Below are 115,343 nucleotides of genomic sequence, written 5' to 3' on the forward strand. Positions count from 1 at the left end.
CAAGCTGGCAGCAAATAGTCGGCGATGTGAATGAGCGCGTTCTTTGAACACCCCAATGGACAACAGCGTGGCAATCACAATACCCGCATTGCTGAACGAAACGGCCACTGCGGCCGGCAGTACTCGCATGGCGTGAATGACCAACACATACGCGAGGCCGATGCACAATCCCCCCACCAGGACCATCCAGAGCGGAGGTCGTGCAGCAGGGGACCAACGCCCCGTGCGGTACTTCAAGTCGATACTCAAGATCAGCCATCCACTGGCATAACCAAATGACACATACCCAAGCAGCGCCAAAAATGAGGGGATGTGTTGCGTGGCCTGCTGGTCGCTCAGGGAATAAATGCTGGTGCACACCATGGACAACAGCGCCCAAGGTAGTGCGCCCTGCTGATTGGTTGAGCGAATACCCACGGTGAGCAGCAACAGGCCAGCGCCCCCCAACAACAAGGCTCCCCACGCCAATCCGGGGAGTTGTTGACCCAATAAAATGCTGCCCCAGACTGCGATCAGGAGTGGGGAGCTGCGCACCAGGGGGTACACCAGTGACACGGGCGCATGGCTGTAGGCTCGGGTCAAACCCAAAAAGTAAATCGCATTCGACAATGCCGACAATACCAGGCAACCCACCAGATGAATCGACCATTGGACCGTGGTGAACAAGGTCACCAAACCCCAAGGGGCCAACAGGAGACCGTGCCCCAGCAAGATCCACCACAGAAGCCCACTTTCCCGAGGCTGCTGGCGTGCCATGAGGTTCCAGCTGACATGCATCAACACGGACAGCAATACCCACAGCAAGGCTTGATCAATGTCGGACAGCAAAACAATGGTCCACGGCGAAAACTGTTAGCTATAACGGAGATGAAGCACTTGGACAACTGGGGTTTGTGTGGGGGCGCACTTTGACAGAGATCCTTTGGCTATCATGCAGTTTGGTGTTTTGAAACGGTCGCAGTGGCGTGTCATGGTTAAATCCTCCAACAATGGTGACGGCAAAGCTGTCCCCTCGGGCCGGCTGGCTCGCCTGTCAAAATTCGGTGCATTGGCCACCACCGTGGCCGGCTCGGTGGTGAAAAACGGCACCAAACAACTGGTACAAGGCAAGCGCCCCAAACTCAGCGACTTGCTGTTGACCCCGAAAAATGCACTGCGCGTGGCCAATCAACTGGCCCAACTGCGAGGTGCCGCCATGAAATTGGGCCAACTGATTTCCATGGATGCCGGGGACATGCTGTCGCCACAATTGGCCGACATTTTGGCGCGACTGCGTTCAGATGCGCACCACATGCCCAAAGCCCAGTTGCACGAGATGTTGGTGCAGGAATGGGGCAGCGAGTGGAGAAGCCGCCTGGCCAGCTTTGATGAAAACCCGGTGGCCGCAGCCTCCATTGGACAAGTGCACCGTGCGGTGTCGCTGGATGGAAAAGCGCTGGCCATCAAGATTCAATACCCCGGTGTGCGGGAAAGTATCGACAGCGACATCGACAATGTGGCGTCCATTTTGCGCTTCACCGGCCTGGTGCCGGATACCTTGGACATTCGTGCGCTGCTTCACGAAGCAAAAAAGCAGTTGCATGAGGAGGCGGATTACCAACGGGAAGCGGATTGCCTTGAACAATTTCGAGAGGCAATGGGCCATTGGCCCCAGTGCATCATTCCCGGGGTGCACCGGGCTTTGAGCACCCCGCGAATTTTGGCGATGGACTTTGTAGAAGGCGAGCCAATTGAAAACCTGGCCACTGCGCCACAAGCGGTTCGGGATGGTGTGCTGACCACCCTGTTCACCTTGATGTTTCGCGAATTGTTGCACATGCGTTTGATGCAGACCGACCCCAACTTTGCCAATTATTTGGTGAGGCCCGCGCAACAGGCCGTGGTGTTGCTCGACTTTGGCGCAACGCGCCGCTTTACGCCAGAACTGGTGGCCGGTTACCAGGCCGTGATGAACGCTGCATTGGTTGGCAGTCGGCAAGCCCTTGAACAGGCTGCACTCCAGATTGGCTATTTTGACCACGAGACCCAAGCCCACCACCGTGAACTGGTGCTCGACCTGATGGCGTTGGCCTGTGAGCCCCTGTGTACTGTCGGGGCCTACGATTTTGGTGAGGCGAACCTGGCCGAGCGCCTGCGGGACACAGGCCTTGCTTTGGCGGAAGACCGCCAGTTTTGGCACACGCCCCCCGTGGACTGCCTGTTTTTACACCGAAAAATGGGGGGCTTGTTTTTGCTGGCCACCCGACTGAAAGCCAGGGTCAACATTCAGGATTGTGTGGCCCTGGCTAAGCCTGCAGCTGAATGAACTCAACACTGAAACACACGCCCCGGCCATGCAGGCCTTCACTCACGCGGATGTGGGTGTGGTACCTGCGAGCGATTTCAGCGCAAATGGACAAACCCAGCCCTGAACCTGTGCTGGCATGGGGCGCGGCACGGTAAAAACGTTCGAACACGCGGTCTCGGTGCTCGGGCAAAATGCCGGGACCATCGTCGGCAACGGACAGCCTCACTCTCCGACCAGGCAGTGCATTGAAAGCGACCCGCACCTCGCCGCCTGGCTGGGTGTACAACACAGCGTTATGGACCAGGTTGCGCAGCAAAATCCACAGGGCATCGGCTTGAACCTGGAGCGCAAAATCGCTGGGCAATTCACCATCGACCTCAACGTGGAAGTTGATGGATTTGCTGTTGAGCAACTCGGAGAAGTCGGCGCGCAACAGCGGCAGAAAGGTTCCCGGTTTGGCGGCAGCGGGTCCGTTGGTCTCGGCCTGTGCGTCAAGACGGGACAACTCCAGCAATTGCGTGATGAGGTGACTGCAACGGTCCACACCGGACAGTAAATCATCAATGATGTCAGCCCGCTCCAAGGGTTGATCTTGAAACCGCTGGAGCAATTGCACATTGGTTCGCAAACCTGACAGAGGGGTGCGCAACTCATGCGCGGCATCGGCGGTGAATCGACGTTCCCGGTCCATGCCTTCGGCAATGCGACCCAAGGCCGCGTTCAGGGCTTGCAGCAATGGTTGAATTTCGGATGGCACGCCACCGGCGTCCACCTGTTGGAGGCAACCACTGTCGATCCGATCCACCTGCAAAACAGCATGTCGAACCGGCGCAAACGCCCGGAACACCACGTAGCGTACAGCGAAAAATGCGGTGGGCAACATGAACAGCGAGAACCAAAACAAGTGGGTCAAGAAATTGGAGATCACCTCCAGGCGGTGTTGCTTGGGCTCGGCCATCAGGATTCGAAATTCACCGGACTCATGCAAAAGGTTGTAGATGCGTAAATCGCCTTCTGGCGTTGATCGCCAGGAGAAGCCCTGCTGATCCAATGGTGCCAAAGGCTCTGAGGGTGCAGACCCACTGCGATATTTCAAGGTGCCAGTTTTGTCCCACAACTGAAAAGACAGATAATGCCCATCACCACGAACCAACGGGTGATCGGCATACGCTGCAGAGCCCATTTCTGCAAACTCGTGCTCAGAAAAATGCAGCAACAGGTCGGCCGTTTCGGCAATCGACATGTCGAACAACTCTTGGCTTTCCCTGCGGGCTTCCACATACAGGTAGGCGGCGCTGGCCACCCACAAGGCCGTGATCAGTGCAAAGACCAGCAGGGTGAGTCGCTGGCGAAGTGACCAGGTGCTCATGGCTGACGCCCCATGCGATAACCCTGACCATGGACTGTTTCAATGCGCTGCTTGCCCACTTTTTTCCGCAGGTTGTGAATGTGCACCTCCAGTGAATTGCTGCCCACTTCCTCGCCCCATCCATAAGTGACCTGCTCCAGACGGTCTTTGGACACGGTCATGTTGCCTGCTTGCATCAACGCTTGAAGAATCTTGAACTCCCGATTGGTCAGCGACACAGCCTGCCCCTGCAAGGTGACCGCCTGGCGTTCCGGGTACAGAATCAACTCACCAACCTGAAGTGTATTGCCGGTGCGGCCCTGCGCACGCCGAATGCCGACCCGTATTCGGGCGGCCAGCTCATCCAGATCAAAGGGTTTGATGATGAAGTCATCCGCTCCACCATCCAGGTTGGCAATCCGTTCAGACAGGTCACTTCGAGCTGTCAAAATCAGCACTGGCATGCGCCACCCACGGCGGCGAATGTCCTGCAACACGGCATGGCCATCCATGTCGGGCAAGCCCAGGTCCAGCAAAACCGTGTCATATGCATGGGTCATCAGGGCCGTCAGGGCAGAGCCACCAGTGGTGATCCAGTCCACGGTCAGGCCTTCGGCTTGCAACCCCCGTTGCACCGCCTTGCCCAGCAAGGCATCGTCTTCAACCAGCAATACGCGCATACATGGCCTTGGTTTCAATATGGTGCACACTGTAGCCTGCAAACCTTAAGGCACGCTTAAGCAGTGTGAACTACACTGCAGGCTTGTTGTTGGCTCAGGAAACATTTGGCATGCGTGTCCCCCTTACATTCCATCGACTCAGCCTTGGCGTTTCAAGCCTGGTATTGAGCAGTGTCTGCGTGGCAGCAACAGCGGAACCCGTGCTCATGACGCCCGCGCAAATCAAGGCTGCGCGTATTCAAACAGCACCCGTCACCTCGACACAGCAGCAGAGCGGGGCGCTTACCCTGTCGGGCACGGTGCGCCCCTCTAGCAGTGGTTTGTTGGCGGTGCCAGCCACGGAGGATGTCTCGGTCGCAGAGGTGGTTCAGCCCAACTTGTCGATGGTTAAAAAAGGCGACGTTGTGCTGAAGGTGTTTGGCGCAGCTTTGGTACAGGCCCAACAGGCACTGTTGAATGCGGCAACCTCCGCGCGGCTGGAACACCAAAACCTGCGGCGGGACTCCGCTTTGTTGCAGGACGGCCTGATTGCGCAAAGACGATTGCAGGACACCCAGGCAAGGGTACAGATGGCGCAGTTTGGTGTGCAGGCTGCCCGGCAGACACTGCTGGGCATGGGGCTTTCGGCCGACACAGTGCGGCGCATTGAACACAGTGGAGAGGTTCGCAGCCCCGTCGAGATCCAGGCGCCGGCCAATGGTCAGTTGAATTCACTCACCGCACTGGCCGGTCAGCGCGTCAAGGCGGGCGACCCGCTGTTTCAGGTGGCCACCGCGCAGCAACCCGATGTGTTGCTCAATGCAAGCACCTCGCAAGCGGCCCTGGTGGCTGTGGGCGATGGGGTCGTGGTGCCCGGGTGTACCGCACCAGGTCGAGTCACGGGGGTTGGGCAGTCCATCAACCCAGACACCCAGGCCTTGGACATTCGCGTGGCCATGCCTGCCAGTCCTTGCTTGCGCTTGAATCAGCTGGTCCAGGCCACGATTCAGAGCCAACGCAAACCCGCAGATCCCACCGGGTTTGCCGTACCCGCACAAGCCGTGTTGAACAATGCGGGCCAACGTTGGATTTTTATTCAGAACACGCAGGGGTTTGACGCCGTGGAAGTCCAGGTGTTGTCCCAAACCGGCGATACAGCGGCCATTCGACCCATCCATGCGCGGCCAAACCTGGCTCAAGCGCAGGTGGCCGTCAGTGGATTGGCACTCATCAAGGGTGCCTGGCGTGGTCTGGGCGCCGAGTAACCGGGGGCCACACGTGACATCATGGATTGACATGGCGCTGAAGCAGCGCTTGCTGGTGGCTGTATTGACCCTCTGCCTGACCGGCGCAGGCATTTGGGCATTCAATGGGCTGCCGATTGACGCGTTCCCGGATGTGTCGAGCACACAGGTGAAAATCATTCTGAAAGCCCCGGGGCTCACGCCCAATGAGGTGGAAACACGGGTGACCAGCCTGGTTGAACAAGAAATGCTGGGCATTCCTCACCAGGTCATGCTGCGTTCGCAGTCGAAGTATGCAATTGCTGACATCACCGTGGATTTTGCCGAGGGCACCGATATTTATTGGGCCCGTCAACAAGTGACCGAGCGCTTGGGTGGTGCCATGGATGCATTGCCCAAAGACATTGTCGGTGGGCTTGCGCCCATCACCACACCGCTGAGCGAAATGTTCATGTTCACGGTGGACGGCCCACAAACCCTGAGCGAGCGGCGCCTGGTGCTGGACCGTGTTATTCGCCCGCAACTGCGCAGCATTGAAGGCGTGGCCGATGTGAATTCACTCGGCGGCTTTGTGCGCAGCTTTGTGGTGGTGCCCCAACTGGAAGCCTTGGGCGCCCGTGCTTTAACGCTGGACGACCTGATCACCGCCATTGATGACAACAACCAAAACGACGGTGCTGGACGCCTGACCCGAGGCAGTGAAGCACTGCTGGTTCGTAGCGAGGGTCGGGTCCGCAACCTGGACGAACTGGGCCAACTCGTGGTGAGCCGACGCGGTGGTGCGTTGGTGCGAGTGTCCGATGTGGCCGAACTGCGGCTGGAAGGTCTGACCCGTTACGGCGCCGTCACCGAGAACGGTGATCATGAAACGGTGGAAGGCCTGGTTCTGGGCTTGCGGGGTGCAAACGCACGACAGCTGGTGGAACACGTGGACCAGCGACTCAAGGAGATTCAGAAAACCCTGCCAGAAGGCATGGTGATCACACCGTTCTACAACCGGGGCACCCTGGTGGACAAGGCGGTGGGTACAGTCAGCAAAGCATTGATGGAAGCCATCGTGCTGGTGCTGGCCCTTCTGGTGGTGTTTTTGGGCAATCTGCGAGCTGCGCTGGTGGTGGCGGTGATTCTGCCCCTGTCGGCCCTGGGCACTTTTCTGCTGATGCGTTGGGTGGGACTGTCTGCCAACCTGATGTCACTGGGCGGCTTGGCGATTGCCATCGGCATGCTGGTGGATGCTGCGGTGGTGGTGGTCGAAAACATCGAGTCACACCAGAGTGAGGTCTCTCATCGGTCTTTCATCGACAGCATTCGTGCGGCCTGCGCCGAGGTGGCCGTGCCCATTACAGCGGGCATTTTGATCATCATGACCGTGTTCTTGCCATTGCTCACCCTGGAAGGTTTGGAAGGCAAGCTGTTCTCGCCTGTGGCGCTGACGATTGTGTTTGCGCTGGGCAGCTCGTTGCTGTTGTCGCTCACCGTGATTCCGGTGCTGTCGAGTTTCGCGCTCAAGGCGGGGCACCATGAAGTGCCTCGTGTTGTTCAGTGGCTGGAACAACATTACAGCCGTATTTTAACCAAGGCTTTGCGGCACCCACGTTACCTGCTGGGTGGTGCTGTGGCCAGCTTGGTGCTGGCCGTGTTGGCCTTGGGCGGCGTGGGCAAAAGCTTTATCCCCTCGCTGGATGAAGGCGACATCATCATGCAGGTGGAAAAGCTGCCCTCCATCTCACTGGCCGAGTCTGTGAACATTGACCTGCTGTTGCAAAAAGCCATTCGCGACAAAGTGCCCGAAGTAGAGCGCATTGTTGCCCGGGTGGGTTCTGATGAGCTGGGCTTGGACCCCATGGGGTTGAACGAAACCGACACCTTCATGGTGCTCAAACCCCATGAAGCATGGCGTTTTAAAACCAAGGACGACCTGATTGATGCCATTCGCGTTGCAGTGGCTGACATACCCGGTGTGAATGTGGGTTTTACCCAGCCCATTGAAATGCGCACCAGCGAAATGCTGTCGGGTGTGCGGGGTGACTTGGCCGTCAAACTGTTTGGCCCAAACTTGGGCAAGCTCAATGAATTGGCCCAGAAAACCGTGAAGCTGCTGGAATCCATTCAAGGTGCACAGGATGTACAAACCAGCCAAGCCGATGGCGTGGAATACCTGCGGGTGAACCTGAACCCGCTCGCCATGGGCAGTGCCGGGTTAAGCACACACACAGTGCAAGCGTCGCTGAGACGCTTGATCGATGGCGTAAAGATTGCAGAAACCATCGAGAACAACCAGCGCATCCCCATCCTTCTGCGGGCCAGCGACATCAACCTGAATAGTTTGGAAGCCCTCCGGCTGCCCAACCACGATGGCCAATTGGTACCGCTGGGCAGCCTGGCCACACTGACCGAAGAAAGCGGCCCGGTGCGTATTGACCGTGAAAACGCCTCCCGGATGAGTGTGGTGCGCAGCAACGTCCATGGACGTGATCTGGTGGGCTTTGTGGAGGAGGCCAAGGTCCGCTTCGCCCAGGATATTCCATTGCCCGCAGGTTATCGCGTGACGTGGGGCGGTCAATTCGAAAATCAGCAACGTGCCGCCAAACGACTGGGCACCGTCATTCCGCTCGCATTGGGTCTGATTTTGCTGATTCTGCATTTCACGTTGGGCAGCTTCCGCCAAGCGTTGTTGGTGTTGTGCAATGTGCCCTTTGCCATGGTGGGCGGAGTATTCGCACTGTTCATCACCCGGGAGTATTTGTCGGTGCCCGCCACGGTGGGATTTATTGCCTTGATGGGGATTGCGGTGCTCAATGGCTTGGTGATGCTCTCGGAGTTCAACCGATTGTTGAGCGCGGGCGAACCCATCGACCGTGCAGTCCGACTGGGTGCGGTGCGCCGATTAAGACCTGTGTTGATGACCGCCAGCATTGCCGCCCTCGGCCTATTGCCCCTGCTGTTTGCCACAGGCCCGGGCTCTGAAATTCAAAAACCCTTGGCCATTGTGGTCACCGGTGGGCTGGTGTCGGCCACTGCACTGACCCTACTGTTGATGCCCAGCTTGTTTGAACGTTTTGGTGTTGGCAAAACAAGTCCCAAAACGTCCGGAGCCCATCCCCATGTTCACTAAAGCACGCCCTGTCCGCTTATCGCTCTTGGGTCTTTTCATCGCGTCGACCATCCACATGGCCCACGCCACGGATGAATCGGCCCCCACAGAGATGGACCTTCTTCAACTCAAAAGCCATGCCGAAGCTGTGTTGCCGCCATTGGCCATTGGCAAACAGGCGATTGAACAAAGCCTGACTCACCAATCTGGCCTTCAGGATGCGAAAATGCAGGAAGCCGAGGCCCAATTGCGCGCCGTTGGCGAGCACGAGTGGACAGTGAATGCGGCAACCCGTCAGCGGCGCTTTCGCATGGACGGCACGCGGGCCAACGATTACGAGGTGGGCGTATCCCGGGGGTTGCGCTTGCCTGGCAAGGTGACACTGGACAATCGCCTGAGTGAACAGCACCGTGCCTTGGCAGACACACTGGCCGAGGACAGTTGGCATGAAGCCAGCCGATTGATGGTGAACCGCGTCTTGGAATGCCGAAAAGCGGCCCAACTCCTGGCGATCAGCACGGTCAATGTGAAGGCGCAAACTGTGTTTGTCAACCAGCAAACGCAACGGGTCAAGCAGGGCGATATTCCCGCCATCGAGCTTATGCACAGTGAAAACGAGCTGCAACGCATGCGCAAGGACGAGCAGGCCGCCCGCATCCAACTGTTGCAGCTTCGGGCGGCTCTCGAAACAGATTTTCCGACACTTGCTGCAACATCCCCAGGCGCATTGAATGAGCCTTGTTCGGATCAAACCTTGTCCACCCCGTGGCCAGACATCAGCCCAACCAGTCAGGCTGCATTGATTGCGCGACTGCAGTCAGAAAACCATGCCTTGCGGCTGCTTGAACAACAAGCCCAGTTGGCCAAACTGACCAGCGAGCGAAGCCGTCTGGATGAACATGCAGACCCCACCGTCGGCCTGAGTGTGACCACCGAACAGAGCAACCTGGAGCGCATTCTGGGGGTACAGGTGTCTATCCCGATCGGCGGCGCAGCACGACAATCCCGAACGGCTTTGGCCCAGGCGCAAAGCCAGCGGTTGTCTCTGGAAGCCCTGCAGCTGCGACGCAATGTGGCCAACAGCGCCCGCCTTGCCTTGGCGCAATACGAGGCCTTGCGGGCGCAGTACGCATTGGCGCAGGCGAGCTTACATACCCAGGAACTGTTGGTGGAAAAACGCCTGCGAGGCTACACGCAGGGCGAGGTAACACACACCGACCTGAACCTGGCTCAACAAGCGCTGAACATCGCACGGCGAGAGGCGGTTGAAAGCCAGTTTGCGCTCGACACCCAAGGCACCCTATTGATGATTGATGCGCACTGGTTGCTGCAAATGGACGAGCATCACCCTTGACCGCAGGCCGCTGCAATCAGCGGGTTTTGAAATACTGCTCACATTTGGTGGATTTCATTTCAAAAGCCATGCTCATCACACAAAACAAGTCGTCATGGCTCAAGGGAACGTCCTTGTAGCGCTTCAGCTCGTCGCGTGGAAATTGGAAATGCTGCCCCGTCCACACAATGGCGGGTACATGCACTTGCGCCCGGGGCGCGATGGCCTTGGGGGCACCATGCAAATACATGCCAAACTCGCCCAGGCTTTCGCCATGGTCGCTCACGTAAAGCATGGCTGTTTCGTGTGAATGGTCGTGGCGCTTGAGAAAGCCAATCACCTGCGCCAAGAAATGGTCGGTGTAAAGGATTGCGTTGTCGTATGCATTGATGATTTGTTCGTTGCTGCAATTGGACAGCTCATTGGTTTCACACACCGGCTTAAAGCGCTCAAATGCTTGGGGGTAGCGTTTGTAGTAGGCTGGGCCGTGGTTGCCCATTTGGTGAAGCACAATCAGGATGTCTTTGTCCGCATGCCGCTTCACATAGTCTTCCAGGCCATCGAGCATGCCAACATCCCGGCATTCTTCATCGCATTGTTTATTGGTGGCCGGGGTTTTGAAATCTTCGTAATCCACGCGCAGGGCAACACCCTTGGAATCTGAATTGTTGTCACGCCACAGCACCTGAACCCCAGCGGCTTTCAGGGTGTCCAGCAGGTTGGTGTGCTTCTGCCCTTCTTTGCTAGAGTACTGGTCTGCACCCAAGCCAGAAAACATGCAGGGCACCGACACTGCGGTGGAGGTTCCGCACGAGGTCACATCTGAAAAGCTCAACACATCCAGCTTGGACAATTCGGGGTTGGTGTTGCGTGCATACCCATTGAGCGAAAAATGGTCTGCACGGGCGGTTTCGCCGACCACCAAAATCACCAGTTCTTTGTGATCGGCTTCTTCGACAATTTTTGCGTCTGGGGCAATTGCAGCACGAATCGCTGGGGCACCCGAGTCCACCGTTTGCGCCACAAACTTGAGGAGGGACGTGACTGGGTATCCGGGGTTGGCGTAATAGCGAATGCTTTTGTGCTCCCGCAGAAACGAGGCATACTGACTGGAAAATGGGGCGACTGCCAACAGCACCGCCAACACCACACTGGCCAGCATGACAGCCAGCGATTTGAAGTGACCCTTCCACGGCAACGGGGGAGTCAAACTTCGAACCACCCACACGGCCGGCAACAGGCCCAACAGCAGATAGCCCAACATGCGCAGGTTAAACAAATCGGAGGCCTCGGACACATTGGTTTGCGTGAGGTTTTCCAACATGGAGGTGTCAATCACCGTGCCATAGTGGTCCATGAAATAGGCCGAGGAGGCACCCGCCAACAGCACAAACGCCAACCACCACCGCGCCAGCCGCCCGTGGGCAAACACCGCCAGCAGCAACACATGCAAGGCCGTAAAAAACACCGCCACAGACAGCACAAACCCGACTTGGGACATGCCTGGATAGGTTTTCAGCAAAGTCTTGAAAAATGCCAGATTCAGGAACAGGGTCATGAAGATTGCCACTGCGACCAGGCGCTTGTGCAATCGGCTTACGTGCTTGAACATCCGTGAGGGCTCGAAGAATGAATAAAAATGAATGCTGAAATGTACCATGTGTTCAAATGCAGCATGGCGCATTCTTTCAGGCTGGTCTTAAGGAATCATTAAGGTTTATTCACCAACAAATTCCGAGCACTTGCAGGGCCGGCGGTGTCGGCAACCAATCCAGCAGTCGGCCAACCATCACGGCCAGACCCAATAAAATCAGCCCACCACTGGCGCGGTTTAAGGTTCGCTCGGGCAAACGCCCTGCCAGGTGTTGCCGCACACGGGCCATGGTGTGCATGCCTACGCCGGTCAACAGGGCGAAAACCGCCATGAGCACAGCCCCTTGCAAGGCACTGCCGCCCAAATAAGCCAGGGCGAGCGCAGACCACAGCACCCCGCAGGGCAGCAATGGCCACAATACACCGGCGGTCCAAGCCGATGATGGGGTGGGTTGTTCTGCGCCAAGCCGTCGGGACAAAACCGGAGACAGGCGAATGGCCGTTTCATTGCTTGCGCCCACCAACGGTCGACCCCACACCAGCAGCACCGTGGCCGACAAAGCCAAGGCTGCCATCAACATCCAGTGCAATGCCTGCAACATGGGCAGCCGCTGCCAGGCCAGTTGAGCCAAGCCCATGGACGCACCGCCCACCAATGCACCGGCTGCGCTATAGGCCACGCCACGCCCGATGAAAAACCGCTGCCGCAGCGCCGGCAACGCCATCCATGGCCGGGCCAGACCACAGGCACACATGGTGGCGCAATGCGGGCTGGCCAACAGGCTGAGCGCAACCATGGACAACAGGAGGGACAGGCTGATCATGTCAAAGCAGCTTGCTGCGTTGAATTTGGGTTTTGCCAATGTACGCGTCGAAGCACATGGCCATGGGACGCACAAACAGCCAACCGGTATCGGTCACACGGAGTCCATCGGGCAGACGCTCAATCAATCCAGCTTTAACAAATGGCACTAGCTGAGCCAGCTCATGGTCAAAGTGGGTCTGAAAATCCAGCCAGAATGCCTCAGAGAAATCACCGAAATGGATTTCGCCCTGGCACAGCAAGGCCATGATGGCGGCGTGGCGCAGGTTGTCTTCGCGGGTGCCCTCGTGGCCGCGAAACACCGCCAGCTCGCCCCGCGAAATTCGGTCCTCATACTCGGGCAATTCCCGCACGTTTTGCACCAGCACATTGCCCACCTTGCTGATGGCGCTCACGCCCAGGCCAATCAGGTCCGCCTCGGGCTGAGTGGTATAGCCCTGGAAATTTCGGTGCAAACGGCCCTGCCGCTTGGCCACGGCCAGCGGGTCTTGCGGTTTGGCAAAATGGTCCATGCCAATGTGCTCATACCCAGCGGTCTGCATGCGTTCAATCGCCATGCGCAACAGGGCAACCCGGGTGGCTGCATCCGGCAAATCGGCATCGTGAATGCGCCGTTGCGGCTTAAACCGGCTGGGCAGGTGCGCGTAGCCGTACAAGGCCACACGGTCTGGCACCAGGTCAATCAATTGGTCCAGTGTGCTGGCAAAACTGCGTGGGGTTTGCTTGGGCAAACCGTGAATCAGGTCCACATTGATGGATTCAAAGCCCAAGCGCCGGGCGGCCTTTAGCAACACCTGTACGCTCTCGAATGTTTGCTCGCGGTGCACGGCTTTTTGCACATCTGGATCGAAATCCTGCACACCAAAACTGATGCGATTAAACCCTAGGCTGCGCAGGTGGAGAAGGCGGTTTTCGTTGACTGTGCGTGGGTCTACTTCAATCGACATCTCAGCCTTGGCTGAAAACCGAAAAATGCGCTTCAGGCCCTCGACCAAGCCGAGCAATTCACTGTCGGACAGAAAAGTGGGCGTACCGCCCCCCATGTGAAATTGCGTGACAGGGCTTAAGCCAGTTGGCGCAATGCGCGCCACCATCAAGGCCTCTTTCTCCAGCCGGCTCAGGTATTGGGTGGCACGGTCGTGCTTTTTGGTCACCACTTTGTTGCACGCGCAGTAGTAGCAAACCGACTCGCAGAATGGCACATGCACATACAGTGACAAGGGGCGCTTCAAACCACCGACACAGCGGGCCTTCAGCGCATCGGTGAGGGCGGCTGCACCCACCGACTCCACACACTGGTCAATGGTGGGGTATGAGGTGTACCGGGGGCCAGGCCGATCAAACTGGGTCAAGAGGGCCGACAAATCCCCCTTGATCGGCAATTTGACAGCCGCGGGGTTCGGGTAAAGTCCAGGGTTGAACGGAAGAATGTCGGCGCTCATGGGGTGATCAATTCATGTCAATGAGAACACTGTGCCCGACATTTCAATGCGGCATCTTGATCTGAATCAAGGGCTGAGTACAATGACCCTAAACCACACCACCGAGGGCACCATGCAAGCGGACCCCTGTCGTGTCACTTTGACCGAATTGAAAAACAACTGCTCAAATTGCAACTTGCGTGATTTGTGCATGCCCGTGGGTTTGAAGCCCGCCGAACTGGAGCAGTTGGATCAGTTGGTGAGCGCGCGCCGCCGGGTCCACAAGGGCGAACACCTGTTTCGCACCGGTGACACCTTCCACAGCATGTATGCGGTTAAAACAGGTACTTTCAAAACCGTCATCAACAATGCCGATGGCAGCGAGCAAGTCATCGGTTTTCAGATGACCGGTGAAATTTTGGGCCTGGATGGGTTGGGGGCAAGCCAACACATGTGCGATGCGGTGGCCCTGGAAGACTCGGAGGTTTGCAACATTCCCTACGATTCACTGGACGAGCTGTCGCAGCAGTTTCACACCCTGCAGATGCACTTTCACCGCATCATGGGCCGCGAAATTGTGAAAGACCAAAGTGTGATGTTGCTCTTGGGCAGCATGCGGGCCGAGCAGCGCTTGGCCGCATTTTTGGTCAATTTGTCTGAACGGCAAAAGGCACGCGGCTTTTCAAGCCGTGACATGGTGCTGCGCATGACCCGCGAAGAAATGGGCAGCTACCTCGGCCTGAAAATTGAAACCGTGAGCCGCACGCTCAGCAAACTGCAAAAAGATGCGCTCATTCGCATCGATCAGAAAAACCTGTCAATTTTGAACGCAACCGGTCTTCAAGCCTTGGCCACAGGTCGGCTGCACTAAACCGGTTTTTTCAGTGGTGGATGCGGTCTTCGCCGTGACGGTGAAACCCACTTTGTGATGGGGCTCGCTCACGATGGTTTCCGGGTTGCTCATGGCAATCCACAGGGTGGCAAACCCAGCGATCACCACCGCACCCGGCAGGCACAGCACCAGCCACATCCAGGGCTCTTTCCAGAAGGGCTGGCTCGCAGTGTTTGAAATCATGGTGTTCTCCTGAACAGGGGTTAATTCGGGGCCAAAAAGGTGGCTTGCTCGTTCACGGGTTTGATGCCGTCGCCTTGTAACTGGAATTGAAAGTGGTTGGCACCCGCCTGCAACACATCGGGGTTGCCTTGCACCCGCACCACCACCCAACGGCTTTCTGAGGGCAGTACCTCAAAGCGGTCGGCTTCGACCACGCGGTAATCCCCATCGCCTTGGGCTTTCACCGTGACTTGCAGGGTGTGCTCGGTGGTGTTCATCATCATCAGTCGGTAAACATTTTCAATGCGGCCATCGTCCACCAGGCGGTAGTTCACAGAACGGTCCCGCACCACGTCCACCCGCAATTCGGGGCGCATGGCAATGCCAGCGGCCAAAGCCGCAATCAAACTCCACAGCACAGCGGTGTACACCAGCACGCGGGGGCGCAAGGCACGCTGCAACATCTGCCGAGCACTCCAGCCCTGCTGAACCGCATTTTGGGTGCTGTACTTCACCAGTCCACGGGCATAGCCCATTTTGTCCATCACCTGGTCGCACACGTCCACACAAGCTGCGCAACCGATGCATTCATATTGCAGGCCCTTGCGGATATCAATGCCGGTTGGGCACACCTGCACACACAAGGTACAGTCCACACACGACCCCAAACCCAAGGTGGCGGGGTCGGCTTTTTTGCTGCGGCTACCCCGGGGCTCGCCGCGCTGTGCGTCGTACGTAATCAGCAGGGTGTCTTTGTCGAACATGGCGCTCTGGAAGCGGGCATAGGGGCACATGTACTTGCACACCTGCTCGCGCATAAAGCCCGCATTGCCGTAGGTGGCCACACTGTAAAACGCAATCCAGAACAGTGACCAACCACCCAACTGCAAAGCCAGGGTGTCGTGCCACAAGACACGAATGGGCGTGAAATAACCCACGAAGGTAAAACCGGTCCACACTGCAAACACAATCCAGCTGAATTGTTTGGCACTGGTCTTGAGGATGCGCTCAGCGGTCCAAGGGCCTGCAGACAATCGCAGGCGAGCACTTCGATCCCCTTCAAAGGTGCGCTCAAACCACAGGAAAATCTCGGTGTACACGGTCTGTGGGCAGGCATACCCACACCACACGCGGCCTGCCACTGCAGTGAACAGAAACAGGCTGAGTGCGCTCACAATCAACAGGCCGGTGAGGAAGATGAAATCTTGCGGGTAAAATACCAAGGGGCCCAACAAAAAGCGGCGGGACTCCACATCAAACAGCACCGCTTGCCGCCCATTCCACTGTAGCCATGCTGTGCCGTAATACGCCAGCTGGGTCAACCACACCATCACCCAACGGGCCCTTGCAAAGGGGCCGTGCACCGTGCGGGGCACCACCTTGTCATCGGCTTTGAACAGGCTCACCACCTGAGCCTGGGGTTCTGGTGTGATGTGCATGGTTATTCCTGGTGGGAGAACCGCCACACATAGCTGGCCACCACGCGGATTTGCTCGGGGGTCAACAGGTTGGCGTGGCTGGGCATGTGGTTTTCACGGCCATTGCGAATGGTCTCCAAAATCACCTTCTCACTGCCGCCATACAACCAAACGCGGTCCGTCAGGTTGGGGGCTCCCAAAGCAGGATTGCCCTTGCCGTCGGCACCGTGGCAGGCTGCGCAAATTTCCTTGAATTTGGCACGGCCCAGTTGGGCTCTCAGTGAATCATTGTCGCGACCGGACAAGCTGAGCACATACTGCGCCACAGCTCGCTGGTCTTCACTGCTGCCCACCGCAGCCGCCATGGAAGGCATGGCGCCGTTTCGGCCTTGCTCAATCGATACACGAATGGTTTCGGGTTCTCCGCCGTACAACCAATCACTGTCGGTCAGGTTGGGAAAGCCTTTGCTGCCGCGACCATCTGATCCGTGACACTGCGCACAGTTGTTGAGGAAAATGCGCTGCCCCATGTCCACAGCTTTGGGGTGCTTGGCCATGTCTTCCAGACTGAGCTGGGCAAATTCTGCAAACAGTGGGGCGGCCTTGGCCTCCACTGCAGCGCGTTCCCGGGTGTATTCATCTTTGGATGTCCACTTGGATGAACCGTCCACCACCACCAAGCCGGGGTACCAGGTCAGATAGCCCACAGCAAACAACAAGGTGAGCACAAACAGGCCCATCCACCAACGGGGCATGGGGTTGTTCAGTTCTTGCAGGTCTTCGTCCCACACATGGCCGGTTGAATTGGATGCCACATCCAGACTCACCTTGAGCTTTTTCTTGGCCTGGGAAAACAAAAATACACCGCAGGCCACAATGCTCACCACCGTCACCGCTGCAACAGCCCAGGCCACAGCCTTGATTTGAAAGTCGTTCATGGACGGTCTCCGTCAGCGAAATCCGTGTCGTCATCGTGAATCACCCGCATGGAGACTTCCTGAAACTCCTGGTCTCGCTTGCGGCTGTAGCTCCACACCACAATGCCCACAAACAATCCAAATGCAGCCACGGTGATGGCTTCTCGCCAAAACATGACGTCACTCAGCATCACATCATTGAGCAGGTTCATGGTTTCGCTCCCTGGTTTTGTTGCGCTTGGGCGGTTTCAACAGGCTGACGAACACCCATGCCTTGCAGGTAGGCGATCAGCGCATCCAGTTCCGACTTGCCTTTCAACAACTCGGGTGCCAGGGCAATGTCGGCATCGGTGTAAGGCACGCCCACTTTGCGCAGTGCCCGCATGTGGGTTTGCATCTCGTCCGCATCCAGTTTTTTTCCGGCCAGCCACGAGTAGGCTGGCATGTTGGACTCGGGCACCACGTCCCGTGGGTTTTTTAGGTGGATGCGATGCCATTCATCGGTGTAACGTCCACCCACCCGGGCCAGGTCGGGGCCTGTGCGCTTGCTGCCCCATTGGAACGGGTGGTCATACACAAATTCGCCTGCGGTGGAGAAGGGGCCGTAGCGCAGTGTTTCAGCACGGAAGGGGCGAATCATTTGCGAGTGGCAGTTGTAACAGCCCTCTTTCAGATACACATCGCGACCCGCCAAGCGCAGGGCGTTGTAAGGCACCACACCGGGCTCGGGCAGGGTGGTGGATTGCTGAAAGTACAGCGGGACAATTTCCACCGCCCCGCCAACCGACACCACCAACAACACCAAAACCAGCATCAGCCAAGAGTTGGTTTCAATTTTTTCGTGATTCAGGCTCATGGTTTGATCCTCAACAACTCAGTGAACAGGCACTGCATGGGCCAGGCCAGGCAGGGGCGGAATTTTCGCGTTCACTGCACGCCCGGCTCGAATGGTCATCCACACGTTCCAGGCCATCACCAACATGCCGGTGACATACAGCACACCGCCCAAAAATCGCACCACGTAGTAGGGGTAGGTGGCTTTCACACTTTCCACAAAGCTGTAGGTCAGCGTGCCATCGGGGTTGAGGTCGCGCCACATCAGGCCTTGCATCACACCGGCAATCCACATGGCGGCGATGTACAACACAATGCCGATGGTGCTTACCCAGAAGTGCACTTCAATGGCCTGCTTGCTGTGCATGTGGGTTTGACCAAACAGGCGGGGCACCATGTAATACAGCGAACCCATGGTGATGAAGCCCACCCAGCCCAATGCACCGCTGTGCACGTGGCCGATGGTCCAATCGGTGTAATGCGACAGGGCATTCACGGTTTTGATGGACATCATGGGGCCTTCAAACGTACTCATGCCGTAGAAGGACAGGGACACAATCAGGAAGCGCAAAATAGGGTCATCCCGCAGTTTGTGCCAGGCTCCACTCAGCGTCATGATGCCGTTGATCATGCCGCCCCAGCTGGGTGCCAACAAAATCAGCGAGAACACCATGCCGATGGACTGGGTCCAATCGGGCAGGGCGGTGTAATGCAGGTGGTGGGGGCCCGCCCACATGTACGTGAAAATGAGTGCCCAGAAATGAACAATCGACAAGCGGTAGGAATACACCGGCCGGCCCACTTGCTTTGGTATGTAGTAATACATCATGCCCAGAAAGCCGGCGGTGAGGAAAAAGCCCACTGCATTGTGGCCGTACCACCACTGCACCATGGCGTCCTGCACACCGGCATACACCGAGTAGCTTTTCATCCAGCCAGCGGGAATGGCTGCACTGTTGACCACATGCAATAAAGCGACTGCAATAATGAATGCACCATAAAACCAATTGGCCACGTAAATGTGCTTCACCTTGCGAATAGCCAAGGTGCCAAAAAACACGGCGGCATAAGCCAACCAGGTGAAGGTGATCAACACATCAATCGGCCATTCCAGTTCGGCGTATTCCTTGCCCTGGGTATAGCCCATGGGTAGAGATATTGCGGCCGCCACAATCACCAACTGCCAACCCCAAAAGTGGAAGGCAGCCAACTTGTCGGAAATCAAGCGCACGTTGCAAGTGCGCTGCACCACGTAGTAAGAGGTGGCGAACAAAGCACAACCCCCGAACGCGAAAATCACCGCGTTGGTGTGCAAGGGGCGCAGGCGGCCATAACCAAGCCACGCCACCCCCTGCCCCAACTGGGGCCATGCCAGTTGGGCTGCAATCCAGCAGCCCACGGCCATGCCCACCACGCCCCAAAGCACGGCCGCCAGTGCAAACTGACGCACCACCGTGTAGTTGTATTCTGTGTGTTGTGAGGGATTGCTCACGGAAAGCTCCGACATCGGAATTCAGGAGCTTTCAGGATGCGCGCTTTGGGTCAAACGCGCCTTGATGTACATCAAGGGTTGTCGTTGTCTTTCAAAATGAAGTGCGCTTCGTCTTCGTGCACCTCAAACTGGCCCGATTTCACCGCCCAAAACAAGGCCACGCCCACCACCAACAACAGGGCAACACTGAGGGGGATCAGCAAGAGGAGAATATTCACCGGGCCTCCACAGGGTTGGGTGTGCGCAGTCGGAGTGCATTGGCCACCACCACCGCACTGCTTAAGCCCATGCCCAACGCCGCCATCCATGGCGACAACAGATTGGCCATGGCCAGCGGCAAAGCCACGGCATTGTAGAGCATGGCCCAGAACAGGTTTTGCGAGCTCAATCGATGAGCCTGTTGGGCTATTGTAAGTAAATGCACAACCGCCTGCAAACCAGGTTTCATCAAGAGAAAGTCAGACTGCTCGGCACTCAGGGTACTGGCGCCGCAGGCCGCCACAGCAATGTCTGCTTGGGCAAAGGCGGCGGCATCGTTCAAGCCATCACCCAGCATCAAGACCTGGTGGCCTGCTGCCTGCTGTTGGGCAATCCAGCAGGTTTTGTCTTCGGGCGTGAGTCCGCCCAACCGCGCATCAAACACCAGCTGTGGTTGCCAGGATTGCACAGCGTTGGGCTGATCACCAGACAACAACACAACCCGATGACGGTCAGACAAGGCCGTGAGTGCGCAGCTCAGTCCCGGTGAAGGCTTGAGCACAACATCAAACTGCCGAGCAGCCAACACCTTGGGCTCGCCGGAAGCGGCATCGGCAGTTGTCGACAGCACCGCAGCATACACCGAACTCACCGGATCATCAGTCTGGTGCGGCTGAACCTGCCATGCGCTTAAACCCACAAACCGGGCTGAACCCAAGCGCAGCACAACGACCTGCCCTTTGCTCTGCACAGTCGCTGAAATGCCTTTACCGGCCTGCGATTGAATATGATCCAGTCGAACTGTTGAGTCTAGGCTCACGCGATGAGCCTGAGGCAATAACACCTGAACAAGGGCTTTGGACAATGGGTGTGTGGAATGCTGTGCGAGGCACAAAGCCAGCGCATCCAATAACTCTGGCGGCCAAGCATCATCCTGTATTAGGTCCACCGTCTGGTTCAATGTTGCCTCTCGCGTGGTCAGGGTGCCAGTCTTGTCCAAGGCAATGGTGTCTACTGCATGCACATGGTCCAAGGCCTCCGGAGAACGGACCAGCACGCCACTGCCAGCCAGTGAACGAATAGCAAACAGGCGCACCAGTGGCTGGGCCAGGGCCAAGGCACAGGGGCAGGTCACCATCAACACGGCCACCACCGCCGACCACGCCTGTGAGGGTTGATGTTTCACCACCCCCCAATACACCCCACTGGCCAGCGCACAGCATGCCACCACCGCCACAAACAGGGGAATCACGGCATCCAGCAACGCACGGTGTGACGGTTTGCTGCTCAGGGCCTTGCGCAACAGTTGACCCAACTGCCCCAGGCTTGAATTTGCATCCAGCGCAAGCACCGTCATGTTCAGTGAATCACCGAGGTTCCGGCTGCCGGCGTACACCGTGTCGCCCGGCTGTTTGGTCAGCGGCGCCGCCTCGCCCGTTCGCATGGCCTCGTCCACATGCACCTGTTGATCCGCGCGGCCCACCAGTTGTCCATCCACTGGGCTGACCTGTCCGGGCCCCAAGCGGATGGTGTCGCCCTGTTTCAACTGGACCACTGGCCGGTTTTCCCACCCGCCGTCGGTTTTAGCATCCACAGTCAGCGGCACATCGGGTTGCAAGGCGCCCAAATGCTTCAGTGCACGGGCTGTGTGCAAGTTCATCCACCACTGGACCCCCAGCAGCAGCGTGAGCAGCATCGCAATCGAATCAAACCACACGGGTTGGCTGATGTCGTTTAATCGCAGGCTGCTCAAGCCGAAGGCCAACGCCACGGAAACCGACACCAATTGGTCCATCACCAAACGACCATCCAGCACTGCCCGCCAAGCCCGCTGGTGGTAGGGCAACGCGCAATACAGCACCAAAGGCAGGGCAATGACCCACTGCGCCCAGCGCAGCAGCAAGGTTTCTGCATGGCCAATGTCAGCAGTGGAATAGACATACTCCGGTGCGCTGTACATCATGATTTGCATCATGGCGAGCAGGGCCACCAAAAACCGCAGCAAATGGGAGCGCCCCTGGCGAACTTGGCGGCCCACCGCTGGGTCCGGAACATCACTGCCCGAACCGGACAAGGCATAGCCCATGCGCCGGGCACGGTCCACAAACTCGTCGATGGCCTGCGCGCTGCCTGCCACCCAGCTGGCCCAACCACTGGCCGGGTTGACTGAAAACTCATCCAGCCCGGCAATGCGGCCTGCGGCCTGCTCCAGTTCAACAGCACAGGCTGCACAATCCATACCGCTGACACGGGCGTAACCGGTCCAGCGACCATCCGCTCGGCGTGTTTGGATTGTGGACAATAAAACGGCTTGCACCCTGCGTACCCGTGGCTTGAATGAACTCAAACTGCAGCATACGCCCTGGGTGTTGGCAGGGCCTTGATCTGGATCAAGGCCTGGACACCTGCACGGTGACATGGGTGATGGGCAAGTGCGCTTGCTCAATCGCTTGGTGAACATCGCTCACCTGCAGGCTGGCAGACTCCAGCCATGCTGTGGCCGCAAATTTGGCTGAGCCCACCCGCCACACGCGGAGGTCTTTCACCGCACTGGCGGGTAAAGCAGTTAAAACACCGCGCAGTTGCTCAACCACCGGGTCGTTCATTTCGCGGTCCAGCAACACGCGGGCCGATTGCGCCAGCAACCCTTTGGCCCACACGGCCACCAACACGGCACCCACCACGCCCATCACTGGGTCCAGCCAATTCAGCCCGTAAAACCAGGCACCCAGCAGTGCGACAATCGCGAGCACGGAAGTGAGCGCATCGGTCAGCACATGGATGTAGGCCGCTTTCAGGTTAAGGTCATGGTGCTTGTGCCCATGTTCATGGTGGTGATGGTGCTCATGCCCCCGGTGATTCAGAATGAGCGCGCACACGATGTTGATGAGCAGCCCCACCACAGCCACCGCCACGGCTTCGGCATAGTGGATGGACTGCGGTTCAATGAGGCGTTCGACGGAGCCAACCACCATCAACACCGCCACGCCGATGAGGAAGACTGCACTGGCAAAAGCGGCCAACACCTCGATTTTGTAGGTGCCAAATGCAAAGCTGCGGTCATTGGCCAAACGGCGCGAGGTGGCATAGGCAAACGCAGCCAATCCAATGGCCAGCGCATGAGAACTCATGTGCCAGCCATCGGCCAGCAAAGCCATGGAGTTGAACCACAGCCCGGCAGCAATTTCGACCACCATGGTGGCCAGGGTGATCCACATCACCCAGCGGGTGCTTTGCTCCGCTTTCTCACTGCCAGCGTGAAAGGTGTGTGGTTGATCGTGTGTGTGTTTGTGTTCGTGGTGGTGTGACGTCATTTAATGCAAGGTGACGCGGGTCTGCATCCAGGGTTTGTAACCTTCGATGAATGCCTCAATGTCATCCAAGTCGGGTTCCTGCTTGGCCAGGTGTCGAACCTGTTCCCGGAAGCGGTCGGCTGCGTCGCCGTGCAAAAACAACTCCCGCTGGTTGTTTTTGTCCACAATTTCAATGCCGTAGCTGGGTTGCCCCTCGCTCAACACCAAATCGACCACGCAGTAGTACGGGCTATCAATCATCATCAGCATGACAGTTCCTCCCTGATCTCATTGTTCAATGGATATATCGGGTGCGCAAGCCAAAATTCAAGGGCTCACCCATCATTGCCTTCTTTCAACAACACTTCACTGAACCAGGGTTGCCATTGCGGCTCGTTGAGCAGGGCCTGAACCTGTGCCACATGGCTTTGGGAATCCAGCTCCAGGATCAACCAATCGGGCTGGTTTAAACGCAGGGTGCGGCCCAAATGGGTGGACAACATCAGCTTGGAGGAACAGCATGCACAGCCGGGCGCCAGGCGCAGCAGGTGAATACCCTGCGCTTTCAGGGCTTGGTCTGCGTCAAACACCCGTGCCTGTTCTTCAACCGACAACACCGAAAACAGTTCGCTGTTGGCCAACAGGGTGGTTTTGCCTTGCGGGGGCCGCTGCTGCAGCAAACTCTCGATGGCTTGTGCACGCGCTTGGGGGCTGCGGCCAGCCACCAGCCACAGCAGGGTTTTTGTGGGGGAAGGAGCCACCATGTCAGCCTGCCTTATTTGCGCCAAAAGGCGGGGGTGAACAACACCAGGATTGGCAACAGTTCCAGACGCCCCAACAACATGGCAAACGTGCAAACCCAGGTTTGCACATCGGTGAGCACCTGGAAATTGCCAGATGGCCCAACGGCCCCCAAACCGGGGCCCAAGCAGTTGATGGAGGCGATGATGGCAGAGAAAGCGGTGACAGGGTCCAGCCCGGTGAACATCAGCAACATGGACAACACAATCACGCTTAAGCCATACATCAGCATGAACGCCAACACACCGAAAATGACCGCATGGTTGACCGGCATACCGCTGATTCGCACCGGGTTGACAGCGCGGGGGTGCAGGGTGCGGGACAACTCCCGAAATGCCTGCTTGATGAGAATGACCGCCCGCATCATTTTGACACCGCCGCCTGTGGACCCAGCCGCACTGGCCAGGATGCTGAGCAACAGCATCAGCATGGGTGCAAACGCAGGCCATTGGGCATAATCGGTGTTGGCAAAGCCGGTGGTGGACGCCACCGAGATGGTGTTGAACACCGCATAACGAAATGCCTCGGACACCTGCGTGTACTGCTGGTTGGCGAGCAAAAAGGTGGTGATCAGCAAGACTGCACTGCCCAGCAACGCCACCTGCCAACGGGTTTCCGGGCAGTTGAGGTAAGGCTGAATGGATTTGCCCCGCCAGGCGAGAAAGTGAATCGAGAAATTCACCATGGCGATCAACATGAACACCACGGCCACCGCCTCCATCGCCGGAGAATTGAAGTACCCAAAACTGGCATCGTGCGATGAAAACCCGGTGAGCGACATGGTGGAGCCTGCATGCATGAATGCATCCAGCCAACCCATGCCAGCCCAGCGATACGCCAGCACGCAGGCCAGCGAAATCACCAAGTACACCAGGTACAGCGCCCGGGCAGTTTCGGTGATGCGCGGCGTCAGCTTGCTGTCTTTCATCGGGCCGGGCGTTTCGGCCTTGAACACTTGCGAACCACCCACACCCAGCAGCGGCAAAATGGCCACCGCCAGCACCAAAATACCCATGCCACCCACCCAGCACAGCAAGTGCCGCCAGATGTTGATGCTGGCGGGCAACGCATCCAAACCGGTCAACACGGTGGCGCCGGTGGTGGTCAGTGCCGACACCATTTCAAAATAAGCATCGGTGAAACTGAGCTGGGGCAGGTAGAGCACCATCGGGATGCAACACACCGCGGGGATGCCAGTCCACAGGGTGGACACCATGAGAAAACCGTCGCGGGGTTGAAGCTCACGCCGGTAGCGGCGGGTGAGTACATGCATCAACACGCCGGTTACAAAGGTGATGAGAAACCCCGCCAGAAAAGCATGCATGGTGGGCTCATCGTACAGAAAGGCATAGGCCATGGGCACCAGGAAGGTGACCGAGAACAAGGCCAGCGCAAAACCCAAAACCGTCAGCACTGGAAAGAGGGAACGTTTCACAGCCCAGCCCCTGCTTTAGAAGAACCCAACACCCACCTGAAACAGTTTTTCAACCGCAGGCACCAGCTTTCGGTGTTCAACAAAGGTGATGACATGGTCATCGGCCTCAATCACCGTGTCATGGTGCGCCATGATGACCTGCTCGCCGCGCACAATCGCACCGATCACGGCGCCCTTGGGCATGGCAATGTGCTCAATGGCCCGCCCCACCACTTTGGATGATTTGGCATCGCCATGCGCAATCGTTTCAATGGCCTCGGCCACGCCGCGGCGCAGACGGTGCACCGCCACCACATCGCCCCGGCGAATGTGTTTGAGCAATTCACTCAGTGTGGCATTGGAGGGCGCCATGGCAATGTCGATTTGACCACCTTGCACCAGCTCGGCATACACCTTGCGCTGAATCAAAGTGATGACCCGACTGGCACCCATCTTCTTGGCCAGCAACGAACTCATGATGTTGTTTTCATCGTCGCTGGTGAGTGCAATAAACAGGTCCGCATCCTGCACGTTTTCGTCGGCCAGCAGGTCTTCGTCCGTGGCATCGCCCAGAAGCACCAAGGCGCGTGAATTCAACTGCGTGGCCAGACGCTCGCAACGCGCCGGGTCAGACTCAATGATTTTGACCTGATAGTCGTCCTGCAAAGCACGGGCCAATCGCAAGCCGATGTTGCCACCCCCTGCAATCATCACCTTGCTCACCGGTTTTGACTGACGGCGAAACTGGGCCATCGCCACGCGCACCTGCCTGGTATCGCACAGGCAAAACACCTCATCACCAGGCTGTATGGTGGTGTAGCCATCCACCGGCACATGCTGGTTGTCGCGAATCAAGGCCACCACACGCACATCCACCTTGGGTAACTCGGTTTTCAACTGTTCAATGGCCTGCCCGACCAGGGGGCCACCGGCGTAGGCGCGCACAGACACCAAGGTGACACGGCCATTGGCAAACTCCAACACCTGCAAGGCGCCCGGGTATTCAATCAGCCGTTCAATGTGGTCCGTCACGCTTTGCTCGGGGCAAATCACGTGGTCCACATTGAAGCCTTCATCACCGTGCAAGCGCGCCTGTTCCACCAATTCAGGTGCGCGCACGCGGGCAATGCGTCGGGGTACGTTAAACATTTGTGCGGCAATTCGACAAGCCACCAAATTGATTTCGTCGCTGCGTGTGACGGCCACCAGCATGTCGGCGTCTTCAGCGCCTGCCTGCTTGAGCACATTGGGGTAGGCCCCGTTGCCTTGAATGGTTTGAAGGTCGTAGCGGTCTTGCAGGTCGGCCAGAATGGCAGGATCGGGGTCGATGAGGGTGATGTCGTTGTGTTCAGAGACGAGGTTTTCGGCAAGGCTGGCACCCACACGGCCAGCCCCCACGATGATGATTTTCATGCCATCGTTTTGCGGGCCGTGCGGCCCACTTCGACACCCAATTGCTTGAGCTTGCGGTACAGGTGGGTGCGCTCAATGCCGGTGCGTTCAGCCAAGCGGGTCATGCTGCCATTTTCAAGGCGGAGGTGGTATTCAAAATACACCCGTTCAAAGGCGTCTCGGGCATCGCGCAGCGGCGCATCCAGGTCCAGGGTCGACAGCTCGGCCATGGCCATGCTCAGTGGCGTGGCTTCCACATCGGCCGCTTCCACCGGCGAAGGCATACCCGAAGCGCTCGTCACTGCGTGGGTTTTGGTTTGGGCCTGCATCAGGGCTCGGGCCGATTGCACCATCTTGCCGCGCGCCAAGCCCTTCTCCACTGCGCCCAACAGTTTTTGCAGGCTGATGGGCTTTTCAAGAAAGTCCAGCGCGCCAATGCGGGTGGCTTCCACCGCCGTATCGATGGTGGCATGGCCACTCATCATGATCACGGGCATGGTGAGCTGGCCCTTCACGGCCCATTCTTTCAACAGCGTTACACCGTCGGTGTCGGGCATCCAGATGTCCAGCAGCACCAGGTCGGGCGCAGACGCTTCGCGCATGTTGCGGGCTTGGCCAGCGTTTTCGGCCAGCAGAACCTCATGACCTTCATCGCCCAAAATTTCCGACAACAGTTCACGAATTCCAATTTCGTCATCAACAACGAGAATGGTCGCCATCTTGCAGTGTTCCTTCCTCTATGCGGCCTGAGTGTGTTCGATTGGCTTTTCGGTGCCGTTCAAGACTGGAAAAGTGATTTCCACCGCGGCACCGTAAACATGTCCTTGTGCATCAACCCTGTTGCGAATGGCAATTCGCGCCTTGTGCTCGTCCGCAATTTTTCGAACAATGGCGAGCCCCAGGCCAGTGCCTTTGGATTTGGTCGTGATGTAAGGCTCGAAGGCCTTGTCCAGCACATCAGCCTTGAAGCCCGGCCCATTGTCGGCCACCACCAGCTTCACGCCCACCAAACCATGTTGCTCGCCTTCCGGAGACTTCACCCCCTCGGTTCGTATTTCGATCCGGGGTGTCTCGCTTTCTCCACAGGCATCCAATGCATTTTGCAACAAATTGTGGATGACTTGGCGCAACTGTGACGAATCTCCAGCCACACCCGGCAAATTTTTCGTGAGTTTGGGAATGAGGGTGGAGTCGGCTGTTACTCCGAGTTCAACATCAATGTCATACAGGGCCAACACATCGGCCACCAGCTCGTTCAAATCCAGGGGTTTCAGGTCTGCTGGCGGCAAGCGGGCATAGTCGCGAAAGTCATTCACCAGCTTCTTCAGCGACTCCACCTGGTTCACGATGGTCCGTGTGGCGCGTTCCAGAATGCCACTTTCGGGTTCCACCAGTTTGTCAGCCAGTTTCATCTGCAAACGCTCGGCCGACAGCTGGATGGGCGTGAGCGGGTTTTTGATTTCATGGGCCAGGCGGCGTGCAACCTCGCCCCACGCCACCGTGCGTTGCGCGGAAATGAGCGCCGTGATGTCATCGCACACCAGCACATAGCCGCCCTTTTCACCCGGCAGGCGCGAACCCCGGACCAAAATAGACTTGGAGCTCTGAGAGTCAAATGCCCGGGGGATTTCCAGCTGCTTTTGCCAAATGCCGCCGTCGTCCAGACTGTCGCCCGGGTTGTCGGCCACGCTGGCTCGCACCGCCATCGCAAAACCTTTCAAACCATCCATGTCGTCCATGGGTTTGCCAATGTTGTCCGACAAGGCCCTGTCAAAAATTCGTAGCGCCCCCTCGTTGTACATTTTCAGGCGCAGTTTGTGGTCCAGCACCAGCACCCCAGCGGACAAGCTTCCCAGCAGGCTTTGCAAAAAGTCGTTGTTGGCCGCCAACTGCGCCTGGTTGGCTTGCAGGCGGCGCTGGGCTTCCGACAATTGCTGCGTCATGGTGTTGAACGACTCGGTCAGCTCCCGCAATTCGTCGTCAGCATTCACCGGTTGCATGGTCTTGAAGTTGCCACTGGCCAAAGCCTTGGTGCCCTCGGCCAGCCACAACAAGGGGGCTGACAACCGGGTAGACAGCCAAAAGGCAGCAGCCACCGACACAAACACCGTGAGCAACAGGGCCAGTGTCAGCGTGATGCCGTAAATTTTTCGCAAGCCCGAGCGCGACAACTGCAGCTCTTGGTAGTCCCGGTACACCGACTGCACCGCATTGGCCCGTTGCGACAGCGACAAAGGCACGGGTTGCAGAATTTGCACATAACGCTGGCCCAAATCGAAACTGGTCAAGGGCGGTGCAATCGGCACCACCACGCGCATGATAAGCCGCTTGGCGGGGTCGGAAGGGTCGGGTTCGATTTGCTGAAAAGGCCGGGTCATCAAGGCCTGGCGCAGCATGGACGGTGCGGGCAAGCTGGGCAGCAAATTGTCCAGCGACCCACCTGAACTGCCAATCACTTGCGCAGTCTCGGTCAACAGCGTGAGTTCCTGCACATTGGCCGCATCGCGCAGCCGGCTCAGTTCCAGCAATTGCTGACTGGGCGTGGCCCGAGAAAGCTCTAAGGAAATCGATTGCCCTTTCAGGCTCAATTCATTGATCAGGCTGTCCAGCGCGGTTTGCCCCAGGTTCAGGCCCGACTCCAGGGCGCCATCCACCCGCACGTCAAACCAACTGTCGATACTCTTGGCCAAAAACTGCACCGACACCACATACATCAGCAAACCGGGAATCAAACCCATGAGCGCAAACGACAGGCTCATGCGCAACATGAGGCGCGAACCAAACACCCCGGCGCGATAACGGCGCACCATACGCACCACCAGCACCATCAGGATGCTGAACATGCCCACGGCGATGATGCCGTTGAGCGAAATCAGCAGGGGGTAGTTGGATTCGAAAAAATCCGTGTTGGACGACGCCGAGGCCAGCACAAACAGAAACACACCGCCCAGGCCGGCGAGAATCATCAGGGTGTACCGCAGCCAACGGGTGTTCTCCAGCCACGGGTTCATTTCAGCAGCTCCTGGCGCGGCGTGAATTCAAAACTCAACCATTCGGAGGACAAGTCCCATTCGCTGTTCACCAATGCGCTGATTTGGAAGGGTTTGGGCAGTTCGGTCAACACCAGCCGAAAACGAACCTGCGCATTGTAGGGTTCACCGATTTTCACCTGCTCCTTGCGCAACACCGGCCAATCGCTCACGCGGGCCATTTGGGCCACAGCGTCTTCATAGCGGGCAAGGTTATAAGCCCCCGAGGGCATCACCAGCCGATAGGTGCGGGTCAGTGCGTTGTAGGACAGGTTTAGGGTGTAACTGGCCGACGCAGTCTCTTCGTCCATCCAGTACCAGCGGCTTTTGGTCAGCTTGAAATCCACGGCAAACTGAAGCGGCAACCCACGGTCCAGCGCCTGGCGCAGGCGTTGTCCCAGTTGAATGTCAAACTCGGCCGCCAGGTTCCATCCGGGGTGCTGGGCGTTGCGGGCCGGTTCCAGTTTGACCGCTTTGATGCGCGTGAATGATTCCTGCTGGGCCTGCGCCAGCGCCACATGGCCCACCAGCACACACCCCAGCACCAGCCACAGCCATTGTCGCCATACCCGGTGCAGGTTGAGGGTTGCCTCCAGCAGTTTCAAGGCAACTCCTCAGGATTGGGCGCGTTTGCGAAATTTGGCGAAGAAAAATCCATCAGGAGAGACGGCCGCATCGGCCGTTGGATGCACCACACCCGGTGCGTCCAGCTGCACTGCATCGGCGTGTTTTTCGGTGAATGCTTTGGCCAACAAGGGACCCTCTTCTCGAAAGATGGAACAGGTAACGAGCAAAAGTGTACCGTTGGGCTTGAGGGTAGACCACAAAGCATCCAGGATAGTGTGTTGTATCCGCGACAAGTTGGCAGAATCGTCCGGTCTGCGCAGCCAGGGAATGTCGGGGTGGCGGCGAACCACGCCTGAACCAGTGCAAGGCACATCGGCCAAAACAGCATCAAAGGGTGTGCCGTCCCACCAATCCTCCAGCGCCTCGGCTTTGGCGGCCTTCATGTTGAACCGCCAGTCGCCGTCCAGGGTGGGGGCAATCCGTTCCACATTGTCTGCCACGCGGTTTAGGCGGGACTCGCTGCTGTCCAGGGCCAGCAGGTCAATGTTGGCCAGTTCCAGCAAATGCCCGGTTTTGCCACCTGGTGCGGCGCAAGCATCCAGCACACGTTGCCCATCCTGCAAATCCAGCAGGGGTGCGGCCAGTTGGGCAGCACTGTCCTGCACCGACACCTCACCCTGCGCAAAGCCGGGCAACACATCCACCGAGCAGGGCTGGTCCAGCAGCACGGCCTGGGGGCCAATCACGCGGGCACTCAGGTCTTTCTCGGCCAGATAGTCCACGTACTGCTGGGCCGAACCAATGCGGCTGTTCACCCGCAGTACCATGGGCGGGTGTTGGGCCGCCTGGCTCAACAAAGCCTCGCCTTGAATGGGGTGCTGGTCCATCACCTTGCGCACCCACCAGGCGGGCAGGCTCCACCGGGCTTGCGGGTTTTTCAGGGCTTGGTCCACCCAGTGGGGCGTGTCACGCAAAAAATTGCGCAGGCAGGCATTCACCAAACCTTTGCCAGCCACCAAAGTAGGCTCGGCCGCGCAGGCATTCACCAGTTGGTTGACCACGGTGTGCGATGGGTACTTGGGCGCATCGCTGGGCCACAAGAGGCCTAAGCCCAAGCCCAAAGTGGTTTCCAGAAGCGGCGGGTTGAGGCCGGGCTTCTGGGTGAGAATTTGAATCAGCACTTGGGCGCGGCCCCACTGGCGAATGCCGGTGGTGGCCAAATCACGCACCGCACCGCGCACCGCAAAGGACTGTTCATTGCCCAGATTTTGGGTCAAGGCTTGGTCCAGCGACCGGCCATGGTGCAGCACGGCCGTCATGGCCTTGGCAGCCAACAGCAGGCTGTAGGCCAGGTCGGTTTCCTGAAGTCGCAACAACGGTGCGGTGGGTGCTGGGGCGCTGCGGGGTCGATCCGAAGTGCGCTGGTTTTCCGGGCGACCACGGCCCGGACGGCCTTGCGGCGGTCGGCCGCTCACTGCAAGCCGCCGCGGGATGGCTGTTGCTGCGCCAATTGCATCAAGCGGGCAATGCGCTCTTCGGTGGGCGGGTGGGTGGAGAAAAGGCTGGCAACACCGCCTCCGGACAAGGGGTTCATGATCATCATCTGTGCAGTTTCCGGATGGGCTTCGGTGGTTTGAAAAGGAATGCCTTGGGCATACCGGTGAATTTTGTCGAGCGCACTGGCCAGGGCAGCGGGGTCGCCGCTGATTTCGGCGCCACCCCGGTCGGCTTCAAATTCCCGCGCGCGGGAAATGGCCATTTGAATCAGCGAGGCCGCAATGGGTGCCAACAGGGCCACCGCAATACTGGCAATTGGGTTGGCCGGGCGGCCGTTTTCATCACGGCTGCCAAAGAGCATGGCAAAGTTGGCCAATGCGGAAATGGCACCAGCCATGGTGGCCGACACGGTGGAAATCAAAATATCGCGGTGCTTCACGTGGGCCAGTTCGTGGGCCATCACACCCCGCATCTCCCGGGCCGACAACACCTTCAAAATGCCGGTGGTGGCAGCCACGGCGGCATGTTCCGGGTTGCGCCCCGTGGCAAAGGCGTTGGGCGCCGGGTCGTTGATGAGGTACACCCGGGGCATGGGCAACTCGGCGCGGCGGGCCAAATCGGCCACCATGTTGTAAAACTCGGGCGCATTGCTGGCGTCCACCTCTTGCGCGTTGTACATCCGCAGCACCATTTTGTCGGAAAACCAGTAGGCTCCGAAGTTCATGACCACCGCGAAGGCCAGCGCCATCATCATGCCGCCGCGCCCGCCCAGCATGCCACCCAGCACCATGAACAGCGCCGTGATGGCGGCCATCAGCATGAAGGTTTTCATCCAGTTGAACATGTCGTCATTCCTGTGAATTCAATGTGCTTGTCAGGGTTTGGACCATTCAGGTGCCCAAACAGTTTCCGGCCTGAAGGCCCACAGCCTGTGCCACTTGCAGGGCTGGCGCCCGGCGTGAGCCGGCCTTTTGCAAGGTGGCCACGCGCAAAGCGCCCTGGCCGCACTGCACCAGCAGGCCCTGCGCGTCCACCGCCAAAACAGTGCCTGGTTGGCCTTGCCCGGCTTGGGCAGACGCCTCTACCGGGTCAAAACATTTTAAAAGTTCGCCGCGCCATTGGGTATTGGCCCCCGGAAAAGGGTCGAAGGCCCTCAAACGGCGTTGCAAAACGCTGGCTGGTTGGGCCCAGTCAATCTCACCTTCGGCCTTGCTGATTTTGTCAGCATAGGTCACGCCCACCTCAGGCTGTGCCTCCAGGGGCAAATCGCCCTTGGCCAACTGCGCCAAGGCTTGCACCATGAGTCGCCCGCCCAAGTCGGCCAGTTTGTCATGCAGGGTGGCGGTGGTGTCGCTGGGTAAAATCGGCAGGGCTTCGCGAAGGCGCACCGGCCCGGTGTCCAGCCCGGCTTCCATTTGCATGATGCACACGCCCGTCTCTGCATCGCCCGCCTCAATGGCACGGTGAATGGGGGCAGCACCCCGCCAGCGCGGCAGCAGGCTGCCATGAATATTCAGGCAACCCAAGCGGGGCGCATCCAGCACGGCCTGCGGCAAAATAAGACCATAGGCCGCCACAATCAACACGTCCAGCGGCTGCCCGTCGACAGCGGTTTTCAACGCCTGCAGGGCTTGCTCGGCTTCATGACCCTTTTTCAGGCTAACCGGTTGCAGCACGGTGATGCCATGCTCCAGCGCCAGTTGTTTCACTGGCGATGCAGTCAGCTTCATGCCTCGTCCAGCAGGGCGGTCGGGTTGGGTCAACACCAGCTTCACCGGGTAACCGGCATCCAAGAGGTGCTTCAGCGCCACACGCGCAAATTCAGGCGTGCCGGCAAAACCCACAGTCAGGGTGTTCAGTGTCATGCAGTGTTTGCTCAGGCGCTGGCCCGTTCCTGCTTTTTGAGTTTGTTCTTGATGCGGGTTTGCTTCAACTGCGACAGGTATTCCACAAACACCTTGCCATTGAGGTGATCGATTTCATGCTGAATGCACACGGCCAGCAAACCGTCGCAATCGATTTCGAAAAACTCGCCCTTCACGTTTTGGGCGCGAATGCGCACCGTGTCAGGCCGCGTCACTGTTTCGTATATGCCAGGCACCGACAAACAACCTTCGTCGTATTCCTTGGCCGCCTCGCTGGCTTGAATCACTTCGGGATTCACAAACACGATGAGGCCGGATTTGTCTTCGGACACATCCACCACCACCACACGTTTGTGCACATTCACTTGCGTGGCAGCCAAGCCCACGCCAGGTGCTTCGTACATGGTCTCGGCCATGTCCTGCGCGAGCCTGGCAAGCTTGTCATCAAACTGGGTGACTGGGGTGGCAACCGTTTTCAGGCGCGGGTCGGGGTAACGCAAAATGGGAAGCAATGCCATTGCAATGCACTCTTACTGACTTCAATAGTGGAAGGATACCGCTTCTGTGCCAAAAATGCTTCGAAGGTTCGCTCGGAGTGGCCTGTGAACCCGCTGCTGACCGCCCTCAACATCGCCTACAACACCCAGGTTCCTTTGCCGCAGCGGCAGGCGGCGGCCTTCGGACAAGCCAGCTTTCACGGTTGGCCCGAGCATGCGCCCGTGTACACATTTTACGAACGGGCCCAGCGCTGGCTGGATGAAGGCCCCGATCGCTTCTGGCTTGCACCGGGCAGCCCAGGCTACCCCAACAGCCTCAAAGCGCTGCCGAATGCGCCGCTCGTGCTGTTTGGTCACGGCCAGGCTGACCTGTTGCACACCCGCAGTATTGCGCTGGTGGGCAGCCGCAACGCCACCCGCCTGGGCCTTCGCACCGCGCAAGACCTAGCCGCCAGCCTGGCCGGGCACAACTGGACCATCGTGAGTGGCCTGGCCGAAGGCATTGATGGTGCGGCCCACACGGGCGCCATTGAGGCCGCCGGCGCCACCATTGCCGTGCTGGGTTGCGGGCCCGATGTGGTCTACCCCAGCTGTCACCATCGCCTGGCGGCCAGCATTCTGGCCGGGCAGGGGCTTATCCTGTCGGAATACCCGCCAGGCACAGCGCCCATGCAAGGCTTTTTCCCGCAACGCAACCGCATCATTGCTGCACTGAGCGACGCGCTGGTGGTGGTTGAAGCGGCGGTTCGGTCGGGCAGCCTCATCACGGCCCGGCTGGCGGGCAACCTGGGCAAGCCGGTGCTGGCCATTCCGGGCTCCATCCACAGCAGCCAAAGCAAGGGTTGCCACGCCATGATCCGCGACGGCGCCATTCTGGTAGAAACCGCCCAACATGTGCTGGACGAAGCACTGGCCCAATTGCCACCCGGCAAACCCGGCCCCAAAGGCAACCCTGCGGTGTTGTGTACAACCGACAAACCGGGCCAACGCACCATGGACGGCCCCGCACCCGATTGCAGTCCGCTGGCTGTGCAATTGCTGGCTCACCTGGACACGCAAGCCCAAAGTGTGGACGAACTGGCGAAGCAGGCGGGTTTAAGCCCCGAGGACACCCTGTGCGCCCTGACTGAGCTTGAACTGGACGGCCTGGCGCTCTGCGAAGTTCACGGGCGTTGGGTCCGTGTCTGAATTGGAGTCTCTCACCCAGTTCAAGCGGAAAACCTTGATTTGTCCGAGGCATGCCACTTACACTTCGGCGCACATGGCTCCAAAAAGTAAATGAGCCCCATTGACGCACCGGCACCCACAAGAGACCCCAATTGAGTAGCGATAGCCCCAAGAAGTTGATCATTGCAGAAAAGCCCTCGGTGGCTGCTGACATCGCGCGTTCGCTGGGGGGCTTCACCAAGCACGACGATTACTTCGAAAGTGAAGACTACGTGCTGTCCTCAGCCGTGGGCCACTTGGTTGAAATCAAGGCGCCAGAGGAATTTGAAGTCAAGCGCGGCAAATGGAGCTTTGCCAACCTGCCGGTACTGCCACCCCATTTTGACCTGAACCCGATTGCCAAAACCGAATCCCGCTTGAAGGTTCTGAACAAGCTCATCAAGCGCAAAGACGTGGTGGGCCTGATCAACGCCTGTGACGCGGGCCGGGAAGGCGAACTGATTTTCCGTTTGATTGCCCAATTTGCCAAAAGCAACAAACCGGTAGAACGGCTGTGGTTGCAGTCCATGACCCCAGCGGCCATTCGCCAGGCCTTTGAACACCTGCGCACCGATGCCGAAATGCGCCCCCTGGCCGATGCGGCGCGTTGCCGCTCGGAAGCCGACTGGCTGGTGGGCATCAATGGCACACGCGCCATGACAGCGTTTAACAGCAAGGAGGGTGGGTTTTACCTCACCACCGTGGGCCGCGTGCAAACCCCCACGCTGACGATTGTGGTTGAACGGGAAGAGAAAATCCGCAAGTTTGTGCCCCGCACTTACTTTGAAGTGAAGGCCAGCTTTGGTGCGCAAGCCGGCGCCTACGAGGGCAAGTGGTTTGACCCCGGCTTTAAGCGCAGCGACGACCCCGAACAACGGGCCGACCGCCTGTGGGACGAAGCCAAGGCCAAAGCCATTGTGGACGCCTGCGACGGCAAGCCTGGCACCGTGGAAGAGGAAAGCAAGCCCACCACGCAAATTGCACCGCAACTGTTTGACCTGACCAGCCTACAGCGCGAGGCCAACAGCCGATTTGGTTTTTCTGCCAAAAACACGCTGGGCCTGGCCCAAGCCCTGTACGAAAAGCACAAGGTGCTGACCTACCCGCGTACCGACTCCAAGGCATTGCCCGAGGACTACATGGGCACAGTGAACCAGACCTTGAAGTCTTTCGTGGGACTGGACCGGGGCCACATTGCGGGCGCCTACGGACCGTTCTGTGAAGAAATCCTGAAAAACAACTGGGTGAAACCCAACAAGCGGGTGTTCGACAACAGCAAGATTTCAGACCACTTTGCGATCATTCCCACGCTGCAAGTGCCCAAGGCGCTGAGCGAACCCGAGCAAAAGCTGTACGACCTGGTGGTCAAGCGCTTCCTGGCGGTGTTCTTCCCGGCGGCCGAATACAACGTCACCACCCGCATCACCACGGTGGAAAACCACCGATTCAAAACCGAAGGCAAGGTGCTGGTCAAGCCCGGTTGGCTGGCCATTTATGGTCGTCAATCGGCCGGCGACGACGACAGCCTGGTGCCGGTTGGGGCTGGCGAGAAGGTGAGCACCGACGAGATCGAGGCCCTGCGTCTGCAAACCAAACCACCGGCACGTTATTCGGAAGCCACCTTGCTATCGGCCATGGAAAGCGCCGGCAAAATGCTGGACGATGATGAACTGCGCGACGCCATGGGCACCAAAGGCTTGGGCACACCAGCCACCCGTGCGGCCATCATTGAAGGCTTGCTGGTTGAAAAGTACCTGGTGCGTGAGGAACGCGCACTGGTGCCCACCGCCAAGGCCTTCCAGTTGCTCACGCTGCTGCGCGGGCTGGATGTGGAAGAACTGACCAAACCGGAACTGACCGGCGAATGGGAATACAAGCTGTCTCAAATGGAAAAGGGTGAACTCTCGCGCGATGAGTTCATGCACGAGATCAAGAAGATCACCCAGACCATTGTGGACCGGGCCAAGAATTACGACGAAGACACCATTCCCGGTGACTACGCTACCCTGAAAACACCCTGCCCCAATTGTGGCGCGGTCGTGAAAGAAAACTACCGCCGCTTTGCCTGCACCAGTTGCGAGTTTTCCATCAGCAAGGTGCCCGGTGGGCGACAGTTTGAAGTTGCCGAAGTGGAAACACTGCTGCAAGAGCGCGAGCTGCCCATGCTGGACGGTTTCCGCAGCAAAATGGGGCGACCGTTCTCGGCGGTGCTGCGCTTAAGCAGCGAGCACAAACTCGAATTTGACTTTGGCCAAAGCCGGGATGACGACGATGCGGAAGAGGTCGACTTTTCCGGTCAAACCCGCTTGGGCCCTTGCCCCAAGTGCGCCGCCAGCGTATTCGAAATGCCCACCAGCTATGTGTGCGAAAAGTCGGTGGGGCCCAGCAAGTCCTGCGACTTCCGCTCGGGCAAGGTCATTCTTCAACAGCCCATTGAGCGCGAGCAAATGGAAAAGCTGTTGCTGGATGGAAAAACCGACTTGCTGAGCCGCTTTGTTTCCTCCAAAACCCGGCGTGCATTCAAGGCATTTTTGGTGAAAAAACCCGACGGCACGATTGGCTTTGAATTCGAGCCCAAGGGCGAGAAAAAGCCAGCGGCAAAAGGTGCTGCTGGTAAAACGGCCAGCAAAACCACCAAAGCCAAGAAAACAGCAACCAGCGAAGAATAATTCGCTTTAATCCACAAAAAACCAGGCTCAAAACTTGAGCCTGGCTCGTGGCGTGAGCCTGCGCAGCAATGGGTTTTCTGGTGGGGTTTTTTCAACCCAGTCGGCCACCAACTCGCCCGCCAAAGCAGCCCACAACAAACCACGCGATGCAAACCCCGTGGACAAATACACATTGCTCAAGCCTGGCACCGGGCCAACCGCGGGCAGGCGGTCGTGCCACACAAACCGCAGCGCGGTGCGCTGGTCCAACCGTCCACCCAAAGGCCAACCCGGCAATGCCGCCTTAAACCGTGCCAGGTTGTCGGCGTCGGCTTCATCTGAACATGCCATGTTCAGCACAGGCCGCTCATAGGTGGCCCCCAGCAACATCCAGTCATCCGCCGGCGGTGAAATGGCGTAGGTTTCGCCACTGAGCACATGCGGCAAGCGTTGCCCGTTTTGCAAGGCATGCCGCGTGATTTGCCCTTTCACCACGCCTGTCGCCGCGCCGGGAACAGGTGCCAAGTCCAGGCTGTGCTGCGCGCAGGCCACCACCACGGCGTCGTAGCCGGCCAGTTCATCCAGCGCATTCACCGGGTGTTGCGTGTGCAGGGTCAAATGCTCACCACAGGCTTGTAGATTGGCCGCCACCCAGCGTGGTGGCTTCACCCACCCGCCGTTCGGGAAAAAATAACCGGCATGCGGCGAAGGCAAGTGCTGGCCTGGCTCGGACCACTGCACCTCATCGGCCGGGCGTTGCAACAAGTGCAATGTTTCGCGGGCACGCTCAGCCTCGGCGCTGGGAATGGTCAGCAAATGCCCGGGGGTGTCCCAGTCCTGGCCACGCATCAACAAACCCTGTTGGGTCAATTCTTCCAGGGCCTTGAGTGTGGCTTCAAACCCCAGTCGGCTCAATTGCGACAACGGGGAATCCCCGCGCGTCACGTGGGGGTGAAAAGCCCCCACCCAATTGCCCGAGGCAGCATGCGCCGGTTGGGCGGCTTCAAACAGGTCAACACGCCACCCGCGTTTGCACAAGGCCAATGCCACAGCGCTGCCGGCAATGCCTGCGCCAACCACTGCGACACGGCTCATGTCAATTCGCTGGCTGGGCGGCGTGGCCCAATAAATTTCAACAGGGTTTTGGACAGCATGCCCAGGTTGACGGGTTTGGTCAGGTAATCGTTCATGCCGGCGTCCCGGCAGGCGGCTTCGTCTTCCTGCATGGCGGCAGCCGTCAACGCAATGATGGGCAAGGTGCCTGCCACACCGGGCAAGCGTCGAATTTCCCGTGTGGCGTCCAGACCGTTCATGACGGGCATGTGCACATCCATCAACACCAGCTCTATGCTGGTGTCATTGCGGACAGTCGTCACCGCTTCCAAACCATTTTCGACCACGGACACGCGAATGTTCATTCGGCCCAGCAAGGCCTTGATGACCTGTTGATTCAAACGGTTGTCCTCCACCACCAACACATGCCGGTTGTCCAGCGCCGCCGATGCCCCGGCCTCCTCAGCGGGGCTGAGGGGTCCGGCTTTTGTTTGCACGGCATGCACCTGCATGCGGCTGGTGAAACGGAAACAGCTGCCTGCACCCGGCGTGGACTCCAGTGACAGGGTACCCCCCATCAACTCAATCAATTTATTGCCCAAGGCCAAGCCCAAACCCATGCCGCCATACTCGCGGGTGGCTGTGTTGTCGACCTGCTCAAAGGGCTGGATGAGACGTGGCAGCAAGGCAGGGTCCAAACCAATGCCTTGGTCGCGCACTTCGGTGAGCAGTATCAAGCCCGAACCCCGGTTGGCCTGGACAGCAATGCTCAATTGAATGGTGCCCTGCCGGGAAAATTTCAGCGCGTTGCTCAGCAAAATGTTCAGAATTTGCCGATAGCGAACCGGATCACCTTCCAACTGGTCAGGCACTGCAGGGTCAATCGCAAGGCTGATGGGCACCCCTTGCAATTTGGACTCGCGCTCGTGGTATTTCAAGATGTGCGCCATCAGGTCGCGCAAGCTGAAGGGGCTGGGCTCCAGCTTCAAGGCACCCGACTCTATGCGGGTGAAGCTCAACACATCATCCACCATGGCCAGCAAGCGGCGCGACTCTGCCTGGCTTTGCAGCAGCTTCTCGCGGGTTTCTGCATCCTGGTCTTGCCCCAGCAGGAGGCTGTTCAACCCGATGATGGCATGCAATGGGGTGCGGATTTCATGGCTCATGTTGGCCAAAAACTGGCTTTTCGCCTGGTTGGCCATTTGCAGCTCACGGGTGCGCTCCAACACCAGGTCCTGCAGTTTTAATCGATAGTGGTCGAGTTCCCGTTCGTTGGCTTGTCGCAGGGTGATGTCGTGCACCACACACTCCACCGATTGAAGTTGCCCATCCAGACCCATCACCGCATGGTTGAAGCCTTCCACCACGCGATCATCGCGCCCTTCTGAGGTCACTTCGCGGATGAATTTGGTATTCACTCGGCTGGCCAGGGTCAAGCCGATCGCCCTGGCCAAGTCACTGCCCGGTGCCGATTGGTGAATGACCGACAGCATCTGTTCTCCCAGTGCCAGGTCCGGCAAACCCAACAGGTCTCTCAAGGTTGGGCTGAGGTAGGTTACGCGGCCATGTGCATCCAGCCGCAAAAACGCAAACTGGCTTTGCAGCCCCTCGACCAAGCCGGTGAATTTGGCCTCGCTGGCCTGCAGGGCACGGTTGTGTCGGTTCAGCAAACGGCGCTGCCGCGCCAAGGATGCAATGCTGGCAAACAACAAGGTGTCGATCAAAGTGCCTGCAATCAGCACCAAGCGCGGTGTGCTGGTGGGCACCGACTCCAACAGGGCAGGGGTGGCGTCATAGACCACCAGCCATTGTCGACCGGGCAATTCCAGCGTGTCCCGGTACTGCAACTGTTCCGCGGTGGCCTCCGTCGACATCCCATCACTGGAGTCGTACAGCAGATGCTCGGGGGCCTCCACGGCATCGTCATACAAACGGAAGTGCACCGCCGCCGCTTTTTGGGTACCCAGCACACCGGTCATCAGGTCTTTGGTGCGAAAAGGGCTGTACACAAAGCCTCGGATGGCCTGTCGGCGTTCATCGGGCGTGCTGTGTGGTGCGTCCTTGCGATACACCGGCAAGTACATCAGGAATCCAGCTTGAGGATCCACGCCATTTTCCTGTCGCAATTGCACCAAACCAGAGACTGCTGTGCTGTTGCTGTCCATGGCTTTGTCCATGGCCGCTTTGCGAACCGGGTCGGAATACATGTCAAAGCCCACAGCGCGCCGGTTGCGTTCGTCTTGAGGCTCCAGAAAAACAATGGAGCTGTAGTAATCCCGTTGCCCAGGTGGGCTGACCGTGTAGTCTGGAAGCCCTTCAGCCCGCACCGATTGAACATGGGCGGCCAGCTCGTCTGGCTTCAAAAAAATGGCATAACCAAACCCCTGAATGCCCGGCAGGGCCGCTTGCAACTTGAGGCTGGCCACATAATCAGCCCATTGCTGGCGATTGACGGTGCCCATGGTTTTGAACAGCGCAGCGCCACTTCGCAACGCTTGCTCATAGTCGCGCATTCGGGTCTGTATGCGGATGCTGGCATCTTGGGCTTCAAACTGAAAGCGTTCTTCCACATTGCGCTGCACTGCCTGGCGGGCCACATACCAGCCAGCCACGGTGATCCCCAGCGACATGGCCAGAACAATCCAGGCCGTCACTTCATTGTGAACAATGTCCACCAGGGCCCGCTTGGCACCGGTCTGTGGGGAAGGTTTACTCATCGAGCCTGCAAAATCAAGGTCTCAGGCATGCTTGCACTGAAGTCTTCAGTATGCTGGATTATTGCAAACTCTGCGCTTCAAAAATTCACTTTCTTCCAGGCCTGGAGAATGGTGAGCGACACGCCATCCCGGCGCGCAAACGCCTGCAAGCGAGTCACCGTGCGGTCAAAATGGTCCACCAGCTTGGGCATGGGGCGCAGTGCGTCCAATTCACCCCCCTTCATCAGGGGGAGGGTAAAGTCGTCCCAATGAACCAGATAAACCGTTTTGGCGCCGGTGTCAGTCACCATTTCTTTCCAGTATCGGGCTGCATAATCCTCATCCAGTTTGCCCAAACCACCCGTGCCCAAAAACACCACAGGCACTTTCAAACCCGCATTTTGTCCCGGCACATAACCTGCACTGGGTTGAATCAAGGCGATGGGTTGCGCCCCGGTGTTGCGGTGGTACACCACAAAGCTGTAGCTCATGCCCTCCTTGAAGGCCAGGGCGTGGGCGGGCAATGTCACAGGTTCTGCATTGTTGCCACCAGTAAACCCGGTGGGCGCATGGGCTGAGCCCAACACACGGATGGTGAAGTCACCAACGGGAATGTCCTGTGGAATGTTCAGCAAACCAATTTGGTCAGCAGGCACCTGCTGACCCAACGCAATTTGCCGGGTCGAGGCTGAGCCGTACAGTCGCGCTCCAGGCTGGTTTTTAACAATGTAGGGCGCATCCAAGGCATGGTCATAATGCGAGTGCGCCACAAACACGGCGGAAAATTCCTTGGGTCTGCCCAGTTCCTTGAACGCTCGATTGAGCGTGGTATTCACCCGGTCCTCATTCACCGTCAATCGGCTGAACATCACTTGGGCCAACGGGGGTCGTGAGAAAAAACCATCCAGCAACCACTGGGTTTTTCCATCGGTCCACACGAAAGACGATGTACCCAAAAACAAAGCCCTCACCCCATGTTGGGCCACAGGGCTTTCGGCGGCTGCAGGGCTGTTCAAGTTGAGCTGCTCCGGCAGCGCAGGGTATTGATTGGCCAGCAACGCTACAACACCGCCCAGCAACATGAGCAGGGCCAGCACACACACGCCCAGTTTTTTCAACATGCGTTTTTATCCTTTGCTTTGTTCAGGTGCTTGGTTTGAGGTCAGGCGCTTAATCCAGAAAAAAATCCCGCTGAATCGTCTGGCTGCCCGGCACTGTGGCATACACATCAAAATCCGTGATGCCGGCATGTCGCAACACGGCTTCATCAATGAAGAACTGGCCAGTGCCCTCTGGGTCCTGGGCCGTGCGTTGCAAAATCTGCACCGCTGCATCGGCCATGATGGACGGCTCTCGGCAATGCTCGGGCAATACGCCGGGAATCATCTGCATGGCCGCAGTGTAAATGGCGGTTTGTGGCCACAACGCATTCACGGCAATGCCCAGGTGCTTGAACTCCCGCGCATGGCCCAACACGCACATGCTCATGCCGTATTTGGCCATGGTGTAGGCCACATGCGGTGCAAACCAGCTTGGGTTCAAGTTCAAGGGTGGCGACAAATTGAGCACATGCGGATTGCGCCCGGCCTTGCCCGAAGCCCGCAAATGCGGCAAGCACGCTTGGGTGCTGGCATAGGTGCCACGCACGTTCACCCCGAACATCAGGTCAAAGCGCTTCATTGGCGTCAGTTCCGTGGGCGTGAGGTGAATGGCACTGGCATTGTTCACCAAAATATCCAGCCCACCAAAATGCTCTGCAGACTGGTTCACCGCCGCCTGTAGTGCAACGTCATCGCGAATGTCCACCTGAATGGGCAGGCATTGCCCGCCCGCCGCTTCGATGGCGGCTGCTGCGGTGTACAGCGTTCCCGGCAGTTTGGGGTTGGGTTCGGCTGTTTTGGCTGCAATGGTGATGTTGGCACCTTCCTGCGCCAGTCGACACGCGATGGCCAGCCCGATGCCCCGGGATCCCCCGGTGATCAACACGTTTTTACCAGACAACGAACGGTTCATCCTTACTCCTCCAGCAAGCTCAAGGCCAAAGGCCACACCGCCTGCTCCATGCTTTTGCGAAAAAATCCGAAATGTCCAATGCGCTTGAGCTTGACCTCAGCGGGATCCAGACGGCGATGTTCAATCCTGTTTTGAGGATACATCTCGAAAATGTCCTCCGTGTTTCGGGCAGACATCAACTCGTCATCGGTGAAACTCAGCACTTTGAACGGCAGCCGCATGGCTTGGTATTGCGCGCGGATGGCCTCGCCCTCTGCACCAACCAGGTAATACCTGTTGAGGCACCAACGCCGCCACTGATAGGCGACGCGTGCCGGCAAATCGGCCACCATCTTGACGGTGTTGCCGGGAAAGTAACCAAACAATGGCGTGAGCGCAGGCACCATGATCAACCACAGCAACCACGCCTTGGATTTGAGTGCCCAGTCGGCATGCAACCAGTAACCAGTGCCGGTGGCAATGCCCGCCATTTGATCAATCAGGTGGCGATCGGGCAGGGTCCCGACAATCTGGCAACCCAGGCTGTGGCCCAACCATATGAGGCGGCTCGCTGTGTGCGCCTTGGCATGCTTCAATACGGCATTGGCATCCTGCAACATCCAGGTGGTGATGTCGGTGTCCACGGTTTTTACATTGCCGGTGCCTTTTTCCATGCCCCGGTAATCGAAGCAAAACACGTCAAACCCCTGTTGGGACAACCAACTGGCAAAGGGGTGATAAAACTCTTGCGGCGCTCCCATGGCGGCGGATATGACAACCGTGGCTTTCGGTGGCTGTTGCGGGCTGAAGCGGTTGACCTTGAGGGCATAGCCGTCGGGCGCGCTCACGGTTTGAGCCTGCGCGGTGTGCGCTTGCGGGTTGGGAATCATGGGTGTCTCCGTGGGGGCCGCACCTCTTGATGGGCGCGTGTGGAGACATCATAGACCGAGAATGGGTGTTTTTTGGCGGCGAGCTGCCCGTACTGGTTTGTCTTGTCCCCAGAAACACCGGCAGCCCGTGCCTGTTGACTGCCCCCCAGCAACACCGTTGGCCCGTGCCGAACGCCCCCCGAAAGGTAAAGGTTGCCCCGCGCTTTCGAACCGGACCGATAACTCGCCACTGCGTGGCTCAGACATCTCGGTCCGTGTGTTCGAATCCTGTGCGGGTCAAACCGATCGGGGAGCTGACTGTTCGGCGCCGGGCATATCGGTATTGCTTGGTGGCATGGCACCGAGCGTATTGGTGGAGCCCCTCTGCGGGCTGCGCGGTTCACCTCCCCTGCAGCGATCGTGAGGCCCATAAAAAAACCGCCCCAATCGGAGCGGTCTTTCACGATAGACCAGCAGCCCAAAGGCCGCAAGCCAGTCCGTGTTACTTGGTGACCAACGCAGCCAAGTGTGCGTCTTCCACAGACATCGCAACTTTGCCGGCATGGCTGTCCAGCAGGGCAGCGGCCTTGCGGGTGTCAAAGTATTTGTCGTAGTGGAACACAAAGTCTTTGTCAGCCAAGGGCATGTGGCAACCACGGCAGGTGGCGTAATCCACCTTGGCAGGCTCACCATTGGCCTCAAAGGCGGAGTACACCCAGTCACCCGTCTTCATGCCTTCCGGTGCAGCAGAACCCCAATCCTTGCCTTTGTACATCACAAAGACTTTTTCCAGATTGGCCTTGGCCAGCTTGCCATCAGCACCCTTGTTGGCCTTGTAGATTTCCATCACGCTCACAGTGCCATTGGGAAAGGCTTCGCCTTTCTGGGCCGAGGCACCGGTTTTGTTGATGTAAATGTCGCGAATGTGCCCAGTGGGCTTCTCAATGCCGGCCAGGAACACAGGCCATGTTGAATAATCCGCGGGTTTGGCCAATTCACCATCCTTGGGTGCTGGTCCAAACATGCCTCCGGCGGCACAGCCCGCCAATACAACGGCAGCAGAGGCTGCCAATGCAAATTTTTTCATTGTTGTAATCCCCCAAAATTGTCCATGCAAAAGCCATGGATACCGTGAAACATAGCGCCCGTGCGGTTTCTTGGCAACTGTTGTCTAGGCCCAAGGTCGGATGCAAGGGTAAACCCTAATCAAACATGAATTCCACTACCCTGTTTATGTGACATTGCAAATGACAAAGCCGTGAACTGTCACTTGGAGCGGATTCCCCAAAACCAAATGCGCCTCGTGGGAGTAACAAAGACGTCTCCTTGTTGTTGATGCTGCTTCGCCATGTCGCTGCCCACACCCAATTCACACCGCCGCACCCTGCTAAAAACTTTCCTGTATGGCGCCAGCGCCAGCACACTGCCTTGGCTGGCGGGTTGTGGAAGCGATGGCACTTCACCGGTGGCAGGCAATACGACAGTGACCGCCTCCGGCAACAACCGGTTTGGTGGTACCGCAGTCAGCACTGCACAGTTCCGTTTCCGCAACATCGGCCCCCTGGGCGAAGCAGACGCCAATGGTGTGCGGGTGGCACAGGGCTTCACCACGCGTGTGGTGGCCATCAGCAACATGCCCCCCGCCTCCGGTGCCACCCCGTGGCACATCTTCAACGATGGCGGCGGTGTGGTGCCCCGCGACAACGGCGGCTGGATCTACTGCTCCAACAGCGAAGTGCCCGGCGTTGGAACCTTGGGCTTCCAGGTACCCCAGTTGGCGCCCTTGGCCAACCCGATTGAAAACCTCGTGCCCGGCTTGGGCGGTGCCAGCGCCTTGGTGTTTGACCCAGACGGCACGGTGGTGGACAGCTACCGAATTTTGACAGGCACCACCTTCAACTGTGCTGGCGTCATCACGCCCTGGAAAACCTGGCTGAGCTGCGAAGAAATTCCCACCGGGCTGGTGTGGGAATGCGATCCATTCGGACAAAAGGCTGCTCGCTCCTTGCCCACCCTGGGGCTGTTCAGCCACGAGGCAGTGGCCATCGACAGCAGCCGCAAGCTGATTTACATGACCGAGGACATGCCCGACGGCCGCTTTTACCGATGGGTGCCAGCCGCCAACGACTGGCCAGCTGGTGCAGCACGCCCCATGTTCAACCAAGGCCTTTTGCAGGTGCTGAAAGTGGGTGGTGCAGGCGTGGAGGGTGCGTTGAAATCACCCCAACCCTACACCTGGGTGGCGGCGGCCAACCCCGGCTCGCCCCAATCCGAAAACCGCCTGGCCGACACCACGGTGTTTGACGGTGGCGAAGGCGTTTGGTACCAGAATGACCGCGTGTTTTTCACCACCAAGGGCGACGACCGTTTGTGGATGCTGAACACCAGCGCCCAAACCATTGAAGTGGCCTACGACCTGTCGACCGCCAAAGCGCCCAACAACATTCTCTCGGGCGTGGACAACATCACCATGACGCCGTTTGGCGAGGTGCTGGTCTGCGAAGACGGTGGCGACATGCAAGTGGTGGTGGTGTATCCCGATGGCGTGCTGGTGCCACTGTTGCAAATTGTGGGGCAAGACCAATCGGAAATTGCCGGCATTGCCTTCAGCCCCGACGGCAAACGCATGTACTTCACCAGTGACCGCGGTGGCCCCAACCCGGCCGGTGGCTACGGCTTGGGGCTGGGCATGTTGTACGAACTTCAAATTCCCGACACAGTGCCCAACGCACGCCTCTAAACCCACCCTGAAGAGCATCCACCATGTCCGCACCTCGCCGCAAACGCACCCGTGCCCCGAAAAAACCTGGGCTCACCCGACGAGCCTTTCTGCGCGGATTGGGCCTGGGCGCGGCCACCATCACGGGCGCCACCGCACTGAGCGGCTGCGGTGGTGGCAGCAACAGTACCCCTGTCGATGCACGCACCAACCCCAATGAAGTGCAAACCCAAAAAGTGGCCTTTTTGCACAGCGTGGCCAGTGGTGACCCCACCGCCAACAGCGTGATGTTGTGGACCCGCGTCACCCCGGAAAACACCAACCGCAGCGTGACCGGTCAGGTGGATGTGTTCAAAGATGAAGCGCTGACTCAGCCCGTCAAAACACTGCCGTTTCAAACCGACGCCAGCCGCGACTTCACCGTGAAACTGGACTGCACCGGTCTGGAGGCCGACACCGTTTATTTCTACCAGTTTTTGAGCAATGGCGTTCGCAGCCCCAAAGCGCGCACACGCACCATGCCCAGCGCCAGCAGCAAACGCCCACTCAACCTGGGTGTGGTGAGCTGCTCGTCATTGGGCCACGGGTTTTTCAATGCCTACGCCCAGCTGGCCAAACGCAACGACCTCGATGCGATTGTTCACCTGGGCGATTACATCTACGAATATGGCACCAACGAGTATGGCAGCGTGCGGGCCTATGAACCGGCCAACGAAATCACCACCCTGGCCGACTACCGCATGCGCCACGCGCAATACAAGCGCGATGAAGACCTCACCGCCCTGCACCTGAAGTTCCCCTTCATCACCATTTGGGACGACCACGAATCGGCCGACAACTCGTACAAAGACGGCGCCAACAACCACACCGAAGGCGTGGAAGGCAAATGGGTGGACCGCAAGGCATTTGCGCAACAAGCCTATGATGAATGGATGCCCATCCGCCTGCCGGAACCCGGCAACCGCAACAAGATTTTCCGCCACATTCCACTGGGTGGCCTGGCGGACCTGTTTCTGCTGGACACGCGGCTGTACGACCGCGATGCGCCTGCCGGGACACCGATCAATCCCGTCGAAGGGAATGCCTCCAATGCCGATCGCCACATGATCGGCGACGAGCAGTACAACTTCCTGATCAATGGCCTGCGCCAATCCCAAACGCCCTGGAAATTGGTGGGAAACCAGGTGGTGTTTCACCAATGGATCATCAAACCCGGCGTGAACAATCCCGCACCCGGCCCGATCCATGACGTGTTGGGTCCATCGGGGCTCAATGGCGACGCTTGGGACTCTTACGGCGCCGAACGCCAGCGCATCATCAACGCCCTAAAGGGTGCCGATGGTGGTGCAGCCATCAACAACGTGGTTATTCTCACCGGCGATGTGCACAGCGCCTGGGTGGCCGACATCACGGACAACCCCAACCTGCCCATCAGCCAGGTGGGCGGCTACAACCCACTGACCGGCGATGGCAGTGTGGCCGTGGAATTTGTGGTCACTTCCGTCACCTCGCCTGGCTTGCCGATTCCCGATGAAGTGGTGCAAACCATTCGCCTCACCAGCCCGCACATCAAACACGTCAAAATGAGCGAGCGGGGCTACAGCCTGTTGAAAGTCACCGAAGAAAAAGTGACCTGCGAATACTGGGCAGTCAGCACCATCACCGAGCGTGGTGGCAGCGAGCAACTGTCCGCCAGCTTTGACGTGCTGAAAGACAGCAATCACATCAACCCGGCATTGCCAGCCCTTCCCGGGCCGCTGGCGGGCGCATTGGGCTAATTGGGGCTAATTTGGGTGAGCTTGTCGGGTAAGATCCGGTTTGACGTTTTTTTCCGGCAATCGGATACCCAGCATGGCCCTCTCCAAGTTTCTGCCCAAACACATCACCGGCATTCTCACGGTGGTCCTCATGACCACCTGCATCACATTCTGGTTTGTGGTCATGCTGCCCTTCATTGTGCTGCGACTGCTACCCGTACACCGCGTGCAGCGTTGGGCTTCCGGCCGTTGCGTGGCCATTGCCACCTGGTGGGTGGGCAGCAACAAACGCATTTATGCACTCATGCACGGTGGGCAACAAGCCACTGTCAATATCCGAGGCCAGTTCAAACCCCACAGCAGTTATTTGGTGATCAGCAACCACAGCGCCTGGGCCGATATTGTCGTGTTGTTTGACGTGCTGCATGGCCACAGCCCGTTCGGTCGGTTTTTTCTCAAGCAGCAACTGATTTGGGTGCCCATCGTGGGCGTGGTGTGCTGGGCCATGGACTTTCCCTTCATGAAGCGCCACAGCCGCCAAGCGATCGCCAAAAACCCAGCCCTGGCCACGCAAGACCTGGAGACCACACGGCGCGCCTGCGCGGTCTACAAAGAAAGCCCAGCCACGGTCATCAACTTTCTGGAAGGCACACGCTTTACACCGGCCAAACAGGCCAAAACCAAATCACCTTACAAACACTTGCTCAGCCCCAAATACGGTGGCCTGTCGGCCGCACTCAATGCCATGGGCGAACAGTTTGCAGGTTTGGTGAATGTGACCATTGCCTACCAACCCGTGCAGGGCAACCTGACGTGGTCATGGCTGTGCGGTCAGCAAGCAGGCATGCACATCGAGATTGAAATCCTCGACATTCCCGCCGACATGGTGGCTGGTGATTTTGGTGGTGACCCTGCGTTTAAAACCGCGTTCAAACAATGGGTCAACGGCCTGTGGGCCGACAAAGATGCGCTGTTGGCCCGCCTGAAACAACACCAGTAACTGCTCGCGAGCCCCCGGGGCCTTGCTGGGTCAGTGTTGATGGGCTCCGCTGGCGGCACCCGCCGGGCCTCGCACAGTCGCCTTCACCGGCATGTCGATTTTCGTGCCGTCCGGTTTTTCAAACAGCAGGTTGAGGTCCACCTGCTGCCCAGCCTCCACAGCACCTTTCAACGCCATCAGCATCAGGTGGTTGCCACCAGGTTTTAATTCCAGTGGCTTGCCAGGTTCTATGTTCAGGCGTTCCAGCATGCGCATCCGCATCACATCACCATCCATGCGCATTTCATGAACCTCGGCCACCTCGGCCAGGGGGGTGGACACACCCACGAGGGCCAGTTTTTCAGTGGACTGAATGGTCAGGTACCCGCCGGTGGCATCTTGTTCGGCCAAGGCCGGGCGCACCCACACATTGCTCACCGTGACGGGGCCTTGGGTCTGCGCATCGGCTGGTGTTGCCACCACCGCAGCACTGGCCGTTGAGGCAGTGTGCTCGTCGTGCTTGGAGCAGCCTGTGAACCCCACGATTGAAACACCCAGCATGCAGGCCAAGCCCATCGTTTTCTTCAAATCCATGTCAACCACCAAACACTTTTTTCAAAATGGAAGCACCTGCTGCGGCTGGATTGGCGCGGATCGATTTTTCCTCTTCAGCAATCATGTGGTACAGGCCATCCAGCGCCTTGCCCGTCACATACCCATCCAGATTGGCCTCTTCGGGTTTCAGCAAACCAAATTTGCTGCCCTTTTCAGCCAAGGCGTTGTACTGCTGCGTCACCCCCACCTGCGCTGTTTTGGCCTTCACAATCGGCATCAACAGCGTGGTGAGGTCAGCCTGTGTTTTGCTGCGGAAAAAATCGGTCACCGCCGTATCACCACCTTGCAGCACCTGCTTCGCGTCCTGCACGCTCATGTTTTGAATGGCTTTCTGCAACAGGGTTTTGGCCTGGGGCACCGCCGCTTCGGCGGCTTGGTTCATCGAGGTTTCCAGCGTGTCCAACTGGCCACTCATGCCCACCATTTTCAGCATTTTCTTGCTGCTTTCAACAGCCGGGGGCAGGGGAATGTGCACCGCCGGGTTGTTCAAAAACCCACCGCTTTTGCCCAAACTGGCCACGGCTGATTCCGCACCTTTGCTCAAGGTGGTCCGCAGGGCAGAGGCCGCGTCGGTGTTGCTGATGTTGCTCAGGTCAGCAGCCCAAGCCGTACCAGCCAACGACAGGACGGCAACGGCCGCCAGGCGGCAAGTGGATGTCAACAACTGTTGGGGCATTCTGGGCATGGCAGGGTCTCCGGTTTTGGCAACCCCACCAGTGTACGACATGCACATTCAAACAGGTCAGGGCTTTGCCATGCCAACGGCTTGCGCCGTTAAACGTTGACGGCTGCTCGCAATGGCTTGCTGTATTTGCGGCACCATGCCCTGCGCAACCCGCTCACCCTCCAGTAAAAATTCATGCCGTTGGTCCAGGTTCAAGGCATCGGCATGTTGCACGCTGGGCTGAATCACCACATCGGCACGGGCCAATTCAGCTTTGATGGCTTGTTGACTTAAAATATTGATGCTTTGGTCCAGCAAACCCCACCAGCCCATGTTGCCCACCCCTTTCTTGGGTCGGGCCGAAATATCCACTGCAATCACCACATCGGCACCCATGTCGCGGGCCGTGTTCACCGGCACAGGGCTCACCAAGCCACCATCCACGTACTGGCGGTTGCCAATCTGCGTGGGCAAAAACACATTCGGAATGCTGCACGATGCACGCACCGCCTGGCCCGTGTTGCCATAGTTGAACACCACCTTCTCGCCACTGGCCAAGTCGGTTGCCACCGCCGCATAACGCATGGGGAAGGCCTGAATCGGCTTGTTCTTCACCTGGGTGTTGACAAACTGCTGCAGCTTCTCGCCAATCAAGAAGCCCTTGCTGCTCAAGGTCAGGTCGCGGATGTCGTTCTCCGTCATGTTCAAGGCCGCACGCTGCAACTCAAACGCACTCATGCCACTGGCATACAAGGCACCCACAAAGCTGCCTGCACTGGTGCCCACCACAATTTGCGGCTTAATGCCCTGGCTCTCCAGCACCTTGATCACACCCACATGGGCAAAACCTTTCACGCCACCGCCGCCCAGCACCAAGGCGACCACGGGCTCGCGCACCTTCACAGGCTCGGCCACCGGTGCCACGGTCTCGGGGACGGGTTCTGGCTTGAATGCTGCGCAGGACGCCAGCACCGCGGCCGAAAAGCCCAGCGCCAACAGCTTGAACACCTTGATTTTCATAACTTTTCGGGAAACAAATCGATTGGAGGGGAAGTGTACGGCAGAGCAACCACAGTGTGTCGATACGACCCACTAATGTGAACAAGGTTCCGTGACCAATCAACTGCTCTATTGCGGTGCACAAATTTCTGGGGTAAACCCGCGGTTTTGTCAAAAATACGGGTTTAAGTTACACCATGCGGGTGACACCTCATTGTCAATTTTTTGCAACTGAATCAATTCGTGCCATGTTTGATGCATCAACACGATGCGAAACGCACCAGTTTCGTGCACGGAGACTCAACGTGGCTTTGGTTCAAACCGCTGCTGTTGCAACACCAGTCGCGACAACCTTCATTAGGGATGTCGAGACGCGCATTGCCAAAAAAAATGGCTACACCCGAAACGAAGGACGGGAGTTTCGCAAGCGCGCGTGGTGGGAACGTTTCAACGAGTGGGGTGGCAAAGGGAAAAACCTCCAGAGCTGTGTCCGGGGCCACTACGAGTCTGGACATTACGTGTCAGCCACTATTCTGCGCGAACAACGTGCGCTGGAGAAAGCACAGCCCACCCAAGGCTCGCTATCCATCTGGGACTCGTACAAAAACAACGCGCAGTTGCAAGACCGCATGCAGCGGCAGGATTATGTGCGGACGCGGATGGACCTTTTGCACGACCAAGGTAACGCCCGGCGCGCTGCTGCCGTGGCCAAAGGGGTGATGGGCTTTTGCGAAATGACCTCGGCGCCCACCGGTTTTACCTATCGCATGGTGAAAAACCTGTTCATGCACAAAATGGCAGAAAACAGGCCCAGCCACAAAGTTTTAACGGCACTACTCTCGTTGCCCATCGGCATGCTATCGACATTCATCACGGGTTTGGCACGCACCGATACCCGAGCCGCTTTGGGTAAGGTGGGTAACCAAATTTTGATTTCGTTCGCGGCGTTTTCGGCCATGTTTGGATTGACTTCAACGGTCTCCGCCTGGGTTTCACAGGGTTTCATGCGCAACATCGATTTGAAGCCCGAACACAAAACAGCCATCGAAAAGGAAATGACCAACACCCTGCGCAAAATCAACAAACTGATTTTGCACTTTCAAGGCAAACCGGATGGTCGCCTGTTGCTCGCCAGGGCCATGAATCGGTATGTGGGGTCCGAGTTTCGGGGTGCCAAAGTTCAAACCCACAAAAAAGACCAAATGCCGGTGCTGATTGAACGGCTGGAAGCAGCACTGGAGCCCGAAACCTGCCCAGAAGCCATCGACCGAAACCTGGTCAAAACCCAACAAATCATCGGCGATTATTTGGGTGAAGTTCCCGAACCGCCCTCAAACGCCGGTGTCTGGCAGAACTATCAATATCGAAAGGCGCTTCGGTGTCGTGAATCGCACTTTGCAACCTTGGCGGGTTTGGTCGAGCACGGCGATATTCAATTGGGAACGATCAACAATTCACCCGACGGCAAAAGCAAAGTGAACCAAGACGCGGACCTTAAAAAATCAGCGCAAGACAGCCGCACGTGGATGGAAGGTAAAGCCCAGGACTTGAACACGATTATTTTGAAAAGTCTGATTGCGCCGGCTGAAAGCATCGATCGAATAATCGGAACACATTGGGCGCGAACCCTCCGATATTGGACCAACCCCGACTACGAAAAAATTCACAAAGCCAAACTGGCAGATCCAAAACGCGCACCGCACAACGCCACCAAAGGCGAATACATGAGCCAGAACATTCACCAATATGGCCCAATTACCCGGGCCCTTATCATCACCAGTGACACCTTGCACGCCATCAACTACAACTTTGTATTGGCTGTAAACGGGTCGACTTCCAGACTGTTCAATTTTGGTTTCAGAATGCTTCAAAATTTTGGGACCTCTAGCCCGGCATCCAGAACCGTGTGCAGTTCTTTTGGAAGGTGTGCCGGCGGTGCAGCCGTCTCTGCCTTATACGCTTGCGGTATTCCAGCAGTTGACAAGATTGCAGCCCAAACGGGCTCACCGTTTCATTCCAGCGTTCCAACGGGTGACAGCAAGTTGAGCATCTTGAGCACCGGCACCGTCATGTCTGGCATTGGCTTGCTGGCCTTGGCCGCACTCGGCGTTGCTAAACTGTCAGCATCCTTGGGTGGCTGGAATGGCAACGTGCTACCCAACCGCCCCAATGTGTCCCGCGGCGAAAAACTGAAAGTGATTTAAGCCAAGCCCTTCAAACCGGCACCGGCGCACCTGCCACCACCCGGCGCAATACAAAACTGGTGTGCACACCCGTCACCCCTTTGATGCGGGTAATGCGGTTCAACAGCAGGACCTGGTAAGCATCCATGTCTTGCACAATCACCCGCAACTGGTAATCGGCCTGCTGCCCGGTAATCAGCAAACACTCCTGCACCTCCCCAATTTTTTTGATTTCACTTTCAAAATTCGCAAAGCGCTCGGGGGTGTGTTGGTCCATGGAAATGTAAATCAAGGCCTCCAGTGCGTAGCCCAGTTTTTTCGCATCCAGCACGGTGCGGTAACCTACAATCAAGCCAGCGTCTTCCAGTGCACGCACACGGCGCAAGCAGGGTGAAGGCGACAAACCGATGGCTTCGGCCAATTCTTGGTTGCTCACCCGGCCATTGGTTTGCAGGTGTTCCAGTATTTTTCGATCGTAGCGGTCCAAACTCACCGTTTCTGTTTTCATGGTTTTTTATTGCTTGTTTGATTGTTATTAAGCAATTTAATGTCAAATCATGGTTATTTCAAGGCAAACAACGCAAGCACCTGCCAGGGGGTTTTGCATACACTGGTTGCATTGAAAACACACCACCCCAGCAGGCCCATACCATGATGCTCGCCAACCCCGCCACCAAATACCGCCGCGCCTACACCGTGGACATGCCCAACCGGCAGTGGCCCAACCAGCAAATCGAGAAGGCCCCCGTGTGGTTGTCCACCGACCTGCGCGATGGCAACCAGGCCATTTTCGAGCCCATGAGCGTGGTCACCAAATTGCGGTTTTTCAGTGAATTGGTGAAGGTGGGTTTCAAAGAAATTGAAACCGGTTTTCCGGCGGCTTCACAAATTGATTTCGACGTCATCCGCACCCTCATTGATGAGGGCCGCATTCCCGATGACGTTACCCCTATGGTCATGACACAGGCCCGTGACGATCTCATTGAGCGCACTGTGCAATCGGTGATCGGCGCCAAACGCGCCATCATCCACATCTACAACTCCACCGCACCGGTGTGGAGGAATACGGTGTTTCGCATGACTGTGCCCGAGGTGATCGACATGGTGCGCCAACGCGTGCAAACCGTGAAACGCCTCACCGATGCCCACCCCGAGACCGAATGGGTACTGCAGTACTCGCCCGAGTGTTTCAACATGACCGAGCTGGACGTGGCGCTGCAAGCCTGCAACACCGCGATTGACACCTGGAATGCCGGGCCCGGGCGACCCGTCATCATCAACCTGCCCACCACCGTGGAGTGGAGCACGCCCAATGTGTTTGCGGACCAAATTGAGTGGATGGACGCCCGCTTGAACCGACGTGCGCATGTGGTGTTGTCCGTTCACCCCCACAACGACCGCGGCACCGGCGTGGCCACAGCCGAATTGGCCATGATGGCCGGTGCGCAACGCGTGGAAGGTTGCCTGTTTGGCAATGGTGAGCGTTGCGGCAATGTGGACATTGTGACGCTGGCCTTGAACATGTACACCCAGGGCGTGCACCCGGGCTTGGACTTCTCCAACATCAACGCCATTGCCCGCGTGGTGGAAGAATGCACGCAGTTGCCCATTCACCCCCGCCACCCGTATGTGGGCGATTTGGTGTACACCGCCTTTTCAGGCTCGCATCAGGATGCCATCAAAAAAGGGTTCGACAAGCAGATAGACGGCGGCATATGGGAAGTGCCCTATTTGCCCATCGACCCCAAGGATGTGGGCCGCACCTACGACAGCGTGATCCGCGTGAACAGCCAGTCCGGCAAAGGCGGGATTGCCTACATTCTGGAACGTGAGCATGGCGTGGTCATGCCTCGGCGCATGCAAGTGGAATTCTCGGCCGTGGTCCAGCAAGAAAGCGAACGCACCGAAAAAGAGGTGAGTTCCACCGAGTTGTGGGGTCTGTTTCAGCGCACCTATTTAACGGCCACTGAACAAGGCGCCGTTCAAGCCCGGTTTCATGAACAGGGCAGCCAAACGCGTGCGGTGCTGCAATGGCAGCAGGGTGAGGAAGCCGTCTCGGTGGAGGGCATCGGTAACGGCCCGGTGGATGCCGCCGTGAATGCCCTGCAACAGCAATTGGGTCCATTCAATGTGGTCAACTACGAAGAGCGTTCACAAGGGCAGGGCGCACAGGCCAAAGCGGTGTGCATCATCGAGGCCAGTTCACCCCACATGCCGGCTGGGCGTTTTGGTGTGGGCATTGACGACAACATTGTGATGGCCTCGGTGAAAGCCCTGATGAGTGTGGTGCATCGCTTGGGTTTGCAAGCCGCTGTACACTGTGCGCATGACTGAACCCATGAATGAGAAGCGACTTCAAGCCGCTTACGAGCGCTATGTACAAAGCCGGGGCGATGCAACGCCCCTGCCGTATGCGCAATGGAAAGCCGACGAACTGCGCGCCCAGCGGCGGGGCACAGCGTTGGCCAACAAACCATGGTTTGCGGCATTGGTGATTGCAGCCTTTGTGGTGTTTGCACTGTGCATGCTGTAGCCGCTTGTGCAAGCGATCTTTGACAGACCCGCTGCTTTGGGCTATGGTTTGCGCCATGAACAAAGCCCTTCTCCCATCCAGTTGTTTGCCAAACCGCACCGGTACACCAGTGCGGGCGCAGCAGCGTGCCTGCGCCCCACACGATCAAGCCCGGCGAGGCTAAACCCTTTCATCTTTTTCGACACCACACTGTTCTCTCGCCGGGCCCCACCGGTGATGTATTCAAGGAGAACGGCTGTGATCAACCACACCCACAACAAATTTTTATCCACTGAACGTGTATTAACCGAACTGGACCATGCACGCCTGCGCAAACTGCCCACCTTAAACCCACACATCCGTTTAAGCGACCTGCTGGACAATGCCGACACCGTTCCGTCACGACAGGTGGCCGCCAACGTCATCACCATGTATACGCAATTCTGCTTGCTGGATTTAAAAACTGGCCAACGGATGGTGATGGCCCTGTGTTACCCGAAAGATGCAGAACCCGCTGCTGGTTTTGTATCGGTGTTGTCGCCCTTGGGCATGGCGTTGATTGGTTTGAAAGAAGGGGATGAGGCTCACTGGTTGAGCCCAAGTAGAGATGTGCTAAAAGCAGTGATTGAAAAAATTCTGTTTCAGCCAGAAGCCAGCGGTGATTACTTCACTTAATGGGTTTTCAGGTCTGCTGAAAGTGCAGCAGCATGTGTTCAATCACACGGATGTCGGGCCGCACAGGCCCGGCGAATACCTCAATGCTGTGTAGCCCCTGCTGCTTAAAAACCCGCAGGGTTGGCAGGTTTTCAACATCAACGCCCGCGCAGGCATCTTCATCGTCTTCAATGTCCAACCATTGCCATTGCCATTCGGGGTGGCTGCTACACAGTTGTTGATAGTCCGCTTTGAAGGTGCGGCACACGCCGCACCATTCGGCGCACAGGAGTTGGATTTTCAAGGCCATGTTGGGGGGTGACTGCTTTCAGTTTGCACACATACCCATTTTGACAGTGAATAGCGTGAAACATACGCTTGGTTTTTGATTTGCATTTTTAAACGATGAAGAAGTTTTGGCCAGTTCCTGAATGGATATCCACGTACTCATACAAACAAAGTCCTCGAAGCTTTGGTTCAAAAAGGTCCGCAGGGCGTACTCACGCTGGATGCGATTTGTACGCACCACTTGGCTCACCAGTACTTGCGATTGCTGCTGGTCGGGTCATTGAATCCTGGAAATTTTATTCCGGCACCTTTCAAGTTACGGTAGACCATGGCGCATTGGGGGTTGTGCGATATGGGGAAGTGGAAGAAGAAGGCATTCCAAGTGTCGGCACCACTGTGCAAGCAGGTGAACAAATTGGTCGAATCGGAAACTTGGGCCGAGGTTTGCATCCAATGCTTCACCTTGAGCATTACTCGGGCCAGGCCAACGGGCCACTGAGTAATTTCAAGAATCCGCCTTATTTGCGGCGTAGTGACCTCCAAGACGCAACTCTATTGCTCGACTCACTTTTATGTTTGAGAGACAAAACATGCACAAAAAATCAAATCTCTTAATACTCGGTTCGTGTCTGTGCTTTTCAATCACTGCTTGCAATCAAACAAGCTCAAAAACATCATTGGGGCTTTCACCACTCAGTGAAATCACTCCAACAAAAATGATGTTGGGCAAGAAGCAAGGGGCTGCTGCCGAGCGATGCGTGTATGCAGTGCGTGTAGACAATGCCAAGTTGGCTTGCCAGCACAACAATTGTGCTGTTCAAGTATTTGACTCTGCTCCGCAGACGCTTCAAAACGGACAACGCGGTTTGTTGGTGGGTAATTGCACGAACGACGGTTCGTTGCCAACTGGAGACCTCATCGCCGACCGAGGACAAACTGGCGATTCCGGAATCATGATTTTGCAAAACAGACGGCTTGGAGATTCACTCTGGAAGCAAACGGTGTTGCCGAATGGCGATTACGCGATTGAATTGGGAACCGAGGCCGCCTTGGGTACTCTTCGTTTTGAACAGGGCAAATACCGGTGGGATGAAGAAGCGGACTAACAACTGAAATGGGTTAGATCTAGTTAGCGAATATTTTTGAGAATGTCGTTTGCTTAGCTTCTTTCCAAGACTTTGGAAGATCCCCATTATTTTCGAGGGCTACGTAAATTTGCCGAATCAATTCAGCATCAATCACTTTTGCCGAACGCAACTTATCCAACAATTGAAACCCGTGCCAGACTTTAAGGTCAAAATCGCTGGCCAACGCATGCATACCCAAATCATCTGTGACCACGATCGCTTCCCTGACCTGACCCAAGGCGAGCAAAAAGCAATCAGCAGGACTGGGGGGTGAGCGACCGTTCGAACTGTACCGAACAACATCGTCCAAGACCGATTGGTGCAACACGCTTTGTGCCGCAGTCACTGAAGCTTTTTCATCTTCTGATAGACGAATTTGTTTGGCTAGCCGCTCTTTAACAAACTCCTCTCCATCAAACCATGGAAACAGGGACTTGAGACGAGGGCTATTGTGCACCTCGTCTTCGACCAATTTGTGAATGGTGAGAACGTAACCCTTTTGCCCAAACTTAATTCCGATTGCAGGTCTAACCCGCTTTGCCAAACGAAGGTATGCGTTCGTATCCAGCAGAACCAGCGTCAATCGCTTAGTTCCTTGACCAAACTAGCAGCATCTTGCATTGAAATGTCCATTACCTGTTGTACATACCCAGATCCAACTCCGTTGGCTTTAATCATGGCCTTAAGCGCGACAAAGAAAGCGCTTCTAAACGTGTTGGCAGTGGCAGCAATATACTCTGCTGGCATCGGAGGTAAGGGGTTAAAAAGAATTTCGCTGATCAACTTACCCCGTTCTGTATTGCGAATTGCATGCACGTCTTTCTCTACACAGCGCAACCCTGGCAAGCGGTGGGTTTTGTAAAACCGTTCCACCTCTGAAAACACGCTGAATAAAGAAATACGGTATTCGCTTGCGTAGCGCTTTAAAACTTTCAGTTCACCGTTGCTGTCCATTTGCTTTTGAGTTGCAACATAGGCTGCCTCGGCAATAGACTGCGGAAACAACAAAGCACCGGCAAGCGCGTCAGCGAAGTCTTCACCAGCCTCTGTGCCGGCCAAATCGGGGGTGTACACATGTGCAAGTTCATGCGCCATCCAGAACTTAAAGTCCTCTAACCGAGTGTCCAAGTTTAGGAAAATAAAAGTGATCTGCTCTTTTGGTAACAGAATGTGAAGGGCATTTTTATGCTGACGTTTCTCGCCCCACATCACTGGCACGATCACTGCACCATTCACATAAAACTGTTCAATCAGATGTTCATAGCCCAACACGGCTTTGGCGCCAAGCCCGATGCGTTGGCGAATCTCTTTTGCTATCGCCTGCAAGGCCTCATAGCTGGTCGAGGGGTTCGCGATGGAGGACCGCAACGCGTGTATGCCGGGCAGAAACGGCACGAGTGGTTTTAACAACGAGCCCATGGCGATTGCCTTGGTGATGTGCTCGTTCGTTGTTTTTGCTGCACCCTTTTTGCGAAAAGCAATCACTGGTTGGTCTTCACTGGACGAAACTACTAACGCTGAAAATGTCAGCTTTAGCGCAGTTGCCAACTTTAGCAACTTGTCTGGCCTTGGAAAATCGATTCCTTTGAGCCAATTGGTTATGGCCTGCGGGGTAACGTCCAGTTGAGCGGCGAGGTCCTTCTGTGTCCAGCCTTTGGCCTGCAGGGCTGACTTGACATTTTCGCTATTGAGCAGTTTTTCCATAGTGGCCGAATTATTATCCGTATATGGATAATAATCAAGTTTAATCAAGTGCTAACATCACGAATTCTTTGCAAAAACAACTAAGGCCACATGAAATTCTTCGCTCGGCCCACTTGAGACTGCCTGAAGTTCAGCTCGCTTTTGGCCAAGCCCAAGATGTCATCCACAAACTGGTATTGCCCCTCGGGGTACCAAATAGCGGTAATGAGCTGCCCGGAAATTCGTACCACTGATAACCCAACGTTCTGGCCTCGGTTGCTAAAAGGCCCGATGAGCGCTGGGCATGAGAACTCCCGCTGAGCAGTACCAATTAGCAGCCTAATCTGGCAGAAAGTGCTGAGTCATTGCGTTGCACGCTGATTCACAGTGGTTACGGGGTTACTGCTTTAGAAGTTACTCGCCGTTTTTAGTGAAGCTTTGCACCTACATCAAAACTGAGGATTCCACCCCTTAGCAAGGCTTTTGTCAGATCAAGTCGGAATTACTGTGATTAAGTACTTCCCTATCAGCAATTCAATCTAGACATCGTCAGAGTCCATAGCCAGTACTTTTAACTCATCTTGTAAAACCAAATTGCGTAATCCATTGGCAATCAGGTAGCAACGAACTGCAGCGGCGAACTCACCAGACGGGGAGGACATCGCCAGCAGCTCTGCCTCGGCCTCCTTGAAGTTGGTACGGTCATTCGCTGACCTCTCGCCTTTGGGAATTCTTGCCACCGCTTTGTAGCGGGCCATGGCTCTTCTCGCTTGACGCATGGTTCGTCTGCGCTGGCTTATCAACATTGATTGCTTCAGGCCAAGGTAGTCAATGGCTAAAGTCACAGACGCCTGGGTATCTGGCTCGAGTTCTGGAGCAGGCACCACAGTGCCATCTTCGTTAAACCACAACTTGCCCGGGTCTTCAGGGTCGGTGGGGTCCAACAGAATGGGGGATTCGCCATCGATGTCCCTGCTCTCAAGCGTTGCTCGCCGCGTTGGGTTAACCAGCGGGAACCAGTCCCCCTTGCCGACTGACTCCTCTGAGTACTCTTTGTTGACCGTATTGCACAACATGCCTGCCAAGCGAAAGTTGTCCAGATCAAAGGCCAACCACGAATAGCCTTCGGTATAGGTCTTGGCCGCTTGCTTGGCTCGACCATGAGGTCGGAAGTGGTCAACCTGGTATCGCGATACACTTTCTCTGGCCTCGGAGTACCAACATTTATTGCTCGACATGCCTGACAAGTAATCACGCACGGCTGTCCAAGCTTTCGAGTTGCCCTCGATGTGTGCCTTGCGGGCTTCAAGGTCCTGGATGGCATCGAGCTCATCTGTCGCTTTTTTCAGTGCCTCCTTGATTTCATCCGGCACCTTAGACCAGTCGCGATGGATATAGATCATTTTTTCTGCAAGAGCTGTTCGATGATGGCCTTGGTTGCTTTATCACGCTGCCTCAACTGCTGAGGCGTGCGCGGCTCGTCATCAGCCAATTCAATGTCATCTAGCTTGCGCAAGAACTGGCGGTAGAGCGCGTCTCGCTCTTCGTACATGAAGCCAAGCTCACGAAGCTGGTCGTTGATCGCATCCAACGCCTTGGTCTGTGCCTCGTCGAGCTCAGCCAGGCGTGCGAGCCGGTTTCGAGCATCGATCAATTCCTGTGTGGGCTGATCGAGCGTTGAAGGCATGCCGAAGATGTCCGTCAGGACCCCTCCGATACCCAACCCCCTTGGATCAACAAACGGTGGTTCAACCAGCACGGCTCCAGAAGACTCGTCGCTGTACATGACGCGAACCTCGTTGCGGGTGAGCCCTGCAATCGTGAGCGGGTTATGCGATGTCAACACGATGTGGCACTTGTCTTGGTCTGCTGCGATGCCCGTCCACTCTTGGATCAGGTGCAGGTAGCTGTGTTGCCAATGCGGGTTCAAATGCGTATCTGGCTCATCCAACAGGAACAGCGCCCGCTTGCCCCGTGACACACGAATCAGGCCCCAAACCATCAGCAGCTGTCGCTCGCCATCCGACAGGTCAGCAAAGCCCACATCGCCAGTCGAATCGTTGCTGCGGGTGACCCACACCAAGACTTCTCGAATCAAGTCAGAGATGTCCATCGCCTCCAAGGCAAAGAACATTTCACGTTCATTGGTGAAGTCTTGCGCAAACTCCTTCAATCGGGCCAGCGAAGGAAGAAAGGTGGCGTACTGGGGCTCGGCTTGCTTTTTGTCACGGTAGTCGTCAATCGCATTGCCTTCCAGTACAAGGGGGTGAAGCGCCACATCCTTCAGCTTGCGCGCGGTTCTCCCAGCTGGGCCGCCCGCGCCCCAAAGGTCTTCCGCACGAGCCTTCTTGCTCTTGGCGTACCAAGGCTCACGCAAAAGTCCAAGTAGGGAATGGAAGCCCGTGATACCCAGCTTGCTAGAGAGCTCTTGCATCACCTTCACATCAGGAAATGCAAACAGGGCCATCAATGCCAGAACACCGTGGATGGGACGGCAGTAAAACAAGCGCCGCTCTGCTTGCGCCTGGGCCACTTTCTTGGGGTCGTCTTCAAGCTTGACGGCGTCGTAGTACCGGCGTTGGTGGCTGTCAAACAAGGCTTCCAGGCGACGACTGCCGCCAGAGTAGTAACCAAACACGAGGTCAGGAAACCAGTCCTGCTTGTTCTTCTCAAAGTCTGTGCGCTTGACTTCTTTGCCGTTGACCTGGATTGCTGGCTCACCGGGCACGTTACTCAAGGTGACCCGGGGCGGATCCGACACGGTACGCCCAAGAGGTTGGATTCGGTAATCGACCCGGTACTGAAATCGAGGCTCGCTGCGACGCAAGTCAACCCACCGGAAGACCTGCGTGATCGCTTCAATGAGGTTGGACTTGCCCGCCCCGTTTTGGCCAATCAACACCGTGGTGAGCTGGCTTTCATCAAAGTCCACCTCCAGTTGCTTCAAGTTCTTGAAGCCATCGATGTAGACCTTATCCAGTCGCATGGCCTGGCTCCAGCGTGGTCTGGTTGTCTTTCACATGACCTTCGGCGATTTCCCAAGCCAGTTGCTTGTAGAAGTCGGCCACAGGCAATTCGGCTTCCTTGAACAAGGACTGTGCGGTCGTCGGTACGCCCAAGCGCCGCAAATGGCCGGCCAGGTAAGGGAGACCTTTCACATCTTCGTCTTGTCGGCTTTTTGTCATAGAAGAAGCCTCTGCAGGTGCTCTTGTAGTTCGAGGTTTACTAGGGCGGCGCGGCTTTTTATTTGGACTAGAGGCGGTACGCTGACTGACCAGACGAGCCAGCAGGGCGCTGGCGGGCTCGTCGTTGGGGTCTTGCTCTACCAACTCACCACGGAAGGCTTTGGCCAGCACTTGGGGTGCCAAGCGTTGGACATGGGCGCGCATGGCGGTGTAGCGGGCTTCGACACGGTCGGCAAAAGTCAGCAATTTTTCAACGCTTCCAACAATGCGGGCCTGCTCGTCAAGGGGAGGCAATGGTATCTCAAAGTCCTTGATCTTCGATAGGTTGAGATTGGGCTGGTTGCCTCCTTCAGCCAATTCACGCATGACAAGGTAATTCGCAGTCAACGCAAGTTTGACGAATTGCCTAGCTGCCAATTCTTCATTCACCGAAATGGCAGCACATGCCTGATTGATCGTCGCCTCTATCGCCAACTCTGAAACTTGACCGCGCGTCTTTCCCTCACCATACATCGCTACTAGCAGTGTGCCCTTGGGGTAGACCTTCAATCGGTGGGTTGCAATGGCCGCCTCCGTCACGAACTGGTCCGCCCCAACAACAAACGGTGAGCCCGTTGCTGCGCTGGTAACCCAAGGTGTTCCTGTGCTCGCGTAAAAAGCACTGTTCGAACGAAGAGGTGTGGAGCCCGTGCCAACACTGGCGATATCTGAAATCTTTGCTGTCTTTACTGGGGCCTCGGCAGCGGAGTCATCCACTTGCTCTCGAACATCACTCGTCAATGCGCAGGTCAAAACAGCCTGCCGAAACCGCTTGAGGATGCCTGGAATGGCATCGAGGTGGTCGTTGCAGGCGTTGACGCGGGCAAGCAAGGTGTCGAGTTGATTGGCAATTCTGGTTTGCTCGGCCACTGGTGCAACTCTGAATGGCAAAGTGGCAGCCGCCGCACCAGATAGTTCTTTGAAAGTAGTGCCCGTAGCAATGCCTTCTGCCTCGGGCTTGAGGTGCTTTAACTGGTAGTAAGTGAAACGGGGGTCAAATCCTTCGGGCAAAACAAAGCTCTTGAAGCCTTGATTGGTTGATATCGGGTTTGCAGCAATCGCTACATAGCCTATTGGTGCACGGCTCGAGAAGAGCACACTTCCCTCAGGCAACAGCGTGGCACCGCAAGCGGCAAATCCTGCATCAGTCAAATCGCGCGCGCCCCGCTCGACCGTTTGGCACTTGTAGCCACTGAGGTCAGCGGGAGTCACCCATGGGATCCCTTGTCCAGGCATAGCAAAGTTGGCCGGATCTTTTGATGGAGGGGTGCCACCGCCCACCACCCGAGCAAAGCTGCCAATTGGCACTTCTGACCAGTTGCTTGGCAAATCACTCATCGCTTTGCCCCCCCTCCAGCTGTGCCTTGGGCGGCAGCTCGGCCCAGTACTCGGCCACGGTGATGTCGTCTTTGTGCATTTGCAGCAGCTCCGCCTGTTCGCGGCTCGACTCGGTGCACAAGATCAGGCCTATGGGCGCCTCTTCGCCGGGCTGACGCTCGTGTTTGTCCAACCACTTCAGGTACAGCCCCATTTGGCCTTTGTGGGCGGCCTTGAAGCGGCCCAGCTTCAGCTCAATGGCCACCAGGTGGCTACAGCTCAATTTGGTCGACAGTGTCGACACAATCTCGGCATCAGGAAATGCCTGGGCAAACCGCACCATGCGGCGAAGGTTGCGGGCCTCGAAGCCCCGGCCAAACTCTTGCGACAGCTGCTGCCCCAGTTGGTCCAGCAATTGGGCGCCGTAGCTGGCGCGCTCACCGCCCAGCACCTCGGCGCTCAGGCGATGGCGGCTGCTGGCGATCAGGGCCCGCAGTTCTGCATGCAGGTCGCCAGCCTGCTTGGCATGCAATTGGCTCATGCCGAAGCCCCCTCGGCAGCCTCACCGGGCTCGGTGTCGTCCACCAACAGGTCGTCCAGCTCGGCATCGGGGTCTTCGCCCAGGGCCTCCACCAGGGCGCGCAGCTCCTTGAAGGCGGCGTTCATTTCGCGCATGGCTAGGCGGGCCAGCATGGCGGGCTCTTCGCGTTGCTGCTGGGCGTTGTCGGCGCTGTCATCCTTCAGCCAGGCTAGGTCCAGGTTGTCGCCGCGCTCGGCAATCTGCTGGCGCGTGAACTTGCGCCAGCGGCCTGTTTCGCCCATGTCCACGCGTTGAGCCAAGGCCTGTGGGCCGCCTTTGGGGTCAGGGCCAAACACGTCTTCAAATTTGTCGCGCGGCACGTCCGCCGGGGCATCAGCGGGGGTACGGAAGTAATCGCGTGTGAACGGGGTGCGCTTGCCAAACTGCGGCATGTTGGCGCGCATGTCGTACACCCATACCTCTTGGGTGTTGCCCTTGTCGGTCTTCTCGCCTTTGGTAAAGAAGAGCACATTGGTCTTCACGCCCTGGGCATAGAAGATGCCGGTGGGCAAGCGCAGGATGGTGTGCAGGTTGCACTTGTCCATCAAGTCACGCCGGATGCTGGTGCCCACATTGCTTTCAAACAGCACGTTATCGGGCAGCACCACGGCCGCACGGCCACCGGGGGCCAGGTTGCGGTAGATGTGCTGCAAGAAGGCGAACTGCTTGTTGCTGGTCTCGTAAGTCAGGTCTTTGCGGGTGGGCAAGCCGCCGCCCTTCTTGGTGCCAAACGGTGGGTTAGACAAGATCAAGGTCGCTTGGGGCAGTCGAGTGCCTTCTTCACCCAAGGTATCGCCATACTCCACGCCGCCTTCTATGCCATGCAGCAGCATGTTCATCAAGGCCAGGCGGTGGGTGTCTTGCACCAGCTCCATGCAGAAGAAGGTGCCGTGCCGGTAGCGGCGTTGGGCTTCGTCATCCAGGCCATCAAAATCGTTGTGCTCGCGCAGGTAATTGTTGGCCGCGATGGGGAAGCCGCACGTGCCCGCAGCCGGGTCTTGGATCACATCGTCTAACTGTGGCTGCATCACGGCCACTATGCTGTCAATCAAATGGCGTGGGGTGAAATACTGGCCCGCACCGCTCTTCTTCTCGGTGGCGTTGCGCTCCAGCAGGTCTTCGTACAAGTCCCCCAGGTCGTCGCGTTGCACGCTGTACCAATCAAGCGCATCGATATCCGTCACCAGCTTGCTCAGGGTAGCGGGCTTGGTGATGAAGGTGTTGGCATTTGCGTAGATCTGCTGCACAGCACCGCGGCCGTGCAGGCCGTAGCTCAGCAGCATTTCTTTGTAGATGTCCAGCCGCTCAGGTGCTGAGGCGCTCAGCAGGTCATCCCAGCGGGTGCCTGCTTGTTCAACAGGGGGCTCACTCTTCTTGGGGCGAATCCAGACCGTCAGTCGGTCTTCCTGCCCTGTCTCCTTCATCATTTTGAGAAAGAGCAGGTAAGTCAGTTCGCTCAGGTATTGGTGATAGGTGACACCGTCGTCACGCAGCACATGGCACAGCGACCAGAGCTTGGCGCCAATATCATGTGCAACTTGGGGGGTTTTGGCCATGAATGAGTACTACTGCATTAGGCACTTTGGGCAGGAGGCGCCCAGAGTGCATCGTTGAAAGCGTCCAGCACCGGTTGGAGCTGGCCATTGAAAAGTTTGTCGAGTCGATTGAACCCGCCGCCCTCGCGTTGGAAGAGCAGGTCAGGGTCGTCCAGTGCCTCGCGATCCACCAACAGGTTGGCCTTGGTTTGTGCGGCAATGCGCTTGAGCCAGCTGCGCTGGGGCTCCGTCCAAGGCTTCCCGCCGGGTGGGTTGGCCAGCAACGCTTGCAGTGCGTGGTCCACCCGCTCGCTGTAAGGCAGCAGGGCGTCGCCCAGCGCGGCCTGGCGAATGTAGCCCACGATGCGGGCGGCGATGTCTTGGTTGCTCATCTCCCGCCAGGCCATGGCCAGGCGGGCCTCGCTGAAGCCGGCTTGGTCCAGCGCCAAGATCAGCTCTTTGAGCTGTTTGCGCGTCAGGTCGCGTGGCTTGGTCAGCACGACCATCAGCGCGGGCAACTCGTTGCTGTGGCTGCTGATGAACTTCTTGAACTCATCCAGGTAGTCTTCAGGCCTCTTGGCGTTGCCGTAGCCGCGGTCGGCCAGCAGGAATGCATCTGCGTGCTCCGATACGTACATGGGCTGGCTTTGGCCTGCGGCCTTGCGGTCGAGGATTTCGCCCAGGTCAGGGTTCTGGGTGAACCACGCAGCCACTTCCGGCAGGCTGAGCGTCTTCAGCTTCTTGATGAAGGCGTCTGGCGTCATGCCGGCCTTGGTCTCGAAGTCTTGCGCGTCTTTGCCCTTGAGATGCCGCTTCTTGACCTGCAGCTTGGCCAAGAACTGCTCACGCAGCAACTCACGCGCTTCGTCTGATTGAACCTCGGTGAATTCACGCTCCAGCTGCTTGAAGGAAATTTTCGGGTTCACCACCACGGGCTTCATGTCGGTCATGTTGCCGATGGCTTCGAAGATCTTCACGGCATCGAACACCCGGAATGAGTCTTTGGCTTCGCCATCGAACTCGCACAAGCGCGTGGCGCGGCCCAGCATCTGATCAAACAAGATGCGGCTGTTGACCTGCCGAAGGAAAACCAGGTTGCAGATTTCGGGCACGTCCACACCAGTGGTCAGCAAATCCACCGTCACGGCCACATTGGGCAGGCGCTCGTTCTTGTACCGGCGAATAAGCTCCAGCGGCTTGTCAGCATTGCCGGTGATCTTGATGACGGCATCATCTTCGACCTCGCCGTAGCGATCCTCCAATGCCTTCTTGAGCACATCGACCACCAAGTCTGCGTGGTCGCTGCTCACACAGAAGATCAAGGTCTTGCGCCGACCACTGGGGTCGATCTCTTGGGCCAGGTAGCTACAGACAGCTTCGTTGAATGAGCGTGTGATGACCTTTCGGTTGAAGTCGTCAACCTTCAGCTTGATCTCGTCTGGGGCCTTGAACAGGTCGATCTGGTTGCGCTGCGCGTCGTAGATCTTGACCTCTTCGCCCACCTTCCAGGTCATGCCGTTTTCAGACAGCTCGGTGCGGATCTGGATCGGGGGCTCGTAGTCCACCAGGAAGCCATCGACCACGGCTTCGCGGTAGCTGTAGCTGTACACCGGCGGGCCGAAGATCTCGGTGGTGTGCAGGGCTGGCGTTGCGGTCAGGCCGATCTTGACGGCATCAAAGTAGTCCAGCACACGACGGTACTTGGAGATGTAGTCGTCAAACCCACGGAAGCTGAGTTCCGTGTCGGACATCTCTCGGTCGAGCGTGTAGCCACGGTGGCATTCGTCGATGACGATGCAGTCGTACTGGTCAACCGTGGGGGGCGCCACGCCCTCTGCGGGGAACAAGACCCGGCGCATCATGCCCTGCACGGTCGCAATGTGCACAGCCGTGTCCGCATCGGGTGTTTGGTGTTCCAGCTCCTTGATCCCGAACGCATCTGAGAAAGTTTGCAGGCGCTCCATGCGGGTGTCTTTGAAGGAGTTGGCTGCCTGCTCACCCAAGGCTGAGCGGTCAACCAGGAACAAGATGCGGCGGAACCGTTGCGACTTCAACAACCGGTAAATGAGCGCAATACAGGTCTTTGTCTTGCCGGTGCCAGTGGCCATGGCCAACAAGATCTCGCGCTGGCCCTCGGCGATACAGGTTTCGGTCGACCGGATGGCCGCTTGCTGGTAGTAGCGCAGTGGGAAGCCATAGTTGAACGGGGTGTTGTTCAGTTCGGCGTGGGCCTTGCCTTCGTCCTTGCGCAACAGGGCCTGGAGGCCATCAGGTGAATACAAGCCATCCAAAGCGGCACTGCGGTTCTTGGGATCCCGCAGGTCACAAAACCAGACGCCGCTCTTGGTCGCAAGCTGCCGCAAGTAAGGCCTGCCATTAGTGGCAAACACAAAGGGGATTCGAAACTCAGACTTCGCGCCCCAGTTTTGCGCGTGGAGCTGCGTCTCCGCACCGGGGGAGAAGGTGCGGCTGTATCGCTTACTTTGCTGAAGGTCAGCGGAGACGTCTTTGCTGTGACGTTTGGCCTCAACCACTGCCATGGGGACCAAGCCGCGGAATAACACGTAGTCGGCGGAATAGCCCTCGCATGGCCATTCGGCGATGGCCATATTGCGCCCTTTCGCTGGGCGCGCCCCTTTGCTGTATTTCAATACTTCGGTGTCAGCCTCCCAGCCCGCTTGGCGCAATTGTGCGTCGATCATCCGGCGAGTCTCGGCCTCGTCCAGCTCGACAAGGGTGGCAGCCTTGTTCGCAGACACGACCAGGTGCATCAGAGTGTCGGGCGGAGCGGCCTTGGCTTGGGCCTGAAGCTCGGTCAGTTGGGCCGCGAGTTTGGCTTTTGCTTGGTCGGACTCGGTTGCGATCTGCTCCCAAACCGAGCGCTCTTCACTCAAAGCTGTCAGCTGCGTCCTAGCCGCATGCAATGCCGTCGCGGCTTGCTCATGCTTGCTCTGGTAGTCAGACACTGCCTGACGCAGCTTGGCCAGCTCTTGCTCTAGCTCTTTGGATTCCTCCTGTGGCGGTGCTGGCGGAACAAATGGCCCTGACTTGAAGTCTGGCTGCTTGAAAGTTCGGTGGAACCATAGGCTCAGCTGCCAGGCCAGTTTCAACGTGGCTAAAGCTTTGGCGTGATCACCCGCCAGCGCGTGGTTGGCAGCGTTACCAGTGACCCGAATTTGATCAAAGACCTGCTTGATCTCTCGGGGGACCAGATTCTCTGACTGCAGGCGACGAATGAGCTCGTACTGGCTTTCCTCTTGAGAGGTGTAGAGCCCGCCTCGTGCGGCTAGGTTCTGAGCGAGCAATTCTGCAAACTGCCGCTGCTTGAGAAGGCTGGTGTTCGGGTCTTCGGTGAAGTAGCGCTCAGCCAAGGCGCCCAAGCGCCATAGCTGGGGTTCATATGCCCTCAGCATGTCGAAGTTGGAGCGTATGCTATGCACCACTTTTTTCCCTTTTGAGCATTGCTAAATCTTACTTGATAGAAGCAACCCAACAAAATTTGCAACAACTGCGCACTGATCGCGCATAGACCGTTGAAAGATTCACCTAGCGTTCAGTCCTGCGTGTACACATCGATCACACATCAATATTGCTCGCCTTCAACGCATTGCTCTCAATAAATGCCCTGCGGGGCTCCACTTCATCACCCATCAGCGTCGTAAAAATTTGGTCTGCCGCAATGGCGTCTTCAATTTGCACGCGCAACAAACGGCGCACAGCGGGGTCCATGGTGGTTTCCCACAACTGCGAGGGGTTCATTTCGCCCAAGCCTTTGTAGCGTTGCTTGCTGATGGAACGCTCGGCTTGCTCACGCAGCCATTGCATCGCCTCGCGGAAGCTTTGCACAGCCTGCACTTTCTGTTTGTCGCCTTCACCGCGCTGCATTTCAGCACCTTCGCTGATCAAACCTTTGAAAGTTTTAGCAGCATGCGCCAGCAATGGGTAGTCGGCACCGTGAACAAAGTCAGGGTCGATGGTGGTCACGCGCACATTGCCATGGTGGCGGCGGTGCACCAGCACACGGTGCTTGTCGCTTTGTTCATCAAACTGGGCAAACACACTCATGATGGTGGGGTCAAGCACAGCCTGCAATTTCTCGGCCGTGGCTTTGGCGCCTTCAGCCGTGTCCAGGTCCAGCTCCACGCCTTCCACAATCGCATTCAGCACATCGGCATCAATAATTCGGCTTAAGCGCCCCACCACCGATTCAACCAACACAAACTGACGCGCCAGTTCTTCCAATGCTTCACCGGTGATGGCAGCCTTGCCGGCACCCGGCACCAGCGCTGCTTTTTCCAACGCAATTTTCAGCATGTATTGCGCTTCTTCCTGATCGTCTTTCAGGTAGCGCTCTTCCTTGCCGTGCTTCACTTTGTACAGCGGTGGCTGGGCAATGTACACATGGCCTTTTTCAACAAGCTCTGGCATTTGGCGGTACAGCAGTGTCAGCAACAGTGTGCGAATGTGTGCACCGTCCACGTCCGCATCGGTCATGATGATAATGCGGTGGTAACGCAGCTTTTCTAGGTTGAAATCGTCTTTGCCAATGCTGGTGCCCAAGGCAGTGATCAGCGTGGTGATTTGTTCCGAGGTCAGCAGCTTGTCAAAGCGCGCTTTTTCCACGTTCAGCACCTTGCCGCGCAACGGCAAAATCGCCTGGAATTTGCGATCTCGGCCTTGCTTGGCCGAGCCACCCGCCGAGTCACCCTCGACGATGTACAGTTCGCATTTGGCGGGGTCACGTTCCTGGCAATCCGCCAGCTTTCCGGGTAGGCCAACACCGTCCAATACGCCCTTTCGGCGAGTCATTTCACGGGCTTTGCGGGCTGCTTCGCGCGCGCGCGCAGCTTCCACAATTTTGCTGCAAATCAGCTTGGCATCGTTGGGCTTTTCTTCCAGGAATTCACTGAGCACTTTGGCCACAATGTCTTCCACTGGGGCGCGCACTTCGCTCGACACCAGTTTGTCTTTCGTCTGGCTGGAAAATTTTGGCTCGGGCACTTTGACCGACAGCACGCAGCACAGGCCTTCGCGCATGTCATCGCCCGTCACTTCCACTTTCTGTTTTTTGGCAATTTCATTGACTTCAATGTACTTGCCAATCACGCGGGTCATGGCGGCGCGCAAACCCGTCAGGTGGGTACCACCATCCCGCTGTGGAATGTTGTTGGTGAAGCACAGCACCGACTCGTTAAACCCATCGTTCCATTGCATGGACACTTCAACACCAATGCTGGTGCCGGGAATACCGCCGTAGGTTTCCGCTGGGCGCTCACCCGCTGCGTAAAAGGTGTTGGGGTGCAGAATTTTTTTGTTGGCATTGATGAATTCCACAAAACCCATCACACCGCCGCTGCCGGCAAAGTCGTCTTCCTTGCCGGTGCGTTCGTCTTTCAAACGAATGCGAACACCGTTGTTCAGGAAGCTCAGTTCGCGCAGGCGCTTGGCCAAAATTTCATAATGAAAATCGTGGTTCTGCTGAAAAATATCGGTGTCGGGCAGGAAGTGAACTTCCGTGCCGCGCTTGTCGGTGGTGCCCACCACTTTCATGGGCGACACTTCCACGCCGTCCACGGTTTCCAGAATGCGGTTTTGAACAAACCCGCGTGAAAACTCCAGCTGGTGAACCTTGCCGTCCCGGCGCACTGTGAGGCGCAGCCAGGTGGACAGCGCGTTCACGCAGCTCACACCCACACCGTGCAAACCACCGGACACCTTGTAGCTGTTCTGGTTGAATTTACCGCCAGCATGCAACTCAGTGAGTGCAATTTCAGCGGCTGAGCGCTTGGGCTCGTGCTTGTCATCCATTTTGACGCCGGTCGGAATACCCCGCCCGTTGTCGATCACGCTGATCGAGTTGTCCGCATGGATGGTGACCACAATGTCGTCACAGTGGCCTGCCAAGGCCTCGTCAATTGAGTTGTCTACAACCTCAAACACCAAGTGGTGCAAGCCGGTGCCGTCCGACGTGTCGCCGATGTACATGCCCGGCCGTTTGCGAACCGCTTCCAGGCCTTCCAGAATCTGAATGGCACCTTCGCCATAGTCAGCGCCGTTGGAGGGTGCCGGAACGGCACCGCTGTCGAGTGTGTCTGAAGTCATAGGGTCTTGTTGTAGTGTCCGGTTCAAATGCGCATGGGCATGACGACGTACTTGAAGTCGTCCTTGCCCGGGTTGGTCACCAGCGCGCTGCTGTTGCCATCCTGCAAGGTGAATTGAACGGTTTCCGATTTCAGGTTGTTGAGCACATCCAGCAGGTAGTTTACGTTAAAACCCACGTCAATCTCGGGGCCTTGGTAATCCACCTCCAGTTCATCCCGCGCTTCTTCCTGGTCGCTGTTGTTGGCCACCACGGTCAACAGGCCAGCACCCAGCACCCAGCGAATGCCGCGGAATTTGTCGCTGGTCAAAATGGACGCACGCTGCAGGGAGTGCAGCAGGGTGTCGCGGCTCATGACGACCTTGTGCTGGTGGTTTTTGGGAATGACCCGTTGATAGTCCGGGAATTTGCCTTCCACCAGTTTGGTGATCAGCGTGATGTCGGAAAACGTGAATTTGGCCTGGTTGGCAGCCAGGTCGATGGTGACCGGGTCATCGGTTTCAGCCAGCAGGCGGGACAATTCCAGCACGGTTTTGCGGGGAATGATCACCTCATGCTTGCCTGCGCCACCTTGACCGGCGGCTTCAGCATACGCCAGTCGATGCCCATCGGTGGCCACCGCGCGCACATGGGCGGCGTCAATCACCAACAACACGCCGTTGAGGTAGTAACGCAGGTCTTGCTGGGCCATGGAAAAGTGCACCATGCCCAACAGGTTTTTCAGCATTTTTTGGGGCAAGGTGATTTGTGTCAGCCATTCCTTGGGCTCTTGCACCAGCGGAAAGTCTTCCGCAGGCAGTGTTTGCAGGGCAAACCGGCTTTTCTTGGCCTGAACAGTCATCTTTTTGCCATCGAGCTTGACCACCACGTCCGATTCATCGGGCAGTGAACGAAGAATGTCCAGAAATTTGCGAGCAGCCACGGTGGTTGCTGTGTCTCCACCCCCTTCGCCCACATCTGCCGAGGTTTGAATCTGCATTTCAATGTCAGACGACAGCAGTGTTAATACACCGCCGTTTTTCTTCAGCAGGATGTTGGCCAGCACAGGCAAGGTGTTCCTGCGTTCCACAATGTTGCTGACGATTTGCAGTTTTCGAACCAATGCATCGCGTGAGCTATGAATCAATTCCATTCAATATTTCCTTATAGGATTAGGTAATAGAGTGGATCACTTTGTGTGGATAACCCTATTTTCCCTTTTTATTTGAGTGTTTTAGGTTCTTTCAAAACGGGTGTAAAACTCAGCGGACTGGTTCTGCACACTGTGGATAACTTTTTGAGCTTCTTCGAGGTTCTTTTTTTTCTGTGGATAAGTCCGCTTGTTGTTCAAGGTTTTTACAGACTTATCCACAATTCTAAATCAACCGGCCGGGCTTGTTGCTCAACCTTTCAAGGTTTGGTCCAATACATGCAGGGCGTGGTTTAATTCGGCCGACTGGTTGCGCAGCTCGGTGATTTTGTTCACGGCGTGCAGCACGGTCGTGTGGTCTCGCCCGCCAAACAACTCACCGATTTCCATGTAGCTTTTCTCGGTCAATTCCTTGGCCAGGTACATGGCCACTTGCCGTGGCAGCACAATGTTGGCTTGGCGGCGTTTCGAGAACATGTCGGCCACTTTGATTTTGTAATAGTCCGCCACAGTCTTCTGAATGCTTTCAACCGACACCTGACCATGGTGCACCGAAATCATGTCCCGCAAGGCCTCACGCACCAGGTCCATGGTCACGGGCTTGTTGTGGAAAGAGGCAAAGGCCATGATGCGGCGCAGGGCACCTTCCAGTTCACGGATGTTGGACCGCATGTGTTTGGCCACAAAAAAGGCCACGTCTTCCGAGAACTGGATTTTTTGTTGTTCGGCCTTTTTCAGCAGAATGGCCACCCGCATTTCGAGCTCGGGTGGTTCAATGGCCACCGTCAAACCGCTGTTGAATCGGGAAATCAGGCGGTCATCCATCCCTTGAATGTCTTTGGGATAGGTGTCGCTCGTGATGATGATTTGCTTTTTGGCCGCAATCAGTTGTTCAAAGGCATAGAAAAACTCTTCCTGCGTGCGGCTTTTGCCGGCAAAAAACTGAATATCGTCAATCAGCAACAGGTCGAGCGAATAGTACGAGCGTTTGAATTCTTCAAAGGCCTTTTTTTGATAGGCCTTCACCACATCGCTCACATACTGTTCTGCGTGGATGTAGCGAATTTGCGCGTGAGGGTTACTCTCCAGGAGCCGATTGCCGATCGAATGGATCAGGTGGGTTTTACCCAAGCCCACGCCACCGTACAAAAACAGGGGGTTGTAGCTCACGCCCGGGTTGGCCGCCACTTGCTCGGCCGCCGCGCGTGCCAGTTGGTTGGCGCGGCCCGATACAAAGTTGGAAAAGCACAGGTCCCGATTCAGGCGGCTGCGCTCGTAGACCGAAGTGGCGACTTCATCCCGGCGTAGGGTGTCCACCGGTGCAGCTTTTGCTGGTGCCTGGTTGGATGGTGCCGTGGCCGAATCGCGTTGCCCAGCGCTGGGGCTTGGCGGTGCAGTGCGGGCCGCCACCTGCCATTGAATGTCAATGTCGCAGCCAAAGTACTCGCTGGCCAACTCGGTAAAGCGGCCACCATAATTGTTGAGCACCCAGTCCAGTTTGAAGCGGTTGGGTGCTGCCAGGGCCAGGCTACCGGCATTTTCGTCATAGTTGACCACTGTGAGGGGCTCAATCCACAGCTTGACTTGTTGGGCCGGGATTTCTTTTTTCAGCGCCTCAACACAGTGGGTCCAGAATTGATCTATCACAGTCACAGCAACCTTGTAGTGCCCGCCAGGGCATAAAAAATGGATTCTCGCTAAGCGCTCCATTGTATCCAAACCCCCACGGATGAAGCGGTGGCATCGGTAAGTTCTTGTGTTTCGACAGATTTCCCTATCAATTTCAATAAAACCCCTCTATAATTTCGGGTTCTCTACACGCTAACACATTGGGTTTGCCATGAAACGCACATACCAACCTTCGAAAGTACGCCGTCAACGCACCCACGGCTTCCTGGTTCGCCAACGCACCCGTGGTGGCCGCGCTGTTATTCGCGCCCGTCGCGCCAAAGGTCGCGCCCGTTTGTCCGTCTAAGTGTGTTTGCTCGCGCAGCGGCCGGTTGCTCAATGACTGACCAGCCCGCCCGCGCCAGCAATGCATCCGGATGCGCCCAATTGATCTGTCGGAATCGTTTTCTGACCTGCTGAAAACCCGGCCGGTTAATAAAACTGCCCGGCTGATGCTGCACGCCATTCCGGATGAAGCCGGTACCCGCTTCGGCATTTTGATCCCCAAACGGCTTGCCAAACGCGCTGTGGACCGAAACACCTTGAAGCGATTGGCTCGCGAAGCTTGCCGCGCTCACCTGGTGAATTATCAAGGCCAAGTCTTGGTCAGGCTCACCAAACCGGTTGGTCAAATCGGCCATTCTCAGAGGGCAGACTGGTGGACGGAACTTCATCAACTCCTCGATTGTCTCTCGCAGCACGCGCCATAAGTGGTTTGGTGCGTGGGTACCAGCTCGGCATCAGCCCGATGTTTGCGCCATCCTGTCGTTTTTACCCCAGTTGTTCAGCCTACGCGCTTGAAGCAGTTAGAATGCATGGCGCATGGCGGGGCACGGCATTGGCCTTGGGTCGAATTTGCCGTTGCAACCCCTGGAACGCCGGGGGGATCGACCTGGTGCCCGGGTCTTCCGAACAAAACTTGCCCCAACCGCCCAATGCGCCACAAACGCACCGTCACAATGCCTAGTTGCTAAAGGATTTCCATGGAAACGCGCCGGCTCATCTTGCTGATGATTTTTACCCTGTCCCTCATCATGCTGTGGGACAACTACCAGGCTTCCCAAGGCCATCCGACCCTGTTTGGCATGCCCACGGGTGCTGCCACCGATGCAAAGCAGACTGCCGGGGCCAGCAAAGCGGCAACGCCCGCCCAAACCAGCAATGATCTGCCCCAAGCGGCTGCAACCACGGCTTTGCCGGGTGACGCACCACCGGCCGAGCCTGTGAAGGCGACCGCCGCAGAAACGTTGACTGTTCGAACCGATGTATTGGAATTGCAGTTTTCCACCCAGGGTGGTCAGCTGATTTCTTCCAAGTTGCTCCAGCACCCCAAGGCGGGCGACCCAACATTGCCGGTTCAACTGTTTGAACAATCCGACAAACGCACCTATGTGGCGCAGGCTGGCGTGGTGGGTGTACCGGGCGCGCCCAACCACCGAACCCTGTTTGAAGTGGTTCAAAAACCTGGCGAGTTGACCGTCGAAAAACCCACCCAGCAACTCAAGTTGCGTGCAGTGGCTGGCAATGTTGAAACCCTGTATGTGTACACCTTCACCAAGGGCAGCTACCAGATCGGTTTTGAAATGGACGTGAAAAACCTGGGTGACCAGGCAGTCACACCCAGCGCCTATGTTCAAATCACGCGCGATGGCAACCCACTGTCCACCGATTCCAAATTCTATTCCACCTTCACCGGCCCGGCTGTGTACAGTCCTGAGGGCAAGTATCAAAAGGTGAAGTTCGAAGCCATCAACAAAAACTCCGCCGAATACATCAAGAAAACCGATGCCGGCTGGGTGGCCATGGTGCAACATTATTTTGTATCGGCCATTGTGGCCCAGGCTGGCCCGCGCGAAAACTTCATCCGCAAGGTGGAAGACAACCTGTATTCCTTCGGTGTGGTGAGCCCATTGGGCTCTGTTGCCCCCGGCCAAACGGCCAAGTACACCAGTGTCGTGTACACCGGCCCTCAAGACCAACGCGTGCTGGAAAAAGTGGCCCCTGGCCTTGAACTGGTGGTGGATTACGGCTGGTTGACCGTGATTGCGCAACCCATTTACTGGTTGCTGGAAAAAATCCACTCGGTGGTTGGCAACTGGGGCTGGGCGATTGTGCTGCTCACCCTGTTGATCAAGCTCGCGTTCTTCCCTTTGTCGGCGGCCAGCTACAAGTCCATGGCCAAAATGCGCAAAATTGGCCCGCGCATGCAAGCCATGAAGGAACAGTACGGCGACGACAAAATGGGCTTCCAGCGCGCCATGATGGACATGTACAAGCGCGAGAAGATCAACCCCTTGGGCGGATGTGTGCCGATTGTGATTCAAATCCCGGTATTTATCTCCTTGTACTGGGTGTTGCTGGCCAGTGTGGAAATGCGCAATGCACCCTGGTATTGGGTGGCCGACCTGGCCTCGCCCGATGACTTGATCACCCGCCTGCTGCCCATCACCTTGGGTTTCAAGCTGGGTATTTTACCCATCGTCATGGCCATCACCATGTTCATCCAGACCAAGTTGAACCCCACACCACCTGACCCTGTTCAGGCCAAGGTGATGATGGTGATGCCACTGGTGTTCTCGGTGATGTTTGTGTTCTTCCCGGCGGGTTTGGTGCTGTACTGGGTGGTGAACAACATCCTGTCCATCACGCAGCAGTGGGTGATCACCCGTCGAATTGAATCAGGTGCTGAGCAGTAATTCAGACCCCATCGTGGCCATCGCCACTCCACCTGGCAAGGGTGGGGTGGGGGTGCTGCGGTTTTCCTTTCCTTTGGCTGCACAGTGCGAATCGTTCTGTGAGGCTTTCCTCCAAAAAATTCCAGCCGTTCGAATGGCCACGCTGGTCACCCTTCGGGATGCCAGTGGCCATGCCATTGACGAAGGCATCGCCCTTCGGTTTGCTGCGCCAGCCTCGTTCACCGGTGAGCATGTACTGGAATTTCAGGGCCATGGTGGCCCAGCAGTGTTGCAGGCAGTGTTGAGCCATGCACTGGCACAGGCTCAGCGATTGAGCCTGCCTTTGCGCCATGCCTTGCCGGGCGAGTTTACCCAGCGTGCGTTTTTGAACGACAAGCTGGATTTGGCCCAGGCCGAGGCCGTTGCGGACTTGATTGACGCGCAATCTGTGGGTGCAGCCAAAGCAGCGGCTGCCTCGTTAACCGGTGTGTTCTCACACCAGGTGACGGCACTGGCCGATCGCATCACCCACCTTCGTTTGTTGTTGGAAGCCACCTTGGATTTTCCCGAAGAAGAAATTGAGTTTCTGGAAAAGGCCGATGCGAAAGGGCAGTTGCAGGCGATTTTGAATCAGCATGCCGAGCTGACCTTGTTGGCCCAAGAGGGTGTGAAATTCCGGGATGGGCTTCGCATTGTGCTGGTGGGGCCTCCCAATGTGGGCAAGTCCAGCCTGTTGAATGCGTTGGCCGGTGAAGAGGTGGCCATTGTGTCGCCTGTGGCAGGCACAACCCGCGATCGCATTGTTCAAGAGTTGAACATCCGCGGCGTGCCCGTGGTGTTGGTGGACACCGCAGGCCTTCGCGACACCGACGACGTGGTGGAGAAAATCGGCATCGACCGAACCCTGAAGTCCATTCAGGAAGCCGATTTGTTGATGGTGCTGCACGATGCAACAAATGCGGCGCTGGCCGCCATCGATTTGCCAGAATCTGCATCAAATTTGCCGCGCATCATGGTTTGGAACAAGGCCGACTTGTTGCCGCAACACCCGCAGAACAGCGGTGAAGACCAGTGCTGGGTATCGGCGAAAACAGGCGAAGGGCTGGAGTTGCTAAAGGATGCGATTCTTCACAAGGTGGGTTTTAACCACGCACCGGAACACGGATTCATGGCCCGCCAACGGCATGTGGATGCCCTGAAGGCCTGCCGTGCCCACCTGGAGCTTGCACACGCCTATGCCCTGCAGGACGATCGCATTCTCGACCTGTTTGCCGAGGAGCTGCGCTTGGCCCACGATGCCTTGGGTGAAATCACCGGGCGATTGTTGCCCGATGATTTGTTGGGTTTGATCTTCAGCCGTTTCTGCATCGGCAAGTAGATCGCAGAGTATGTCGCTCAGTGTTGACTGATCAGTTGCCCTTGCAACCATGCGTCGGTGACTTGGTGAGCGGCCAAGTGGGTTTCCGATTCAAACACCAGGGCCAAAAACGCCAAGTGGTCGACCAGCGCGTGCAATCGCATCTGGACATCTTGGTGAACCCTGTCGCCACGGCTTTGTGTCATCGCTTGTGCAATGGTGTCCAGGTGGCCTGCCAGCAGCGTTTCAACCGTGGGTTTGTCATGGGCCCATTGGCGCAATTGCAACAGCACTTCCAGGGTGCGCCCTGTTTGGTGGGTGTGGGCAATGCGGTGTGCAAACCGGCTCAGTGTGGTGGCCACATCACCCAGTTCATGCACGATGGGTGGATCCATCACCTCCATGGGCATTGGAATGATCTGGTCGAGATTAAACAGTTCGTTGCGGAGGACTGCGCTCATGATGTGAACCCCGGTTGTGCGATGGTTCAATCCTATGAAAGAAATTCTGCGGTTGGACCTCACAGAACGGGGGATACCCAGTCCGTGGCACCCCTCTTTTAGGCTGTACAGACCATTGCCGGACGAATTACGATAGAGGCCATAATTCATACAATGATTGAAACATCGCCATGGCTGCACCTGTACACCTGATTCTCATTCTGGAAGACCACCCGGTGGTCTCGATGGTGGTCGAAGACGCCTGCAAGGACCTGGTGACTGATGTGAATATTCAAGTGGTCAATTCAGTGAAATTGGCCCGTGAGTTCACACTCCAGAATCCATCGGTGCTGATTGCCGACTTGAATCTGCTCGATTCCAAAGGGGCGGACACCTTGCAATGGATTCAAGGTGCCTTTTCTTCCACGCCAACCTTGATCTACACCGGCGATGCTGACCCGGCCTTGCGATTGCAGGCAGAGCAGGGCAATGCCCTTTGGCTGTCTAAAAACGCGCGGCAAAGTGAATTGTTTGAGTGCATTGAACAGTTGCTTCAGCGATCAGGGGTTTTGGCCAAAGGCCATCAAGACGCGTTTAGTGCCCACAACGAGCACCATTCGGACATTGTGGCCTACCCGGGTGCAAAGCCATTGACTTGGCGACAAGTCGAGATCATGACCCTGACTGCACAGGGTATGTCTGCCAAGCAGGTGGCGCAAAACATGGGCTTAAGTCCTGAGACCGTTCGCGGGCACATTCGTGAAATTTTCCGTCGCCTGGAAGCGGCCAACAAGGCCCAGGCGGTCAGCGTGTTTTTAAAGGCGCAGTCGCGGGTGCGCAAAAAGTCGGGCGAACCCCGTTCTCCCAGTGACGCCATCGGCTAAGCCGCTTATTCCGGTGTGATCCGGATTTCCTTGACGCGCCATTGGCGTGCCAACTCGGCGAATTCTTTTTTGCTGACATAACCCAGTGCATTGGGTGAATCGGCCACCATTTGCAACATTTGTTGGCGTGAATTGGCCACCCTGGCCGGGCTGTTGGATTTGCCGATGTATTCCACCACGCGCTGGACGGTGTGAAATTCTTCAGGGCTGAAGCCGAGGGTTTTGGCAATGAATTGATTTCGATCCGGTGAGTCGTTGTTTCGATCGACCACCGACACAGGCAAAGACCCCAATTGATGGGTTCGCCCCGTGTACAAGTCGCGAAGATTGGTGACGCTGATCTGGGAGATGGGCAATTGACTGGAGCCCACCACGACCATATCCGCGTGTCCCACCCTGGGAAACGCACCCAAGCTTGCGACGACCATGGCCAGGCTGGCCAGATAGCGCATGTGCTTCACTACAAACCCTTGAAAAGACGACTATCACTGGCTCGCGTTGGCTTGAAGCGGCCCCGCGTGCTCTGTTGCTTCCATACAGCTTGTTGGAGTGTACTTCGCGATTTTTCTTAAGACAATCGCAAGACCCTTTCAAAATACAGGGTTTTTTCAGGTTTGTCCGATTTTCTGCATTCGATCCAAAGCCTCCCGAGCTTCGGCAAGAATGGTTGGCCATTGTTCAAGCACTTCCCGCATCACCCGTTGGGTTTGCGCAGGGTCTTCCAGGTCCCGATCCATTTGCGAAAAGGCGGCCTTGATGTCGTCTTTGGCCAGCATGCCCAGCACCCCGCTGGTGGAGTGGATTTCCCGGCGGAACTCGGCGTAGGCCTGGTCCTTGAGCAGTTGGCTCAGGCGGGGCACCAGGTCGTGGCTGGTCTCAATGAATTTGTTGAGGTATTTGGCCATCCGTTGAGGCTCAAATCGGTCCGTCTGGAAAATTTGCCGGGTTGACGCCGCTTTGCCGGGCGCACTCCCCGGGAGGTCTGTGGCGCACTGTTCAAAGCCCGTTAGTACCCCTTCCTGGCGTGCCAGGGCGTTTCGAACGGCGTTGTAAAGGTCTGCCTCGTGGAACGGTTTGGTGAGCACCATGTCGATGCCCAATTGGGTACAACGCACGCGTGTTTGTTCGAAGGCATGGGCAGTCAATGCCATGATGGGTGTCTGCCCATGGATGAGGTGACTCCGGATCCACGCGGACAGCTGATAGCCATCCAGCAGGGGCATCTCCAGATCGGTGATGATCATGTCGAACGGACGGTTGCGCTGCTTCAACAAATCCATGGCTTCCTGACCATCCCGGGCGCACTGGATGTTGTATTTGCGTGGTGCCAGGAAGTCGATCAACAGCTCCATGTTCAGCGGGTGGTCTTCCACCAGCAACAGGTCTGCATGCCTGAATTGCCCGCCTTGGGACGATGCAGTAAGCGCCGGGCTCACTTCGTGAGCCTCACCTTCCACGATGTGGGGATCCAGGTCGAGCAACTGAACGACATGGCGAGGCAATAGCGGCGTTGTCAGAATTTTTTGGTCGGTCAGCATGGGGTGCATTTTCAGCACCTCTGCCGAGTCTTGCGTGGACAACCAAACCCATTGGCTGGCGTGGGTTCTGGAGAGGGATATCAACTCCGCAAAGGTTTCCATGGCGTGGGGTGTGACATCACAGTCCACCACAATGATGTCGTTGCCCGTGGTGTGAATGTCTTGCCAAATAATTTGCTGAGCAGTCACTGCGGTGAGCTGAACGCCGAATTCCACAAACAGGCTGCGCATGGATTTTAGCAATTTCCCGTCTTCCGAACACAGGTACACATGGGTGTCTGTGTTGACCATCGGGCTTCTCAAGGTGGCGGGAACACCCTCCTGCAAACGAAGCTTCAGGGTGAAATTGAACACCGACCCTTTGCCCAGGGTGGATTGAACATGGATGTCGCCACCCATCAGGTGGACCAGTTCCTTGGCAATGCTCAACCCCAATCCGCTTCCGCCATACATCCGTGTGGTGCTGCTGTCGGCTTGGGTGAATTTGTCGAACACATTTTGGAGTTTGTCCTTGCTCATGCCGATGCCGGTGTCACTGACACTGAATTGAAGCGTCACCAGGTCGTCTTGGCGCTCCAGCACTTTTGCACTCACACTCACGTAGCCGCGCTGGGTGAATTTGATGGCGTTGCCAACCAGATTTTTAAACACCTGGCCAATGCGCAGCGGGTCTCCCACCAGGTTGTTCAAGATGCTTTGCATGTTCCGGCTTTTGAGGGTGTAGTGAAGCCGAATGTTTTTATGGCTGGCGGTGTTGCCCAGGGTCCCAAACACTTCTTCCAGCACATCGTCAAACCGGAACGGGCATTGTTCCAGCTTGAACATGTCCGACTCCAGCTTGGACAGGTCGAGAATGCTGTTGATCAGCGCCAACAGATTGTTGCCTGACAACTGGATTTTTTTGAGGTAATCCCGTTGTTTCTCACTCAGGTTTGTTTTCAAGGTGAGCGCCGTCATCCCAAGAATGGCATTCATGGGCGTGCGTATTTCGTGGCTCATGTTGGCCAAGAAGGAACTCTTGATTCGGGATTCATTTTTCGCCCGTTCTTTCTCCAGGTTGGCCAGATTGACTTCTTCAAGCGCCCGTTTCACCCGTTCGCTTTTTTCAAGGTCCCGTTGGAATGATCGGATCATCCGGTTAAACGCACGGGTCAGCAGAATGATTTCCTGCGTGCCCTGGTGGTTGGTGACGCGCACGGTGTAGTCGCCCTTCATGATCTCTTCGCTGGCCGTGTACAGCGAATTGATGGGGTCGATCACTCGACGCTTGATGGCCAGCAAACCGGCGCACAGGCCAACGATGAACAGCAGGGTCAGCGCAGCGTCAACGACGACACTGGTTTTGAGCTCATTGCGTGAGCTTTCTATCTGGGTCAGGTAGCGCCGTTTCTCGCGGGCGATCAGCGCTGAAATTTCAAAGGTGAGGGCGTGGGTCAATTCGATGTGCTTGCGATCGAACAACACGCCGAAGGTGTCTTTCACATCTTCCCGGGCCGTGTCGTGTTTGCCATCTTTGCCGACATAGCGGTTCATGCCTTGCGCGAAGGCATTCAACTCGCTCTTCTCAAGCTGATGTTTCAGGTCGAGAATCCGTTCTATCGCAGGCTCTTCCGGTTGAACGAACTTCAGTGAGTAGAGGCGTTCGTTCAGGTTGTCGCCCACGCCCCAAGTCACCGCCGATACTTTGCGCTGTCCAGTGATGACATCAATCCAGTAGTCGTTGCCCACAGGCTCTGAGTACACACGGCTGCCATTGTGTATGCCCACCAGGTCCAGATAATGGTTGATGTAGGTCGGGTCGCGTGTTGCCGCATACAGGGATACCAACTTGCGCATGGCCTCAAATTCGGCGAGGGTGCGCGTCAGGATGGCCTCATCGGAAGCCCAGGCCTGGTACTGGGCCTCTTGCACCGACTGCTGGTGAATGGACGCAGCCTTGGTGCCCAAGCTGATCAGGGAGAAAAGTGCAACGATCAGTGCCGTGATCCGGATCAGCAGGGACAGCTTCATGAAAAAGGTCTGTGTGAGGGTCTTTGGGGTCGATCAGTTTAACTGGCCGACACTTCTTCCAACAGCCGAGATTGTCGTTCAGCCTTGGTGAAAATCGACACGGCATGGGCACGGTTTTGAGCACCCAGGCGGACCAGCACTTCGCGCATGTGAGCACGCACGGTTTCCGGGCTGAGGTTCAAGTCGCGTGCTGCCTCTTTGGCGGTCATGCCCACGGCGATGCGTTGCATGATTTCCACTTGCCGCCACGTCAATGGCTTGCGTGAGCCTGGTGCAATGATGTTGGACTGGTACTCATTCTTGCTCTTGGTGGCATTGGCGGCGGCCATGCCCACCGCCTGCAAGGCGCGCATCACGGCATTCAGCAGTTCGTGGTAGTCGGCCGACTTGTTGACCACGGGAATGTCCATTTCTTCCAGATGGGCCTCGATCTGGGGGCTGGACAGGCCGGTGAATGCCAGAAGCTGTGCATGCGGAAATAGGGCCCGCACTCGATCGGCTGTGGAAACACCCTGTGTATCGGGCAGGTTCAGATCAAAAATCACCAATCGGTGTTGTTCGTGAACCAGGGCTTCACAGGCGGACAATTGGCTGGCTTTGGTGACCGATACGTCGGGCACATGTTCCTCCAGCATGTCAGCCAGCATCATGGCAACCACTGGGTGATCCTCAACCAACAGCACTTTGTTCAAACTCATTGCATTCTCCTGTGGAAACGGGCTTTTGCCTGCAACAGTGCAAAAACCGACACGGTGAACAAATGTTAAGTGCGCATCCCCCGCCCGGTGCCCCCGCAATTGGAGGGGGGGTGCATTTGTGCCGTTGGGTTTCCTCGGGGGTGGTCCCCCTGCAATCAGGGGGGGGTCTCTTTGGGAGGCCATTTCGACACGGCATTTGGTTTAAGGTATCTCTAGAGGGTTTGCCAGAATTGAAAAGGTGCACTATGCGAGTGAATTGCGGGGACAAGCTGGAAGTGTGGGTCGCCGAGGATTCGCCCTTTTATCGATTGGTGGTCGAAGAGGCCCTCGAGGAAATTGCCAGGGTCACCGACCTTCAGTTGGAGCTTCGAATTTTCGAACGCTTTTCCGACATCCAGGTGGCGCTCAAACTGGCGCAACGGGGCGAATGTGAATGCCCTGCGGCCGTGTTGTCGGATTTGCACTTTCCGGACAGTGCGCCCAGCGAACTGCCTGCATTGTTTGAATTTTTTGCGAGATACTGCTCAGACATTCCACTGTCGTACATGTCCTGCAACAGTGACAGCCTGATGCAGGCCCAGCGTTGGTTTGACCAAACCCATGCCGAGCATCGACCCATCCGTTTTTTGCGCAAAGACACAGACCAAACCACCCACATGCTGGTGAAGGCTTTGCATGCGATGGTCTTTGAGCCCAGGCAGCAGGCCTGCAGCACCCATCAAACAGCACACCACTAAATCAGGCTGAGACGGTTTTCCGTCAGTCGGAAAATCACCAGGAATCGGGCTTCCTGACGAATGGAATCCATGTAGGGTGACACCATGATCTCCGTTGGAATCCAGTCTCCTGCCCGGGTCAGGTAGCTGGTTTTCAGCGTGAGCTTTTGGCGACTGAGGAAAGCCACCAGCAACTTGCGCACGTCGGCAGTCGGCAATCGGTGGTCGATCAGTGTGTATGGGTTGCGGCCAACCCAACGGTCTCGCGTGGCGTCCATGTTGTGTTCAAAAGCGCGATTGACGAACAGCACTTTGAACCCTTCCTTGGCTGTTCTCAAGTCATTGGTGACCACCACCAGGTCGCGAATTTGTTCAATGGCTTCACTCAGCATGCCCAGTTCGGCACTTTCATTTTTTTGTTGGGTCACATCCCGCAAGGTCAGTGTGTACTCTTCCGCACACCGAAACAGTTGAAGCATGACCCATTTGTTGGTGGCGTTGACCCGTTGTTCCACCGGGTGCGAAAGGCCGGTGCTGCGGGCCGATTCCATGAGGCCTGCAAACAACACCAGGTCCATGTCGGGTATCCAGTCGGCCACACTTTTTGGACTGGCACAGGGATCAAATTTGCCATTCAGCAAACACTCCGCCTTCCGATTGGCGTGTGTGATCCGGAATTGATCGTCCATTTCGATCAATCCATCGGTCAACTGGTCCACCATGGTGGCGTATTCCGGGATGATCTGCGACACATTGTCATGCAGTCGGCGGTGGGTGAACGGCGCATCTTCCTTGATCAGGCATTCAAAATGCACGACCGCTTGCCCCGCGCTGAAAATGCTTTTCTTGATCGGCGGTTCAATCAACAATTCAAAGAACCGGGATTTGTTGCGGCGCAAGTTGATCTTGATGACCAATTGTTGTTCAACGCCTGTTTTGAAGCACCGCCGAAGCGCGGACTCAAAGGCATGGCGGTAAGCCTCGTCACACAGGTCCAGCAGGCTCAAGCGCCTGTTCTGCGGGGTAAAGGCGTCCTCGTTGCCGAGCGCGACGCCGCGGATTCCGCCTTTGCTGTCGAGCTGCAGGCGCCCCGCCTGGACGTCTTTCAAGAACAGCGCCGGATAGGTCTTGAGGGCCGACCACGGCGACATGTCTTGCGTCAATGCTGGCTGTTTGGTCAGCGGCAGATCACGGTACAAGCCGGCCTTGCTGAGTGATTTTTCGTGTGCATCCACCAGAATCTGGTCGATTGTTTCATCGAGAATTTGGGACTTCATATGCCATTGCGTCTCTGACTGCCACGCCCTCCCTTCCAAACAGGCTACAGGGATGTCCTTGTGTCGAGGTTACCCTTTTTAAGGGTACCCCCTTCGTGTTCATCGTTAGGGGGCTTTGGCGAGGGCAGCGCGAATGGCTTCAACCCGGTTTCTGTTCACACCGAAGTCGGCATAGCCTGTGCGTGATGATGAGCGGATTTGCAGCACCTTGTTGGTGTTGTCCAGTCGGATTTCCACATCGTCGACAAATCCAAAAACAGCGCTGGTGAAGGTTGCCGCCAGGTAATTGTCTTCGGTGGCGACGACATCTGCGCCCATGTCGGCCAGCACTTCCTGAACAAAAAGCAACGGCTCTTCACCCATCTTGTCAGTCAATGGAATGGGCGCGATGGAATGCGCAGAATCGGCACCGCGTTCACTGACCACGCAGTGCGGTGCACTGGGGCATGGTTTGAGCTGTCCGTTTTCCAATCCGGGTGGTGAACCCGACTGCGAATAAATACCAAAACCGAACATTGCCAATACCACGGCGACAGCGATCATGACCACCCCTAATGCGACTCTTTTCACGCGATGTGTTCCCATCGAATATACTTTGACCACCAATGTAACCCAAAGCAGCAGTGAACCTCTACCCCTCCCTGTCCAAACGCGATGGCAGCCAGTGGCTGGTGTGGTTGGCCAGTGCCTCGCGCCACATGCCCGAGCTTGGGCGGGCCTTGCAGTTTCTCCAGTCCGTGTCGGAAGTATTGGACGATGCGGAAACCCTCGACGCTCGACAGGTGTCGCAGCGACTTCGACAAGCCGGTGGCAAGTACATCGGGCAGGCGCGATGCCCCTCTGCTGCGTCCTGCGACAAAATCGCTTGCCGCTTGGACACTTTGGGCGCGTGGTTGGGTGAGGAATTGCACCGCGGTCAGCATTCCAGCGCGGTGGTGGAGGCCTTGTTGGGCTTGGGTTCGCATGTGTTGCTGCGGGTGTTTGGTCAATGTGAGGGGGCCGATGACCGCGCCGGCGTGCTGGTTCGTTCTGTTCGTCAGTTTGTGCTGGACTGGTTAAGCGGCTTGGCGACGCTGCCGCAATCACCCATGGAGCGTGCCCTCACGGTGTATCCCGTGGCCTTGCAGGACCAGCTTGGGATTGTGGAGCCTGCGGTCTGGTGGAAGGTTCTTGCGTCCACAGACCGTGCTGTGCTCACCGGTCTGATTGAGGAAGACATTCGGGCCATGGCCGAGACCCAGCCTGCCGCTGCCGTCAATTGGCGTTCGTTTGACAAGCGTTGGCGGCGCCTGCGGTTAAAAGGGCTGCTGGAATACCTCGGCGAGGTGTTTTTATTGTCGGAGTTGCTGCGCAAGTCGGCGGTGGATGACTTTGAAGCTGCACAAGCTATTGCGCAAATGCGTTTGGCAGGCCGTGCCCGGGAGGCCATTGCACAAGCGGAGCAATGGATGCGCGCTTTGCCCAAAAGCCCTGTGTTGGCATCTGCGCTCTTTGATTTGTACAAGGCCGATGGATGGGACGATGAGGCTTTGGCCTTGGCCATTCAGCAGTACGAATATGATCCGCACCCAGACTGGATTGAGCGCTTGTCGGCACTGAACACCCCGGCAGCCCGGGCGCAAGCAGCATCGTGGCGTCGCGCTTAGTGTGTGCTCCGTGTCTGAATTAGTCGCCCAGCAAGTCCATTTGCCCTTTGCGGGTTAAAAACCGAAACTGCTCAAGAACTGTTTTCCCACTGGCGTTGGCATGCCGGACGATTGCATCGCCTGCTTTCAGGCTGCCTGTCTGCACCACCCGCAAGTACCAGCCGCAGTTGCCTTGCTGCACCATGTCTTTGGGTGCGTTGCCGTAGCCCATGCGAATGGCAAATTTAAAGCAGGGTTCGCGTGGGTCCGTGACCCGCAAACGCACGCCGCCAATCTCCAGTTCGTCACCCAGGCGGACTTCACTTTCCAGCAGACCTTCCACCACCAGGTTCTCGCCCAGCATGCCCCACAGCAAATTGGAATCCAGGTTGTGGGCCTGTCGCCGCAATTGCCAAAAGGAATAGTGTTCCGCGGGCATCATGTACACCGCTTTGTCCAAACCGCCATGCACACTGAGATTGCATTGCTCGTCGCCTTGCAGGCCCAGTTTTTTCAGTTCGACGGGGTTGGGCTCGTGCAGCGTGCTCACGGCCTTTTTGTTGATGCCGGATGCCACGGTTTTGACATCGCCTGCTGCGGTTCGGTAGAGGAGGGGGGCAACAGTGCCGGTACAAATCGCCAATAGTTTCATCGTGGTGGGTGCGCAACAAAATACCCCACTTTAACCGGCCTTTTGCGGAAAGCAAACACCAGGGCGGAACACTTCATGAAAGCCATAGAAAAATATTATTTCCGTTTGGCGACAACATGTTAAACTCAAAGGCTATGCTGATGGCGGGCCGTTTTTGCCCAGCCTGGTGTAATCCCGATTCCAGATGGATGAGTGTTCGCGAACGGGGGTTGTATCCCGGTTTGCTTGAGCGCTCCACTGTTGAGTCGCTGCCTTGCGCCGAGCCACCCCGCCTCACACACAGAATTACATTTGTCGATCTGGAGGTTTTACATGAGTGCAGTACTGTCTATGGTCAATTCGACCGTGCCAACGTACGTGAAGCACAAAAAACTGGTTGCTTGGGTGCAGGAAATTGCTGCCCTCACAGAGCCAGCCAACATCGTTTGGTGTGACGGCTCTGAAGCCGAATACAACCGCCTGTGTGATGACATGGTCAAAGCAGGCACCCTCAAGCGCCTGAACCCCGAACTGCGCCCCAACTCTTACCTCGCATGGTCCGATCCCTCGGATGTGGCCCGCGTGGAAGACCGCACCTTCATTTGCTCCGAGCGCAAGGAAGATGCTGGCCCCACCAACAACTGGGAAGAGCCTGCCAAAATGCGCGCAACGCTGAACGGTTTGTTCAAGGGTTCCATGCGCGGTCGCACCTTGTACGTGATTCCATTCTCCATGGGCCCCTTGGGCAGCCCCATCGCACAAATTGGCGTTGAGTTGTCCGACTCGGCCTACGTGGTGGTGAACATGCGCATGATGACCCGCATGGGCAAAGCCGTGTACGACGTGTTGGGTGAAGATGGCGAGTTTGTGCCCTGCGTGCACACCGTGGGCGCACCCCTGCAAGCCGGCCAGAAAGACGTGGCCTGGCCTTGCAACCCCGACACGAAGTACATTGTTCACTACCCAGAAACCCGTGAAATCTGGTCCTACGGTTCGGGCTACGGTGGCAACGCCTTGTTGGGTAAAAAATGCCTGGCCTTGCGCATTGCATCGACCATGGGCCGCGACCAAGGGTGGTTGGCTGAGCACATGCTGATCCTGGGTGTGACATCACCTGAAGGCAAGAAGTACCACGTGGCGGCTGCATTCCCATCCGCCTGCGGCAAAACCAACTTCGCCATGTTGATTCCACCAGCCTCCATGAACGGTTGGAAAGTGACCACCATTGGCGACGACATTGCGTGGATCAAACCCGATGCCAACGGCAAGCTGCGCGCCATCAACCCCGAGGCGGGTTATTTCGGCGTTGCCCCGGGCACCAACACCAAAACCAACTCCAACTGCATGGCGTCGCTGAACGAAAACGTGATTTTCACGAACGTTGCGCTGACTGATGAAGGCGATGTGTGGTGGGAAGGTTTGACCAAGGAAGCGCCTGCGCACCTGGTGGACTGGACTGGCCAGGACTGGACCCCCGATTGTGGCCGCAAGGCATCGCACCCCAATGCACGCTTTACGGTGGCAGCTCAGCAAAACCCCGTCATCGACAACAACTGGGACAATCCAGAGGGTGTTGTCATCGACGCATTCATTTTCGGCGGTCGTCGCTCCACCACCGTGCCGTTGGTGACCGAAGCCCGCAACTGGGTGGAGGGTGTGTACATGGCAGCGACCATGGGCTCTGAAACCACGGCTGCTGCGTTTGGTCAACAAGGCGTGGTTCGCCGTGACCCGTTCGCCATGCTGCCTTTCTGTGGCTATAACATGTCCGATTACTTCCAGCACTGGTTGAACTTGGGTGAAAAGCTGCAAAGCACCGGCGCCAAGCTGCCCAGCATTTTCTGCGTCAACTGGTTCCGCACCGACGAAAATGGCAAGTTCATTTGGCCGGGTTTTGGCGACAACATGCGTGTGTTGAAGTGGATGCTGGAACGTGTTGAAGGCAAAGGGCAGGGCGTTGAGCATGTGTTTGGCACATCGCCTCGTTACGAGGACCTGACCTGGGATGGGCTGGACTTCACGCAGGCCCAGTTCAACGCCATCACCTCAATTGACAAGGCTGCATGGGCGAAAGAGCTGGAACTGCATGCCGAATTGTTTGAGAAGTTGAAGCACAACCTGCCTAAGCAACTGGAAGAGACCAAAGCGGTGATCGCTGGTCGTTTGGCTGCCTGATTGTTCTGATTTGTTTTTGATGCGGTTCACACCAGAGCCGCAACCCAGCGGGCGCCCACAAGGCGCCCGTTTTTATTGGACCCCAGCGCGGCTGGTCTGCGGGTTTGATCCGATGGACGTTTTTCCGCCCTTGCGTTGTAATTCCCACCTGTTCAGCGCAACCACCTCACCATCTCCCCATGTTTCCTGATTCTCTTGATGCATTGACGCTGATCGCCTTGTGCATGGCCTCCTTTGGTGCGGGTTTGATTGATGCCATGGTGGGCGGTGGCGGGCTCATTCAGGTGCCCGCCTTGTTTGGTCTGTTGCCGGGGCAGGGTCATGCCACCTTGTTGGGCACGAACAAAATCTCCAGTGTGGTGGGCACCTCATTCGCGGCGTATCGTTATTCCAAAGCCATTCAAGTGCCTTGGAATGCCGTGCTTCCGGCCACGGTGATGGCCCTGTTTGGCGCTTATGCCGGTGCCTATGTGGTGACACAAATTTCAACGGAGGTGCTCCGCCTGCTGTTGCCCGTTTTGCTGGTGGCAGTGGCGGTATACACCTTCGTTCGGAAAGATTTGGGCTCGGTGCATGCGCCCAAGTACACCCGGGAACATGAACGCCTATTCGGCGCCCTGCTGGGTTTGGCCATTGGTTTTTATGATGGTTTTTTTGGGCCGGGTACAGGATCGTTTTTGATGGTCGCTTTTGTGGTGTTTTTTGGGTTTGATTTTTTGGCGGCCACCGCGGGCGCCAAAATGGTGAATGTTGCGTGTAATTTGGCGTCCTTGGCCTGGTTTGCCCCGTCTGGACATGTGTTGTTGGGTTTGGGGTTGACCATGGCGGTGTTTAACCTGACGGGTGCAAAGGTCGGGGCGGGGTTGGCCATTCGCAAGGGCGCCGGGTTCGTCCGCAAGGTGTTGTTGCTGGTGGTTTGTTTGCTGATTCTTAAAACTGGCCACGACAGTTATGGCCCCTACCTAAGCAAGTTGTTCTGATGTTCCACGTGAAACAAGCGGGAAACTGCTTAAATTGTTTCACGTGAAACACATCGAACCCAGCCTCCAGAATGAGCGCTTGGGCATTGCAAGCCCCACAACGTATAATCCCAACTCCATCGGGGTTCGCCCCTTGGGTTGAGCATGGCGAGGTTGAGGAATGATTTATCCCGAAGAGTTTGACGTGATCGTGGTGGGCGGCGGCCATGCAGGCACCGAGGCAGCCTTGGCGTCCGCACGCACAGGTTGTAAAACCCTGTTGCTGACACACAGCATCGAAACGCTCGGGCAAATGTCCTGCAATCCGTCGATTGGCGGTATCGGCAAAGGTCACTTGGTCAAGGAAGTAGACGCGTTGGGCGGTGCAATGGCCATGGCCACCGATGAAGCTGGCATCCAGTTCCGGATTCTCAACAGTTCAAAAGGTCCGGCTGTGCGTGCCACGCGCGCCCAGGCCGACCGGGTTTTGTACCGTCAAGCGATTCGCACCCGCCTGGAAAATCAGCCCAATCTGAAAATATTCCAACAGGCTGTTGAAGACCTGATGTTGGACGGCGACCGCGTATGCGGAGCGGTAACCCAAGTGGGCATCAAGTTTCGCGCCCGGGCTGTGGTGCTCACAGCCGGAACTTTCCTGAACGGAAAAATCCATGTCGGCCTTCAGAATTATTCGGGTGGCCGTGCAGGTGATCCTCCTTCCATTACCTTGGGTGAACGTCTCAAGGAAATGAAGTTGCCACAAGGCCGATTAAAAACCGGAACCCCTCCCCGCATCGACGGCCGTAGCATTGATTTTTCTGTCATGCAGGAACAGCCAGGCGATCTTGATCCGGTTCCCGTGTTTTCTTACTTGGGGCACGCTGGCCTGCATCCCCGTCAATTGCCGTGTTGGATCACCCACACCAATCAGCAAACCCATGACATCATTCGCGGCGGTTTGGACCGCAGCCCCATGTACACCGGCGTGATTGAAGGGGTGGGGCCCCGATATTGTCCGTCGATTGAAGACAAAATCCACCGGTTTGCGGACAAGGAGTCACACCAGGTATTTCTGGAGCCGGAGGGTTTGACCACGCATGAATACTATCCGAACGGTGTGTCCACATCCCTGCCGTTTGATGTGCAGCTGAATCTGCTTCATTCCATTCGCGGTTTGGAAAACTGTTACGTGACCCGACCGGGTTACGCAATTGAGTACGATTATTTTGACCCCCGTGGTTTGAAGACCACCCTGGAAACCCGAGCCATCCAAGGTTTGTTCTTCGCCGGGCAAATCAACGGCACCACCGGTTACGAAGAGGCGGCTGCGCAAGGGTTGCTGGCAGGCGTCAATGCTGCCCTGCACACACAAGGAAAGGACCAGTGGACTCCGCGTCGGGATGAGGCCTACCTGGGCGTGTTGGTGGATGACTTGACCAGCAAGGGCGTTGCCGAGCCCTACCGGATGTTCACCAGCCGCGCGGAGTACCGCCTCAGCCTGCGGGAAGACAATGCGGACCAGCGACTGACAGCCATTGGTCGAACATTGGGTTTGGTGGACGATGTCCGTTGGGCGGCGTTCAATCAAAAACGCGAGGCTGTGGAGCTGGAGAAGCAGCGTTTGCGCAGCACATGGATCAACCCCAAGGTGATTGCGCAAGCAGAAGCAGAACGTGTTCTGGGCAAAGGCATGGATCGGGAGTACAACCTGTATGACCTCCTGAAACGCCCGGACGTTGATTACAAGGCGCTTTCAACCTTGGTAAAACTGGATGGTACGCCAGCGCTGGCGGAGCCACTGCAAAGCACAGAATTGATTCAGCAAATAGAAATCGAGGTGAAGTACGCAGGCTATGTGGCGCGGCAACAGGCTGAAGTAGAGCGGGGTGCGGGCAATGAGTCCATCCGCCTGCCGGTGGACCTGGATTACACCCAGGTGTTGGGCCTGAGCAAAGAGGTGCAGCAAAAGCTCAACGCTGCCAAACCGGACACTGTGGGTCAGGCTGGCCGTATCCAGGGCATTACCCCAGCGGCCATTTCACTGCTGCTGGTGCACTTGAAAAAGCGCAGCTTGTTGACCAGGGTGCAGGACAAGGCGGCCTCGGCGTGAGATCCGTGTCGAACAGTCGTCGCCCGCCTCCTGTCCTTGGTGCGGTTGAGCAGGGTGTGTTGGAGCAAGGCATATCTGCCTTGGGACTCAGCTTGTCGTCGACTCAAACCCGGCAATTGTTTGACTATGCGAAGCTGTTGCAGAAGTGGAATCAGGTCATTAACTTGACGGCCATACGCCAGCCCCAAGACATTGTGACGCACCATCTGCTGGACTCGCTGGCTGTGTTGCCAGCACTGTCGCAGACGCTTCAGGGCAAAGCCGATCCCACTTTGTTGGATGTTGGGGCCGGTGCTGGATTGCCCGGATTGGTCTTGGCCATTGCACAGCCCAGCTGGCAAGTCAGCTTGGTGGACACCGTGCAGAAAAAAGTGGCGTTTGTGCAGCAGGCCATTGGCGTCTTGGGCTTGAAAAATGCCCGGGCGGTGCATGCGCGGGTGGAAGAACTGCAGCACCCGCCTTTCGATTTGATTTGCTCGCGGGCATTTTCAAGCCTGGCGCTGTTCATCTCCCTAAGCCAGCACCTGCTGGCACCCTATGGCGTGTTTGCCGCGCTCAAGGGCCGGGTAGAGGTCGACAGGGATGTGCCTGAGGGTTGGCAAGTGTCCGCGCTGCATTCCATTGAGGTGCCTTTCCTTGATGAGGACAGGCACTTGTTCATCATTCAACGATAAAATTAAATTATTCAACGACAGGGTCTCGACATGGCGAAAGTCTTTTGCATTGCCAACCAGAAGGGTGGGGTGGGCAAAACCACCACTGCGGTCAATTTGGCGGCAGGCTTGGCCATGGCCAAACAACGGGTGTTGCTGGTCGACCTCGACCCGCAGGGCAATGCCACCATGGGTTGTGGTGTGGACAAGCGAACGCTGAAATCATCGGTGTATCAAGTGCTGGTGGGCATGGCTTCCGTGCAGGAGGCCACTGTTCAGGCTGATGGCTTTGATGTCTTGCCGGCCAACCGCGAGCTGGCCGGTGCCGAAGTGGAAATGGTGGAGTTCGAGTCTCGTGAAGTCCGCCTGAGGGAAGCCTTGGCGGAAGTCGATGGTCAATACGACTTTATTCTCATTGATTGCCCACCGGCGTTGTCGCTGCTGACCTTGAATGCACTGTGCTGCGCCAACGGCGTGGTGATCCCCATGCAGTGTGAATACTACGCACTCGAGGGCCTGAGCGACCTTGTGAACACCATTAAGCAGGTCTGTAAAAACCTCAATCCGAATCTGACCATCATTGGATTGTTGCGGGTTATGTTCGACCCCCGCATGACGCTGGCCCAGCAGGTGTCGGATCAGCTCGAAAAACATTTTGGCAACAAGGTGTTCAAAACCATCATTCCGCGCAATGTTCGTTTGGCCGAAGCCCCCAGCTATGGCATTCCGGGCGTCATGTTTGACAAAACCAGCAAAGGTGCCAAGGCCTACCTCAGTTTTGCCAATGAAATGGTCGGCCGGGTGAATGCCACCGCTGTGGCCGCTTAACCACAATCTATTCAATTCCTCATGAACGCATTAAAACGATCCAAAGGTTTGGGCCGCGGCCTGGAAGCGCTGCTCGGCCCTTCATCCGACACCCCCGAAGGCAGTGAAGCCGGTGAGCAGGTGATGTCGGTTGCGGTTGAGAAACTGCAAGCTGGCAAATATCAACCCCGTTCCCGCATGGATGAGAGTGCTTTGATGGAACTGGCCGAGTCCATCAAAAGCCAGGGCATCATGCAGCCGATACTGGTCAGACCAGTGGGGGCTGGCAAGTACGAAATCATCGCCGGTGAGCGCCGTTTCCGCGCCTCCAAGCTGGCAGGCCTCAAAGAGGTGCCGGTGCTGGTCAAGTCGGTGCCCGATGAATCGGCCCTGGCCATGGCCCTGATTGAAAACATCCAGCGCGAAGACCTGAATCCGCTTGAAGAGGCGATTGGCGTGCAGCGTCTTATCCATGAATTCAAGCTGACCCACGAAGAGGCCGCGCAAGCCATCGGGCGATCCCGCAGTGCAACAAGCAACATGTTGCGCTTGCTGAACCTTGCTGAGCCTGTGCAAACCATGTTGTTGGCTGGCGACATCGAAATGGGCCACGCCCGTGCCTTGCTGAGCTTGTCCGCTGGCGAGCAGATTGCCTGCGCAACCGAAGTACTCAACAAGCGTCTGTCGGTCCGCGAAACCGAAAAGTTGGTGGCTGCTTGGGCCGACGAGCCTGCCGAAAAAGCAGGCCAACCTGCAGCATCGGCCGATGTTCGTCGTCTGGAAGAGGGTTTGGCCGATTGGATGGCCTGCGCCGTTCAATTGAAAACCAATGCGCGCGGTAAGGGTAGTGTAACCATTCGGTTCAATAATCTCGACGAACTCGATGGATTGCTGGAGCGCATCGGATTTCCCAAAAACGACCTGTAACAATGGTTGTCAAAAACGGCCGAAACTATTTATAAAACAAGCTGTTTTTGTTTGACGAAGTCTGGGGCAAACCCCTATAATCTGCGGGTTTGTCAAAAACACATGCACCGAACGGGGGAGACATCATCCCGCAGGTTCAGTGTGGCGGTGCAGCAAAGTCATGTGGAAAATTGTCGGGCTCCAATGGGTCGTCGGGTCACTGGTGTGCCTGCTCATGTTGTTGGTGTCCGTGCACCATGCACAGTCTGCATTGTGGGGCCTGGCTTCCGTCGCTGTGCCCAGCACGCTCTTCGCAGTGCGCTTGGCCTTGGGCAGCAAAACGCCCATGGGTGGCACTTTTGTGTTTTTGGCGGGTGAATTTCTAAAGGTTGCCGCGACTGTTTTGATCATGTTCGTGGCCAGCCGGATTGACCCACACTTGGTGTGGTGGTCTCTGGTGCTTACGGCAGTGGCAACCCTAAAAAGCTATTTTTTGGCATTTTTCTTGAGATAAGTATGGCAACCACTGGTACAGGGACAACTCCCTCGGAATACATCGTCCATCACTTGCAACACTTTCAATCCGTGAAGCAAGGGTTCATTGTCGATTTCTCCGTTCTCAATTACGACACCATTTTCTTCTCCGTTCTGTCTGGCCTCATCACGATTTTCCTGCTGAGCCTGGCAGCACGCAAAGCCACCGCGGGGGTGCCAGGCCGCCTGCAGGGTTTTGTTGAAATGCTGGTGGAAATGGTCGAAAACCAGTCCAAATCCATCGTTCACGGCAACCGTGAGTTCATTGCGCCCCTGGCCCTCACTGTGTTTGTGTGGGTGGTGGTCATGAACAGCTTTGACTTCTTGCCCGTTGATTTGTTGCCCAAAATTTGGGAACACGTGGGCACTGCGCTGGGTGTGGTTCACGATCCTCACCACGCCTACCTGCGTGTTGTGGCCACGGCCGACCTGAACGGCACGCTGGGCATGTCTTTGGGTGTGTTGTGCCTGATGCTGTATTACTCGGTGAAAATCAAGGGCGCCGGTGGCTTCGTTCACGAACTGTTCTGTGCACCGTTTGGTTCCAACCCATTGTTGTGGTTGCCCAACTTCCTGTTGAACCTGATTGAATTTGCTGCCAAAACCGTGTCGCTGGGCATGCGACTGTTCGGCAACATGTACGCCGGCGAACTGGTGTTCATGCTGATTGCATTGCTTGGAAGCGCTGCTGCATTGTCCATGGGGGGGGCTTTTGCTTTCCTGGGGCACGTCATCGCCGGCTCCATCTGGGCAATTTTCCACATTCTGATTGTTCTGCTGCAGGGCTTCATCTTCATGATGCTGACCTTGATCTACATCGGTCAGGCGCACACAGCGCACTAAGCGGCAAGGCAATTTGAATACACGGTTTTGGTTTTTGGTTTTTTTTGATTTTTCACTTTTCTTAAATTGAAGGAGTTGTCGTCATGACTAACGTTGCTCTCGTAGCTCTCGCTTGTGGCCTGATCATTGGTTTGGGTGCGATTGGCGCCTGTATCGGTATCGCGATCATGGGTGGTAAGTACCTGGAAGCTTCTGCTCGCCAGCCAGAACTGATGAACGAACTGCAAACAAAAATGTTCGTGTTGGCCGGTCTGATCGACGCTGCGTTCCTGATCGGTGTTGGTATTGCGATGATGTTCGCGTTTGCCAACCCATTCGTTGGTTAATTTACAGCCACTTCCTTCGAACAACACCGCACGGACGTTTTAAGTTTGTCCGTGCGTTTTAGAGGAAACATGCCGTGAACTTAAACGCAACGCTGTTTGCACAGCTCGTCGTTTTCTTCATTCTGGCGGTGTTCACGATGAAATTCGTGTGGCCCCCCCTGATCAAGAGCATTGACGAGCGTGCGAAGAAAATCGCAGACGGCCTGGCCGCTGCTGAACGGGGCAAGCAAGCTCTGGCCGATGCCGGTCGCAAGGTTGAACAGGAACTCGCGCAAGTGCGTTCCGAGAACCAGCAGCGCCTGGCCGATGCCGAAAAGCGTGCCCAGCAGATCATTGATGAGGCGAAACAACAAGCCGAAGTTGAGCGCAAGCGAATTCTTGCGCAAGCTGAAGCCGAAGCGGCCAACGAAGCACAACGTGCTCGTGACCAGCTGCGTGCTGAGCTGGCAACACTGGTGGTGAAAGGTGCTGAACAAATCCTGAAGAAGGAAATCAACGCCCAGGCCCACGCGGACTTGCTGAATCAACTCAAAGCTGAGCTGTAAGCCCTACGCTGAAGGATATTAAACATGGTCGAACTATCCACCATCGCCCGTCCTTACGCTGAAGCCGCATTTGAAGTCGCTAAAACTTCAAACGTTGCCCAGTGGAGTGATTGGCTCGAGTCATGGTCGGCGGTTGCGAGCAATTCAGACATTTCACTGTTGGCCAACAACCCAAAGTTGTCGGCCCAGCAGGTGCTGGATTTGTTTGTCGAACTGACCAAGACACCGGCGGAAGCGCAAGCCCGTAACTTTCTGGCTGCGCTTGTGGAAAATGGCCGTTTGCTGGCCCTGCCAGAAATCGCTCGACAGTTCGCTGAACTGAAAAATGCGCACGAAGGTGTTGCCGATGCTGTGATTGCATCAGCTTTCCCTTTGTCGGATGCAGACGTTCAGAACATTCGTGGCGCATTGGAAAAGAAATTTGGTTCCAAGTTGAACGTAGCCGTTCAGGTGGACGAGTCTCTCATCGGTGGCGTAAGCGTGACCGTGGGCGATCAAATTTTGGATAGTTCGGTGCGCGGCAAACTCAACGCGATGAAGGCGGCTTTGACAGCCTGACTTGGCCTCAAACGAAATTGGAGCAATCAATATGCAGATCAATCCCTCTGAGATCAGTGAACTGATCAAGAGCCGGATCGAAGGCCTCGGATCATCGGCCGACATCCGGACACAAGGTACTGTGGTGTCCGTGAGCGACGGTATTTGCCGCGTTCATGGTTTGTCCGATGTGATGCAGGGTGAAATGTTGGAATTCCCTGGCAACACATTCGGTTTGGCGCTTAACCTGGAACGCGATTCCGTGGGCGCTGTTATTTTGGGTGAATACGAGCACATTTCTGAAGGCGACCTGGTGAAGTGCACTGGCCGCATTCTGGAAGTGCCCGTTGGCCGCGAACTGCTGGGCCGTGTGGTGAACGCACTGGGCCAGCCCATCGACGGCAAAGGCCCGATCAACGCCAAAATGACGGACGTGATCGAGAAAGTTGCGCCTGGCGTGATCGACCGTAAATCCGTTTCCCAGCCCGTTCAAACCGGTGTAAAAGCGATTGACTCCATGGTGCCGATTGGCCGTGGCCAGCGTGAGCTGATCATTGGCGACCGTCAGACTGGTAAAACCGCAGTAGCGATCGACGCCATCATCAACCAGAAAGGCAAAGGCGTTTACTGCGTGTACGTGGCAGTGGGTCAAAAGGCCTCTTCCATTCAGAACGTGGTTCGCAAGCTGGAAGAGTACGGCGCAATGGACTACACCATTGTGGTGGCTGCCTCTGCATCGGAATCTGCAGCCATGCAATACCTGGCACCTTACGCCGGTTGCACCATGGGCGAATACTTCCGTGACCGCGGCGAAGATGCACTGATCGTGTATGACGACCTTTCCAAGCAAGCCGTGGCCTACCGTCAGATTTCGCTGCTGCTGCGTCGTCCACCCGGCCGCGAAGCCTACCCTGGTGACGTGTTCTATCTGCACAGCCGCTTGCTGGAACGCGCAGCCCGCGTGAACGAAGAGTATGTTGAAAAATTCACCAAGGGTGAAGTGAAAGGCAAAACCGGTTCGTTGACCGCGCTGCCCATCATTGAAACCCAGGCTGGTGACGTAACGGCATTCGTTCCGACCAACGTGATTTCGATCACCGACGGCCAGATCTTCCTGGAAACCGACTTGTTCAACGCCGGTATCCGTCCAGCGATCAACGCGGGTATTTCCGTGTCTCGCGTGGGTGGTGCCGCCCAGACCAAGGTGGTGAAAAAGCTGTCCGGTGGTATTCGTACCGACTTGGCCCAGTACCGTGAATTGGCCGCGTTTGCCCAGTTTGCTTCTGACCTCGACGACGCAACACGTCGCCAGTTGGAGCGCGGCAAGCGCGTGGTTGAACTGCTGAAGCAGCCTCAGTTTGCTCCCCTGCAAACCTGGGAAATGGCTCTGGCCCTGTTCGCCATCAACAACGGTTACCTGGATGATGTGGATGTGAAGAATGTGCTGGCCTTCGAAAACGGATTGCGCCAGTTCATGCAGACCAGCCACAAGGACCTGATTGACCGCATCGAGCAGACTCAGGAGTTGTCGAAAGACGACGAGCCCAAGCTGCACGAGGCTGTGAAGTCATTCAAGAAAACTGGCGCGTATTAATCAGAGCAATCTGGTTGTACCACCGCATAACTGAGAGGGGCTTGCAAAGCCTCTCTCGGGGACTGGAGGAAATACGATGTCAGGAATGAAGGAAATCCGAAGCAAGATCAAGAGCGTTCAAAACACGCGCAAGATCACCAAGGCGATGGAAATGGTGGCCGCATCCAAGATGCGCAAGGCCCAGGACCGGATGCGTGCGGCTCGCCCGTATGCTGACAAGGTGCGGAACATTTGCGCCAACCTGGCCAAGGCCAACCCTGAATATCGCCACGAGTACATGGTTGCCCGCGACACCATCAAGAATGTGGCTGCAATCGTCGTCACAACCGACAAAGGCTTGTGCGGCGGTTTGAACACCAACGTTCTGCGTTTGGTCACCAACAAGTTTCAGGAATTTGAAGCGGCTGGTGCCAAGGTGCGTGCAACGGCAATCGGATCCAAAGGTGCAGGTTTCTTCGGCCGTGTGGGCGTGGAACTGAGCTCAAAAGTTGTGGCGATGGGCGACACCCCTCACCTCGACACATTGATCGGCGCCATCAAGGTCCAACTCGATGCCTATGTGGCCGGTGAAGTGGATGCGGTGTATTTGGCTTACACGCGTTTCGTGAACACCATGAAGCAGGAAGCTGTGTTTGAACAGCTGCTGCCATTGGGCGGCGACCGCTTGCAGGCTGACGAAGGCTCCATGTCTTGGGACTACATCTACGAACCCGATGCCAAGGCAGTGATCGATGATCTGCTGCTGCGTTACGTCGAGGCGTTGGTGTACCAAGCCGTGGCCGAGAACATGGCTTCTGAGCAATCGGCGCGTATGGTTGCGATGAAAGCCGCGTCCGACAACGCCAAGAATGTGATCAGCGAACTGCAATTGACCTACAACAAAGCCCGACAGGCTGCCATTACGAAAGAATTGGCGGAAATCGTGGGCGGCGCTGCTGCGGTTTGAGTGTGAGTTCAGAACGATTTTGAATTAAGGAAAAAACGATGAGTACTGCGACTAACGAAGGAAAGATCGTACAGTGTATCGGCGCGGTGATTGACGTGGAGTTTCCTCGCAACCAGATGCCGAAAGTGTACGACGCACTGACCATGGAAGGTTCCGAGCTCACACTCGAAGTTCAGCAGCAGCTGGGCGACGGCGTGGTTCGCACCATCTGTTTGGGTGCATCAGACGGCCTGCGCCGTGGCATGGTGGTGAAGAACACCGGCAAACCCATCAACGTGCCTGTGGGTCAAGCCACGCTGGGCCGTATCATGGACGTGCTGGGTCGCCCCATTGACGAAGCAGGCCCCGTGGCTGCCGAGCAAACCCGTGCAATTCACCAGAAAGCCCCCGCATTCGACGAACTGTCCCCTTCCCAGGAACTCTTGGAAACCGGCATCAAGGTGATTGACCTGGTGTGTCCGTTCGCCAAGGGCGGTAAGGTGGGTCTGTTCGGTGGTGCCGGTGTGGGCAAGACCGTGAACATGATGGAACTGATCAACAACATCGCCAAGCAGCACGGTGGTTACTCCGTGTTTGCCGGTGTGGGTGAGCGTACTCGTGAGGGTAACGACTTCTACCACGAGATGAAAGATTCCAACGTGTTGGACAAGGTTGCGCTGGTGTACGGCCAGATGAACGAGCCTCCCGGCAACCGTCTGCGCGTTGCGCTGACTGGTCTGACCATGGCGGAATACTTCCGTGACGAAGGCCGTGACGTTCTGCTGTTCGTGGACAACATTTACCGTTACACCCTGGCCGGTACCGAAGTGTCTGCGCTGCTGGGCCGTATGCCTTCAGCCGTGGGTTACCAGCCCACACTGGCCGAAGAAATGGGCCGTCTGCAAGAGCGGATTACATCCACCAAGAAGGGTTCGATTACATCGGTTCAGGCCGTGTACGTTCCTGCGGATGACTTGACTGACCCGTCTCCTGCCACAACGTTTGCTCACTTGGATGCGACCGTGGTTCTGTCCCGTGACATCGCCGCGCTGGGTATTTACCCCGCCGTTGATCCGCTGGACTCCACTTCTCGCCAGGTTGACCCCAACGTGATTGGTGAAGAGCACTACAACACCACCCGTGCCGTGCAGCAAACACTGCAGCGCTACAAAGAACTGCGTGACATTATCGCGATTCTGGGTATGGACGAACTGAGCCCCGACGACAAGTTGGTTGTGGCCCGCGCTCGTAAAATCCAGCGTTTCCTGTCTCAGCCGTTCACTGTGGCGGAAGTGTTTACCGGCTCGCCTGGTAAGTATGTTCCACTGAAGGAAACCATCCGCGGCTTCAAGATGATCGTGGCCGGTGAGTGTGACCACTTGCCTGAGCAGGCCTTCTACATGGTGGGAACCATTGACGAAGCCTTCGAAAAAGCCAAGAAGATTCAGTAATCCGAAGCCGTGAACACGGTGGCCGGGCTGCAAGGCCCGGTTCAACCGGATCACAAAGGAAATGAGTATGTCGACCATTCACGTGGATGTTGTCAGTGCCGAAGAATCCATCTTCGAAGGCGAAGTGGAGTTCGTAGCCCTGCCCGGTGAACAGGGTGAGCTGGGGATTTACCCCCGCCACACCCCGCTGATCACCCGGATCAAGGCGGGTACTGTTCGCATGAAAGTGCCCGGTCAGGCTGAAGACGAAGTGGTGTTTGTCAATGGTGGCATTCTGGAAGTGCAGCCCAACGGCGTGACCGTGCTGGCTGACACAGCCGTCCGCGGAAAAGACCTGGACGAGGCCAAAGCGGCCGAAGCCAAGCGCTTGGCCGAGGAAGCCATGGCCAACAAGGCCGGTGATGTGGACTACGCGCAGGCCCAGGCCGAGCTGGCCTCTGCCATTGCCCAACTGGCTGCCATCAAGCGCTTGCGCAAAACACGCTGATCTTCTCAGTCTGTCCAAGGTAGTGTTAAAAAAGCCGCAGAGCAATCTGCGGCTTTTTTGTTTGATGCGTCTTCAGTGCACATGGCTGCGCAACATCTGGACGGTTGAGCCGCCTGCTGACCAGACCCGCACGGGAACTCTGTTCTCTCCTACCCCACTCAACAGCATGTTTCCCGCTGCGAGTGTTCCATGTACGACAAATTTGAACAGTTATTGAATGATTTCGGTGCCAAGCGGCCCAGCGAAAAAACGCCACTTGGCCCTGTGTATTACATCAACGAGCATCCAGTGCGGTTAATTCCCGGTGAGATGGAAGGGATTCACTGGATGGATATTCAAATCGGTTTGCCACGGTTTCGTCTGGAGAATCTGGAGAGTGCGAAAAAGGTGCTTCAGGCCAACCGAGAAATGGGATCTGCAACACCCATTCCCACCTGGTTCGGGCTGGGTGACAAACAGGACCATTTGGTGTTCATCAATCGGTTGGACTGGCGGCACGTGGACGCACGTGTGTTGGAAGATCACATCCTCCGGTGCATCGAGCAAATGGGTCAGGCCCTCATGACAGAAGGCGTGTAATCTTTCAAATAAGTCTTCAAATTTACTCGGCAATCCACCGGAAAATGCGGGTTAGAATGGGTGCATGGACATTGCGCTGTATTCTGACCTGCACCTCGAAACGCTGAGGAATTTCCCCGCGTTTTCAAATATTCCCCGCCCAAAAAAACCGGCCGACCGCATTGTGTTGGCCGGTGACATTCACCAAGGCACAGCGGGGCTTCAGGCCCTGGCCAAACTCGGTGAGAAGGGTCATGTGTATGTGGCTGGAAATCACGAGTATTACCACCACGACATTGAAATTCTGGATGACCAACTGGCGGAGTTGGCCGACAAAGCCGGGCTACATTACTTGCAGCGGCGTAGCGTGGTGATTGATGGCATCCGCTTCATGGGGTGTACCCTGTGGACCGATTTCAACATTCAGCCCGGGTGGCGCTTGGGCGCCCAGTTGGTGGCCAAAGCTTTTTTGCCCGATTACAAGCTGATTCGATACAAGGGCAAACAATTCACCCCCGCCATGAGCATGGATCTGCATGCACAGAATGTGGATTGGTTACACAGCGAACTCAACACGCCTTTTGAGGGCACCACAGTCGTGGTGACTCACCATGCGCCACATGCCCAAAGCATTCATCCACGGTTTCACTTGAGCCCCATCAATGCTGCTTTTGTGTCAGATTTAAGCCCGCTCATGGGCAAGGCGCAGCTGTGGTTGCACGGGCACATGCACGACTCCTTCGATTACACCGTTCATCAAAATGGTGGCGCGACCCGGGTGTTGGTGAACCCCCGGGGTTATGTCCGAAAAAAGGGCAAAGCCAAACGCCTGGACAAAGAAGGCGTGGTGACACCGCGCGTGTTCGAAAACCCGTTTTTTGACCCCAATCTGGTGTTTACCGTCGAATGAAACTCGCGGCAAACATCAGCCTGATGTACACCGAATGGGCATTCGAAGACCGTATTCAGGCTGCGGCCGATGATGGCTTTGAGTGGGTGGAGTGCATGTTTCCGTATGTTGTGCCCGCCGATCGATTGATGGACTTGGCCAGGCAAACTGGCGTGCGCTGGGCGCTCATCAACGCCCCAGCGGGTGATTGGGACGCGGGTGACCGCGGGCTGGCGGCATTGCCGAACCGGAAAGCTGAATTTCAACAGGCCATTTACAAGGCCATTGACTATGCCGCGCGCATGCAGGTGAACAAGGTGCATGTGCTGGCGGGTGCTCTGCCCATGGATGCGGCCGCACCGGACCTGCAGGCCGCGTGGGCCTGCTACCGTGAAAACCTGGCGTGGCTGTTGCAAACCACCGAGCAAGTGCCTGACCTCACCTGGTTGATTGAGCCCATCAACACCCGGGATGTGCCCGGTTATTTGCTAACCACCCAAGAGGCGGCCCATGCCTTGGTCCAAGACTTCAACAGCCCAAGGCTGAAGGTGCAGATGGACCTGTACCACTGCCAGATCATGCAGGGCGATATTCTTAAACGCATTCAGGCCAGCCTTGCGACTGGTCGGGTGGGGCACATTCAGATTGCGGGTGTGCCCGAGCGCCATGAGCCGGACTTGAGCGAACTGGATTACTCCCGCGTGTTTGAAGCGTTGCATGCTTTGAATTACACCGGCCAGATTGGTTGCGAATATCGCCCCAGGGCTGGTACGCGTGCGGGCCTGGGCTGGATCCAGCGCATGCCGTTTTCAGGCACAATGGGGGCCTTCCCGACACTGCACGCTGACGCGCCAATACCAAGAGGTCCGCATGGATGATGCAACCCTGAAAAAATTGCTGGAGCAGACCAGAACCATCGCTGTCGTGGGGTTTTCATCCCAAGCGCACAAGCCCAGTTTTTTTGTGGCCAAATACCTTCAGTCGGTGGGTTATCGGATTTTGCCCATCAATCCATCGCTCGATGGTCGCCCCAGCGGTTTGATGAATGAAACCTGTTACCCCGATCTGAAAACCGCCATCGAAAAAACCGGTTTGAAAATCGACCTCGTTGACGTGTTTCGACGTTCGGAACACACCCCCGACGTGTTGATGCAGGCCATGAATGTAGGTGCCGGTGCTGTTTGGCTACAGCAGGGCATTCGCAATGATTTGGTGGAAGCCAAGGCACAGGCGGCCGGTTTGCCCTTTGTCATGGACCGTTGCCTGAAGACTGAACACCAGCGCCTTTTTTTGGGTGCATAAACACCGGGCTGACACGCATCGGCCCACCCCACAGAACAGAAGCCAGAGAAGAGAGATGAGCCGTTTCGTGCCCGTACAGAATGACACTTTCCTGCGTGCCTTGCGTCGGGAAATGACCGATTACACCCCGGTTTGGCTGATGCGCCAGGCCGGCCGCTATTTGCCGGAATACCGGGCCACCCGCGCACGGGCCGGCAATTTCATGGGCCTGTGCACCAACCCGGAAATGGCCTGTGAGGTCACTCTTCAGCCCCTGGACCGTTACCCTCTGGATGCCGCCATTTTGTTTTCGGACATCCTCACCGTGCCCGATGCAATGGGTTTGGGCCTGTACTTCGAAGAGGGCGAAGGCCCCAAATTTGAACGCCCCATCCAGAATGAAGCGGACGTGGCCAAGCTGGCGGTGCCCGACATCGAAGAAAAGCTGGGCTACGTCACAGCAGCCGTTCGCACCATTCGAAGCGCCCTCAATGGCCGTGTGCCGCTGATTGGTTTTTCTGGAAGTCCGTGGACATTGGCGTGCTACATGGTCGAAGGCGGGGGCAGCAGCGATTTCCGCAAGGTCAAAACCTTGATGTACAAGCGCCCGGATTTGATGCACCGCATTTTGACGGTGACCACGGAGGCGGTCACCCAGTACCTGAAGGCTCAGGTTGAAGCTGGGGCGCAAGCGGTCATGATTTTTGACAGCTGGGGTGGTGCACTGGCCGATGGCGCCTTTCAAAAATTCAGCTTGCAGTACATGAAGCAGATTGTTCAAGCCTTGCCGCTGGAAGCCAATCGGGGTGGATTTACCGAATCCATTCCATCGATTGTGTTTACCAAAGGGGGTGGCCTGTGGCTGGAGGACTTGGCGTCAACCGGCGCATCCGCCTTGGGTGTGGACTGGACGGTTAACCTGGGCAATGCCCGGGCCCGAGTGGGCGACCGTTGTGCGTTGCAGGGTAATATCGACCCCCATGTGTTGTTTGCCGACGCCCCTCAAATTCAGGCCGAGGTGGCCAAAGCGCTTGAGAGTTTTGGTACCCCGCAGCCGGGCGTGGGTCACGTGTTCAATCTGGGGCATGGTATTTCACAATTTACCAACCCTGATGCAGTTTCTGTAATGATTGAAGCGGTGCACAGCTACAGTCGCCGTCAAAGAAATGCTTGACAAGCCGAGTTATGCACATTTTTACAGCCAGCGATGTGAGGAACCGTTTTGCATTGCATCAGGGCCGGATAGCGAATGTTGTGTAGTAAGCAGTTGATAATATTGAATTTATTGGCACCAAAAAACAAAACGCTTTACAAGGCCTGTTGCTTGGGTTAAGTGCAATCCACCGCTTTTCCGCGGATGTTCACAAAGTTATCCACAATGGCCCGGTCGGTTTTGGGGATTTCATAGCGTTCAGAACCACTTGAGAAGAAACTTAAAGTAAGCTGTGAAGAAACCACCCCAAAAGGATGAACCAGACCAGCCCAATCGGGTATCCCTCGACTTGGGGGGAAATGGTGTGGAGGTGTTGGTTGCGGTGCCTTTGCCGCAAACCTTCACCTACCACTGGCCCTTTGAACAAGCGCCTCGCTTTGGTCAGCGGGTGGTTGTTCCCTGGGGCAGACAGAAGCGCATTGGCCTCGTGTATGGCCCTTGCCAGGTTAGCGCCTTGCCGGAGGGCATGGATTCGGCCAGCTTGAAGTCGGTGGAGCAGGTGCTGGATGACGGACATTTGCTTGATGGTGCCTGGCGCCAACTCATCGAATTTGCGGCCCGCTACTACCATCACCCCTTGGGTTTGATTGCGCTGGAGGCCTTGCCCAAGGCTTTGCGGGTGCTCAACGCGCGTGGCGAAGAGCCTGTGATGGTCACCAAAGCCCAAGCCCATGCGGAAAAGCGATTGCTGGCGCACCAGCAGGCAGCAGGTGTGAATGCAAAGTGCCCCGAAAAGGACGGCCCTTCACCACCAACCGTTGCCAACCCCCCCACGCTAACGGCTGAGCAGCAAGCCGCTGTCCAGGCGTGTTCGGTTGCGGCGGGTTTTACGCCGCTGCTGTTGTATGGCGTCACAGGCAGTGGCAAGACCGAGGTGTACCTTCATGCGGTTGAAGAACGCCTGAAACGCGGCGAGCAAGTGCTGGTGCTGCTGCCGGAGATTAACCTCACCCCGGCTGCGCAAGCCTTGTACGAAACGCGCCTTGCGCCCCACCGCGTGGTGGTGCTGCACAGCAACCTCGCTGAGTTGCAACGCACCAAGCACTGGTTTGAGGCCGCCACGGGCGCCGCGGATGTGTTGATTGCGACCCGCCTGGGGGTGTTGACGCCCATGCCTCGCTTGGGAATGGTGATTGTGGACGAGGAACACGACCCCTCGTACAAACAGCAGGACGGCATGCGCTACCAGGCCCGGGATTTGGCCCTGATGCTGGGCAAGCAGCGGGGCGTGCCCGTGGTGCTGGGTTCGGCCACGCCGTCGCTGGAAAGCTGGCAAAAGGCCGAAGAAGGGCAGTACAAGCGTTTAACGCTCACCCAGCGTGCGGTGACAGGGGCGAGCCTGCCCAAAGTCGAATTGATCAACACCGCCAATTTTCCGGCCAAGGAAGGCTTGAGCTGGCCCGCCATGCAAGCCCTGGTGAGCACCTTTGAAGCGGGCAAACAAAGCATTGTGTTTTTAAACCGCCGCGGCTATTCGCCTCAACTGGTTTGTGGTGGTTGCGGCTGGGTGTCCAACTGCGAGCACTGCACCGCCCACATGGTGTGGCACAAAAGTGAGCGCAACCTGCGCTGCCACCACTGCGGGGCGGCCCAGCGTGTGCCGGTGCAGTGCCCCTGCTGCGGCAACCAGGATTTGACCGGGTTTGGCCGTGGCACCCAGCGCATTGAAGAAACCCTGGCTGGTTTGCTGCCCAAAGCCACGGTGTTGCGCATTGATGCCGACAGCACCCGCAACAAGGGCCAAATGGAGGCCTTGCTGGACGAAGCCCACTCAGGCCGGGCCGATGTGTTGGTGGGCACCCAAATGATTGCCAAGGGGCATGACTTTGCCAATGTGAACCTGGTACTGGCGTTGAATGTGGACGCCTCGCTGTTTTCGCATGCGTACCGCGCACCCGAACGCCTGTTTGCCCAGTTGATGCAAGTGGCCGGTCGGGCAGGGCGCCGCGGTGGCGAGGCCACCATGCTGGTGCAAACCCGCTACCCGCAGCACCCCCTGTTTGAAGCCTTGAAGGCGCACGATTACGAGCGCTTTGCCAACCATGAAATGCAGGCGCGTCGTGAAGCGCGGATGCCGCCGTTTTCTTATCAGGCCACCATCCGTGCAGACCATCGCACACTGGGCAATTGCCTGGCCTTTTTGAAAACAGCCCGCGAGTTGGGTGACCCGCTCATCCAGCCGGATGAGCCCGTGTTTATTTGCGACCCAGTGCCGCTGACCGTGGTTCGGGTGGGCGGCGTTGAACGGGCGCAAATGTTGATCGAGAGTGAGTCTCGCCCCGCTTTGCACCGTTTCCTGTCTGCATGGTTGCCCCTGCTGTACGAACACGCCGGCAGCGTTCGGTGGTTTTTGGAGGTGGATCCGGTCGAGCTGTAAGTGGTCGCAAATGAGGTCTGTTAAAATTCCAATCATGACCATCGGCCTGAACAAAGCCCAAAGCGAGGCAGTGAACTACGTGGACGGCCCCTGCTTGGTGCTGGCCGGCGCTGGCTCGGGTAAAACCCGCGTGATCACGCAAAAAATTGCCCACCTGATTCAAAATCAGGGTGTGCAGGCCCGCAACATCGCTGCAGTAACCTTCACCAACAAAGCCGCCAAAGAAATGGAAGAGCGTGCCGCCAAGCTGTTGAAAGACGGCGAGGGCAAGGGCCTGTTGGTGTGCACCTTCCACAGCCTGGGCATGCGCATACTGCGCGAAGAACATGCACACGCCGGGCTGAAAAACCGATTTTCCATTCTTGATTCCACCGACACCTTCGGCTTGGTGCAGCAGTTGTACAGCACCACCGACAAGCAACTCATCCGGAAAGCCCAAAGCACCATTTCCTTGTGGAAAAACGGACTGAAAGACCCAGATACAGCCCTGGCCGAGGCCACCGATGATGATGAAGCTCAACTGGCCCGCTTGTACAAAAGTTATGAGGCCACACTGGCGGCTTACCAGGCGGTGGACTTTGATGACCTGATATTGAAACCCACTCGCCTGCTGGCCAGCAACGAGGAGGTGCGCAACAAATGGCAAAACCGTTTGCGCTACCTGTTGGTGGATGAGGTGCAAGACACCAATGCCTGCCAATACGACCTGCTGCGTTTGATTGCTGGGCCGCGTGCCATGTTCACGGCTGTGGGCGATGATGACCAGGCCATTTACGCCTGGCGGGGCGCCACGCTGGAAAACCTGCGCCAGTTGACGGAAGACTACCCGCAGTTGAAAGTCATCAAGCTGGAGCAGAATTACCGCTCCACCCTGCGCATTTTGCAGGCGGCCAACCGGCTGATTGAACACAACCCCAAGCTGTTCAAGAAGACGCTGTGGAGCGACCACGGCCCGGGTGAACCGATTGCGATCACGGCCATGAATGATGACGAGCATGAGGCCGAGCAAGTGGCCATGATGCTGAGTGGGCATCGCTTTGAGCGTCGATCCAAATATGGCGACTATGCAGTGTTGTACCGCAGTAACTTCCAGGCGCGCATTTTGGAGCAGGCGCTGCGGCGCCAAAAAATCCCCTACATCCTGAGTGGCGGGCAAAGCTTTTTCGAGCGGGCCGAGATCAAGGATGTGCTGGCGTATTTGCGTTTGCTGGTGAATTCCGACGACGACCCAGCATTTATCCGCGCCATCACCACACCCAAGCGCGGCATTGGCCAGAAAACCCTGGAAACCTTGGGCACGTATGCCGGCAACAGGGGCGTGTCACTGTTCGAGGCCCTGTTTGAAACCGGGCTGGAAAGCCAGTTGAACGAGGGCATGGTGCAGGCCTTGCGCACCTTCGGCACCTTCATCAACAACCTGGAATACCGCGCACAGCGTGAGCCAGCCGGTGCCTTGCTCAATGAGCTCATCAAGGCCATCAACTACGAAGAATGGCTGTATGAACAGCACGATGAACGGGGCGCGCAAGCCAAATGGCAAAACGTGCTCGACTTTGTGAAGTGGATGGGTGAGAAGGGCGAGGAAGATGGGCAGAACCTGCTGGACCTGACCCAGAAAGTGGCGCTGATCACCATGCTGGACCGACAGGACGATGGCACCCGCCCGGATGCGGTTCAGTTGTCCACACTGCATGCCGCCAAGGGGCTGGAGTTTCCCCATGTGTTTTTGATTGGTTGTGAAGAGGCGATTTTGCCCAGCTTTGGCGACGGCGAGGGCCGTGAACTGACCGATGAACGCCTGGAAGAGGAGCGCCGCCTGATGTATGTGGGTGTGACCCGTGCCCAGCGCAGCTTGAACATCACCTGGTGCAGAAAGCGCAAAAAAGCGCGAGAGCTGGTGACGTGTTTTCCGTCACGCTTCATCAAAGAGCTTCAACTGGATGAAGACAAAGACTTGCCCGACGACACGCCCAAAATGAGCCCCAAAGACCGCTTGAGTGCGCTGAAGGGTTTGTTGACCAAAATGGGTTGAAAACACCGAGGAACGGCGCAACATCTGCCGGATTGACTTCAGCCGGCTTGGAACTTCTCCGATTCCAACACGGTGATCTCCGGGCCGTTGCGCAGCGCTTCAGCCAACATCACAGCGGCCAGGCGCTCCACCTTCACACTGCGCAGTCGCTTGGGTAGAAGGGGGTTCAACAGTCGAGAGGCCTTCACCCCGATTTCTTCGCCCAGGCGAAATTCTTCACGGTTACCGTCCAGCAGGCCGGGGCGGGCAATCACCACCCGTTGAAAGCCGGCATTGAGCACCGCCTGCTCAGCCTCACCTTTGGTCCGCAGGTAAAGCCCTCGGGCTTTGGCATTGGCCATGCTGGATGAATTGAGCACAAACGTGTGGGTGCCATGGCGTGCCGCCAGGGTGGCCACGTTGTTGACCAGGTGCAGGTCCACTTCGCGAAACTTTTCCGGGGTGCCAGCCAGTTTGATGGTGGTGCCCAGTGTGCAAATGAGTGCATCGGCCTTCCACCAACTCGCGTCTGTGGGCAGGTTGGCCATGTCCACCACCGGGTTGGCGAGTTTGGGATGTTGGGCCAACAACCCCGCCGCCATTGGGCGACGGGTGACCGCAGTGACCTGGTGCACATCGGGGTGGTTGAGGGCGAAGTTTAAAACCGCTCGTCCCACCACACCCGTGGCACCCAACAGCAGCAGCGAAGCCAAATCAGGCCTTTTGGGTTTCTTTGGCGGCAGTGGCGTGTTTCTTTTTGCGGGCCAATTGCTTGTCGCGCATTTTCTTCATTTGGCCCACGATGATGGCCTGATAGCTTTCGGGCAGCGCGCGAACCATGGCGTCCATGGCCACGGCATCTGGTCCGACCAGTACGCGACGCTTGTTGCCCTTCACCGCTTTCAGAATGATGTCGGCGGCCTTTTCAGCGCTGGTGATGAAGAATTTTTCGAAGAATGCCTTGCCAGATTCGGCATCGGTTCCCGTGAACTTCTCAATGGTGGGAGAGGCCACGCTTTTGCGGGCAATCGCTGTCTTGATACCGCCCGGGTGAACGCTGGTGGCCGATACGCCGCAGTTCATGAAGTCCAGTTCCTGGCGCAGGCTTTCAGTGAAGCCACGCACCGCAAACTTGGTGGAGTTGTAGGTGGACTGGGTGGGCTGAGCACACAGGCCGAACAGGCTAGACGTGTTGATGATGTGGCCTTCGCCTGATGCCTTGAGGTAAGGCAGGAACGCCTTGGTGCCGTACACCACGCCCCAGAAGTTGATGCCCATGATCCAGTCGAACTTGTCGTAGTCGATGTCTTCAATCGGGGTTGCGTAAGCCACGCCCGCATTGTTGAAAATCAGGTTGACTTTGCCGTGGTCCTTGGCGGTTTTGTCGGCCCAGGCGTACACATCTGCACGGCTGGACACATCCAGTTCCTGGCTGGTGATCTTGATGTCATGGCCAGCTTCGTCGGCAGCCGATTTGGCCAGCTTGACGGTTTCGGCCAGGCCTTTGGTGTCAACGTCGGAGATGGACAGTGAGGCGCCTTCACGGGCCAGTTGAACGGCCAGGGTGCGGCCCATGCCGGATGCGGCGCCAGTGATGGCGGCCACTTTGCCTTTGAATGATTTCATGTTGTGTCTCCGCAGATGTTGGTTTTGCGTTGGTGTGGGTTGATGGTCAATTTGACAATCGTGGTTGTCAATTTAATGAGGGTGCTTCATACTGTCAATGGCTATTTTTTGAGTATGTCTTCCAATATGAGTTCGACCAAGACTGTTGCGGCTGTGAAAGCAGAGGGACGGCGTTACCGGGGTGTGTCCAACGAAGTGAGGACAGCCGAACGGCGCATGAAGCTGATTGACGCGGGCATCAAGATGTTTGGTTCAATCGGCTATCACGCCGCCACGGTGAAAGGCTTGTGCCAGGAGGCCGGGCTGACGGAACGGTATTTTTACGAAAGCTTTCCCAATGCCGAGGCGCTGTTCACCGCCTGTTATTTGCACATCACCGACACCTTGCGCGGCCGCTTGCAGCAGGTGTTGATGGGCA

Annotated in this window: 104 protein-coding genes (2 of these 104 cut by a window edge); 47 read left to right on the top strand and 57 right to left on the bottom strand. The window is 56.9% G+C overall.

Annotated elements, in window-relative coordinates:
- On the bottom strand, window positions 1-828 hold the 5' portion of the coding sequence (locus tag VGE55_RS13285; protein WP_331132161.1) for an EamA family transporter. It extends 33 nt beyond the left edge of the window; the window shows 828 of its 861 coding nt (coding positions 1-828); it begins with the start codon at window positions 826-828; its stop codon lies beyond the left edge, outside the window.
- A 142-nt stretch (window positions 829-970) separates the two neighbouring features.
- Here VGE55_RS13285 and VGE55_RS13290 point away from each other — a divergent pair, with 142 nt between their 5' ends.
- Window positions 971-2,305 carry an AarF/ABC1/UbiB kinase family protein gene (locus VGE55_RS13290; RefSeq protein ID WP_331132162.1) on the top strand — a complete coding sequence of 445 codons (1,335 nt, stop codon included), beginning with the start codon at window positions 971-973 and terminating at the stop codon, window positions 2,303-2,305.
- Here VGE55_RS13290 and VGE55_RS13295 read toward each other — a convergent pair.
- Entirely contained in the window at window positions 2,286-3,656 is a 1,371-nt protein-coding gene (locus VGE55_RS13295) for an ATP-binding protein (RefSeq protein ID WP_331132163.1), read from the bottom strand. The genes VGE55_RS13290 and VGE55_RS13295 overlap by 20 nt on opposite strands.
- Window positions 3,653-4,315, bottom strand: a complete 663-nt coding sequence (locus tag VGE55_RS13300) for a response regulator (protein ID WP_331132164.1) — start codon at window positions 4,313-4,315, stop codon at window positions 3,653-3,655. Before VGE55_RS13300 ends, VGE55_RS13295 begins: the two co-directional genes overlap by 4 nt.
- A gap of 110 nt (window positions 4,316-4,425) precedes the next feature.
- Between VGE55_RS13300 and VGE55_RS13305 the strand changes: the two genes are divergently transcribed.
- Genes VGE55_RS13305 through VGE55_RS13315 form a run of 3 tightly spaced genes read left to right on the top strand, consistent with a single transcriptional unit; the run spans window position 4,426 to window position 9,986 of the window.
- A complete protein-coding gene (locus VGE55_RS13305; protein WP_331132165.1) occupies window positions 4,426-5,559 on the top strand; it encodes an efflux RND transporter periplasmic adaptor subunit in 1,134 nt (377 codons plus the stop codon).
- A gap of 31 nt (window positions 5,560-5,590) precedes the next feature.
- Entirely contained in the window at window positions 5,591-8,653 is a 3,063-nt protein-coding gene (locus VGE55_RS13310; protein WP_331132305.1) for a CusA/CzcA family heavy metal efflux RND transporter, read from the top strand.
- On the top strand, window positions 8,643-9,986 hold the full coding sequence (locus VGE55_RS13315) for a TolC family protein (protein WP_331132166.1): 1,344 nt from the start codon (window positions 8,643-8,645) through the stop codon (window positions 9,984-9,986). Before VGE55_RS13310 ends, VGE55_RS13315 begins: the two co-directional genes overlap by 11 nt.
- 16 nt (window positions 9,987-10,002) lie before the next feature.
- Here VGE55_RS13315 and VGE55_RS13320 read toward each other — a convergent pair whose 3' ends face one another.
- The 3 genes from VGE55_RS13320 to hemN form a co-directional block, all read right to left on the bottom strand.
- Window positions 10,003-11,577 (bottom strand): phosphoethanolamine--lipid A transferase, encoded by a 1,575-nt coding sequence (locus VGE55_RS13320; protein ID WP_331132167.1) that lies wholly within the window; start codon window positions 11,575-11,577, stop codon window positions 10,003-10,005.
- 109 nt (window positions 11,578-11,686) lie between these two features.
- On the bottom strand, window positions 11,687-12,382 hold the full coding sequence (locus VGE55_RS13325) for a sulfite exporter TauE/SafE family protein (RefSeq protein WP_331132168.1): 696 nt from the start codon (window positions 12,380-12,382) through the stop codon (window positions 11,687-11,689).
- Between the two features lies 1 nt (window position 12,383).
- A complete protein-coding gene (gene hemN, locus VGE55_RS13330) occupies window positions 12,384-13,823 on the bottom strand; it encodes an oxygen-independent coproporphyrinogen III oxidase (RefSeq protein WP_331132169.1) in 1,440 nt (479 codons plus the stop codon).
- Between the two features lie 82 nt (window positions 13,824-13,905).
- On the opposite strand from hemN, the gene fnr reads away from it, so the two are divergent.
- The gene (fnr, locus tag VGE55_RS13335; RefSeq protein ID WP_414675029.1) at window positions 13,906-14,673 is read left to right on the top strand and encodes a fumarate/nitrate reduction transcriptional regulator Fnr; all 768 of its coding nucleotides are present in this window, start codon (window positions 13,906-13,908) and stop codon (window positions 14,671-14,673) included.
- On the opposite strand, the gene VGE55_RS13340 is transcribed toward fnr, so the two are convergent.
- The 20 genes from VGE55_RS13340 to def all read right to left on the bottom strand — a co-directional run bounded on the left by VGE55_RS13340 (window position 14,620) and on the right by def (window position 34,091).
- Entirely contained in the window at window positions 14,620-14,877 is a 258-nt protein-coding gene (locus VGE55_RS13340; protein ID WP_331132170.1) for a FixH family protein, read from the bottom strand. The two genes, fnr and VGE55_RS13340, sit on opposite strands and share 54 nt — an antisense overlap.
- Before the next feature lie 20 nt (window positions 14,878-14,897).
- The gene (gene ccoG / locus VGE55_RS13345; RefSeq protein ID WP_331132171.1) at window positions 14,898-16,295 is read right to left on the bottom strand and encodes a cytochrome c oxidase accessory protein CcoG; all 1,398 of its coding nucleotides are present in this window, start codon (window positions 16,293-16,295) and stop codon (window positions 14,898-14,900) included.
- Window positions 16,296-16,297: 2 nt separating this feature from the next.
- Window positions 16,298-17,212 carry a cytochrome-c oxidase, cbb3-type subunit III gene (ccoP, locus tag VGE55_RS13350; protein ID WP_331132172.1) on the bottom strand — a complete coding sequence of 305 codons (915 nt, stop codon included), beginning with the start codon at window positions 17,210-17,212 and terminating at the stop codon, window positions 16,298-16,300.
- Window positions 17,209-17,403, bottom strand: coding sequence for a CcoQ/FixQ family Cbb3-type cytochrome c oxidase assembly chaperone (locus VGE55_RS13355; protein ID WP_331132173.1), 195 nt, complete (start codon window positions 17,401-17,403; stop codon window positions 17,209-17,211). Before VGE55_RS13355 ends, ccoP begins: the two co-directional genes overlap by 4 nt.
- A complete protein-coding gene (gene ccoO, locus VGE55_RS13360; protein WP_331132174.1) occupies window positions 17,400-18,047 on the bottom strand; it encodes a cytochrome-c oxidase, cbb3-type subunit II in 648 nt (215 codons plus the stop codon). The genes VGE55_RS13355 and ccoO overlap by 4 nt, the downstream gene beginning before the upstream one ends.
- An 18-nt stretch (window positions 18,048-18,065) precedes the next feature.
- The gene (gene ccoN / locus VGE55_RS13365) at window positions 18,066-19,517 is read right to left on the bottom strand and encodes a cytochrome-c oxidase, cbb3-type subunit I (protein WP_414675030.1); all 1,452 of its coding nucleotides are present in this window, start codon (window positions 19,515-19,517) and stop codon (window positions 18,066-18,068) included.
- A gap of 71 nt (window positions 19,518-19,588) precedes the next feature.
- Window positions 19,589-19,735 carry a cbb3-type cytochrome oxidase assembly protein CcoS gene (gene ccoS, locus VGE55_RS13370; protein WP_331132176.1) on the bottom strand — a complete coding sequence of 49 codons (147 nt, stop codon included), beginning with the start codon at window positions 19,733-19,735 and terminating at the stop codon, window positions 19,589-19,591.
- Complete coding sequence (locus VGE55_RS13375; protein ID WP_331132177.1) at window positions 19,732-22,017, bottom strand: cation-translocating P-type ATPase; 2,286 nt, start codon at window positions 22,015-22,017, stop codon at window positions 19,732-19,734. Before VGE55_RS13375 ends, ccoS begins: the two co-directional genes overlap by 4 nt.
- Window positions 22,018-22,105: 88 nt before the next feature.
- Entirely contained in the window at window positions 22,106-23,029 is a 924-nt protein-coding gene (dmeF, locus tag VGE55_RS13380) for a CDF family Co(II)/Ni(II) efflux transporter DmeF (protein WP_331132178.1), read from the bottom strand.
- On the bottom strand, window positions 23,030-23,278 hold the full coding sequence (locus VGE55_RS13385; RefSeq protein ID WP_256763264.1) for a BTH_I0359 family protein: 249 nt from the start codon (window positions 23,276-23,278) through the stop codon (window positions 23,030-23,032). It abuts the gene before it with no gap.
- Between the two features lie 65 nt (window positions 23,279-23,343).
- Window positions 23,344-23,772: a GTP-binding protein gene (locus VGE55_RS13390; protein ID WP_331132179.1), complete on the bottom strand. Its 429-nt coding sequence runs from the start codon at window positions 23,770-23,772 to the stop codon at window positions 23,344-23,346.
- Window positions 23,773-23,783: 11 nt separating this feature from the next.
- Window positions 23,784-25,244 carry a TrkH family potassium uptake protein gene (locus VGE55_RS13395; RefSeq protein ID WP_331132180.1) on the bottom strand — a complete coding sequence of 487 codons (1,461 nt, stop codon included), beginning with the start codon at window positions 25,242-25,244 and terminating at the stop codon, window positions 23,784-23,786.
- A gap of 15 nt (window positions 25,245-25,259) precedes the next feature.
- On the bottom strand, window positions 25,260-26,636 hold the full coding sequence (gene trkA, locus VGE55_RS13400; protein WP_331132181.1) for a Trk system potassium transporter TrkA: 1,377 nt from the start codon (window positions 26,634-26,636) through the stop codon (window positions 25,260-25,262).
- A complete protein-coding gene (locus tag VGE55_RS13405) occupies window positions 26,633-27,334 on the bottom strand; it encodes a response regulator (RefSeq protein WP_331132182.1) in 702 nt (233 codons plus the stop codon). Before VGE55_RS13405 ends, trkA begins: the two co-directional genes overlap by 4 nt.
- 18 nt (window positions 27,335-27,352) lie before the next feature.
- Window positions 27,353-29,626, bottom strand: coding sequence for an ATP-binding protein (locus tag VGE55_RS13410; protein WP_331132183.1), 2,274 nt, complete (start codon window positions 29,624-29,626; stop codon window positions 27,353-27,355).
- Window positions 29,623-30,249: a DUF4390 domain-containing protein gene (locus VGE55_RS13415; RefSeq protein WP_331132184.1), complete on the bottom strand. Its 627-nt coding sequence runs from the start codon at window positions 30,247-30,249 to the stop codon at window positions 29,623-29,625. The genes VGE55_RS13410 and VGE55_RS13415 overlap by 4 nt, the downstream gene beginning before the upstream one ends.
- A 9-nt stretch (window positions 30,250-30,258) precedes the next feature.
- Window positions 30,259-31,686 carry a 16S rRNA (cytosine(967)-C(5))-methyltransferase RsmB gene (gene rsmB, locus VGE55_RS13420; protein WP_331132185.1) on the bottom strand — a complete coding sequence of 476 codons (1,428 nt, stop codon included), beginning with the start codon at window positions 31,684-31,686 and terminating at the stop codon, window positions 30,259-30,261.
- Window positions 31,683-32,552: a zinc metalloprotease HtpX gene (htpX, locus tag VGE55_RS13425; protein ID WP_331132186.1), complete on the bottom strand. Its 870-nt coding sequence runs from the start codon at window positions 32,550-32,552 to the stop codon at window positions 31,683-31,685. Before htpX ends, rsmB begins: the two co-directional genes overlap by 4 nt.
- Window positions 32,553-32,598: 46 nt before the next feature.
- A complete protein-coding gene (gene fmt, locus VGE55_RS13430; RefSeq protein WP_331132307.1) occupies window positions 32,599-33,558 on the bottom strand; it encodes a methionyl-tRNA formyltransferase in 960 nt (319 codons plus the stop codon).
- Between the two features lie 26 nt (window positions 33,559-33,584).
- Window positions 33,585-34,091: a peptide deformylase gene (def, locus tag VGE55_RS13435; protein ID WP_331132187.1), complete on the bottom strand. Its 507-nt coding sequence runs from the start codon at window positions 34,089-34,091 to the stop codon at window positions 33,585-33,587.
- 84 nt (window positions 34,092-34,175) lie between these two features.
- Here def and dprA point away from each other — a divergent pair, with 84 nt between their 5' ends.
- Together dprA and VGE55_RS13445 are read left to right on the top strand one after the other, a co-directional pair.
- Entirely contained in the window at window positions 34,176-35,258 is a 1,083-nt protein-coding gene (gene dprA / locus VGE55_RS13440; RefSeq protein WP_331132188.1) for a DNA-processing protein DprA, read from the top strand.
- 131 nt (window positions 35,259-35,389) lie between these two features.
- Window positions 35,390-37,945: a DNA topoisomerase III gene (locus tag VGE55_RS13445; RefSeq protein ID WP_331132189.1), complete on the top strand. Its 2,556-nt coding sequence runs from the start codon at window positions 35,390-35,392 to the stop codon at window positions 37,943-37,945.
- 27 nt (window positions 37,946-37,972) lie between these two features.
- Here the strand turns inward: VGE55_RS13445 and VGE55_RS13450 are convergent, their stop codons facing one another.
- From VGE55_RS13450 to VGE55_RS13475, 6 genes are all read right to left on the bottom strand, one after another.
- Window positions 37,973-38,974, bottom strand: a complete 1,002-nt coding sequence (locus tag VGE55_RS13450; RefSeq protein WP_414675031.1) for an FAD-dependent oxidoreductase — start codon at window positions 38,972-38,974, stop codon at window positions 37,973-37,975.
- A gap of 41 nt (window positions 38,975-39,015) precedes the next feature.
- The gene (locus VGE55_RS13455; protein ID WP_331132191.1) at window positions 39,016-41,694 is read right to left on the bottom strand and encodes a CHASE domain-containing protein; all 2,679 of its coding nucleotides are present in this window, start codon (window positions 41,692-41,694) and stop codon (window positions 39,016-39,018) included.
- A gap of 77 nt (window positions 41,695-41,771) precedes the next feature.
- Window positions 41,772-42,794 (bottom strand): hypothetical protein, encoded by a 1,023-nt coding sequence (locus VGE55_RS13460; RefSeq protein ID WP_331132192.1) that lies wholly within the window; start codon window positions 42,792-42,794, stop codon window positions 41,772-41,774.
- A gap of 49 nt (window positions 42,795-42,843) precedes the next feature.
- Window positions 42,844-43,686 (bottom strand): NAD(P)-dependent oxidoreductase, encoded by an 843-nt coding sequence (locus VGE55_RS13465; RefSeq protein WP_331132193.1) that lies wholly within the window; start codon window positions 43,684-43,686, stop codon window positions 42,844-42,846.
- A gap of 2 nt (window positions 43,687-43,688) precedes the next feature.
- A complete protein-coding gene (locus VGE55_RS13470; protein ID WP_331132194.1) occupies window positions 43,689-44,555 on the bottom strand; it encodes an alpha/beta fold hydrolase in 867 nt (288 codons plus the stop codon).
- A gap of 481 nt (window positions 44,556-45,036) precedes the next feature.
- The gene (locus VGE55_RS13475; protein WP_331132195.1) at window positions 45,037-45,621 is read right to left on the bottom strand and encodes a cytochrome P460 family protein; all 585 of its coding nucleotides are present in this window, start codon (window positions 45,619-45,621) and stop codon (window positions 45,037-45,039) included.
- 261 nt (window positions 45,622-45,882) lie between these two features.
- On the opposite strand from VGE55_RS13475, the gene VGE55_RS13480 reads away from it, so the two are divergent.
- The 3 genes from VGE55_RS13480 (at window position 45,883) to VGE55_RS13490 (ending at window position 50,010) form a co-directional block, all read left to right on the top strand.
- Window positions 45,883-47,274 (top strand): alkaline phosphatase PhoX, encoded by a 1,392-nt coding sequence (locus VGE55_RS13480; protein WP_331132196.1) that lies wholly within the window; start codon window positions 45,883-45,885, stop codon window positions 47,272-47,274.
- A gap of 23 nt (window positions 47,275-47,297) precedes the next feature.
- A complete protein-coding gene (locus VGE55_RS13485; protein WP_331132197.1) occupies window positions 47,298-49,031 on the top strand; it encodes an alkaline phosphatase D family protein in 1,734 nt (577 codons plus the stop codon).
- 73 nt (window positions 49,032-49,104) lie between these two features.
- Window positions 49,105-50,010 carry an acetyltransferase gene (locus VGE55_RS13490; RefSeq protein WP_331132198.1) on the top strand — a complete coding sequence of 302 codons (906 nt, stop codon included), beginning with the start codon at window positions 49,105-49,107 and terminating at the stop codon, window positions 50,008-50,010.
- A 30-nt stretch (window positions 50,011-50,040) separates the two neighbouring features.
- On the opposite strand, the gene VGE55_RS13495 is transcribed toward VGE55_RS13490, so the two are convergent.
- The 3 genes from VGE55_RS13495 to VGE55_RS13505 are packed head-to-tail and all read right to left on the bottom strand — an operon-like array spanning window position 50,041 to window position 52,288.
- On the bottom strand, window positions 50,041-50,583 hold the full coding sequence (locus VGE55_RS13495; RefSeq protein ID WP_331132199.1) for a copper chaperone PCu(A)C: 543 nt from the start codon (window positions 50,581-50,583) through the stop codon (window positions 50,041-50,043).
- A gap of 1 nt (window position 50,584) precedes the next feature.
- Complete coding sequence (locus tag VGE55_RS13500) at window positions 50,585-51,289, bottom strand: DUF4197 domain-containing protein (RefSeq protein ID WP_331132200.1); 705 nt, start codon at window positions 51,287-51,289, stop codon at window positions 50,585-50,587.
- 57 nt (window positions 51,290-51,346) lie between these two features.
- The gene (locus tag VGE55_RS13505; RefSeq protein WP_331132201.1) at window positions 51,347-52,288 is read right to left on the bottom strand and encodes a patatin-like phospholipase family protein; all 942 of its coding nucleotides are present in this window, start codon (window positions 52,286-52,288) and stop codon (window positions 51,347-51,349) included.
- A 284-nt stretch (window positions 52,289-52,572) separates the two neighbouring features.
- On the opposite strand from VGE55_RS13505, the gene VGE55_RS13510 reads away from it, so the two are divergent.
- Window positions 52,573-54,471 carry a hypothetical protein gene (locus VGE55_RS13510; RefSeq protein WP_331132202.1) on the top strand — a complete coding sequence of 633 codons (1,899 nt, stop codon included), beginning with the start codon at window positions 52,573-52,575 and terminating at the stop codon, window positions 54,469-54,471.
- A 10-nt stretch (window positions 54,472-54,481) separates the two neighbouring features.
- Here VGE55_RS13510 and VGE55_RS13515 read toward each other — a convergent pair whose 3' ends face one another.
- Entirely contained in the window at window positions 54,482-54,958 is a 477-nt protein-coding gene (locus VGE55_RS13515; RefSeq protein WP_331132203.1) for an Lrp/AsnC family transcriptional regulator, read from the bottom strand.
- A 146-nt stretch (window positions 54,959-55,104) separates the two neighbouring features.
- Between VGE55_RS13515 and leuA the strand changes: the two genes are divergently transcribed.
- From leuA to VGE55_RS13530, 3 genes are read left to right on the top strand one after another with little or no spacing between them, the layout of a single operon-like run.
- Window positions 55,105-56,784: a 2-isopropylmalate synthase gene (gene leuA / locus VGE55_RS13520; RefSeq protein ID WP_331132308.1), complete on the top strand. Its 1,680-nt coding sequence runs from the start codon at window positions 55,105-55,107 to the stop codon at window positions 56,782-56,784.
- Between the two features lie 4 nt (window positions 56,785-56,788).
- Complete coding sequence (locus VGE55_RS13525; protein WP_331132204.1) at window positions 56,789-56,983, top strand: hypothetical protein; 195 nt, start codon at window positions 56,789-56,791, stop codon at window positions 56,981-56,983.
- 6 nt (window positions 56,984-56,989) lie between these two features.
- Complete coding sequence (locus VGE55_RS13530; protein ID WP_331132205.1) at window positions 56,990-57,637, top strand: GreA/GreB family elongation factor; 648 nt, start codon at window positions 56,990-56,992, stop codon at window positions 57,635-57,637.
- Window positions 57,638-57,644: 7 nt separating this feature from the next.
- On the opposite strand, the gene VGE55_RS13535 is transcribed toward VGE55_RS13530, so the two are convergent.
- Window positions 57,645-57,926 carry a thioredoxin family protein gene (locus VGE55_RS13535; RefSeq protein WP_256763298.1) on the bottom strand — a complete coding sequence of 94 codons (282 nt, stop codon included), beginning with the start codon at window positions 57,924-57,926 and terminating at the stop codon, window positions 57,645-57,647.
- A 95-nt stretch (window positions 57,927-58,021) separates the two neighbouring features.
- Between VGE55_RS13535 and VGE55_RS15040 the strand changes: the two genes are divergently transcribed.
- Window positions 58,022-58,519 (top strand): M23 family metallopeptidase, encoded by a 498-nt coding sequence (locus tag VGE55_RS15040; protein ID WP_370569122.1) that lies wholly within the window; start codon window positions 58,022-58,024, stop codon window positions 58,517-58,519.
- Window positions 58,495-59,010 (top strand): hypothetical protein, encoded by a 516-nt coding sequence (locus VGE55_RS13540; protein ID WP_256763299.1) that lies wholly within the window; start codon window positions 58,495-58,497, stop codon window positions 59,008-59,010. The genes VGE55_RS15040 and VGE55_RS13540 overlap by 25 nt, the downstream gene beginning before the upstream one ends.
- Before the next feature lie 19 nt (window positions 59,011-59,029).
- On the opposite strand, the gene VGE55_RS13545 is transcribed toward VGE55_RS13540, so the two are convergent.
- From VGE55_RS13545 to dnaA, 11 genes are all read right to left on the bottom strand, one after another.
- Window positions 59,030-59,614, bottom strand: a complete 585-nt coding sequence (locus VGE55_RS13545) for a DUF4411 family protein (RefSeq protein WP_256763301.1) — start codon at window positions 59,612-59,614, stop codon at window positions 59,030-59,032.
- Window positions 59,611-60,783, bottom strand: coding sequence for an XRE family transcriptional regulator (locus tag VGE55_RS13550; protein WP_331132206.1), 1,173 nt, complete (start codon window positions 60,781-60,783; stop codon window positions 59,611-59,613). Before VGE55_RS13550 ends, VGE55_RS13545 begins: the two co-directional genes overlap by 4 nt.
- A 470-nt stretch (window positions 60,784-61,253) precedes the next feature.
- On the bottom strand, window positions 61,254-62,117 hold the full coding sequence (locus VGE55_RS13555) for a hypothetical protein (protein WP_331132207.1): 864 nt from the start codon (window positions 62,115-62,117) through the stop codon (window positions 61,254-61,256).
- Complete coding sequence (locus VGE55_RS13560) at window positions 62,114-63,700, bottom strand: AAA family ATPase (protein ID WP_331132208.1); 1,587 nt, start codon at window positions 63,698-63,700, stop codon at window positions 62,114-62,116. Before VGE55_RS13560 ends, VGE55_RS13555 begins: the two co-directional genes overlap by 4 nt.
- Window positions 63,687-65,276, bottom strand: a complete 1,590-nt coding sequence (locus tag VGE55_RS13565; RefSeq protein ID WP_331132209.1) for a restriction endonuclease subunit S — start codon at window positions 65,274-65,276, stop codon at window positions 63,687-63,689. The genes VGE55_RS13560 and VGE55_RS13565 overlap by 14 nt, the downstream gene beginning before the upstream one ends.
- The gene (locus VGE55_RS13570) at window positions 65,269-65,796 is read right to left on the bottom strand and encodes a PDDEXK nuclease domain-containing protein (RefSeq protein ID WP_331132210.1); all 528 of its coding nucleotides are present in this window, start codon (window positions 65,794-65,796) and stop codon (window positions 65,269-65,271) included. Before VGE55_RS13570 ends, VGE55_RS13565 begins: the two co-directional genes overlap by 8 nt.
- The gene (locus tag VGE55_RS13575; protein ID WP_331132211.1) at window positions 65,793-67,391 is read right to left on the bottom strand and encodes an N-6 DNA methylase; all 1,599 of its coding nucleotides are present in this window, start codon (window positions 67,389-67,391) and stop codon (window positions 65,793-65,795) included. Before VGE55_RS13575 ends, VGE55_RS13570 begins: the two co-directional genes overlap by 4 nt.
- Before the next feature lie 17 nt (window positions 67,392-67,408).
- Complete coding sequence (gene hsdR, locus VGE55_RS13580; RefSeq protein ID WP_331132212.1) at window positions 67,409-70,810, bottom strand: type I restriction-modification system endonuclease; 3,402 nt, start codon at window positions 70,808-70,810, stop codon at window positions 67,409-67,411.
- A gap of 136 nt (window positions 70,811-70,946) precedes the next feature.
- Window positions 70,947-73,472 (bottom strand): DNA topoisomerase (ATP-hydrolyzing) subunit B, encoded by a 2,526-nt coding sequence (gene gyrB, locus VGE55_RS13585; RefSeq protein WP_331132213.1) that lies wholly within the window; start codon window positions 73,470-73,472, stop codon window positions 70,947-70,949.
- 23 nt (window positions 73,473-73,495) lie between these two features.
- Window positions 73,496-74,602, bottom strand: a complete 1,107-nt coding sequence (gene dnaN, locus VGE55_RS13590) for a DNA polymerase III subunit beta (protein ID WP_256763322.1) — start codon at window positions 74,600-74,602, stop codon at window positions 73,496-73,498.
- A gap of 249 nt (window positions 74,603-74,851) precedes the next feature.
- On the bottom strand, window positions 74,852-76,243 hold the full coding sequence (gene dnaA / locus VGE55_RS13595; protein WP_331132309.1) for a chromosomal replication initiator protein DnaA: 1,392 nt from the start codon (window positions 76,241-76,243) through the stop codon (window positions 74,852-74,854).
- 196 nt (window positions 76,244-76,439) lie between these two features.
- On the opposite strand from dnaA, the gene rpmH reads away from it, so the two are divergent.
- The 5 genes from rpmH to mnmE all read left to right on the top strand — a co-directional run bounded on the left by rpmH (window position 76,440) and on the right by mnmE (window position 80,320).
- Entirely contained in the window at window positions 76,440-76,574 is a 135-nt protein-coding gene (rpmH, locus tag VGE55_RS13600) for a 50S ribosomal protein L34 (protein WP_284279709.1), read from the top strand.
- Between the two features lie 70 nt (window positions 76,575-76,644).
- The gene (locus VGE55_RS13605; RefSeq protein ID WP_331132214.1) at window positions 76,645-76,977 is read left to right on the top strand and encodes a ribonuclease P protein component; all 333 of its coding nucleotides are present in this window, start codon (window positions 76,645-76,647) and stop codon (window positions 76,975-76,977) included.
- A gap of 38 nt (window positions 76,978-77,015) precedes the next feature.
- The gene (gene yidD / locus VGE55_RS13610; protein ID WP_331132215.1) at window positions 77,016-77,234 is read left to right on the top strand and encodes a membrane protein insertion efficiency factor YidD; all 219 of its coding nucleotides are present in this window, start codon (window positions 77,016-77,018) and stop codon (window positions 77,232-77,234) included.
- A gap of 16 nt (window positions 77,235-77,250) precedes the next feature.
- Window positions 77,251-78,963: a membrane protein insertase YidC gene (yidC, locus tag VGE55_RS13615; RefSeq protein WP_331132216.1), complete on the top strand. Its 1,713-nt coding sequence runs from the start codon at window positions 77,251-77,253 to the stop codon at window positions 78,961-78,963.
- Window positions 78,950-80,320 (top strand): tRNA uridine-5-carboxymethylaminomethyl(34) synthesis GTPase MnmE, encoded by a 1,371-nt coding sequence (gene mnmE / locus VGE55_RS13620; protein WP_331132217.1) that lies wholly within the window; start codon window positions 78,950-78,952, stop codon window positions 80,318-80,320. Before yidC ends, mnmE begins: the two co-directional genes overlap by 14 nt.
- A gap of 17 nt (window positions 80,321-80,337) precedes the next feature.
- Here the strand turns inward: mnmE and VGE55_RS13625 are convergent, their stop codons facing one another.
- A complete protein-coding gene (locus VGE55_RS13625; RefSeq protein WP_331132218.1) occupies window positions 80,338-80,760 on the bottom strand; it encodes a hypothetical protein in 423 nt (140 codons plus the stop codon).
- Window positions 80,761-80,930: 170 nt separating this feature from the next.
- Between VGE55_RS13625 and VGE55_RS13630 the strand changes: the two genes are divergently transcribed.
- Window positions 80,931-81,623: a response regulator transcription factor gene (locus tag VGE55_RS13630; RefSeq protein ID WP_331132219.1), complete on the top strand. Its 693-nt coding sequence runs from the start codon at window positions 80,931-80,933 to the stop codon at window positions 81,621-81,623.
- Between the two features lie 5 nt (window positions 81,624-81,628).
- Here the strand turns inward: VGE55_RS13630 and VGE55_RS13635 are convergent, their stop codons facing one another.
- The 3 genes from VGE55_RS13635 to VGE55_RS13645 all read right to left on the bottom strand — a co-directional run bounded on the left by VGE55_RS13635 (window position 81,629) and on the right by VGE55_RS13645 (window position 85,869).
- On the bottom strand, window positions 81,629-82,075 hold the full coding sequence (locus tag VGE55_RS13635) for a hypothetical protein (protein ID WP_331132220.1): 447 nt from the start codon (window positions 82,073-82,075) through the stop codon (window positions 81,629-81,631).
- A gap of 156 nt (window positions 82,076-82,231) precedes the next feature.
- Window positions 82,232-85,171: a hybrid sensor histidine kinase/response regulator gene (locus VGE55_RS13640; protein ID WP_331132221.1), complete on the bottom strand. Its 2,940-nt coding sequence runs from the start codon at window positions 85,169-85,171 to the stop codon at window positions 82,232-82,234.
- A 38-nt stretch (window positions 85,172-85,209) separates the two neighbouring features.
- Entirely contained in the window at window positions 85,210-85,869 is a 660-nt protein-coding gene (locus tag VGE55_RS13645; protein WP_331132222.1) for a response regulator transcription factor, read from the bottom strand.
- A gap of 245 nt (window positions 85,870-86,114) precedes the next feature.
- Between VGE55_RS13645 and VGE55_RS13650 the strand changes: the two genes are divergently transcribed.
- Window positions 86,115-86,606, top strand: a complete 492-nt coding sequence (locus tag VGE55_RS13650) for a hypothetical protein (protein WP_331132223.1) — start codon at window positions 86,115-86,117, stop codon at window positions 86,604-86,606.
- On the opposite strand, the gene VGE55_RS13655 is transcribed toward VGE55_RS13650, so the two are convergent.
- A complete protein-coding gene (locus VGE55_RS13655; RefSeq protein WP_331132224.1) occupies window positions 86,603-87,862 on the bottom strand; it encodes a PAS domain-containing protein in 1,260 nt (419 codons plus the stop codon). The genes VGE55_RS13650 and VGE55_RS13655 overlap by 4 nt on opposite strands.
- A gap of 105 nt (window positions 87,863-87,967) precedes the next feature.
- The gene (locus tag VGE55_RS13660) at window positions 87,968-88,405 is read right to left on the bottom strand and encodes a DUF1499 domain-containing protein (protein ID WP_331132225.1); all 438 of its coding nucleotides are present in this window, start codon (window positions 88,403-88,405) and stop codon (window positions 87,968-87,970) included.
- A gap of 80 nt (window positions 88,406-88,485) precedes the next feature.
- Here VGE55_RS13660 and VGE55_RS13665 point away from each other — a divergent pair, with 80 nt between their 5' ends.
- A complete protein-coding gene (locus tag VGE55_RS13665) occupies window positions 88,486-89,508 on the top strand; it encodes a hypothetical protein (protein ID WP_331132226.1) in 1,023 nt (340 codons plus the stop codon).
- Window positions 89,509-89,527: 19 nt separating this feature from the next.
- Here VGE55_RS13665 and VGE55_RS13670 read toward each other — a convergent pair whose 3' ends face one another.
- Window positions 89,528-90,139 (bottom strand): MOSC domain-containing protein, encoded by a 612-nt coding sequence (locus VGE55_RS13670; RefSeq protein WP_331132227.1) that lies wholly within the window; start codon window positions 90,137-90,139, stop codon window positions 89,528-89,530.
- Window positions 90,140-90,451: 312 nt separating this feature from the next.
- On the opposite strand from VGE55_RS13670, the gene VGE55_RS13675 reads away from it, so the two are divergent.
- The 22 genes from VGE55_RS13675 (at window position 90,452) to VGE55_RS13780 (ending at window position 113,320) form a co-directional block, all read left to right on the top strand.
- Window positions 90,452-92,293: a phosphoenolpyruvate carboxykinase (GTP) gene (locus VGE55_RS13675; RefSeq protein ID WP_331132228.1), complete on the top strand. Its 1,842-nt coding sequence runs from the start codon at window positions 90,452-90,454 to the stop codon at window positions 92,291-92,293.
- Between the two features lie 179 nt (window positions 92,294-92,472).
- Entirely contained in the window at window positions 92,473-93,273 is an 801-nt protein-coding gene (locus VGE55_RS13680; protein ID WP_331132229.1) for a sulfite exporter TauE/SafE family protein, read from the top strand.
- Window positions 93,274-93,433: 160 nt separating this feature from the next.
- The gene (gene mnmG / locus VGE55_RS13685; RefSeq protein WP_331132230.1) at window positions 93,434-95,362 is read left to right on the top strand and encodes a tRNA uridine-5-carboxymethylaminomethyl(34) synthesis enzyme MnmG; all 1,929 of its coding nucleotides are present in this window, start codon (window positions 93,434-93,436) and stop codon (window positions 95,360-95,362) included.
- A gap of 5 nt (window positions 95,363-95,367) precedes the next feature.
- On the top strand, window positions 95,368-96,036 hold the full coding sequence (gene rsmG / locus VGE55_RS13690) for a 16S rRNA (guanine(527)-N(7))-methyltransferase RsmG (RefSeq protein ID WP_331132231.1): 669 nt from the start codon (window positions 95,368-95,370) through the stop codon (window positions 96,034-96,036).
- Window positions 96,037-96,066: 30 nt separating this feature from the next.
- A complete protein-coding gene (locus tag VGE55_RS13695; protein WP_331132232.1) occupies window positions 96,067-96,843 on the top strand; it encodes a ParA family protein in 777 nt (258 codons plus the stop codon).
- A 21-nt stretch (window positions 96,844-96,864) separates the two neighbouring features.
- Window positions 96,865-97,749 carry a ParB/RepB/Spo0J family partition protein gene (locus VGE55_RS13700; RefSeq protein ID WP_331132233.1) on the top strand — a complete coding sequence of 295 codons (885 nt, stop codon included), beginning with the start codon at window positions 96,865-96,867 and terminating at the stop codon, window positions 97,747-97,749.
- A 160-nt stretch (window positions 97,750-97,909) separates the two neighbouring features.
- Window positions 97,910-98,242 (top strand): ATP synthase subunit I, encoded by a 333-nt coding sequence (locus VGE55_RS13705; RefSeq protein ID WP_331132234.1) that lies wholly within the window; start codon window positions 97,910-97,912, stop codon window positions 98,240-98,242.
- 2 nt (window positions 98,243-98,244) lie between these two features.
- Window positions 98,245-99,105 (top strand): F0F1 ATP synthase subunit A, encoded by an 861-nt coding sequence (gene atpB, locus VGE55_RS13710; protein ID WP_256763349.1) that lies wholly within the window; start codon window positions 98,245-98,247, stop codon window positions 99,103-99,105.
- Window positions 99,106-99,188: 83 nt separating this feature from the next.
- Window positions 99,189-99,431 carry a F0F1 ATP synthase subunit C gene (gene atpE, locus VGE55_RS13715; RefSeq protein ID WP_256763350.1) on the top strand — a complete coding sequence of 81 codons (243 nt, stop codon included), beginning with the start codon at window positions 99,189-99,191 and terminating at the stop codon, window positions 99,429-99,431.
- A gap of 74 nt (window positions 99,432-99,505) precedes the next feature.
- Entirely contained in the window at window positions 99,506-99,976 is a 471-nt protein-coding gene (locus VGE55_RS13720) for a F0F1 ATP synthase subunit B (RefSeq protein ID WP_256763351.1), read from the top strand.
- A gap of 24 nt (window positions 99,977-100,000) precedes the next feature.
- Window positions 100,001-100,534 carry a F0F1 ATP synthase subunit delta gene (locus VGE55_RS13725; protein WP_331132235.1) on the top strand — a complete coding sequence of 178 codons (534 nt, stop codon included), beginning with the start codon at window positions 100,001-100,003 and terminating at the stop codon, window positions 100,532-100,534.
- A 31-nt stretch (window positions 100,535-100,565) separates the two neighbouring features.
- Entirely contained in the window at window positions 100,566-102,107 is a 1,542-nt protein-coding gene (atpA, locus tag VGE55_RS13730; protein ID WP_331132236.1) for a F0F1 ATP synthase subunit alpha, read from the top strand.
- A 76-nt stretch (window positions 102,108-102,183) separates the two neighbouring features.
- Complete coding sequence (atpG, locus tag VGE55_RS13735; protein ID WP_256763355.1) at window positions 102,184-103,053, top strand: F0F1 ATP synthase subunit gamma; 870 nt, start codon at window positions 102,184-102,186, stop codon at window positions 103,051-103,053.
- A 38-nt stretch (window positions 103,054-103,091) separates the two neighbouring features.
- On the top strand, window positions 103,092-104,483 hold the full coding sequence (atpD, locus tag VGE55_RS13740; RefSeq protein ID WP_331132237.1) for a F0F1 ATP synthase subunit beta: 1,392 nt from the start codon (window positions 103,092-103,094) through the stop codon (window positions 104,481-104,483).
- Window positions 104,484-104,550: 67 nt separating this feature from the next.
- On the top strand, window positions 104,551-104,970 hold the full coding sequence (locus VGE55_RS13745) for a F0F1 ATP synthase subunit epsilon (RefSeq protein ID WP_256763357.1): 420 nt from the start codon (window positions 104,551-104,553) through the stop codon (window positions 104,968-104,970).
- Window positions 104,971-105,159: 189 nt separating this feature from the next.
- Complete coding sequence (locus VGE55_RS13750) at window positions 105,160-105,549, top strand: hypothetical protein (protein ID WP_331132238.1); 390 nt, start codon at window positions 105,160-105,162, stop codon at window positions 105,547-105,549.
- 64 nt (window positions 105,550-105,613) lie between these two features.
- The gene (locus tag VGE55_RS13755; protein ID WP_331132239.1) at window positions 105,614-106,438 is read left to right on the top strand and encodes a metallophosphoesterase; all 825 of its coding nucleotides are present in this window, start codon (window positions 105,614-105,616) and stop codon (window positions 106,436-106,438) included.
- Window positions 106,435-107,295: a hydroxypyruvate isomerase family protein gene (locus VGE55_RS13760; RefSeq protein WP_331132240.1), complete on the top strand. Its 861-nt coding sequence runs from the start codon at window positions 106,435-106,437 to the stop codon at window positions 107,293-107,295. The genes VGE55_RS13755 and VGE55_RS13760 overlap by 4 nt, the downstream gene beginning before the upstream one ends.
- On the top strand, window positions 107,288-107,719 hold the full coding sequence (locus VGE55_RS13765) for a CoA-binding protein (RefSeq protein WP_331132241.1): 432 nt from the start codon (window positions 107,288-107,290) through the stop codon (window positions 107,717-107,719). Before VGE55_RS13760 ends, VGE55_RS13765 begins: the two co-directional genes overlap by 8 nt.
- Before the next feature lie 55 nt (window positions 107,720-107,774).
- A complete protein-coding gene (gene hemE / locus VGE55_RS13770) occupies window positions 107,775-108,872 on the top strand; it encodes a uroporphyrinogen decarboxylase (RefSeq protein ID WP_331132242.1) in 1,098 nt (365 codons plus the stop codon).
- Window positions 108,873-109,215: 343 nt separating this feature from the next.
- Window positions 109,216-111,288, top strand: coding sequence for a primosomal protein N' (locus tag VGE55_RS13775; protein ID WP_414675044.1), 2,073 nt, complete (start codon window positions 109,216-109,218; stop codon window positions 111,286-111,288).
- Window positions 111,289-111,322: 34 nt separating this feature from the next.
- Entirely contained in the window at window positions 111,323-113,320 is a 1,998-nt protein-coding gene (locus VGE55_RS13780; RefSeq protein ID WP_331132310.1) for a UvrD-helicase domain-containing protein, read from the top strand.
- A gap of 38 nt (window positions 113,321-113,358) precedes the next feature.
- Here the strand turns inward: VGE55_RS13780 and VGE55_RS13785 are convergent, their stop codons facing one another.
- Together VGE55_RS13785 and VGE55_RS13790 are read right to left on the bottom strand one after the other, a co-directional pair.
- Window positions 113,359-114,012 carry an NAD(P)H-binding protein gene (locus tag VGE55_RS13785; RefSeq protein ID WP_331132244.1) on the bottom strand — a complete coding sequence of 218 codons (654 nt, stop codon included), beginning with the start codon at window positions 114,010-114,012 and terminating at the stop codon, window positions 113,359-113,361.
- A gap of 1 nt (window position 114,013) precedes the next feature.
- Window positions 114,014-114,925 carry an SDR family oxidoreductase gene (locus VGE55_RS13790; protein ID WP_331132245.1) on the bottom strand — a complete coding sequence of 304 codons (912 nt, stop codon included), beginning with the start codon at window positions 114,923-114,925 and terminating at the stop codon, window positions 114,014-114,016.
- 126 nt (window positions 114,926-115,051) lie between these two features.
- Between VGE55_RS13790 and VGE55_RS13795 the strand changes: the two genes are divergently transcribed.
- A protein-coding gene (locus tag VGE55_RS13795; protein ID WP_331132246.1) for a TetR/AcrR family transcriptional regulator crosses the window boundary here: on the top strand, window positions 115,052-115,343 show its beginning. Its footprint extends 395 nt past the window's final position; the window shows 292 of its 687 coding nt (coding positions 1-292); it begins with the start codon at window positions 115,052-115,054; the stop codon falls past the right edge of the window.

Source organism: Limnobacter sp. (genome assembly GCF_036405155.1).
Taxonomy (GTDB): Bacteria; Pseudomonadota; Gammaproteobacteria; order Burkholderiales; family Burkholderiaceae_B; genus Limnobacter.

Coding starts and splice junctions, on each gene's coding strand:
- VGE55_RS13295 (WP_331132163.1), bottom strand. CDS start 3,656: ATGAGCACCTGGTCACTTCGCCAGCGACTCACCCTGCTGGTCTTTGCA.
- trkA (WP_331132181.1), bottom strand. CDS start 26,636: ATGAAAATCATCATCGTGGGGGCTGGCCGTGTGGGTGCCAGCCTTGCC.
- VGE55_RS13475 (WP_331132195.1), bottom strand. CDS start 45,621: ATGAAAAAATTTGCATTGGCAGCCTCTGCTGCCGTTGTATTGGCGGGC.
- VGE55_RS13310 (WP_331132305.1), top strand. CDS start 5,591: ATGGCGCTGAAGCAGCGCTTGCTGGTGGCTGTATTGACCCTCTGCCTG.
- VGE55_RS13755 (WP_331132239.1), top strand. CDS start 105,614: ATGGACATTGCGCTGTATTCTGACCTGCACCTCGAAACGCTGAGGAAT.
- VGE55_RS13680 (WP_331132229.1), top strand. CDS start 92,473: ATGTTTCCTGATTCTCTTGATGCATTGACGCTGATCGCCTTGTGCATG.
- VGE55_RS13645 (WP_331132222.1), bottom strand. CDS start 85,869: ATGAGTTTGAACAAAGTGCTGTTGGTTGAGGATCACCCAGTGGTTGCC.
- yidC (WP_331132216.1), top strand. CDS start 77,251: ATGGAAACGCGCCGGCTCATCTTGCTGATGATTTTTACCCTGTCCCTC.
- VGE55_RS13410 (WP_331132183.1), bottom strand. CDS start 29,626: ATGAACCCGTGGCTGGAGAACACCCGTTGGCTGCGGTACACCCTGATG.
- VGE55_RS13505 (WP_331132201.1), bottom strand. CDS start 52,288: ATGAAAATCAAGGTGTTCAAGCTGTTGGCGCTGGGCTTTTCGGCCGCG.
- VGE55_RS13695 (WP_331132232.1), top strand. CDS start 96,067: ATGGCGAAAGTCTTTTGCATTGCCAACCAGAAGGGTGGGGTGGGCAAA.
- gyrB (WP_331132213.1), bottom strand. CDS start 73,472: ATGACTTCAGACACACTCGACAGCGGTGCCGTTCCGGCACCCTCCAAC.
- VGE55_RS13315 (WP_331132166.1), top strand. CDS start 8,643: ATGTTCACTAAAGCACGCCCTGTCCGCTTATCGCTCTTGGGTCTTTTC.
- VGE55_RS13705 (WP_331132234.1), top strand. CDS start 97,910: ATGTGGAAAATTGTCGGGCTCCAATGGGTCGTCGGGTCACTGGTGTGC.
- VGE55_RS13405 (WP_331132182.1), bottom strand. CDS start 27,334: ATGGCGACCATTCTCGTTGTTGATGACGAAATTGGAATTCGTGAACTG.
- VGE55_RS13525 (WP_331132204.1), top strand. CDS start 56,789: ATGAATGAGAAGCGACTTCAAGCCGCTTACGAGCGCTATGTACAAAGC.
- VGE55_RS13570 (WP_331132210.1), bottom strand. CDS start 65,796: ATGAGCCAATTGCATGCCAAGCAGGCTGGCGACCTGCATGCAGAACTG.
- VGE55_RS13670 (WP_331132227.1), bottom strand. CDS start 90,139: ATGAAACTATTGGCGATTTGTACCGGCACTGTTGCCCCCCTCCTCTAC.
- atpG (WP_256763355.1), top strand. CDS start 102,184: ATGTCAGGAATGAAGGAAATCCGAAGCAAGATCAAGAGCGTTCAAAAC.
- VGE55_RS13340 (WP_331132170.1), bottom strand. CDS start 14,877: ATGATTTCAAACACTGCGAGCCAGCCCTTCTGGAAAGAGCCCTGGATG.
- VGE55_RS13470 (WP_331132194.1), bottom strand. CDS start 44,555: ATGATTCCCAACCCGCAAGCGCACACCGCGCAGGCTCAAACCGTGAGC.
- VGE55_RS13485 (WP_331132197.1), top strand. CDS start 47,298: ATGTCCGCACCTCGCCGCAAACGCACCCGTGCCCCGAAAAAACCTGGG.
- VGE55_RS13760 (WP_331132240.1), top strand. CDS start 106,435: ATGAAACTCGCGGCAAACATCAGCCTGATGTACACCGAATGGGCATTC.
- ccoP (WP_331132172.1), bottom strand. CDS start 17,212: ATGAACGACTTTCAAATCAAGGCTGTGGCCTGGGCTGTTGCAGCGGTG.
- VGE55_RS13675 (WP_331132228.1), top strand. CDS start 90,452: ATGAGTGCAGTACTGTCTATGGTCAATTCGACCGTGCCAACGTACGTG.
- atpB (WP_256763349.1), top strand. CDS start 98,245: ATGGCAACCACTGGTACAGGGACAACTCCCTCGGAATACATCGTCCAT.
- yidD (WP_331132215.1), top strand. CDS start 77,016: ATGTTTGCGCCATCCTGTCGTTTTTACCCCAGTTGTTCAGCCTACGCG.
- VGE55_RS13385 (WP_256763264.1), bottom strand. CDS start 23,278: ATGCTGATGATGATTGATAGCCCGTACTACTGCGTGGTCGATTTGGTG.
- fnr (WP_414675029.1), top strand. CDS start 13,906: ATGACCCTAAACCACACCACCGAGGGCACCATGCAAGCGGACCCCTGT.
- VGE55_RS13320 (WP_331132167.1), bottom strand. CDS start 11,577: ATGTTCAAGCACGTAAGCCGATTGCACAAGCGCCTGGTCGCAGTGGCA.
- VGE55_RS13575 (WP_331132211.1), bottom strand. CDS start 67,391: ATGGCCAAAACCCCCCAAGTTGCACATGATATTGGCGCCAAGCTCTGG.
- VGE55_RS13355 (WP_331132173.1), bottom strand. CDS start 17,403: ATGAACCTGCTCAATGATGTGATGCTGAGTGACGTCATGTTTTGGCGA.
- VGE55_RS13305 (WP_331132165.1), top strand. CDS start 4,426: ATGCGTGTCCCCCTTACATTCCATCGACTCAGCCTTGGCGTTTCAAGC.
- VGE55_RS13630 (WP_331132219.1), top strand. CDS start 80,931: ATGGCTGCACCTGTACACCTGATTCTCATTCTGGAAGACCACCCGGTG.
- hemN (WP_331132169.1), bottom strand. CDS start 13,823: ATGAGCGCCGACATTCTTCCGTTCAACCCTGGACTTTACCCGAACCCC.
- VGE55_RS13540 (WP_256763299.1), top strand. CDS start 58,495: ATGCACAAAAAATCAAATCTCTTAATACTCGGTTCGTGTCTGTGCTTT.
- VGE55_RS13560 (WP_331132208.1), bottom strand. CDS start 63,700: ATGCGACTGGATAAGGTCTACATCGATGGCTTCAAGAACTTGAAGCAA.
- leuA (WP_331132308.1), top strand. CDS start 55,105: ATGCTCGCCAACCCCGCCACCAAATACCGCCGCGCCTACACCGTGGAC.
- VGE55_RS13300 (WP_331132164.1), bottom strand. CDS start 4,315: ATGCGCGTATTGCTGGTTGAAGACGATGCCTTGCTGGGCAAGGCGGTG.
- VGE55_RS13515 (WP_331132203.1), bottom strand. CDS start 54,958: ATGAAAACAGAAACGGTGAGTTTGGACCGCTACGATCGAAAAATACTG.
- VGE55_RS13650 (WP_331132223.1), top strand. CDS start 86,115: ATGCGAGTGAATTGCGGGGACAAGCTGGAAGTGTGGGTCGCCGAGGAT.
- VGE55_RS13635 (WP_331132220.1), bottom strand. CDS start 82,075: ATGCGCTATCTGGCCAGCCTGGCCATGGTCGTCGCAAGCTTGGGTGCG.
- dnaN (WP_256763322.1), bottom strand. CDS start 74,602: ATGGAATTGATTCATAGCTCACGCGATGCATTGGTTCGAAAACTGCAA.
- VGE55_RS13490 (WP_331132198.1), top strand. CDS start 49,105: ATGGCCCTCTCCAAGTTTCTGCCCAAACACATCACCGGCATTCTCACG.
- atpE (WP_256763350.1), top strand. CDS start 99,189: ATGACTAACGTTGCTCTCGTAGCTCTCGCTTGTGGCCTGATCATTGGT.
- VGE55_RS13535 (WP_256763298.1), bottom strand. CDS start 57,926: ATGGCCTTGAAAATCCAACTCCTGTGCGCCGAATGGTGCGGCGTGTGC.
- VGE55_RS13465 (WP_331132193.1), bottom strand. CDS start 43,686: ATGAACCGTTCGTTGTCTGGTAAAAACGTGTTGATCACCGGGGGATCC.
- ccoO (WP_331132174.1), bottom strand. CDS start 18,047: ATGAGCCTGAATCACGAAAAAATTGAAACCAACTCTTGGCTGATGCTG.
- rpmH (WP_284279709.1), top strand. CDS start 76,440: ATGAAACGCACATACCAACCTTCGAAAGTACGCCGTCAACGCACCCAC.
- VGE55_RS13765 (WP_331132241.1), top strand. CDS start 107,288: ATGGATGATGCAACCCTGAAAAAATTGCTGGAGCAGACCAGAACCATC.
- VGE55_RS13480 (WP_331132196.1), top strand. CDS start 45,883: ATGTCGCTGCCCACACCCAATTCACACCGCCGCACCCTGCTAAAAACT.
- VGE55_RS13790 (WP_331132245.1), bottom strand. CDS start 114,925: ATGAAATCATTCAAAGGCAAAGTGGCCGCCATCACTGGCGCCGCATCC.
- VGE55_RS13495 (WP_331132199.1), bottom strand. CDS start 50,583: ATGGATTTGAAGAAAACGATGGGCTTGGCCTGCATGCTGGGTGTTTCA.
- VGE55_RS13605 (WP_331132214.1), top strand. CDS start 76,645: ATGCGCCCAATTGATCTGTCGGAATCGTTTTCTGACCTGCTGAAAACC.
- ccoG (WP_331132171.1), bottom strand. CDS start 16,295: ATGCACATCACACCAGAACCCCAGGCTCAGGTGGTGAGCCTGTTCAAA.
- hemE (WP_331132242.1), top strand. CDS start 107,775: ATGAGCCGTTTCGTGCCCGTACAGAATGACACTTTCCTGCGTGCCTTG.
- VGE55_RS13625 (WP_331132218.1), bottom strand. CDS start 80,760: ATGAGCGCAGTCCTCCGCAACGAACTGTTTAATCTCGACCAGATCATT.
- VGE55_RS13460 (WP_331132192.1), bottom strand. CDS start 42,794: ATGTTGAAAAAACTGGGCGTGTGTGTGCTGGCCCTGCTCATGTTGCTG.
- VGE55_RS13565 (WP_331132209.1), bottom strand. CDS start 65,276: ATGAGTGATTTGCCAAGCAACTGGTCAGAAGTGCCAATTGGCAGCTTT.
- VGE55_RS15040 (WP_370569122.1), top strand. CDS start 58,022: ATGAAGAAGTTTTGGCCAGTTCCTGAATGGATATCCACGTACTCATAC.
- VGE55_RS13655 (WP_331132224.1), bottom strand. CDS start 87,862: ATGAAGTCCCAAATTCTCGATGAAACAATCGACCAGATTCTGGTGGAT.
- VGE55_RS13700 (WP_331132233.1), top strand. CDS start 96,865: ATGAACGCATTAAAACGATCCAAAGGTTTGGGCCGCGGCCTGGAAGCG.
- VGE55_RS13750 (WP_331132238.1), top strand. CDS start 105,160: ATGTACGACAAATTTGAACAGTTATTGAATGATTTCGGTGCCAAGCGG.
- mnmG (WP_331132230.1), top strand. CDS start 93,434: ATGATTTATCCCGAAGAGTTTGACGTGATCGTGGTGGGCGGCGGCCAT.
- VGE55_RS13500 (WP_331132200.1), bottom strand. CDS start 51,289: ATGCCCAGAATGCCCCAACAGTTGTTGACATCCACTTGCCGCCTGGCG.
- atpA (WP_331132236.1), top strand. CDS start 100,566: ATGCAGATCAATCCCTCTGAGATCAGTGAACTGATCAAGAGCCGGATC.
- dmeF (WP_331132178.1), bottom strand. CDS start 23,029: ATGACGTCACACCACCACGAACACAAACACACACACGATCAACCACAC.
- VGE55_RS13555 (WP_331132207.1), bottom strand. CDS start 62,117: ATGATCTATATCCATCGCGACTGGTCTAAGGTGCCGGATGAAATCAAG.
- atpD (WP_331132237.1), top strand. CDS start 103,092: ATGAGTACTGCGACTAACGAAGGAAAGATCGTACAGTGTATCGGCGCG.
- VGE55_RS13390 (WP_331132179.1), bottom strand. CDS start 23,772: ATGGTGGCTCCTTCCCCCACAAAAACCCTGCTGTGGCTGGTGGCTGGC.
- htpX (WP_331132186.1), bottom strand. CDS start 32,552: ATGTTCAACTGGATGAAAACCTTCATGCTGATGGCCGCCATCACGGCG.
- VGE55_RS13290 (WP_331132162.1), top strand. CDS start 971: ATGGTTAAATCCTCCAACAATGGTGACGGCAAAGCTGTCCCCTCGGGC.
- VGE55_RS13780 (WP_331132310.1), top strand. CDS start 111,323: ATGACCATCGGCCTGAACAAAGCCCAAAGCGAGGCAGTGAACTACGTG.
- VGE55_RS13455 (WP_331132191.1), bottom strand. CDS start 41,694: ATGAGTAAACCTTCCCCACAGACCGGTGCCAAGCGGGCCCTGGTGGAC.
- def (WP_331132187.1), bottom strand. CDS start 34,091: ATGGCATTGCTTCCCATTTTGCGTTACCCCGACCCGCGCCTGAAAACG.
- VGE55_RS13325 (WP_331132168.1), bottom strand. CDS start 12,382: ATGATCAGCCTGTCCCTCCTGTTGTCCATGGTTGCGCTCAGCCTGTTG.
- VGE55_RS13745 (WP_256763357.1), top strand. CDS start 104,551: ATGTCGACCATTCACGTGGATGTTGTCAGTGCCGAAGAATCCATCTTC.
- VGE55_RS13640 (WP_331132221.1), bottom strand. CDS start 85,171: ATGAAGCTGTCCCTGCTGATCCGGATCACGGCACTGATCGTTGCACTT.
- VGE55_RS13725 (WP_331132235.1), top strand. CDS start 100,001: ATGGTCGAACTATCCACCATCGCCCGTCCTTACGCTGAAGCCGCATTT.
- VGE55_RS13660 (WP_331132225.1), bottom strand. CDS start 88,405: ATGATCGCTGTCGCCGTGGTATTGGCAATGTTCGGTTTTGGTATTTAT.